General features: G+C 56.7%; 89 protein-coding genes and 9 pseudogenes (1 of these 98 running past the window's edge). 68 read left to right on the top strand and 30 right to left on the bottom strand.

The annotated features are described in order from the left end of the window. From thrC to AC07V0_RS17525, 4 genes are all read left to right on the top strand, one after another. A protein-coding gene (gene thrC, locus AC07V0_RS17540; RefSeq protein ID WP_495019750.1) for a threonine synthase crosses the window boundary here: on the top strand, window positions 1-973 show its 3' portion. Its footprint begins 416 nt before the window's first position; only the last 973 of its 1,389 coding nucleotides appear in the window; its start codon lies off the left edge, out of view; it ends in the stop codon at window positions 971-973. Then, window positions 970-1,407: an Lrp/AsnC family transcriptional regulator gene (locus tag AC07V0_RS17535; protein ID WP_018925939.1), complete on the top strand. Its 438-nt coding sequence runs from the start codon at window positions 970-972 to the stop codon at window positions 1,405-1,407. The genes thrC and AC07V0_RS17535 overlap by 4 nt, the downstream gene beginning before the upstream one ends. Before the next feature lie 115 nt (window positions 1,408-1,522). Continuing rightward, the gene (locus AC07V0_RS17530; RefSeq protein WP_495019749.1) at window positions 1,523-2,563 is read left to right on the top strand and encodes a homoserine dehydrogenase; all 1,041 of its coding nucleotides are present in this window, start codon (window positions 1,523-1,525) and stop codon (window positions 2,561-2,563) included. Between the two features lie 12 nt (window positions 2,564-2,575). Continuing rightward, the gene (locus AC07V0_RS17525) at window positions 2,576-3,994 is read left to right on the top strand and encodes an aldehyde dehydrogenase family protein (RefSeq protein ID WP_305408926.1); all 1,419 of its coding nucleotides are present in this window, start codon (window positions 2,576-2,578) and stop codon (window positions 3,992-3,994) included. Between the two features lie 76 nt (window positions 3,995-4,070). Here the strand turns inward: AC07V0_RS17525 and AC07V0_RS17520 are convergent, their stop codons facing one another. After that, complete coding sequence (locus tag AC07V0_RS17520; protein ID WP_018925936.1) at window positions 4,071-4,937, bottom strand: patatin-like phospholipase family protein; 867 nt, start codon at window positions 4,935-4,937, stop codon at window positions 4,071-4,073. A gap of 162 nt (window positions 4,938-5,099) precedes the next feature. Here AC07V0_RS17520 and AC07V0_RS17515 point away from each other — a divergent pair. After that, a pseudogene (locus tag AC07V0_RS17515) lies at window positions 5,100-5,642 on the top strand (aminoacyl--tRNA ligase-related protein); the annotation flags it as partial. 268 nt (window positions 5,643-5,910) lie between these two features. Here AC07V0_RS17515 and AC07V0_RS17510 read toward each other — a convergent pair. Both AC07V0_RS17510 and AC07V0_RS17505 read right to left on the bottom strand, forming a co-directional pair. Next, window positions 5,911-6,144: pseudogene (locus tag AC07V0_RS17510) on the bottom strand (GGDEF domain-containing protein); the annotation flags it as partial. A gap of 494 nt (window positions 6,145-6,638) precedes the next feature. After that, window positions 6,639-7,784 (bottom strand): annotated as a pseudogene (locus AC07V0_RS17505) (site-specific integrase). A 78-nt stretch (window positions 7,785-7,862) separates the two neighbouring features. Here AC07V0_RS17505 and AC07V0_RS17500 point away from each other — a divergent pair. Next, entirely contained in the window at window positions 7,863-8,735 is an 873-nt protein-coding gene (locus AC07V0_RS17500) for a DNA-binding protein (RefSeq protein WP_495019748.1), read from the top strand. Window positions 8,736-9,279: 544 nt separating this feature from the next. Here AC07V0_RS17500 and AC07V0_RS17495 read toward each other — a convergent pair. The 3 genes from AC07V0_RS17495 to AC07V0_RS17485 all read right to left on the bottom strand — a co-directional run bounded on the left by AC07V0_RS17495 (window position 9,280) and on the right by AC07V0_RS17485 (window position 11,761). Continuing rightward, window positions 9,280-9,531 (bottom strand): transcriptional regulator, encoded by a 252-nt coding sequence (locus AC07V0_RS17495; protein WP_095966224.1) that lies wholly within the window; start codon window positions 9,529-9,531, stop codon window positions 9,280-9,282. 23 nt (window positions 9,532-9,554) lie between these two features. After that, window positions 9,555-10,973: an amino acid permease gene (locus AC07V0_RS17490; protein WP_495019747.1), complete on the bottom strand. Its 1,419-nt coding sequence runs from the start codon at window positions 10,971-10,973 to the stop codon at window positions 9,555-9,557. 365 nt (window positions 10,974-11,338) lie between these two features. After that, the gene (locus tag AC07V0_RS17485) at window positions 11,339-11,761 is read right to left on the bottom strand and encodes an Lrp/AsnC family transcriptional regulator (protein WP_095966223.1); all 423 of its coding nucleotides are present in this window, start codon (window positions 11,759-11,761) and stop codon (window positions 11,339-11,341) included. Between the two features lie 185 nt (window positions 11,762-11,946). On the opposite strand from AC07V0_RS17485, the gene ocd (AC07V0_RS17480) reads away from it, so the two are divergent. The 4 genes and pseudogenes from ocd (AC07V0_RS17480) to AC07V0_RS17465 form a co-directional block, all read left to right on the top strand. Further along, entirely contained in the window at window positions 11,947-12,999 is a 1,053-nt protein-coding gene (ocd, locus tag AC07V0_RS17480; protein WP_495019746.1) for an ornithine cyclodeaminase, read from the top strand. A 34-nt stretch (window positions 13,000-13,033) separates the two neighbouring features. Next, window positions 13,034-13,972 carry a citrulline utilization hydrolase CtlX gene (gene ctlX / locus AC07V0_RS17475; protein WP_495019745.1) on the top strand — a complete coding sequence of 313 codons (939 nt, stop codon included), beginning with the start codon at window positions 13,034-13,036 and terminating at the stop codon, window positions 13,970-13,972. 83 nt (window positions 13,973-14,055) lie between these two features. Beyond that, a complete protein-coding gene (locus AC07V0_RS17470) occupies window positions 14,056-14,298 on the top strand; it encodes a hypothetical protein (protein ID WP_495019744.1) in 243 nt (80 codons plus the stop codon). Window positions 14,299-14,312: 14 nt separating this feature from the next. Beyond that, a pseudogene (locus AC07V0_RS17465) lies at window positions 14,313-14,882 on the top strand (DUF3422 family protein); the annotation flags it as partial. 231 nt (window positions 14,883-15,113) lie between these two features. Here AC07V0_RS17465 and AC07V0_RS17460 read toward each other — a convergent pair. The 8 genes from AC07V0_RS17460 to AC07V0_RS17425 all read right to left on the bottom strand — a co-directional run bounded on the left by AC07V0_RS17460 (window position 15,114) and on the right by AC07V0_RS17425 (window position 23,349). Next, entirely contained in the window at window positions 15,114-15,731 is a 618-nt protein-coding gene (locus tag AC07V0_RS17460; protein WP_095966172.1) for an RraA family protein, read from the bottom strand. A gap of 3 nt (window positions 15,732-15,734) precedes the next feature. Further along, window positions 15,735-16,124 carry a RidA family protein gene (locus AC07V0_RS17455; RefSeq protein ID WP_495019743.1) on the bottom strand — a complete coding sequence of 130 codons (390 nt, stop codon included), beginning with the start codon at window positions 16,122-16,124 and terminating at the stop codon, window positions 15,735-15,737. A 60-nt stretch (window positions 16,125-16,184) separates the two neighbouring features. Beyond that, a complete protein-coding gene (locus AC07V0_RS17450) occupies window positions 16,185-17,510 on the bottom strand; it encodes an OprD family porin (RefSeq protein ID WP_495019742.1) in 1,326 nt (441 codons plus the stop codon). An 80-nt stretch (window positions 17,511-17,590) separates the two neighbouring features. Further along, entirely contained in the window at window positions 17,591-18,919 is a 1,329-nt protein-coding gene (locus AC07V0_RS17445; protein WP_495019741.1) for an MFS transporter, read from the bottom strand. A 176-nt stretch (window positions 18,920-19,095) separates the two neighbouring features. Beyond that, window positions 19,096-20,334, bottom strand: a complete 1,239-nt coding sequence (locus AC07V0_RS17440; RefSeq protein ID WP_495019800.1) for a Zn-dependent hydrolase — start codon at window positions 20,332-20,334, stop codon at window positions 19,096-19,098. Window positions 20,335-20,356: 22 nt separating this feature from the next. Then, window positions 20,357-21,286 carry a 2-hydroxyacid dehydrogenase gene (locus tag AC07V0_RS17435; RefSeq protein ID WP_495019740.1) on the bottom strand — a complete coding sequence of 310 codons (930 nt, stop codon included), beginning with the start codon at window positions 21,284-21,286 and terminating at the stop codon, window positions 20,357-20,359. Then, window positions 21,283-22,038 (bottom strand): class II aldolase/adducin family protein, encoded by a 756-nt coding sequence (locus AC07V0_RS17430; RefSeq protein ID WP_095966166.1) that lies wholly within the window; start codon window positions 22,036-22,038, stop codon window positions 21,283-21,285. The genes AC07V0_RS17435 and AC07V0_RS17430 overlap by 4 nt, the downstream gene beginning before the upstream one ends. Before the next feature lie 12 nt (window positions 22,039-22,050). Continuing rightward, complete coding sequence (locus AC07V0_RS17425; protein WP_495019739.1) at window positions 22,051-23,349, bottom strand: MFS transporter; 1,299 nt, start codon at window positions 23,347-23,349, stop codon at window positions 22,051-22,053. A gap of 159 nt (window positions 23,350-23,508) precedes the next feature. On the opposite strand from AC07V0_RS17425, the gene AC07V0_RS17420 reads away from it, so the two are divergent. The 7 genes from AC07V0_RS17420 to AC07V0_RS17390 all read left to right on the top strand — a co-directional run bounded on the left by AC07V0_RS17420 (window position 23,509) and on the right by AC07V0_RS17390 (window position 30,745). After that, entirely contained in the window at window positions 23,509-24,513 is a 1,005-nt protein-coding gene (locus tag AC07V0_RS17420) for a LysR family transcriptional regulator (RefSeq protein WP_102674117.1), read from the top strand. 209 nt (window positions 24,514-24,722) lie between these two features. Beyond that, a complete protein-coding gene (locus tag AC07V0_RS17415) occupies window positions 24,723-25,745 on the top strand; it encodes an amino acid ABC transporter substrate-binding protein (protein ID WP_007991054.1) in 1,023 nt (340 codons plus the stop codon). 62 nt (window positions 25,746-25,807) lie between these two features. Next, window positions 25,808-26,944, top strand: a complete 1,137-nt coding sequence (locus tag AC07V0_RS17410; protein ID WP_495019738.1) for an ABC transporter permease subunit — start codon at window positions 25,808-25,810, stop codon at window positions 26,942-26,944. After that, window positions 26,934-28,025, top strand: a complete 1,092-nt coding sequence (locus AC07V0_RS17405) for an amino acid ABC transporter permease (protein WP_495019737.1) — start codon at window positions 26,934-26,936, stop codon at window positions 28,023-28,025. Before AC07V0_RS17410 ends, AC07V0_RS17405 begins: the two co-directional genes overlap by 11 nt. Window positions 28,026-28,036: 11 nt before the next feature. Further along, on the top strand, window positions 28,037-28,426 hold the full coding sequence (locus AC07V0_RS17400) for a RidA family protein (RefSeq protein ID WP_007991048.1): 390 nt from the start codon (window positions 28,037-28,039) through the stop codon (window positions 28,424-28,426). Between the two features lie 160 nt (window positions 28,427-28,586). After that, window positions 28,587-29,543, top strand: coding sequence for an ornithine cyclodeaminase family protein (locus AC07V0_RS17395; RefSeq protein WP_495019736.1), 957 nt, complete (start codon window positions 28,587-28,589; stop codon window positions 29,541-29,543). An 89-nt stretch (window positions 29,544-29,632) separates the two neighbouring features. After that, the gene (locus tag AC07V0_RS17390; RefSeq protein ID WP_495019735.1) at window positions 29,633-30,745 is read left to right on the top strand and encodes a CapA family protein; all 1,113 of its coding nucleotides are present in this window, start codon (window positions 29,633-29,635) and stop codon (window positions 30,743-30,745) included. A 24-nt stretch (window positions 30,746-30,769) separates the two neighbouring features. Here the strand turns inward: AC07V0_RS17390 and AC07V0_RS17385 are convergent, their stop codons facing one another. Then, on the bottom strand, window positions 30,770-31,504 hold the full coding sequence (locus AC07V0_RS17385) for an amino acid ABC transporter ATP-binding protein (RefSeq protein WP_007994108.1): 735 nt from the start codon (window positions 31,502-31,504) through the stop codon (window positions 30,770-30,772). Window positions 31,505-31,827: 323 nt separating this feature from the next. Between AC07V0_RS17385 and AC07V0_RS17380 the strand changes: the two genes are divergently transcribed. Further along, on the top strand, window positions 31,828-32,517 hold the full coding sequence (locus AC07V0_RS17380; protein WP_095966161.1) for a GntR family transcriptional regulator: 690 nt from the start codon (window positions 31,828-31,830) through the stop codon (window positions 32,515-32,517). Window positions 32,518-32,679: 162 nt separating this feature from the next. Here AC07V0_RS17380 and alr read toward each other — a convergent pair whose 3' ends face one another. Further along, window positions 32,680-33,918, bottom strand: a complete 1,239-nt coding sequence (gene alr / locus AC07V0_RS17375; protein ID WP_495019734.1) for an alanine racemase — start codon at window positions 33,916-33,918, stop codon at window positions 32,680-32,682. Window positions 33,919-34,292: 374 nt separating this feature from the next. Here alr and AC07V0_RS17370 point away from each other — a divergent pair. Together AC07V0_RS17370 and AC07V0_RS17365 are read left to right on the top strand one after the other, a co-directional pair. Beyond that, window positions 34,293-34,574 (top strand): annotated as a pseudogene (locus AC07V0_RS17370) (arginine deiminase-related protein); the annotation flags it as partial. Window positions 34,575-34,588: 14 nt separating this feature from the next. Continuing rightward, window positions 34,589-36,478, top strand: coding sequence for a methyl-accepting chemotaxis protein (locus tag AC07V0_RS17365; protein WP_495019733.1), 1,890 nt, complete (start codon window positions 34,589-34,591; stop codon window positions 36,476-36,478). Between the two features lie 4 nt (window positions 36,479-36,482). Here the strand turns inward: AC07V0_RS17365 and AC07V0_RS17360 are convergent. Next, window positions 36,483-36,789: pseudogene (locus AC07V0_RS17360) on the bottom strand (LysR substrate-binding domain-containing protein); the annotation flags it as partial. A 117-nt stretch (window positions 36,790-36,906) separates the two neighbouring features. Then, window positions 36,907-37,953, bottom strand: coding sequence for an ornithine cyclodeaminase (ocd, locus tag AC07V0_RS17355; protein WP_495019732.1), 1,047 nt, complete (start codon window positions 37,951-37,953; stop codon window positions 36,907-36,909). A gap of 634 nt (window positions 37,954-38,587) precedes the next feature. Here ocd (AC07V0_RS17355) and AC07V0_RS17350 point away from each other — a divergent pair. The 30 genes and pseudogenes from AC07V0_RS17350 (at window position 38,588) to AC07V0_RS17205 (ending at window position 64,812) form a co-directional block, all read left to right on the top strand. Continuing rightward, the gene (locus tag AC07V0_RS17350) at window positions 38,588-39,367 is read left to right on the top strand and encodes a transporter substrate-binding domain-containing protein (RefSeq protein ID WP_095966216.1); all 780 of its coding nucleotides are present in this window, start codon (window positions 38,588-38,590) and stop codon (window positions 39,365-39,367) included. 59 nt (window positions 39,368-39,426) lie between these two features. Continuing rightward, window positions 39,427-40,152 carry an ABC transporter permease gene (locus AC07V0_RS17345; protein WP_095966077.1) on the top strand — a complete coding sequence of 242 codons (726 nt, stop codon included), beginning with the start codon at window positions 39,427-39,429 and terminating at the stop codon, window positions 40,150-40,152. Then, window positions 40,149-40,859, top strand: a complete 711-nt coding sequence (locus tag AC07V0_RS17340) for an ABC transporter permease (protein WP_095966078.1) — start codon at window positions 40,149-40,151, stop codon at window positions 40,857-40,859. Before AC07V0_RS17345 ends, AC07V0_RS17340 begins: the two co-directional genes overlap by 4 nt. Window positions 40,860-40,915: 56 nt before the next feature. Beyond that, window positions 40,916-41,677: an ABC transporter ATP-binding protein gene (locus tag AC07V0_RS17335; protein WP_007986657.1), complete on the top strand. Its 762-nt coding sequence runs from the start codon at window positions 40,916-40,918 to the stop codon at window positions 41,675-41,677. A gap of 12 nt (window positions 41,678-41,689) precedes the next feature. After that, window positions 41,690-42,169, top strand: coding sequence for an Lrp/AsnC family transcriptional regulator (locus AC07V0_RS17330; protein ID WP_007974731.1), 480 nt, complete (start codon window positions 41,690-41,692; stop codon window positions 42,167-42,169). Window positions 42,170-42,410: 241 nt separating this feature from the next. Continuing rightward, window positions 42,411-43,349, top strand: a complete 939-nt coding sequence (gene ctlX / locus AC07V0_RS17325; protein WP_495019731.1) for a citrulline utilization hydrolase CtlX — start codon at window positions 42,411-42,413, stop codon at window positions 43,347-43,349. Continuing rightward, the gene (astA, locus tag AC07V0_RS17320; protein WP_495019730.1) at window positions 43,346-44,380 is read left to right on the top strand and encodes an arginine N-succinyltransferase; all 1,035 of its coding nucleotides are present in this window, start codon (window positions 43,346-43,348) and stop codon (window positions 44,378-44,380) included. Before ctlX (AC07V0_RS17325) ends, astA begins: the two co-directional genes overlap by 4 nt. A gap of 348 nt (window positions 44,381-44,728) precedes the next feature. Then, on the top strand, window positions 44,729-45,646 hold the full coding sequence (locus AC07V0_RS17315; RefSeq protein ID WP_495019729.1) for an NAD(P)-dependent oxidoreductase: 918 nt from the start codon (window positions 44,729-44,731) through the stop codon (window positions 45,644-45,646). Further along, the gene (locus tag AC07V0_RS17310) at window positions 45,640-45,954 is read left to right on the top strand and encodes an NIPSNAP family protein (RefSeq protein WP_007938251.1); all 315 of its coding nucleotides are present in this window, start codon (window positions 45,640-45,642) and stop codon (window positions 45,952-45,954) included. The genes AC07V0_RS17315 and AC07V0_RS17310 overlap by 7 nt, the downstream gene beginning before the upstream one ends. Before the next feature lie 15 nt (window positions 45,955-45,969). Next, complete coding sequence (locus tag AC07V0_RS17305) at window positions 45,970-46,902, top strand: VOC family protein (protein ID WP_495019728.1); 933 nt, start codon at window positions 45,970-45,972, stop codon at window positions 46,900-46,902. Beyond that, window positions 46,895-47,272, top strand: coding sequence for a YciI family protein (locus AC07V0_RS17300; RefSeq protein ID WP_095966094.1), 378 nt, complete (start codon window positions 46,895-46,897; stop codon window positions 47,270-47,272). Before AC07V0_RS17305 ends, AC07V0_RS17300 begins: the two co-directional genes overlap by 8 nt. A gap of 10 nt (window positions 47,273-47,282) precedes the next feature. Continuing rightward, entirely contained in the window at window positions 47,283-48,236 is a 954-nt protein-coding gene (locus AC07V0_RS17295) for a fumarylacetoacetate hydrolase family protein (RefSeq protein ID WP_495019727.1), read from the top strand. A gap of 184 nt (window positions 48,237-48,420) precedes the next feature. Further along, complete coding sequence (locus AC07V0_RS17290) at window positions 48,421-49,368, top strand: SphA family protein (RefSeq protein WP_495019726.1); 948 nt, start codon at window positions 48,421-48,423, stop codon at window positions 49,366-49,368. Window positions 49,369-49,454: 86 nt separating this feature from the next. Further along, window positions 49,455-50,690 (top strand): MFS transporter, encoded by a 1,236-nt coding sequence (locus tag AC07V0_RS17285; protein WP_495019725.1) that lies wholly within the window; start codon window positions 49,455-49,457, stop codon window positions 50,688-50,690. 189 nt (window positions 50,691-50,879) lie between these two features. Continuing rightward, entirely contained in the window at window positions 50,880-51,743 is an 864-nt protein-coding gene (locus AC07V0_RS17280; protein ID WP_007971585.1) for a VOC family protein, read from the top strand. Beyond that, window positions 51,740-52,444 carry a class II aldolase/adducin family protein gene (locus AC07V0_RS17275; protein WP_172435724.1) on the top strand — a complete coding sequence of 235 codons (705 nt, stop codon included), beginning with the start codon at window positions 51,740-51,742 and terminating at the stop codon, window positions 52,442-52,444. Before AC07V0_RS17280 ends, AC07V0_RS17275 begins: the two co-directional genes overlap by 4 nt. An 18-nt stretch (window positions 52,445-52,462) precedes the next feature. After that, window positions 52,463-53,923 (top strand): 2-hydroxymuconic semialdehyde dehydrogenase, encoded by a 1,461-nt coding sequence (locus AC07V0_RS17270; protein ID WP_495019724.1) that lies wholly within the window; start codon window positions 52,463-52,465, stop codon window positions 53,921-53,923. A gap of 10 nt (window positions 53,924-53,933) precedes the next feature. Continuing rightward, the gene (gene dmpE / locus AC07V0_RS17265) at window positions 53,934-54,716 is read left to right on the top strand and encodes a 2-oxopent-4-enoate hydratase (RefSeq protein WP_495019723.1); all 783 of its coding nucleotides are present in this window, start codon (window positions 53,934-53,936) and stop codon (window positions 54,714-54,716) included. An 11-nt stretch (window positions 54,717-54,727) separates the two neighbouring features. Further along, a complete protein-coding gene (dmpH, locus tag AC07V0_RS17260; RefSeq protein WP_008045458.1) occupies window positions 54,728-55,531 on the top strand; it encodes a 2-oxo-3-hexenedioate decarboxylase in 804 nt (267 codons plus the stop codon). 16 nt (window positions 55,532-55,547) lie between these two features. Continuing rightward, window positions 55,548-55,748: a 2-hydroxymuconate tautomerase family protein gene (locus AC07V0_RS17255; RefSeq protein WP_007971593.1), complete on the top strand. Its 201-nt coding sequence runs from the start codon at window positions 55,548-55,550 to the stop codon at window positions 55,746-55,748. 35 nt (window positions 55,749-55,783) lie between these two features. After that, window positions 55,784-56,722 (top strand): acetaldehyde dehydrogenase (acetylating), encoded by a 939-nt coding sequence (locus tag AC07V0_RS17250; RefSeq protein WP_095966100.1) that lies wholly within the window; start codon window positions 55,784-55,786, stop codon window positions 56,720-56,722. Between the two features lie 10 nt (window positions 56,723-56,732). Beyond that, window positions 56,733-57,752: a 4-hydroxy-2-oxovalerate aldolase gene (dmpG, locus tag AC07V0_RS17245; protein WP_095966101.1), complete on the top strand. Its 1,020-nt coding sequence runs from the start codon at window positions 56,733-56,735 to the stop codon at window positions 57,750-57,752. 123 nt (window positions 57,753-57,875) lie between these two features. Then, window positions 57,876-58,227, top strand: a pseudogene (locus AC07V0_RS17240) (LysR family transcriptional regulator); the annotation flags it as partial. A 7-nt stretch (window positions 58,228-58,234) separates the two neighbouring features. After that, window positions 58,235-59,877, top strand: a pseudogene (locus AC07V0_RS17235) (acetolactate synthase large subunit). A 28-nt stretch (window positions 59,878-59,905) separates the two neighbouring features. Then, entirely contained in the window at window positions 59,906-61,348 is a 1,443-nt protein-coding gene (gene gabD / locus AC07V0_RS17230; protein WP_495019722.1) for an NADP-dependent succinate-semialdehyde dehydrogenase, read from the top strand. Between the two features lie 159 nt (window positions 61,349-61,507). Then, window positions 61,508-61,950, top strand: a pseudogene (locus AC07V0_RS17225) (hydroxymethylglutaryl-CoA lyase-like TIM-barrel protein); the annotation flags it as partial. A gap of 98 nt (window positions 61,951-62,048) precedes the next feature. Then, entirely contained in the window at window positions 62,049-62,813 is a 765-nt protein-coding gene (locus AC07V0_RS17220) for an SDR family oxidoreductase (protein ID WP_495019721.1), read from the top strand. A 75-nt stretch (window positions 62,814-62,888) separates the two neighbouring features. After that, window positions 62,889-63,353 (top strand): SRPBCC family protein, encoded by a 465-nt coding sequence (locus AC07V0_RS17215; protein ID WP_008049901.1) that lies wholly within the window; start codon window positions 62,889-62,891, stop codon window positions 63,351-63,353. A 54-nt stretch (window positions 63,354-63,407) separates the two neighbouring features. Then, window positions 63,408-63,800 (top strand): nuclear transport factor 2 family protein, encoded by a 393-nt coding sequence (locus tag AC07V0_RS17210; RefSeq protein ID WP_007970772.1) that lies wholly within the window; start codon window positions 63,408-63,410, stop codon window positions 63,798-63,800. A gap of 103 nt (window positions 63,801-63,903) precedes the next feature. Further along, window positions 63,904-64,812: a LysR family transcriptional regulator gene (locus tag AC07V0_RS17205; protein ID WP_495019799.1), complete on the top strand. Its 909-nt coding sequence runs from the start codon at window positions 63,904-63,906 to the stop codon at window positions 64,810-64,812. 81 nt (window positions 64,813-64,893) lie between these two features. Here the strand turns inward: AC07V0_RS17205 and AC07V0_RS17200 are convergent, their stop codons facing one another. Further along, window positions 64,894-65,832, bottom strand: a complete 939-nt coding sequence (locus tag AC07V0_RS17200) for a LysR family transcriptional regulator (RefSeq protein ID WP_310058264.1) — start codon at window positions 65,830-65,832, stop codon at window positions 64,894-64,896. A 134-nt stretch (window positions 65,833-65,966) separates the two neighbouring features. Here AC07V0_RS17200 and AC07V0_RS17195 point away from each other — a divergent pair, with 134 nt between their 5' ends. Then, the gene (locus tag AC07V0_RS17195; RefSeq protein WP_495019720.1) at window positions 65,967-66,842 is read left to right on the top strand and encodes a LysR family transcriptional regulator; all 876 of its coding nucleotides are present in this window, start codon (window positions 65,967-65,969) and stop codon (window positions 66,840-66,842) included. On the opposite strand, the gene AC07V0_RS17190 is transcribed toward AC07V0_RS17195, so the two are convergent. Then, window positions 66,805-68,166, bottom strand: coding sequence for an MFS transporter (locus AC07V0_RS17190; protein WP_495019719.1), 1,362 nt, complete (start codon window positions 68,164-68,166; stop codon window positions 66,805-66,807). The two genes, AC07V0_RS17195 and AC07V0_RS17190, sit on opposite strands and share 38 nt — an antisense overlap. Window positions 68,167-68,268: 102 nt before the next feature. On the opposite strand from AC07V0_RS17190, the gene AC07V0_RS17185 reads away from it, so the two are divergent. After that, a complete protein-coding gene (locus tag AC07V0_RS17185; RefSeq protein ID WP_495019718.1) occupies window positions 68,269-69,165 on the top strand; it encodes a LysR family transcriptional regulator in 897 nt (298 codons plus the stop codon). A 55-nt stretch (window positions 69,166-69,220) separates the two neighbouring features. Here AC07V0_RS17185 and salA read toward each other — a convergent pair whose 3' ends face one another. After that, on the bottom strand, window positions 69,221-70,483 hold the full coding sequence (gene salA, locus AC07V0_RS17180) for a salicylate 1-monooxygenase (protein ID WP_495019717.1): 1,263 nt from the start codon (window positions 70,481-70,483) through the stop codon (window positions 69,221-69,223). A 131-nt stretch (window positions 70,484-70,614) separates the two neighbouring features. Here salA and AC07V0_RS17175 point away from each other — a divergent pair, with 131 nt between their 5' ends. The 6 genes from AC07V0_RS17175 to AC07V0_RS17150 all read left to right on the top strand — a co-directional run bounded on the left by AC07V0_RS17175 (window position 70,615) and on the right by AC07V0_RS17150 (window position 76,177). Then, window positions 70,615-71,544, top strand: a complete 930-nt coding sequence (locus AC07V0_RS17175) for a LysR family transcriptional regulator (protein WP_007970782.1) — start codon at window positions 70,615-70,617, stop codon at window positions 71,542-71,544. 194 nt (window positions 71,545-71,738) lie between these two features. Then, window positions 71,739-72,503: an SDR family NAD(P)-dependent oxidoreductase gene (locus AC07V0_RS17170; protein WP_102674084.1), complete on the top strand. Its 765-nt coding sequence runs from the start codon at window positions 71,739-71,741 to the stop codon at window positions 72,501-72,503. Between the two features lie 172 nt (window positions 72,504-72,675). After that, window positions 72,676-73,623, top strand: coding sequence for a SphA family protein (locus AC07V0_RS17165; RefSeq protein ID WP_495019798.1), 948 nt, complete (start codon window positions 72,676-72,678; stop codon window positions 73,621-73,623). A gap of 160 nt (window positions 73,624-73,783) precedes the next feature. Further along, complete coding sequence (locus AC07V0_RS17160; protein ID WP_495019716.1) at window positions 73,784-74,728, top strand: alpha/beta fold hydrolase; 945 nt, start codon at window positions 73,784-73,786, stop codon at window positions 74,726-74,728. Window positions 74,729-74,811: 83 nt separating this feature from the next. Next, window positions 74,812-75,546: a pirin family protein gene (locus AC07V0_RS17155; RefSeq protein WP_495019715.1), complete on the top strand. Its 735-nt coding sequence runs from the start codon at window positions 74,812-74,814 to the stop codon at window positions 75,544-75,546. A 25-nt stretch (window positions 75,547-75,571) separates the two neighbouring features. Then, a complete protein-coding gene (locus tag AC07V0_RS17150) occupies window positions 75,572-76,177 on the top strand; it encodes an isochorismatase family protein (protein ID WP_007970788.1) in 606 nt (201 codons plus the stop codon). Window positions 76,178-76,240: 63 nt separating this feature from the next. Here AC07V0_RS17150 and AC07V0_RS17145 read toward each other — a convergent pair whose 3' ends face one another. Genes AC07V0_RS17145 through AC07V0_RS17125 form a run of 5 tightly spaced genes read right to left on the bottom strand, consistent with a single transcriptional unit; the run spans window position 76,241 to window position 82,094 of the window. Next, complete coding sequence (locus AC07V0_RS17145; RefSeq protein ID WP_495019714.1) at window positions 76,241-77,359, bottom strand: FAD-dependent monooxygenase; 1,119 nt, start codon at window positions 77,357-77,359, stop codon at window positions 76,241-76,243. Between the two features lie 46 nt (window positions 77,360-77,405). Continuing rightward, complete coding sequence (locus AC07V0_RS17140; protein WP_495019797.1) at window positions 77,406-78,926, bottom strand: MFS transporter; 1,521 nt, start codon at window positions 78,924-78,926, stop codon at window positions 77,406-77,408. Between the two features lie 11 nt (window positions 78,927-78,937). Beyond that, window positions 78,938-80,128 (bottom strand): HlyD family secretion protein, encoded by a 1,191-nt coding sequence (locus AC07V0_RS17135; protein ID WP_495019713.1) that lies wholly within the window; start codon window positions 80,126-80,128, stop codon window positions 78,938-78,940. A gap of 48 nt (window positions 80,129-80,176) precedes the next feature. Further along, entirely contained in the window at window positions 80,177-81,013 is an 837-nt protein-coding gene (locus AC07V0_RS17130; RefSeq protein WP_495019712.1) for a pirin family protein, read from the bottom strand. A 10-nt stretch (window positions 81,014-81,023) separates the two neighbouring features. Next, window positions 81,024-82,094: an alkene reductase gene (locus tag AC07V0_RS17125; RefSeq protein WP_495019711.1), complete on the bottom strand. Its 1,071-nt coding sequence runs from the start codon at window positions 82,092-82,094 to the stop codon at window positions 81,024-81,026. 1,406 nt (window positions 82,095-83,500) lie between these two features. Here AC07V0_RS17125 and AC07V0_RS17120 point away from each other — a divergent pair. Continuing rightward, entirely contained in the window at window positions 83,501-85,771 is a 2,271-nt protein-coding gene (locus tag AC07V0_RS17120; RefSeq protein ID WP_495019710.1) for a KAP family P-loop NTPase fold protein, read from the top strand. Between the two features lie 116 nt (window positions 85,772-85,887). Further along, the gene (locus AC07V0_RS17115) at window positions 85,888-87,900 is read left to right on the top strand and encodes an AAA family ATPase (RefSeq protein ID WP_495019709.1); all 2,013 of its coding nucleotides are present in this window, start codon (window positions 85,888-85,890) and stop codon (window positions 87,898-87,900) included. Here the strand turns inward: AC07V0_RS17115 and AC07V0_RS17110 are convergent. Beyond that, a complete protein-coding gene (locus AC07V0_RS17110; protein WP_495019708.1) occupies window positions 87,892-88,242 on the bottom strand; it encodes a hypothetical protein in 351 nt (116 codons plus the stop codon). The genes AC07V0_RS17115 and AC07V0_RS17110 overlap by 9 nt on opposite strands. Window positions 88,243-89,050: 808 nt before the next feature. Here AC07V0_RS17110 and AC07V0_RS17105 point away from each other — a divergent pair. The 4 genes from AC07V0_RS17105 (at window position 89,051) to AC07V0_RS17090 (ending at window position 102,181) form a co-directional block, all read left to right on the top strand. After that, a complete protein-coding gene (locus AC07V0_RS17105) occupies window positions 89,051-91,006 on the top strand; it encodes a peptidoglycan-binding domain-containing protein (protein ID WP_495019707.1) in 1,956 nt (651 codons plus the stop codon). Continuing rightward, window positions 91,003-97,170, top strand: coding sequence for a hypothetical protein (locus AC07V0_RS17100; RefSeq protein ID WP_495019706.1), 6,168 nt, complete (start codon window positions 91,003-91,005; stop codon window positions 97,168-97,170). Before AC07V0_RS17105 ends, AC07V0_RS17100 begins: the two co-directional genes overlap by 4 nt. After that, complete coding sequence (locus tag AC07V0_RS17095; protein WP_495019705.1) at window positions 97,167-101,210, top strand: hypothetical protein; 4,044 nt, start codon at window positions 97,167-97,169, stop codon at window positions 101,208-101,210. The genes AC07V0_RS17100 and AC07V0_RS17095 overlap by 4 nt, the downstream gene beginning before the upstream one ends. A gap of 401 nt (window positions 101,211-101,611) precedes the next feature. Continuing rightward, window positions 101,612-102,181 (top strand): hypothetical protein, encoded by a 570-nt coding sequence (locus tag AC07V0_RS17090; protein WP_495019704.1) that lies wholly within the window; start codon window positions 101,612-101,614, stop codon window positions 102,179-102,181. Window positions 102,182-102,684: 503 nt separating this feature from the next. Here the strand turns inward: AC07V0_RS17090 and AC07V0_RS17085 are convergent. Beyond that, window positions 102,685-103,554, bottom strand: coding sequence for a hypothetical protein (locus tag AC07V0_RS17085; protein ID WP_495019703.1), 870 nt, complete (start codon window positions 103,552-103,554; stop codon window positions 102,685-102,687). Window positions 103,555-103,972: 418 nt separating this feature from the next. On the opposite strand from AC07V0_RS17085, the gene AC07V0_RS17080 reads away from it, so the two are divergent. The 4 genes from AC07V0_RS17080 (at window position 103,973) to AC07V0_RS17065 (ending at window position 112,556) form a co-directional block, all read left to right on the top strand. After that, window positions 103,973-107,923: a DUF8371 domain-containing protein gene (locus tag AC07V0_RS17080; RefSeq protein ID WP_495019702.1), complete on the top strand. Its 3,951-nt coding sequence runs from the start codon at window positions 103,973-103,975 to the stop codon at window positions 107,921-107,923. A 61-nt stretch (window positions 107,924-107,984) separates the two neighbouring features. Continuing rightward, the gene (locus AC07V0_RS17075; RefSeq protein ID WP_495019701.1) at window positions 107,985-109,025 is read left to right on the top strand and encodes a phospholipase D family protein; all 1,041 of its coding nucleotides are present in this window, start codon (window positions 107,985-107,987) and stop codon (window positions 109,023-109,025) included. A 171-nt stretch (window positions 109,026-109,196) separates the two neighbouring features. Beyond that, complete coding sequence (locus tag AC07V0_RS17070) at window positions 109,197-110,354, top strand: ATP-binding protein (RefSeq protein WP_495019700.1); 1,158 nt, start codon at window positions 109,197-109,199, stop codon at window positions 110,352-110,354. Then, on the top strand, window positions 110,355-112,556 hold the full coding sequence (locus AC07V0_RS17065; RefSeq protein WP_495019699.1) for a hypothetical protein: 2,202 nt from the start codon (window positions 110,355-110,357) through the stop codon (window positions 112,554-112,556). A gap of 257 nt (window positions 112,557-112,813) precedes the next feature. Here the strand turns inward: AC07V0_RS17065 and AC07V0_RS17060 are convergent, their stop codons facing one another. Continuing rightward, complete coding sequence (locus tag AC07V0_RS17060; protein ID WP_495019698.1) at window positions 112,814-113,683, bottom strand: hypothetical protein; 870 nt, start codon at window positions 113,681-113,683, stop codon at window positions 112,814-112,816. 316 nt (window positions 113,684-113,999) lie between these two features. Further along, window positions 114,000-114,764: an HNH endonuclease gene (locus AC07V0_RS17055; RefSeq protein WP_495019697.1), complete on the bottom strand. Its 765-nt coding sequence runs from the start codon at window positions 114,762-114,764 to the stop codon at window positions 114,000-114,002. Window positions 114,765-115,343: the final 579 nt, after the last annotated feature.

Below are 115,343 nucleotides of genomic sequence, written 5' to 3'. Positions count from 1 at the left end.
AACTAACGGTGATACCGGCGTCGCGGCGCTTGAAGCCTTTGCTAACTGCCCGACCGCCCGCATGGCAATACTGTATCCGCGCGACGGGCTTGCACCTGAGCAACTCAGTGCCTTGCAGGCAGCCGACCCGCAGCGGGTTCAGCTGTTTCCGGTTGACGGTAATTTCGATGATTGCCAGACGCTGGTCTCCCGACTCTTGCGCGAGTGGCCGTTGGATGGAGTGTTGCCGGTCTGTTTCAACTCGACCAATTGGATCGGCGTCCTGGCCCAGATCGTTTTTTACTTCCACGCAGCCTTGCAACTGGGCGGTGGCTCGCGTCCCGTTGGCTTTAGCGTTCCAGCTGCCAGCTCGGCCGAAATCTACGCTGGTTACATTGCGCAGAAAATGGGATTACCGATCAATCAGGTGATCATTTCCACCAACAGCAATGATGCCCTGCACCAGTTTTTTCATTGCAATCGGTACTCCACCCGGATGACTAATCGAACCGTGTCGCCGGCGATGGACTTCTCGTTGTTTTCCAACCTGGAGCGGTTTATCTGGGAGATTTACGAGCACGATGGCTGCTCAACAAAAGCACTGATGGAGCATTTTGAAAGTTGCGGAGAAATGAGCATCGGCAACCAGCAATGGCTGCGTGCTCGAGTACTCTTCGATTCCTATGCCGTACACGAATCCCAGGTGCGCGATGAAGTAGTCGAACTGTTCCGAGAGACAGGCTCGGCCATCGATCCTCACACCGCTGTCGGTGTACTGGCCGGCAGGCTTCATCGACGCAGCCTGGGCGCGCCGATGGTCACCTTCGGGCAAATTGCGCCGGCCAAGTCAGCGGCGCTGTTGGCCGAACTGGGCGTCTGGCAAGCAAGCGTTCCGAGCACTGTCGAGGTGCGCGCGCAACCACCGTACCTGGCCAAGGGCGATCTTGACGGTCTGTGCCAGGCTCTTCGTCTGGCGCTGCAGAGGTCTGCATGAAGCGCATTCTAGATCCGTTGGACGAACGCATACTGGCCGAACTTACCGCCAATGCGCGAATAGCCCATATCGAACTGGGTGCCAAGATCAACTTATCGCGCAATGCGGTGCGCCAGCGCATCGAGCGTCTTGAGCGCGACGGTGCGATCCAGGGCTATACGGTTCTTCTCGGTGAGTCGCGGCGGCCTACGTCGCTTATCAGCGCGGTGATCTTTGTCTACCGCTACGACCGCATGCGTGGCGAAGAAGTACTGACTGCGCTGCGCTCCATTCCCGAAGTCGTGCAATGTGAAGTACTCAGTGGTGAGTTCGATTTAATGCTGCGTGTGAATGCCGCCACACCTGAACGCGTCCATCTCGTGTGGAAGGAAATCGCGGCCATGCCGGGGGTGGAAAACACCGTGACATCGTTCGTCCTTTCTGCGGTGTTTTGACAACATCGTGCTTGGGCAAAACGCTCAATTAATACAGCACTCTGCCATATTCAACTGCCAAAGCCCGGCTCTTAGGATGTTCCTAACGAACAACATCAATAAAGGAACAGCGTTTATGACTGAGTACAAAATTGCGTTGGTAGGGTTTGGTGGCGTGAACCGTGGCTTCGCCCAATTGGTCGCCGATTGTAATGCCGAGTGGAAAGAGGCCCTCGGCTTCACCATTAAAATTGTCGGTGTCACCGATCTGTTCCTCGGCTCAATCGTTGCCAAAGACGGTCTGGATGCAAAGCAGTTGGTGGCGCTGCCGGTTGAGAAGGGCGCATTCGCTCAACTGCCCGGCGGCAATGCTGAGGCCTTCAACGAAACCGTGATCAAGCATTCCGGTGCAGACATCATCGCTGAAGCCACTTTCACCAATCCGGTGGATGGCGAGCCTGCCACTACCTTTTGCCGCTGGGCCTTGGAAAGCGGCATTCATGTAGTGACCACCAATAAGGGGCCTATTGCGCTGCACGGTGCCGAGCTCAAAGCGTTGGCCCGGCGCAACCAGGTCGCCTTCGAATACGAGGGGGCGGTGATGAGTGGCACCCCCGTGATTCGTCTGGCCAGGCAGGCTCTGGCGGGTGCCAACGTGCAAGGCTTCGAAGGCATCCTGAACGGCACTTCCAACTACGTGCTCACCCGGATGAAAGACGGCCTGGCGTTCAACGATGCCGTCGTACAAGCGCAACAACTCGGCTACGCCGAGGCAGATCCAACCGCCGATGTGGAAGGGTTTGACGTACGCCTCAAGGTGGTGATCCTGGCCAACGAACTGCTCAACGCACGACTGAATGTCAGCGATGTAGCGTGCTCGGGTATCAGCAATATCAGCGCACAAGATATTGCCCAGGCAAGTGCCAATGGCGCGAGCTGGAAACTGATTGGCTCAGCCGATCGTGAAGCGGATGGCTCGGTTCGAGCGAGTGTCGAGGCTCGCTTACTGTCGAACTCACATCCTCTTGCCGGAATCAACGGCGCTACGAATGCAGTGTCATTCAAGACCGAACTGCTGGGAGCTGTCACGGTGTCCGGGCCTGGGGCAGGGCGCATCGAAACAGCCTTCGCATTGCTGTCGGACATCGTCGCCATCCACTCCGCCCACGGCAAATAACAGGAGATAGTCATGAGCGTATCCAGCATGGCCAGTATCCAGCTTGTTGAAGCCAAACAGATTGATGTGTTCAGTCCATTCGATGGTCGCCTGGTGGGCAGTGTCCCTTGCCTCGATGCCGCCGCAGTTCCTGGCTTGCTGGAACGCGCGCGAATTGGCGTGCGTGAGAGTGCGGCAATGCCTCGTCACCTGCGTGCGCGCATTCTTGAGGAGGCAGCCCGGCGTGTAGAGCTTGAGGCTGAAGCGTTTGCCAAACTCATTGTTGCAGAGGCCGGGAAGACGCTGCGACAAGCAGAGAAGGAAGTGAAGCGTTGTGTGAACACGCTGAAGCTATCGGCGGAAGAGGCTCGTCGTAACGCTGGGGAAGTGATTCCATTTGAGGCATATGAAGGCTCCGAATCGCGCCAGGGCTGGTTCACTCGGGAACCGTTGGGGCTTATTGTCGCGATCACTCCCTACAACGATCCGCTGAACCTGGTCGCCCATAAACTTGGCCCGGCCATCGCCGGTGGTAATGCTGTGATCCTGAAGCCCTCAGAGCTCGCACCGTTGTCTGCTCTCAAGCTGGTTGAGTGCCTGGTGGAAGCGGGTCTGCCTCCGTCTGTGGTAACCCCGGCGACCGGTGGCGTCGATCTGGGTAAAGCATTGGTGGAGGTTCGTGAAGTTCGGATGATTTCCTTTACGGGCGGTTTTGCCACAGGTGAGGCCATCGCTCGTAGTGCAGGGTTGAAGAAGCTAGCGATGGATCTGGGAGGAAATGCCCCGGTTCTCGTGCTTGAAGATTGCGATATCGAACCGACTGTTGAGTCCTGTGTGTCTGGCGCCTTTTGGGCAGCAGGGCAGAATTGCATCGGCACTCAACGCATCCTTGTACATAGTTCAATTTATGAGGACTTCCGTGAGCGGTTTGTCAGCCAAACGCGTGCCTTGGTAGTGGGTGATCCTGACCAGCGAGCAACGGATGTAGGCCCGATGATTACAGAACAGGCGGCCCGTCGTACCGAACAGTTGGTGAATGAAGCACTGGCCGAGGGGGCCGTTCTTCTGTGTGGGCACCATCGTGAAGTGGGAAGCTATGCGCCGACCGTGCTGGAGCGTGTAAGCCATAACAGTCGGATTTGGCAGCAGGAAGTCTTCGCGCCGGTTGTCATCCTGGAGCCTTTTGACCACCTGGATGATGCTGTTGCTCTAGCCAACGCTCCGGAGTACAGCTTGCATGCGGGACTCTTCACACGTGATCTTTCCAAGGCCTTGAAATTGGCGCGGCAAATTCAAGCCGGTGGCGTGATGATCAATGACTCTTCCGATTATCGTTTTGATGCCATGCCTTTCGGTGGATTCAAGTACGGAAGTCTGGGGCGAGAGGGTGTCCGGTTTGCCTATGAGGACATGACGCAGCCTAAAGTGGTCTGCATCAATGAAATGGGTTGAGCCATCAAAGTAGCTAATTACCGTCGACCGTTACATCGGGTGAAGTTGCTCGTCCAGTGACACCCGATGTTTTTTCTCAATGCTCATGGGCATGTGAATGGATGGTCAGGGCACCCGGTACCTTGGTGCGTTCGAGCCCCCCATGTTCCAGCCACCGGAGGGTCTGCTCATAGGCACGCTGCAGCAAAGACTCGGTCTGGTCGAAGTTGAACACCGAGACATCCACAGGGCACAAGGGCGGGACGATGTGCAGGCTGGTGAGCGTGCGGAAGTGTTCGATGTCGCTCACCAGTTGGCGCATGCTCATCAGATTGACGGTGTGCAAGGCCAAGGCGACCAAGCCTCGGGGCGGTTGTGTCAGGGCGCAACTGACCCCGGTGGGGATGACCACGACGTTGCTGGCTCCCAAGGCTACGGCAGTCGAAATAGGTGTATTGCTTGCCACGCCGCCGTCAACCAGGAACCGATCGGCGATTTGTACGCAGGGGAACACCAGTGGGATAGCAGCGCTGGCCAGTAACGCCTGCTCGAGTTCGCCACTGGACAGCACCGTCTCGGCGCCACTGAGCAGGTCGGTGGTGACGATGTGCAGGGGCAGCGCCGCATCCTCAATGCGATGAATGGGCAGTGCCTGACCCAGCAATCGGTGCAAGGCCGCCGGCTGCAACAGAAAACCACGCCGTTTGAGCAGTCCTCTACAGGTATCGAGCCAGGAGAGGGGAAAGATGTCCGTTTTACTCAGCCCGCGCCAGAATCCGGCGAGCGCCTCGACGCCATCGGAATCGGGCCTTGCGGCAAAGTAGGCACCGTTGATAGCGCCTACCGAAGCGCCAACCACCATGTCGAATCGAACATTGGCCTCGACCAAGGCCCGCAACATCCCCACCTGGACTGCACCCAAGCTGCCGCCGCCAGCGAATACGATTGCGGTTTTGGTCGCCATGGTCGAAGTCTCGGTGCGGAAATGTATCGAATGAGTGTAGCTGGTGGGGTGGTGATGCTTTGGGCGGCTCGCCATATGCTCGAGCCGTCGTAAGCTTGTAGTTCCGGACGATGCCGAATCCCACGGGATCAATGCGTAACGGAGCGTACTTCTACTGCGAGACTTCAGGCAGAACTGGACGATATCGTTCTGGCCGTTCCCAACCTACCGGACGCCAGCGTACCAATCGGCTCCGATGAGGATGACAACGTAGAAGTTCGCCGCTGGGGCACTCCGCGTGTGTTCTATTTCGAGATCAAAGACCATGTAGCGTTGGGTGAAATCAGCGGAGACTTCTATCTGATCCCTACTTCTGAAGTCCCATTGACCAATCTGGCGGCTGGGCAGATTCTCGATGCAAAACGATTGCCCTTCAAATTTGTCGCCTACGGCCGATGCTTTCGCAGTGAGGCAGGTGCTTCAGGATAAATACCGAGAGATCAGCTCTTGCTCCAACTGCGGTGACTTTCAGGCCCGTCGTATGCAAGCGCGCTGGCGCAACCCAGAAACCGGCAAGCCGGAGCTGGTGCACACCCTCAACGGTTCTGGGCTGGCGGTGGGGCGCACCTTGGTCGCGGTACTGGAAAACTACCAGGAGGCCGACGGATCCTCCGTGTGCCGGAGGTGCTCAAACCCTACATGGGCGGTGTCGATATCATTCGTTAAATGCCTATAGGCCTCAGGGGCTGGCATAGTTGATGTGTATCACTGTCTTGAGAAAAGCAGGGGGCCAGCGCTCAGCTAGTCGGCGCTGTGAACGTTTCCGTGATCAATCTTGGACTTCGGAGTTTGGAAGGTGCGTTCCCGGTACTGTTACAGCACAGCTTCCGAACGCCAGGCCAGACATTTTCTTAATGTATGGCAATGGGTACGTCATGTGGTTTTGTGGCGGGGACTGACAATCTTGTGTAGTGACAACTCGATAGTCAGTTTGTTACGGATTCGCAAGTTGGACTTGATCACGACCACTTGATTTAGCACTGTACATAGCGGTATCGGCACGCCGAATGAAGGCGTCAAACGATTCCGATGGAACCCACGTTGCAACGCCGAAGCTACAAGTAACCTCTCCTGCCTCGTCAAATGGGAGGGCGCTTATCAGCACTCTAAGCTTTTCTGCCAGCCGGCTCGTATCGTTCGATTCGCTGTCCGGGCAGATCAATGCGAACTCTTCTCCGCCCGTTCAACAGGCTTGGACCGCTTTTCATGATCAATGGGGCGTTTATGAGCTGCATGGTTGGGGAAATGACGTGCAATGTGATCTAGAGGTGCATATCGGCTCTGAACGGGGGTTTGCTCTCAGGCCGCTGAATCTATCCCTGCGCACCTATTCGGCAAGCGGCGCTCCTAAGAATTGTTATTTCCCCCAGGGTAGTTTTTTGCTGCACCAGAGTCGGACGCGGTGCAAGGAGCGGTCGGGTGGCAGTTTACTGCTGAAAAATCTAAATGTGTCCGATTCGACCGGTAACGCCAACATTCCCCGCCAAATTCTTTTTGAGTTGAGGCATCACCCTTATCTAGGTTCGAAAAAAAGGCGAATCTTCCGTATCTAGGCGGCGTCGCAGATGCACGTGGGCCAGTCTCATATTTCATGCGCGTCACTATCTGTGATTGCTCGGCCGCATCGGCAGAGTGGTAGTGCCTTTAGCTGCAGAAGCGGTACTACGCGGTATTGTCTTCGGTAGTGACACTCGTTGCGTGTGACTCCGTTGCCACGGCTGTTTCAGACGGCGGCAGTAACGCGGTCGCTCGGCTACTAAGCAGCGAGCCGGCCTGGAAATAGCCCATCACTGTGCTCACACTACGATGCTCGGTCATGGCCATGACCTCACCCAGTGACACGCCCTGACGCCCGGCCTCAGTGACAAAGCCGGATCTCAAGCTGTGCGCCGCCCAATCACCCTCCAATCCGGCAAGCTTGGCCCGGCGCTGAACAATACGGGCCACGTGGTCAGCCGATAAGCCTGCTGTCCCGACCTTGCCACCTTTATACAGCCGTCGAAACAGCGGGCCCGCCTGCGCTGGCGCAGTCATCAGCCAAGCTGTCAGTGCTTGCGCCGCAGGGCCGCGTAGTGGCATCTCACGGCGTACGCCGCCGGTCTCGGTCTTGGTCGCCCCCAGGGCATACAGCCAGGTGTCGGCATCCAGTTTGCGCACATCGCCCACTTGCAGGCCCACCACTTCCGAGCGGCGTCGGCCGCCACCGCTCTAGGTTAATAGCAACAGGGCGCGGTCGCGAATGCCGCGCACGCCGTCGTTGCAAGTAGAGAGCAGCGCCTGTAACGGTTCCAGCACGATCGCGGTCTTCTTGCGCACGTTCATACCCTGACGCGACTGAGCCTTACGCGCTTCACGCAGCACGGTCTTCAGCGCCGCGGCGTCGCATGGATTCTCCCACTCGTTGATCCTGTGCCATTTGCCCAGCACGGCCAGACGATGGCTGACCGTGTTGAACGCCAGCGGTCCTGGCTTGGTTTTGATCCTTGCGTTGATCAGCGCCGTGTCGATCGCCGGCGGCAGCAGATGTGTCCAGCTACCGTCTTCCAGCGGCCGGGCCAGGTGATCGAGGACAAACTGCACGGCCACGGTAACGGGGAGTGGCGCATCGACCAGCGCCTGGCCATAGCGCGACTGCAACCAGGCCGACCAGTAGGTCAGGGCGCTGCGGTAGCTGCGCACGGTATTCGTCGCGGTGCCGGCGGCGATAAAGGCCGCTGGGGCCTCTTGGGCGTTGAGCGCCAAGGCATGCAGGTCCAGCGGCGTTTCGTCGACCATTGGCAACTGATCGGTAGTATTGATTACGTTCATCGGACTGAAATTTCAGCAGTCGGAAAATAACGACGGATAACATTCCATTATCAGACCTAATATACCCGGAGGTGAGGCATGGCAGTAGGGGTGCCGGAAAACGCGGTGTTCGCTGCAGCGGATGCGGTGCTGGCCCGCGGCGAGCGGCCGACGGTCGAGCGGGTGCGTCTGGAGTTGGGCCGCGGCAGCCCGGCGCGGGTCGGTGGCCTGCTCGATCAATGGTGGGGGCAACTGGCTGAGCGGCTGAGCGGCGAGACCCGTCTGCCAGCCTTGCCGCCCGAGGTGTCGCAGGCCTTTGTCGCGGTTTGGCAGCAAGCCATCCATCTGGCGCAAGGCGTAGTCGAACAGGCTATGGATGAGCAGCGTCTGGTGCTGGATGCCGAACGCGAGCGGGTGGCGGCCGTCGAAGACCAGGCGCGTCAGGATGCGGCGCAGTTTCGCCAGCAGGCGGCAGAGGCGGTGACCGGGCGCCAGGCGGTCGAGTTGCGCCTGGCCGACCTGGAACTATTGCTGACTCAGCGCCAGACGCAGATCGAGGACCTGCTGCAGCAGCGTGAAGATTTGCTGCTCGAGCGCCGTGAAGCCCAGCGGCAGCATCAGACGTTACAGCAGGAGCTGCAGGCGCTGCGGCTCAAGGCCGAGCAGGAACGCGTGGTGCAGGAGAGCTACGTCCGCGGCGTGGAGGATCGTGCGCACCGCGAGGTCGACCGCGCCCGGGAGGAGGGCAAAGCCGTGACGGCCCAATTCAAGGAGGCCGGGCGGCATGTCGAGCAGTTGCAACGGCGGTTGGAGTCGACTCAAAACGAGCTCAGTCGGACCCAGCAACGTGCTGCAGCACAGCAGGCTCGTTCCGAAACGCTGGAGCAGCAACTGACGCAGCTACGTCAGGCTCCCGCGCCCAAGCGTAAGCCAAGATCCCGAAAACCTGCGGCGTCAATGTCCAATCCCTGAAGGTAAGGCGACACCAAGTTTGTGGGAATCCCCGCGGACATCATTGGCGTCCGTTTTAAATTCGATATGGAAGACCCCGATTGGCGCGAGAAAGCCGACCGAGAGATTGTTGAAAAATTGATTGAGAAGCTAACCTGAGAGTTCTCCGACGAGGCCGTGGATATCACTGATGGTCGATTGGAGCCCCAACGCTGATATCAAGAGGGTGACTTGGTCGAATGCTTACCGTTCATATGCTACCGCGTAGGAACGACTCATATGCGAGAAGGCCAATCGCCGCTTCACTCAGCTGTGCGCTGTGAACGGCAGCTAACCCAATCCGGCCGTTCAGTTCCGGCATCTAAACGAATGTGTGGTCACTGAGGGAGTCCAAGGCTCTGGGGAGCTAAATGTGACTCGCATAGAGATTGGAGGGTTAAATGACTCGTTCAAGAAACCTAACCCCCATCTCCATTGAGCAAATTGTCTTAATCCTTGATGGTCGGTCCGCAAGATTGATTTGGGGCTTGCTGATCCTGGTCGTCGCTGGTCATTTACGAGGTGCCTATTCCACGGTCTTTTTCATTGGCTGGTCAACGTTCAATAGTTTCTGTTGACTGAGGTGGCTGTTATCAGCGTCGATGTCCACCTCGTTCAGCAGGTCTGATGCGCTTGAGCCGTCCTCGATCCGGTGTAGCCAATACAGCACAGCCTTCTTCATGAACCAATGCGGTGTTCGATCCAGAACTGCAGCGGCCTGCTTGATCCTCTTTCTGGTTGCAGGGTCGAGCTTGATGCCTGACGTCGATGAGCTCACTCGCATCTTCCTTTCTCAATATCTCAAGAGGCTGTGGTGGCTATCGGGTACACAGTCGCTTTCGCGTTGTAGCGATAGGCAAGCAGCAAGCCGATGTACCAGATGGGCATCACGTACAGGGCGGTGCGGGTATCCGGTTCCAGTGCAAGAAGGCACAGGACGAACATCAGGAACGCCAGGGAAATCCCTGCCGTGAACTTGCCACCAGGGAGCTTGAAGGTTGAGCGCACGTGGGCTTCGGGGTTGCTGCGGCGGTAGGCGAAGTACGACAGCAGAATCAACGACCAGGTGACGATAACCATGACAGCCGAAATCGTCGAAACCAGGGTGAAGATCACCATGATGTCCGGGATGGCGAATAGCAGCGTCAGCGCGATCGCCATGCAAAGGCCCGAGAACACCAGTGCGCGGGCCGGTGTGCCGGAGCCCGATAGGCGTCCGAAGGCCTGCGGTGCCTGCTTGTTGTGAGACAGGCCGTAGAGCATGCGGGAGCCCGAGTACACGCCGCTGTTGGCCGAGGAGGCCGCCGACGTCATCACTACGAAGTTGATCATCCCAGCGGCAGCCGGCAGGCCGCCCAGCAGGAACAGCTCGACGAAGGGGCTGCGGTTTGCGGGCACGTTGGCCCAGGAGATCACGCTGATGATGCATGCAAGCGCAGTGACGTAGAACAGCAGGATGCGCAGAGGGATGGTGTTGATGGCCTTGGGCAGCGTTTTCTCCGGATTGTGGGCTTCAGCTGCGGCGGTGCCGAGAAGCTCTGTGCCAACGAACGAGAAGATGGCGATCTGGAAACCAGCAAGGAAACCCAAGATGCCATGCGGCATCACGACGCCGGGCGCTACCAGGTGGCTAAAGGACGCGGTTACCCCGGCAGGGGACGTGTAGGACGTGGCCACCATCACCAACCCGGTGACGACCAGGGCGACGATGGCGATGATTTTGATCAGGCCGAACCAGAACTCCACCTCACCGAAAGCCTTCACGGCCAGCATGTTGAGTACCAGGAGCAGGAACATGGTGCTGAAGGCTGGAATCCATGTGGGTAGGTTCGGATACCAGTATTGAAGGAACCCTGCGACTACCACCACGTCACCGACGGCGACTACCACCCAACTGAGCCAGTACGACCAGGCCAGTATGAATCCTGCGCGTGGCCCGAGGTAATGGTGGACAAGCTCTGCGAACGAGCCCATTTCAAGGTTGGCGAGAAGCATTTCTCCCATCGCCCGCATGATGCAAAAGACGAAGAACCCAATGATCGCGTAGACCAGGATGATTGAGGATCCGGAGAGCGCAATCATCTTCCCTGATCCCATGAAGAGACCCGTGCCGATGGCGCCGCTGATGGCAATCAGCTGAATATGACGATTTTCCAGCCGCCTTTTAAGTGTTCGTCCGTCGCCGTGAGTCGCGTCTTGCGAGTTGCAGGTTTGATGCATAACTGACCTCTTATTTTTTTCTGAGAAAACCTCTACCTCCTTCCTTATGGAAGGTGATTTATGTGGGCATAAGTAATGTTGCACCTCATAAAACGGAGGGTTTGGTTAATACGCAGACGAGAAAAGCAAATTCCAGCGCAAGGGCCTGACCAAACTGTCAGGTGATTGAACTCTAGAGACGCGGTGTGCTTGTTGCCGTTGTTGGATCCTGCCCCGGTCGCCCAGAAGTGCCCATTTTGCCAGCCATAGTTGTCAACCGGAACGCTACAAAATGTTATGCGCGAAGGTCTGGCTTATCACTTTGCATAACCTTTGTTGCATTTTGATAAGTCGCGCAAAACAAGGTACGAGTGGCCCAATTCGGACTACATCTTGAAGGTCGACAGCAGGATGCTGGTTTCAGTGTTGTCGATGTACTGAATGGAGCGAATGGTGTTAAGCGCCTTGTCAAAGGCCTCAAGTGTTTCGGCCCGAAGCTCTGCCATCAGGTCCCATCGGCCGTTGGTGGTATGGATGGCGACTACGGCGGGATGCCCACGTAGTGCGTGTTTGACCTCGGCGGCATGATGGCCACTGATAGCAATACTGGTGATTGCCCTGACCCCTCGCTCTATCGCATCGGACTGAAGGCGGATCGTGTAGCCCATGATGACGCCGCTCTCTTCGAGCTTGGTGAGGCGATTCTGCACAGTGGCCCGAGCGACCCTCAGCTTCTTGGCCAACGTCATAACAGGGGTGCGGGCATTGTCCCGCAGTAGAGCGATGAGCTCCCGATCAATGTTGTCCATCATACGCACGCTATCCAGATTGCTATTTTTAGTGAGCAAAGTGTCTAGAAAACTGCAAAATATGGCAACCTGTACGCTTCATTTTGTATCAGCCTTTCATCAGAATTTTGGAGGTGGCAAGAACTCTTACTTGGCGCCCGCTAAGCACTACTTCAAGGCGGGCGCACTTATTTAGGTGCTTAGCAATGACGCATTTCATCGACGTCCCCACGATGTCTGACCTGGTTCATGACATTGGCGTAGTTCAGTTCTTGGGTGAGCTTTCCGAGGTTATTCGCGAAGACTTCAAGCGCTGGCCGGAGTTCGACAAGTCTGCCCGCGTGGCAAGCCATTCAGATGTCGGGGTGATTGAGTTAATGCCCGTGGCGGATCACAGCCAATATGCGTTCAAGTATGTAAACGGCCATCCCTCCAACACCTTCAAAGACCTCCATACCGTGATGGCATTCGGGGTGCTGGCTGATGTCAACACAGGCTACCCCGTGCTGCTTTCTGAGCTGACGATTGCGACGGCCTTGCGTACCGCCGCAACTTCGCTGATGGCCGCCAAAGCGCTTGCCCGTCCAGACGCTCGAAAGATGGCGCTGATCGGCAACGGTGCTCAAAGTGAGTTCCAGGCACTGGCCTTCCACAAGCACCTGGGTATCCAGGAGATCGTTGCATACGACACCGATCCTCTCGCGACGGCGAAACTGATCAGGAATCTCCAGGAGTACCCCGAGCTCAAAATCACCCGTGCGCAGAGTGTTGCCGAGGCGGTACGGGGGGCGGACATCATCACCACCGTCACCGCAGATAAGGCCTACGCGACCATCATCACGCCCGAGATGCTCGAGCCGGGGATGCACCTGAACGCCGTTGGCGGTGACTGCCCGGGTAAAACCGAGCTCCATACCGACGTCCTGCGCCAGTCCAGGGTCTTTGTGGAGTACGAGCCGCAGACCCGCATTGAAGGCGATATCCAGCAGCTCGAAGCCGACTCGCCCGTCATCGACCTGTGGCGTGTGCTCACGGGTGATCAGGAAGGCCGTCAGAGCGCAGAACAGGTCACGGTGTTCGACTCCGTGGGCTTCGCTCTCGAAGACTATTCGGTTCTGCGTTACGTGCTTCAACAGGCTGAAAAACGTGGGATGGGTACGAAGATTGATCTCGTTCCATGGGTAGAGGACGACCCGAAAGACCTGTTCAGCCACACCCGTGGCCGCGCCGCCAAAAAACGCATTCGACGCGTTGCATAACTCTAAAATCAGTCCCCTATATCGGTATTTCTTGATGGCATTTCCAACGCGTTCGATTCAAGCGCCTGCTGCAGTGGTGATGGTCAGGCCACACGCCTTCACCCCTAACCCGGAAACGGCTGCAGATAACTCCTTCCAGAGCTCAAATTCTGATATCGCTGCGCATGCCCTTTCTGAGGTTGCGCGTGATGAGGTCACTCAGGCCGCAGAGCGGCTGGAAGCTGAGGGTGTGCGGGTTCATCTCTTTGATGACTTCGGCGAGAAAAACACCCCGGACTCCGTCTTCCCGAACAACTGGTTCTCGACCCACCCAGGTGGTCACATCGCGATCTACTCGATGTACTCACCGAACCGCCGTCGGGAGAGGCGCGCCGATGTCATCGAGATGCTCAAGCAGGAGTACCGGGTTCAGGACGTGATCGACTACTCGGGCCTTGAACAGGATGAGCTGTTCCTTGAGGGCACCGGGGCCATGGTGTTCGATCACATGTCCAGGGTGGCGTACACGGCTCGCTCGAACCGAGCTGATCCGATTGCCCTGGAGCGGTTCAGCACCCACTTCAACTTCGAGCCCATGGTGTTCGACACGGCGGACGAGAGAGGGGCGCCGATCTATCACACCAACGTCTTGATGTGTGTCGCGACTGAATTCGCCCTGGTGGGTTTCGGCACATTCACGAAAAAGGCTCGTGCTGAAGAGGTTCGTATGCGTTTGATGGAGTCAGGTCGAGATGTCATCGATCTGACCAACCAGCAGATCAACGAGTTTGCCGGCAACGCAATCGAGCTCTCTGGTCGAGACGGTCGAATCCTGGCCCTCTCGCGCAGAGCCCTCAACAGCCTCTCGGCAGAGCAGCGTCAACGTATCGAGCGGTCGGCCAGGTTGGTGCCGTTGGACGTTCCGACCATTGAAATGGCCGGAGGCTCTGTTCGCTGCATGATCGCTGGTATCCACCTGTCTCCTCGAAAGTAACCTCAACGAGACGACCATCATCCCCACCCTTGTCAGGTGGTGATGATGGTCTTTAGCTTGCGGAGCTGTCGAGGCCTTGGTGCGTGTTCGCGACGTTGATGCTCAAGGTCATTCGCGCACAGGGGCCAACCGAGCGCTTCAGTCGAGCCAATCATGTGGAGCTTGAAAAAGTCGATTTGCTGCGTCTGGTCACTGCCAGCGGCGGTGGTTGGGGGCCGGCAAAAGCGCGGAGCCTGGAGGCTATCCAGGATGATGTAAAAAACAATACATCTCGGTCGAACAAGCCCGGCGCTACTATCCCGAGCAGATTTCATCTGCATAGCTGAACCGGAGCTTGTGAGTGACAGCGCCGGCAACGGCAACGGCATCGGTACACGCGCGCCCGTCACTGTATTTCGATGAGCCGGCCCATGTGTTTCATCTGGCCTTCCTCGGCAGCGATCAGGCGTGCAATGCATTCCTTGAACAATGCTGCCCTGGCGCCCTGGACCTGAATGCCGCCCAAGGCATTATCCAACTCGATGGCCATGCACTGAAGTGGGAGCGCCATGCCGAGTTTTTCACCCTGACGCTGGTGGTCACTTCATCTTGTGATGACTTGTCCTGGACAACGCTGCCCGAGGTGCTGGCGTCAAAGGTTGAAGTGAATTTGCCGGCGCGGATCAACTCTGTGCAGATCGTAGTGCGTGGTGAAGCCGGCCTGGATCTGTCCCGTTATGGCTTCAAGGATCCGAGCGGTTCTTGTGTAGGTGGTGGCGATGCAATGGTCTGGAGTGATTTTCGCCTGAGCGAGGATAGCAACAACCACATGTTGTTCGTCAACCGGCGCCTGAACGCCTACCGTCAGGGGCGGATGATACGCCGCCTGCTTGAAATCGAGACCTATAGGATGATGGCCTCGTTATCGTTGAACCGGTCGACGCAACAGATTGGCTAAATCGTTCAGGGGGGGGGGTGTCAATTTGTTCGTGAAGATACGCATCGCTCCTTAGCCGTCGTACGCTGCTTCTACGTTACACAGAACTAGCAGCCGGGCCGGAGAACCAAATCGCTGGATAAACAGGTCTCACTGACCGATCCAGGTGCCCACTCCATGTTGACTCGCGGCACCAGAATCGTCGGCTACATTACAAGCAACCAATCACTGAACACGCAGTACGGATGCTATTGACTCTCCGGCTTCAAGGCGATCCAGCAGACCGGGTTCTGCACGATCACTGGCCAGTGCCTGGTCGATGACTGCGGCGAGTGCCTGACTACCAAGAATCAGTAAACCGTTATCGTCGCCGAGCACCAGATCACCCGGGTGCACCTGAACCCCGCCGCACTGCACCGGCACATTCAACTGGCTCTCGGCGTTGCCGTGCAGCTTGGTGGTCAGCAGGTTGGTGCCACGGGCAAAAACGGGCAGTCCGGCTTCGCGCAGTTCAAGAATATCGGTCACCAGGCCATCGACCACGATGGCTCTGGCGCCTCGCGCTCGAGCCGCACAGGCGGTGACTGTACCGACGCAGGCGTGACGTCGATCACCGTTCATGTCAATCACCAGCACGTCGCCGTCTTGAAGGCTTGCCAAGGCTCGGTTGACGGCAATGGCATCGGCATCGATCACGCTCAGCGTCACGGCACGACCTACCACTTTGACGGCGCTCAGCATGGAGCGAATCTCGGTGCTGACAAAGCCGTCTTCGAGCAAATGCCCGAGGGTGGCGAAGCTGACCTGATGGAGTTTTTCAAGCAATTGAGTAGTGGCGTTCATGGCTTACCTCTGCGGCGCGCAATCAATGAGTTCGGCCACGCAATCTATTTCCAGTGCCACCCCCCAGAGTGCCACGCAGACTGTGGTGCGTGCCGGCGGCGCATGGCCGAGCACCTCGGTATAGACCCGATTGAAGGATTCCAGTTGAGCTGGATCGGTGAGATAGCCGTTAACCTTGATCACGTGATCGAAGTCCGAGCCTGCCGCGATCAGGATGGCTTCCAGGTTGCGCAAGGTTTGGCGCACTTGCTCTTCGAAGCCTTCGGGTTGCTGGTCCATTCCGCCTGTGGCGGGTATTTGACCGGCAGTGAACACCAGATGGCCGCTGACCACTGCCTGGGAGTAAGGACCGACCGGGCCGATTGTGCCGGGTGCTGCCTGGATACGCTTCATGAATGAACCTCGCTGAGAATAGGGGCCCGCCGACCCGGCATGGGCGGCGGGCCGGTGGCATCAGAACAATGCCAGGGTGTAGCTCACGAACAAGCGGTTCTGGTCCTGATTGGCGTCGGCTTCGGAGTGCAGAACGCCATAGCGCCAACCGAAACCCAGACCTGCGAACGTGCCGTCCTGGATAACGTAATCCAGGGCCAGGTCACGCTCCCATTCCTGCTGATCGCTACCAGAAGTGGTCTTGATCTGGCTGCCTTTGAGATAAACCATCGACGCGCGAAGACCCGGTACGCCCGAGGCGACGAAGTCATAGGCGTATTGGCCGAACCAGGTACGTTCGCCGGCCCGGTTGAAGCTGGTGAGCATGCGGTCGGTGAACAGATACAGGCTTGCGCCACCGGCCCCTTTGTCCACCAGGGAGCCCTGGTTGAGCTGGACGAAGTTGCTGCCGTCGGAAACGCTCTGGTAACCGCCGGTCAACGCGTGGCCACCAAGGCTGTAGGTGAAGAGGGCGCTCCAGGTGCGGTTGTCGATTTCACCGGCACCGTTTCGGCTATAGCCGCCGACCCGGTAACCTTCAGCCCGTCCGCTGGCTGAGCTGTTGGCACCGTCGGAAGATGTATCGAAGTAGCGTAGGTCGGTCTTCAACGACTGGCCTTCGCCCACTGCCAATACATGCTGCAGGCCGAAAAAATGCTGGATGTAGTAATCCTCGAGATTGGCCAGGTAATACTGGGCGGTCAGATCTTTGGTGACTTTGTAATCGGCACCGGCGAAGAGAAACTCGTTGCTCTCCTGACTCCCACCGCTGACCACCAACCCGGTGCTATCACTAGAGCCACGCCCGGTAGCGTGCTCCAGACGGCCGGCGGTCAAGGTCAGCTTGTCGAGATCGTTGCTGGTGATCTGGCCGCCTTCAAAGGTCTGTGGCAACAGGCGACCGTCGTTCGCTATCAGGATCGGCAGCTTGGGTGTCAGCGTGCCGTAACGTATTTCGGCCTTGTTCAAACGGGCTTTTGCGGTCAAGCCCAGGCGGCTCCATTCATCGGCAGCGCCATCACCTTCACTCGGGATCATCGAGCTGCCGCGATGGCGGCCTTGGCCGCTGTCCAGTGTCAGCCCCACCAGCCCCAGTGCATCGACGCCGAACCCGAGGGTGCCGTCGGTGAAACCGGAGGTGTAATTGAGCATAAGCCCCTGCGCCCATTCCTCGGTCTTGCTCTGACCGGCACTGCCAGGCCGGTCGCGGTAGTCGTTGTTGAAGTAGAAGTTACGCAGGCCCAGTGTGGCCTTGCTGTCGCTAATGAAATCAGCTGAAGCGACCTGGCTCAGGGTCAAAAGGCAGGCGCCGGCGCTCATGCCAAAAAGGTGCAGATTTTTTTCCATGGTGTACGAATCCAGAGGGTGCGGGAATGGCAGCAGGATCAAGTGCAGGTGGATTTATTTTTGTTATGGCTCACTTGGTGCTATTCAGCCCGCCCGGCGTTCAAGTCGCGCTTGAAGGTTTCGGTCAGCAACAACAGGGCAATCAGGGAGATGACCGCAGAGCCGATCAGGTACCAGGCCACTGACGAGCCTTTGCCAGTCATCGCCAGCAGGGCCGTGGTCACGATAGGCGTGGCCGCGCTGCCCAGCAGCCCGGAAAGCATGTAAGCCACCGAAAGGCCGGAGTAACGCACACGGGTACCGAACAGCTCGGCGAGGAAGGTTGCGATGGGCCCGTAGTTGGCGGCGAACGCGGTCATCAACAGGCCATAGCCGAGAAACACCAGCGGCAGCTCGCGAGTATCCATCAGCCAGAACATCGGGAAGGCGACCAGTGCCTCACCGACGATGCCGGCGATGATCACCGGCTTGCGGCCGAAGCGGTCAGACAGTGCGCCGAAGGCTGGCAAGAGCACGATGCACAGCGCACAGGAGGCCAGCACCACGCTGAGCATGATGGTGCGGCTGAAGCCCAGGGTCTGGGTTCCATAGGTCAGGCCGAAGGCGACAATGATGTTGAAAGATGCGCCGGTCGACATGGTTGCCACGCCGCCGAGCAGGACTTGCTTCCAGTATTTGCTGAAGACTTCGGCCAGCGGCAGCTTGATTTGCGGCTCGCTGGTTTGAGCCTTGTGGAACGCAGGTGTCTCGGTGATGTTGAGGCGGATGTAAAGGCCCACGGCAATCAGCAGCGCGCTGGCCAGGAACGGGATGCGCCAGCCCCAGGCAAGCATGTCTTCAGCGGGCAGGAGCCAGGCGATCGCGAGGAAGGCCAGATTGGCAATCATGGTACCGGCCGGCACGCCGATCTGTACCCATGAGCCATACAAGCCACGCTGATTGGCGGGGGCATGCTCGACGGCCATCAACACCGCACCACCCCATTCACCGCCCAGGGCCAGGCCCTGAATGATCCGCAGGGTCAACAGCAGGATCGGTGCCCAGATGCCAACGCTGGCGTAATCCGGTAACAGACCGATGGCAAAGGTTGCCGCGCCCATGGTCAATAGCGAAATCAGTAGCATCGATTTGCGCCCAAGCTTGTCGCCATAGTGGCCGAACAAGGCAGCCCCGACGATGCGTGCACCATAAGCCGAAGCAAAGGTGCCGAACGCCAGGAGGGTGCCGATCAAGGCATCGAACGCCGGGAAGAAAATCTTGTTGAACACCAGGGCCGAAGCGGTGGCGAAAACAAACAGGTCGTACCATTCCACCGTGGTGCCAATGACGCTGGCGACGGCGACTTTTTTCATGTTGACGCTGGGTTCGACCGTCGGGGTAGCGGTCTGGATGCACGCGGAGCTGTTCATGCCTTTTTTCTCCAAGTTGAGCGTCGGGCTCAGTGGATTGATTTATTGGTTGGCAGTGTGAGTAACGGTGGTGCTGTAGCTCGAGATCGGTTTTATTGTTTTTCAGGCGCAAGCGGGCCCTGCCTCCGAGGTCGTGTGGATGACGCGACCTCAGAGGTTCGGTGTTACTTGCATCATCAGTCGCTCAGGTGCTGAGCTCGCTGCAGTACCGCATTGAGCAGCACGTCGCAGCCCATGCGGACATCGTCAGGCAAGGCGTCTTCGGCTTCGTTGTGGCTCAGGCCACCGACACAGGGAATGAAGACCATCGTGGTCGGGCAATGTCCGGCGAGGTGGATGGCGTCATGCCCGGCACCGCTGACGATGTCTTGATGGGGGTAACCCAGCAGCTGGACCGCCGAACGCACAGCGGCAACGCAATCGGCATCGAAAGGTGTTGCCGGGCTGAGCCAGTGACGACTGATCGCCAGACTCAAACCGCGCTTGTCGGCAACAATTTGCAAGCGCTCGTATACGGCTTGCTCCATTGCGGCAATCTGCTGGTCTTCGTGGTGACGCAGGTCCACAGTAAAGTTGATCCGGCCAGGGATGGTATTGCGCGATGACTTGGCTATCTCCAGCTGACCCACTGTGACCAGCCCCTTGGGCGCGAAGTCTCTGGCGATGGATTCCAGCACGCTGGCCATTTCCGCGACGCCGAACAGGGCATCCTTGCGCAACGGCATGGGTGTGGTGCCGGCGTGGGCACTGATACCGCCAACCTGCACATCCAGCCAGCAGATTGCCTGGCCGCCAGTGACGACACCCACCGGCAGGCCGTTGTCTTCCAGGATTGGGCCTTGTTCGATATGGGCTTCGAAGTAAGAATCGAAGGCTCGCTGCAGAGGCAGTTCACCACTCTGGCCTATATCGGTCAGGGCCTCAGCGACGCTGATGCCATTGGCATCACGGGCATCCAATGCCGTTTGCAACGGCAGAATGCCAGTGAACACCGCCGAGCCGAACATGGCCGGGGTAAAGCGCGCACCTTCCTCGTTGGTCCACACGGCAATTTCGATGGGCCGGCGGGTTTCGATGACTTGTTCATTCAGGCAACGCACCACTTCCAGTCCGCTCAGCACGCCGTAGATACCATCGAAGCGGCCACCTTTTGGCTGGGTGTCCAAGTGGCTGCCCATGACGATTGGCGGCAGGCTGTTGTCCTGGCCTTCGCGGCGGGCGAAAAGGTTGCCAATGGCGTCGAACCCGATACTCAGGCCAGCCTCACGGCACCAGCCCATGAACAACTCGCGACCGGCCAGGTCTTCCCTGGAAAGGGCCAGGCGACAGTTGCCACCGCGCTCGGTGGCGCCAACTTTGGCCATGTCCATCAGGCTGCCCCACAGGCGCTCACCGTTGACCTTGGATACTTTCATCATTCACCTCTTGTCACGTGTCTTAATAGCCCAGGGACGTATCGACCAGGTTGTTCAGGGGGGCGCCTCGCGCCAGCCGGCGTGCGTTTTCGGCGATCTGGCTGGCAATGCAGTCGTGGGACGCCGCCGAGGCCATGTGCGGGGTAACGATCACCCCGGGCATGCGCCAAAGGCGATCATCGACCGGCAGGGGTTCATGCTCGAAGACGTCCAGCACAGCGCCGCGTAGCTGACCGCTACCCAAGGCCTGTTGTAGATCGTCGATGCGCACGTGCTGGCCGCGACCGCAGTTGACGATCACTGCACCCGGCGCCAGTGCCTGGAAGGTTTCAGTGCAGAGAATGCCTCGGGTCGCCGAGGTCAACGGCAGTAGGTTGATCAGCAGATCGAGACCTTCTAGAAAGCTGCTGAACGCCAAATCGCCACTGTGGCACACCACGTTGGGTATGTGTTTGACACTGCGCGCCCAGCCGCGAACGCTGTAGCCGGCATTGGCCAGGTCTTCGGCAATGGCTGCGCCCAGCGAGCCCAGGCCCATCACACCGACCTTGAAGTCCTTGGCCTGAATCTGTACCGGGCGCCGCCAGAGCTGGTCAGGCTGTTGCTGCAAGACCTGATCGAATCGTCGGTGATAGTGAATCACTGCCCAGCGTACATACTCGGTCATGCCTTGGCGGTGCGCGGGATCGACCACGCGGCACACGGGCAAGTTCGGGCAGCTTGGATCGGTGTGCAAGTGGTCGACGCCCGCGGCGACCGAATGCACCAGTTGCAAATTGGGCAGCGCGCCCAAGCTGTTGGCCGGCGGAAACCAGCACGCCGCGACTTGCGCCTGGCTGGCGGCCGGGTCGTCGGCCAGCACCACCCGGATATCCGGTGCCTGGCGGGCAAAGGCCGCCTGCAGCTGGCCGAGCAAGATGCTGTCGCGTGACAGCAATACGATAGTGTTCATGAGCAATAGGACTCGCGCTGATCTTCAATCAGGGTCAAGGCAGCGTTCCAGCTCAGGCCCATGATTTCCTCGGCTTCGTCGCGGCCGAACTGTTCTGCGGTATGTTGGCAGACCTCTTCGCTGGGGTAGACCAACTGGCTGCCACCGGCCAGTGCCGCGACCTGCGCCTGGCAGGCGCGCTCCAGGAAGTGAATTTCGTGGAAGGCTTCAGCCACGTTGCCTCCGGCTGCCAGCAGGCCATGGTTACGCAGGATCATGGCCTTGTGTGGCCCCAGGTCGGCGATCAGTCGTTCGCGCTCGGCCAGCGACAGCGCGATGCCTTCATAGGTGTGGTACGCCAACTTGCCGTAGAACTTCAATGCATGCTGACTGATCGGCAGCAGACCTTGTTCCTGGGCGGCGACGGCCATACCGGCCGCAGTGTGGGTATGCACCACGCAATTGAGATCCGGGCGCGCCATGTGGATCGCCGAATGGATCACGAAGCCTGCGGCATTGACCCGGGTACGCTCGTTCGCACCGCCCACTACCTGGCCATGCTGGTCGATGCGCACCAGGTCGCTGGCTTTCATGCGATCGAAAATCACGCCGTAGCGGTTGATCAGAAAGTGGTGCTCAGGGCCCGGGATGCGTAGGGTGATATGCGTGTCGATCAGGTCAGTCATGCGAAAATACGCAACCAGCCGATACAGTGCCGCCAGCTCGCAACGTGCCTTCCACTCGGTGGGGGTAATGTTGTCAGGTGTGTACATGTGGGCTCCTTGTTAAAGCGAAAATTGGGGGGCGGTGGCGGTGGATTCTCCGCGCAGACGTGCCAGGCCACAGACGCCGATCAACGACAGGGCAGCCAGCAAACTGAAGAAGATCGCCAGTGGCATCCACTGGCCGGCATAGTGACTGGCCAACAGGGTGCCGATAATGGGCGTGGATCCGCCGGCAATGGCGCAGATCAGTTGATACGCGATGGAAATTCCCGAGTAGCGCAAATGCGCTGGAAACGCCTGGGCCATGTAACCGGCGATCACCGCATAGAGTCCAGACAGAACAACCACCGCCATGGCAATACCGAGGGTCATCAACACGATGTTTTGAGTGCCGACCAGCAGGAACATGGGGTAGGGGGCCAGCATTGACAGCAGGGCGGCCAACTTCAGGAAGCGACCCTCACCGATGCGCTCGGCCAGCAGTGCGCTGAAGGGTTGGGAGATGAACTGGATCACCGTGACCAGGAACAGGCAGTCGAGAATCGTCGAACGCGCAATACCCTGATACTGCGTGACATACGTGATCATGAACGTGTTGGTGAAAAAGAATCCGGCCGAGCCTATGGTCACTGCAGCCGCCGCGAACAGAATCTGCCGCCAACAGGTACGAATCACCTCAAGCACCGGATACTGGACAGTTTCGCCCTTGTCGGCGATTGCCTTGAACTCTGGAGACTCTTGCACACCAAAACGAATCGCCAGGCCAATCATCATCAGCACGCCACTGAACAGGAAGGGCAGACGCCAGCCCCATTCGGCAAATTGCTCGGGTGAAAGCGAGGTCACCAGACGGAAGGCGATCAACGCCATCAGCAAACCTGCCGGGCTGCCCAATTGGGCGAAGGATGCATAGAAGGTCTTGCGCTTGGCCGGGGCGTGTTCGCTGGCCATCAGTACGGCACCGCCCCATTCACCACCCACCGAAATGCCTTGGATGATGCGTAGCGCGATCAAGCCGACAGGCGCCCAGATGCCGATACTGGCGTAGCCGGGCAGCAAACCGATAGCGGTGGTTGCCAGCCCCATCAGCAGCATGGTGAACAGCAGCATCTTTTTGCGTCCAAGACGGTCGCCCAGATGGCCGAAGACCATGCCGGCCATGGGTCTGGCAATAAAGCCCACCGCAAAAGTACCGAATGCGGCCAGCGTACTCAGCATGGAGTCCGAACTGGGAAAAAACACTTGCCCCAGGATCAGGGCCGCCGCGGTGGCATAGATGTAGAAGTCGTAGAATTCGATGGTCGTGCCGATGAAGGCTGCAGCCGCTGCGCGACGCGGCTGGTTCGAGTGAGTACGCATGCAAGGCCCTTCTGTAATTATTATTCCGACAAGGATCCATCGGATCACAGTAACGCTCTGTCCCTCTGGCGCTTGTGTGCTTTATCTCGTAGCCTCAATAATTAAGCAATTTGCTAATTCTTAATCACTGATTAAGCAGTGCTAATAATGGACATCAAGATGAGCAGCAAAAATTCAAATGAAGAGCTGGTGCAAGCGAGATGGGGGGGGCGGCGCTTCCTCAACGATCGTCTGGACTGGAACTTGTTGCGCACCTATCTGGCTATTGGTCAGGAAGGAAGCATCAGCCGAGCCGCGGCGCGGCTGTTCATCACCCAGTCGGCCGTCAGTCAATCGCTCAAGCGCCTGGAAGAGCAGTTGGAGTGCGCCTTGATTTCGCGTAAGGGACCACGCTTCGATCTCACCGAGGCGGGAGAAGAAGTGCTGCGAATTGCCGAAGAGATGTATGGCAATGTATCGCGCATCGGCTCAGCCATCGAAGGCCCGCAGGATGATGTGGTGGGAAAGGTTCGTCTGCTCTCGATCAGCCGGGTGCAGTCAACGGTCTATGATGATTTTCTCGCGACTTTTCATCTCAACCATCCGCGCGTGGAGTTGGAAATTGAGGTTCTACGCAGCTCCGACATTCTCAGTTCGCTAATGCAGAAGACCGCCACTGCCGGTGTCGGTTTATGCCGCATTGCTCAACCCAAGCTGGAACAGCGTTGCCTGATACGCCAGCGATACGCCTTCTTCTGCGGAAAGCGGCACCGTTTTTTCGGAAAGCGGGGCCTCGATCTGTCTGAGCTGCAGGGAGAAAATTTTGTCAGCTTCACGAGCGACCAGATTGGCGGCAATCTTTCGCCACTTACCGTGTTTCGAGACCAGCAGGGCTTCACCGGCAGGATCGTTGCTTCGTCATCAAACTTTGAAGAAATTCGCAGATTGGTGATTGCAGGATTTGGTATCGGCTGTTTACCGGAACACTTGCTCGATGTTGACCTCTACAACGGCATGCTCTGGCGCCTGCCACCCAGGGACGGTGTCTCCGACGTAGACATTCACTTGTTGTGGAACCGTGAGCAAAAAATGACTCATGCAGAAACTGTATTTCTTGAAAGTTTCCAGCATGCCATCGCAGTTGCAGAACAATCCGTTGATCAGAAAGCCGACCAGGAAGACTGACTTTTGATTGGCATCATCGGTGTTTGGTGTCGGCGCAATGCCGATAGGCTGCTTGAGCCATTGCGACATGCGCCGATGATCAGTCACCTCGAAACGCACCAGATCTAAACTCAAAACAAATTACCGGTGTGGCCATTCTTGTGGCTTGACAGCCGCTCTTAAAGTCATATAGCTTGAAATCGTATACTTTCTACCGAGTGGAGAAGCTGATGACACGTCTAAGAGTTCTTTTCGCATCTACCGCAGCAGCCCTAGGGCTTTCATTGGCAGTTTCTGCACCGGTACAGGCCGATACCTTGTCGAAAATTCGAGAGCGGGGAGTGCTTGTCTGTGGTGTGCACCCAGGCCTGGTCGGCTTTGGTGCGCCCAACAGTGCGGGTGATTGGCAGGGGTTCGATGCGGATTTCTGCAAAGCATTTGCCGCGGCGATTTTCGAGAAACCGAAAGTCAAGTTTGTCCCGCTGTCCGATCAGGCACGTTTCACGGCGCTGCAGAATGGCGAAGTGGATGTCCTCTCCCGGAACAGCACCTGGACCCTGACGCGCGATACCACGATGGGGCTGCAATTTCCGGTGGTGGATTTCTTCGACGGCCAAGGCTTTCTGATCAACAAAAAACTGGGCGTCACCAAAGCGGCAGAACTCGATGGCGCTACGGTCTGCATTCAGCAGGGCACAACCAGCGAATATGTGGTTCGCAACTTCTTCGACAAGTTGAAGATCACATTCAAACCTGTGGTGATCGAAAGCGGGACTGAGTTTTTCTCGGCCTTTTTCGCAAGCCGCTGCGATGTAATCACCAGCGATGTGTCGCAGTTGGCGGTTATCCGGCTCAACTCGGGCAACCCTGAAAACTACGCCATCCTTCCTGATGTGATCTCGAAATCGCCAATGGGGCCCGTCGTCCGAGGCGATGACAAGCACTTTGCGGACCTCGTCAAGTGGACAGTCTTCGCAACCTTTACTGCAGAAGAACTGGGCATCACCAAAGAAAACGTTAAACAAATGCTCACCAGTAACAACGAAGACATCCGGCGCCTCTTGGGTGTAACGCCTGGCGTGGGGGCAGGGCTGGGTCTCAAGGATGACTGGGTGATCAATGTCATCTCCGCGGTAGGCAACTACAAAGAAATCTTCGAGCGCAACGTGGGTGCAAACACACCTTTGCAGATGAAGCGTGGCCAGAATTCGCTGTGGTCGGACGGTGGTCTGCTGTACGCCCCGCTTTTCTGATCCGTGATGTGAATGGCTCAAACGCCGCATAGATGGCGAATCAGAAACGAGAGGTGAAGGTCATGTCGGCAAGAGATGGCGCAGTTAAACACCAACACCGGGCTGTCATGGTGTTGGTCCAGCTTGTAGTACTCACGGCTGTCGTGATTGCGGTTTGGTATTTCGGGCACGTGATCAACGAGCGCCTTACACAGAAAGGGATCAATACCGGGTTCGGCTTTCTGTGGACTCGCGCCGGCTTCGACCTCAGTGAAAGCATGATTGCTTTCAGCGGTGACAAGTCATATGCGTACGCCTTGCTCGCGGGGTTTTCAAACACGTTGAAAGTGGCGCTCTGCGCCATTGTGTTCTCCGTGCTGATCGGGGTATTGGCGGCGCTGGCCCAGTTGTCCAAATTTGGCCTGGCCAGACGAATTGCCAAAGTGTATGTCTCGACGATCCGCAATACGCCGCTGCTGCTGCAGTTGTTCTTCTGGTTCGCTGTTTTCACTTACGGTTTACCGGTAGTCCGGGAGGCTCTGGAACCGGTACCGGGCCTATTCATCAGCAATCGCGGGATCAATTTCCCGTGGCCGACCCCCTTCGCATTGATGGCGATCGTCGCGATGTTTTGCACCGCCGTGGCGTTGATCTTGAGAAGCGTGAGGACCGGTGGCAGCGCACTGAAAAATCCGGGTGCCTTACTGATACTCCTGAGCCTGATTGCTTTTGTGTCCACGGCCTATGCCCTGTGGTCCGGGCAAATGACATTTGAGTGGCCCACGGCAAGCAAGTTTTCAATCGGCGGCGGCGGGCACTTTTCTCCCGAGTTTATGAGTATGTTCATCGGGCTCTCGGTGTACACGGGCACTTACATCGCCGAAGCGATCCGTGGGGCCGTGCAGTCCATTGCCCAGGGACAGATTGCAGCAGGTTATGCGCTGGGCCTGACGCACTTTGGCGTGCTGCGTTACATCGTGATGCCACAAGCGTTCCGGATCGCGATGCCAGCGGTAGTCAGTGAACTACTGAACCTGATGAAAAACAGTTCGCTCGGTGTTGCCGTGGGATACCCGGAACTGGTCTCGGCGGGAAATACCGCCATGAATCAAACGGGGCAGGCCATCGAATTGATCAGCATTTTCATGCTGGTTTACGTCACGGTAAACATTATTACGACGCGGGTAATCGGTCTTTGGGAGAAACATTATGTCTGGTGATCTGAATAATGGTGCCCAAGTGTCGATTCCCGCACCCTTGACGCTAATCCAGCGCCTGAAAGGCCTGGGTTCGGGCATGCCAACCCGGATTGTGCTCGGCGCACTTTTTCTTTGGGGCGTCGTTTTGGTTGGCCCTGGTATCCTCAAATGGTTGTTGCTTGATGCAACCTTCAGCGGCGATGCCGCGCAATGCCACCAGAACGGAGGCGCTTGCTGGGCGTTCATCGGCACCAAGCTCAATCTCATCCTGTTCGGGGCCTATCCTCCCGAGTCGCTTTGGCGTCCGATCACCTTCGTTGCACTGATCGCGGCGGTTGCGCTCTGGTGTTTGTTTCGGGTCCGTCATCACACAACAGCCATTGTGCTGTGGGTACTGGCCGCGTTGATTGGCTATCTATTGATGAGTGGCGGACTGTTCGGTCTTGAGTCAGTGGATCGTGCGCGTTGGGGTGGACTGCCGATCACCCTGCTGATCAGCATTGCCGGCCTTGTTTGCGCGTTCCCTCTGGGTGTACTGCTGGCGTTGGGTTGTCGGTCGCAGATGCCGCTTGTCTCTGTTCCATGCCGGCTTTATGTGGATCTGATTCGCAGTGTTCCGGCGATCACCATTGTCTTCATGACCTTTGCCATCATTCCGTTGATACTCCCGGACGAGCTTATTTTCGACAAGCTTTTTCGGGCAGGTATCGGTCTCTCGCTGTTTACCGCCGCTTACTTTTCCGAAGCCTTGCGCGGTGCCCTGCAAGCACTTCCAGTCGGTCAGCGCCAAGCGTCGGCAAGTTTGGGGTTCGGCTATTGGGGCAGTCATGCCTACGTGATCTTGCCGCAAGTCATCGCCCATTCGCTGCAACCGATTGCCAACATCGCCATCGCGTTTGTGAAGAACAGCTCGCTGTTGATGATCATTGGACTTTTCGATTTGCTTGGATCGGCAAGATCAAGCCTTTATGACGAAAACTGGCAAGGGTTCTACAAGGAGCTCTATCTGTTTGTCGGTGTCATCTACTTCGTTATCTGCATGTATATCCAACACTACGTCGCGTCGATTGAACGTGAGCGTAGGGCCCGCCTGTATCAATAATGGATGCCTCCATGAAAGAAATAATCGAAGTACCGTTTTTATCTGACGCGCTCAGGCGTTTGAATACACCGACCTCTTTGCTGATTCGCTCGGGTTCGATGCTTTATACCTGTGGCCTGCCGCCACTCGATCCGCTGACCGGGAATATTGTTCGAGGCACGATTGCTGAACAGACTCACGCTGTATTGCAGGTGATGAAAGTTGTTCTTGAATCGGCAGGGTCCTGCCTTGATAACGTCGTGAAAACCACGATCTTCGTGACCGATCCATCGATGATGGATGAGGTGAACGCCGTGTATCGCGAGTACTTCCCTGAAAACCCACCTGTCCGGTCATTCGTTGCAGTCAAGCCATGGCCGTTTCCGTTTGATATTGAAATCGATGTCGTCGCCCATCATTAGAAAACGGAAGTGGCGGGTTGTATTTTGTAAGAGCTAACAGTTCTCTTGGTCGCTACATTCTAATTAACTAGTTGTTTTAATAATCTTCCCCGTGAACTCGAACTGAGTTGTTTCGACGTTTAAGGTTTTCTGTCAGATGCTCGATGAAGGAATGTATTCGATGAATAATGACATTGCCGTACTTGATTCAACTCAAGTGGCCAAACTGATCGGTCGGATTGATGTGTTGTCCGCAATGCGTCGTATGTTCCTGGCGTTGGGACAGGAAAAGGCTGTGCAACCTCCACAACTGCGCAATCCGTTTCCCGACGGGCAAGGCAACTTTATCAGCTACCTTGGAACGCTTGCCGAGGAGCGGGTCTTTGGTGCAAAGCTCTCACCCTATATCCCGCGTCCGGAAGGGGCCCTGGTGACGGCCTGGACGTTGATGATGTCGATGGATGACGGTCAACCTCGCTTGCTCTGTGATTCGGGGCAATTGACGGCTGAGCGAACAGCAGGCACGACAGCGCTCGCCGTCGACTTACTTGCGCCCGTGCAGGTCAGCAAACTGGCCGTAGTGGGAGTAGGGCGGCTGGGTCAAGCGCATGTCCGGCATGTTTCAGCATTGCGCGAGTGGGGGGATATCAGATTGTACGCACCCAACATTGACGCTCTACCAGTGTCCGAGCAGCAGGCACTCCGGGACCTCGATCCGCGCGTCAGCATTCATACCGAACTGGCCAGTGCCGTTGATGATGCGGATGTCATCCTGCTGTGCACCTCGGCCGGTCATACGGTGCTTGACCCTGCAGTGCTGAAAAAGCCTGCGCTGATCACTTCCATTTGTACCAATGCCCCACTGGCACACGAAGTACCTCCTGAATCCCTGCTGAACATGAGCATCTATTGCGATTACCGGGCTACAACGCCCGACAGCGCAGGGGAAATGCGCTTGGCAAAAGACCAGCATGGCTGGCTACCCGAGAGTATTTGCGGGGATTTGCCCGAGCTGATGACGGGGGTCGCCCGACTTCCCGATCCCGAGCGCCATACCTTTTTTCGCTCAATCGGACTGGGGCTGGAGGATATCGCCATTGCCAATGAGCTTTATCAGTTGCATATGATGAACAACTGAGTAGAGGTTCAGAAGTCGTTATGCCTATTTCAGCGTAATAATAAGCCGGGGGATGGAAACATCCCCCGGCTTATATTCGGGAGGGTGCCATGGCAGCTGTTACCGATACGCTTAAGCTGTTTCTCTGCGGCGACGTCATGACTGCCCGCGGCATTGACGCAGTACTGCCGCATCCTGGCGACCCGCGGCTTTACGAAGCTTACGTCAAGAATGCTGGCGATTACGTCCGGCTGGCAGAACGAGTCAATGGCCCGATTCCCCGCCCGGTCGATTTCACCTATGTCTGGGGCACTGCGCTGGATGAGTTAGAACTTCGCCAGCCACACGCACGCATCATTAATCTTGAAACTGCGGTGTCCCGCCGCGGACGACCGGAGCCAAAGGGCATCAATTACCGCATGAGCCCGGAGAACTTCCCTGCCATCAGCGCAGCCGGCATCGACTGCTGCGTGCTGGCCAACAACCATGTGCTGGACTGGGGGGCAGCCGGCCTGGCCGATACGCTGGAGACCCTGGCCAGCAATGGTATGTGCAGCGCCGGCGCCGGGCACAACCGGCAATCTGCCGAAGCGCCCGCCGTGTTGCTGCAGCCTGGCGGGCGGCGCGTGCTGGTGTTTGGTCTCGGCGCACCCGACAGCGGCATTGCGTCGGACTGGGCCGCCACGGATCAGGGCGCGGGCGTCGCGCGGCTGGAGGATCTGTCGAGGCAAAGCCTGCGCAATGTGGCCAAACGGACTCTCGAGGGCAAAAAAACGCGGGATCTGGTGGTCGCCTCCATTCACTGGGGCGGCAACTGGGGGTTCGATATCCCACGCGAGCAAGTCCGGTTCGCCCATGCCTTGATCGACGAGGCCGGAGTTGACGTGGTGCACGGGCATTCCTCGCACCACGTCAAGGGCATCGAGGTGTACCGCGAACGCCTGATTCTCTATGGCTGCGGTGACCTCCTGAACGATTACGAAGGCATTGAGGACCATACAGCCTTTCGCGGCGACCTGGGGCTTCTATACTTTGCCTCGTTGGACCCGGGCGGGCACCTGCAGTCGCTGGACCTGATACCCATGCGCCTGCGTCGCTTTCGCCTCTGTCGCGCCGAAGGGGATGACCGTCAATGGCTGCACGACACCCTTTCCCGCGAGTGCGCACGCTTGGGCAGCAGCATTCAGCCGGGCGCGCAAAACACCTTTGAGTTGCGTTGGTGAGGCCCCCTTGGCGACTTCGCGTGATTAATGTTGCAGGATCTTCGAGAGGAAGTCCTTGGCACGCGGGGAGCGTGCTTCGGGGCTGCCAAAGAACTCTTCTTTTTTGCAGTCTTCAATGATTTTCCCCGCGTCCATGAAAATCACGCGGTCACTGACCTTCCTGGCAAAGCCCATTTCGTGGGTGACACACATCATGGTCATGCCCTCGTTTGCGAGCTTGATCATGACGTCTAGAACCTCTCCGACCATTTCCGGGTCCAGGGCGGAGGTAGGTTCGTCAAACAGCATCACAATCGGGTCCATCGATAAGGCACGAGCAATTGCCACACGCTGCTGCTGACCACCTGAGAGCTGCCCTGGGAACTTGTCCTTGTGGGCGCTCAGGCCAACACGATCGAGCATTTTCAGACCCCGTTTGAGCGCCTCGTCCTGGCCACGGCCAAGCACCTTCATCTGGGCGAGCGTCAGGTTTTGCGTCACGGACAGGTGTGGAAACAACTCGAAGTGCTGAAACACCATGCCGACCCGGCTGCGCAGCTTGGGCAGGTTGGTTTTCGGGTCCGAGAGGCTGATACCGTCGACGACAATTTCGCCTTTCTGGAAAGGCTCCAGTGCATTTACCGTTTTGATCAGCGTTGATTTGCCAGAACCGGAAGGGCCGCACACCACGACGACTTCACTCTTTTGTATTGCGGTAGAGCAGTCGCTCAGTACCTGAAAGTTACCGTACCACTTGGAAACATTTTTTATGTTGATCACGGTGGTTGTCCTGATGTGGTTGCAGATGGCGCAAGAGGGACGAGGACCTGATCGCAAACGGCTGACCAGGACGCATTAGTCTGTTCCTACTGTAGAAAGTATACGATTATTGATTCGCCAACGACAACAACAAAGCGATGAATCAGGCTCATATTTCAGATGAGTGGGAAGAGGGGCAGGACTGCAGTTCGAGGGGACTAGGCTGCGGATGCCGTCCTTGTTCGTTTTCGTATAATCGTATACCGTCGTGCACAACGATGTTGTTACTCGTATCTGCCAAACCCAGACACGCCTTTAAATCGCTCCTGGCCACTTAGTGTCATATGTCTAACCAATCACCACTGAAATACATTGCAGGTCTGATTCCGCTGGCACGTGTGTCCGCACCGCAATTTGTTGCGGCCGTCATCAGGGAAGCCATCGTCACCGGCGCGCTTTCCGGTAGCGAACCTTTGCGTCAGGACCTGATCGCAACAGAACTCAACACCAGCAAGGTGCCGGTTCGCGAAGCGTTACGTGAGCTTGAAGGTCAGGGACTGGTCCAGTTCCTGCCAAACCGTGGCTTCATGGTGACGCAGCCCTCCCTGCATGAAATGAACGAGTGCTTTGAATTACGGGCGGTTCTAGAGCCGTTGGCCGTCCGCCATTCGGTACCGCTCTCGACACCCGAGCAACTTGATGCTGTCGAGCGCATCATCGATGAGTTCGAGAAGGTTCAGGATCCTCTCCTGAGCAGTCAATGGAACCTTTCACTGCATACGGCGCTTTATGCACCTGCGCAAATGAAACACCTGGAAAATATGATCACCCGTGCGCACACCATTGCGCAGCGCTATACGCACATCTATATGCAGTTGCGATCCGCAGGGATTGATAGCCAGGACGAGCACCGTGCGATCCTCGCGGCGTACAGGGCAAAAGACGTGGAGGCGGCCGTTGCGTTGATGACAACGCATCTCAAGCAAGCATCGGATGAAGCGGCTGAGTACCTGAAGGACCACTTTGAGGTGTAGGAGCAGCCGGTCGACACTCGATAGCTTCGGGCGGCGTTCCGACGATGGACTCGAGGACGGCGCGTTTATTCAGAAAACACGCGTTATCGTTAACGTCCATCGCGAGCAGGCTCGGTCCCACAGGGGCGCAGCGTTTAGTCTGCGCACCTTCTTTTTTTCTCCTTATTTAGACTTCAAGACTTTCGGATTGGAATTGCCCCAGATCGTATACAGGTCCGCCAACAACGCGCCGTTGATGGTCTCAAGTTCTGTCTGGGTAATCTCTTCATCGCCTTGTTTGCCATACAAAACCACCTCATCTCCCGCCTGCACGCTCTTGATACCACTGACGTCGACCATCAGGGTGTTCATGGTGACTTTGCCGATCACCGGCGCGCGTTGGCCGCGGATCAGCACTGAAGCCTTGTTGGAGAATGCTCGTCGATAACCGTCGGAGTAGCCGGCCGGGATGTTGGCGATCAACGAGTCTTTGCTCAGGGTAAAGGTGCGGTCGTAGCTGATCGTACTGCCCGCCGGGTAGGCGTTGACCGCCGCGACCCGCGATTTGAACTGCATCACCCGTTGAAATTCATTATGTCCACCCACTGGATAGCCATAGAGCGCAGCCCCTGGGCGAACCATGTCCAGCCAACCTTCCGGCACCTCAAGGGTGGTGAAGGTATTGGCGCAGTGCAGGGTGATCCGACGGCGGTCCAGTTTGGCGTGCTCGATCAGCCATCCGGACTGCTCCTTGAATTTGGCAAGTCCCTGAAGGACATCTTCTCGTTCTTCGACCGGGAAGTGGGTCATGATTCCGACAATATTCAGATGATCCAGTCGGGTCAGATCCACCGCCTGTTGTTGACCTGCAGCTGTGCTCATTTCCATGCCGTTGCGGCCCATGCCCGCCGAATTCAGCGCCAGGTGAACAGGCAGTTCTACACCCTTACGGGTGGCCAGCTCATTGAGCTGACGTGCAACCTCCAGGTTGCCGACCAGTTCTTCGATGTTGTAGCGCAGTGCATTCTCGACTTCTTCAACGGTAGCGCTGCGCAAACGCATCAGGCGTCCCTTGAAGCCTTTTTCCCGTGTAACACGCGCCTCCTCGTTACTTGCCACACCGATACAGGTGATGCCCATCCGGATGGCGGAAGGAATCAGTAAACCGATGCCATTTCCATAAGCGTCGGCTTTCATCACGGCACACATCTGGCTTTTACCCGCCAGTCGTTGCTGAAGCTTGGCGATGTTTCCTTCGAAGGCGGCCTGATCAATTTCCAGCCAGGTATTGGCCTGGCCTGATTGATTGTCGGCGCGAGCGTGTGCAGGTGTGGGATCGAGTAAAGGGGCGGCATTGACCACCGGCATCATTGCCGTCAAGGCCAGGGCGAGCGTCAGCGTGCTGAGCATGAAACGTGGCATATCGAGTCTTCCATAGTGGATGAGGAATGGCCCCATGCTGGCGTGGATTTGGCATCAGCCAGGTCCATCAGGCATTGAGCGAACAGCCATGGAATTTTTATGCAAAGGCGTCGTTTGTTTATGTGGTGTTCTGCCACTCGCGCAGCGGATGACGCTGTAAAACGGGATTAAACGACCGAGGGGCTGTTTCATCTAACCAGTGATTTTCACTTGATGAGTCTCGGTGTTGAGCGCCCATTTCAGCAAAAGCGGAATCGGCTGCCGAGTTAAAGCTTTCAACATTCTGAGTCGAGTGCCAATGGGATAACAGCCGAGTCGGCGGCAGGGGAGGAAGGAGAATAACCGCACTCACTTCCTTTTCTTGAAAGGCTCCCATGCAAACAACTAATACCGCGTCGATGATTCGACCTTCGCGCATCTCCTTTAACGTTGATACCGCCGCGAACAATCGTTTTCAGAAGTGCTCATTGCCTCAGGATCAGGCGCAAGCTCGGGCCCTCGAAGAGTTTGATGGCTATGTAGCGGTATTATGCGAGCAAGGGGTAGAAGTGCTGGTTGCCCAGGACAGTGCATCCCCCCATACACCCGATTCGATTTTCCCTAACAACTGGTGGAGCAGTCATGCCGATGGCTCGCTGGTGCTTTATCCGATGCAGGCTGCAGATTTAGCATGAGTAATAGCCTGAAGTTCAGCCACAAGATCCTGCTGGCGGTCTCTCTGATTGTCATTGCCGCATTTGGGTTGTTTACGGTCTACAACGACTATCTGCAGCGCAGCGCCATTCGTAAGGACCTGGACAGTTATCTGCACGAAATGGGGGGGATCACCGCGAGCAATATTGCCAACTGGCTTTACGGCAGGGTGTTGTTGATGGAGAACCTTTCACAGTCGGTGGCGATCAATCCGTCTTCGGAAAACATTACGCTTCTGCTGAAGCAACAAGCCTTGGCGTCGACCTTTATCGCCACCTACGTGGGAGATAAGGACGGTAAGTTCATCACCTATCCAGACGCCAGGATGCCGGAAGGCTACGACCCTCGTGCCCGCCCCTGGTACAAGGATGCGGTCAACAGCAGCGGCCCGACCGTCACCGAACCTTATATCGATGCCACGACCGGCAACCTGGTGATCACCGTCGTCAACGCAATCAGCAAGGCCGGGCAGACCCAGGGCGTCGCTGGCGGTGATCTGGGCCTGCAGGCCATTGCCGACAGTATCAATGCCCTGGATTTCAACGGTATGGGTTATGCCTTTCTTGTCAGCGCCGACGGCAAGATTCTGGTCCACCCGGACAAAACGCTGGTGATGAAAACGCTCACAGATGTCTATCCGCAAAATACCCTGCGCATCAGTGGAGATATCAGTGAAGTTCTCGCTGATGGCAAAACCCGCGTCGTGACGTTTGCACCGATTAAAGGCTTGCCGTCATTAAACTGGTACATCGGTTTGTCCATTGACAAGGACAAGGCGTATTCGATGCTCAGCGAGTTTCGAGCTTCAGCCCTGATCGCTACGGTTATTGCCGTGCTGATTATTGTCGCGTTACTCAGTCTGCTGATCCGGCTCCTGATGCAACCATTGCAAGTGATGACCCGGGCGATGCAGGACATTGCCGAAGGAGAGGGCGATCTGACCAAACGACTGACCATCCACACGCAAGACGAATTCGGCATGCTCGGCACGGCGTTCAACCGCTTTGTCGAACGGATTCATGGTTCGATCCGCGAGGTGTCCTCGGCCACAGAGCGGGTCAACGAAGTGGCCCAGCGGGTGGTCAGCGCTTCCAATTCGTCGATGCTCAACTCTGACGAGCAGTCCAGTCGGAGTAACAGTGTGGCGGCCGCTATCAACCAGCTCGGTGCCGCCGCCGAGGAAATTGCCTACAACGCCGCCCAGGCCTCGCACCAGGCCAGCGATGCCCGTGGCCTGGCCGAAGAGGGTCAACAGGTCGTTGAAAGAACCATCCAGGCAATGAACACGTTATCCGGGATGCTCGGCACCTCGAGCGGTAATATCGAGAGCCTCAACAGTAAAACAGTGAACATCGGGCAGATCCTGGAGGTGATCACCAGCATCTCCCAGCAAACCAACCTGCTGGCGCTCAACGCTGCCATTGAAGCCGCCCGTGCCGGTGAGGCAGGGCGCGGTTTTGCGGTGGTTGCCGATGAAGTGCGCAACCTGGCCCATCGCACCCAAGAATCGGCGCAACAGGTACAGACGATGATCGAAGAACTGCAAGTCGGCGCCCGCGAGTCGGTCAGCACCATGAGTCAGAGTCAGCGTCACAGCCTGGAAAGCGTGGAGATCGCCAACCTAGCCGGCGAGCGCTTGAACAGTGTGACCCTGCGGATCGGGGAGATCGATGGCATGAACCAATCGGTTGCCACCGCCACGGAAGAACAAACCGCCGTGGTTGAGTCGATCAATAGGGACATTAGAGAAATCAACTCCCTGAATCAGGATGGCGTGGAGAACCTTCATGCAACCCTGCGAGCCTGTTCAGATCTGGAACAGCAGGCGGCTCGCTTGAAACAGTTGGTGGGCAGTTTTCGGATCTGAACTATCAGCGCTGTAACGAAAACTGTTGTGGTGCAAGAAAGGCATAGTGGAAATAATCACGAACTGTAGTAGGGATCAAAGGCGGTGGACCATGTCGGAAAGGATTGCCACTCCACTGCAGTTGACCACCATACTGCGCACGGCTTCCACCGAGCCGGTGCGCACGCACATTGGGCGATTGCCTGGCCTGTTTCCAATAGCGTCGGGTATTTTGTTCGGCTTCGTCGACGGTGAGCAAGGATGTGGGGTACCTTTGCCAGGTCGACCAGGATGAGCCTGGCGCGCTCACACAGTGGATGATGGCTGGGCAAGGACGTTAAAAATAGCGTTCCCGCAGGTTGCGGTACATTGAGGTGGGCGCTTCAGTTCAATTCTTCAGGATTCCGCCTGGCAGCTGAAGGGGCTGCCAGGCGAACGCTTTTGTGGAGTTAAGCCCGAAGCCTTGCATCGGCTGTTACTGAAGGCTGCAGCAGCGAGAACAGGTTCTTGGGATCTTGCAGCTCTGGCACCAGCTGAATGTCGCTGCCAATGTTGAGCGTTCTTGCAACATCCAGCACATAGCGCAAGGCGGAATAGTCCTCGATGGCGAAGCCGACCGAGTCGAACAAGGTGACTTCCTCGGCATGCTGGCGACCTTGAGTCTGACCAGTGATGACTTTCCAGAATTCGATAACCGGAGAGTCGTCGGGCATCTGCTGAATTTCTCCTTCAATTCGGCTTTGCGGTTCGTACTCAACCATGACTCGCGCACGTTCCACGATGTCCCGGTGCAGTTCAGTTTTGCCGGGGCAATCGCCACCCACTGCGTTGAGGTGCATCCCGGGCTCGATCATCTCAGGCGTTAAAATCGTTGCGTAGGCCTTGTCTGCCGTGACCGTGGTCACGATATCGGCACCACGCACCGCTTCCGCGACGGTTTTGGCAACGCTCACCTGTATGGCGGGGTAGGCCCGCAGGTTGGCTACCAGCTTCGCTGTCGCGGCAGGATCGATGTCGTAGAGACTGATTTCAGTAATGCCGAGCAGTGTATGAAATGCCAAGGCCTGGAATTCGCTCTGTGAGCCGTTGCCGATGAGCGCCATTCGGCGACTGTCCGGTCGGGCAAGGTAGCGGGCCGCGAGTGCGGAAGTGGCAGCGGTGCGAATGGCGGTCGTCAGCGTCATTTCACTCAGCAAAACCGGCTTGCCGGTATCGACGTCACCCAGTGCACCAAAGGCCATGACCGTCAGCATGCCATTGTGGGTGTTCTTTGGATGTCCGTTGACATACTTGAAGGCGTAGAGCGATGCATCAGACACGGGCATCAGCTCGATGACGCCCTCGGGTGAGTGGTTCGCCAGGCGCGCGCATTTTTCGAAATCCGGCCAGCGTACGTAGTCTTGACGGATGTACTCGGCCATTTCGATCAGGCAGTGGGGCAAGCCTTTTTCCTGGACAAGACGGCTCAGATCATTGACGTCAATGTAACGGGTCATAATGGGTTCCTTTGGGCGTTTTTTTGTGTGCCGGTCTGGACGACCTTTCGCTTTGGCGGCTGAGACTCAGGAGGCGGTCCATATGTTTGTAACGGACCTATTGTCGAGACAATGGCGAGAAGATTTCGGCCAATACTGACCCTGGACACAGCGAGAGAAGTCGAAAAACAGAGGGCGCACAGCGGAATCGGCCGGGCGACACTGACCATTCGCACCTCGCTCGCACGGCTCAAGCGCGATGTGCTTCACGACGCATCGTTATGCAGGTGAAGTAGAAGGCATCAAAGACAATCACACTTCCTGTGCCGCTCCCTTTAAGTGGAGAAACAGTGACTTACAGCAGACGACAGAATCGGCTGTGAAACCCCTTCGTTCAGCACAGGCACGCTGTTTGAACATGGGGTTACGACACCAGCACTCTCCCGGCAATTGGCATTCTGACGGTCCGTTTCAAGCGCTTGTTGATCGCTGCCTGAGATGGAGTGCAACTCCGACGACTGGCTGCTTCCAGTCGATAACAACAACAAAAACGGCTGCGGTGAAGACCGCATCGACTCTCTGCCCCTGTCAAAAAAGTGTGGTCCGACGCAAGCGCCGGATCGCGATAAATCCAAATAATCCGGGACTAAAGAAAATGAACATCAAATGGCTGACTTTGCCGGCACTCGCGTTGCTGTGCTGCACCACGGGCGCCAGTGCCAAGGAATGGAAGGAGCTGCGATTTGGCGTCAACCCAAGCTACCCACCCTTTGAATCCACCACGGCCGATGGCGGTGTACAGGGGTTCGGCGTGGATCTGGGCAATGCAATATGTGCCGAGCTGAAGCTCACCTGCGTGTGGGTCAGCAATGATTTCGACGGGCTGATTCCGGGGCTCAAGGCCGGCAAGTTCGATGCCATCGAATCTTCTATGACCGTTACCGACGCGCGTAAAAAACAGATCGACTTTACCGATCGCCTGTACGCCGGACCGACCGCCATCGTTACCCGCAAAGACTCCGGACTGCTGCCTACCGCAGAGTCGCTGCGCGGCAAAACCATCGGCTACATGCAGGGCACGATTCAGGAAACCTACGCCAAGGCCAAACTGGCGCCGGGCGGGGTGAAACTGCGGGCCTATCAGAATCAGGATCAGGTCTATGCCGACCTGGTATTTGGCCGTCTCGATGCGTCGATCCAGGACAAGCTGCAAGCGCAGATGAGTTTCCTGACCTCGCCACAAGGGGCTGACTTCCACAACAGTGAAGGCATCAGCGACCCGTTGGTGCCGTCAGAAATCGCCATTGGTGTGCGCAAGGACAACGAAGAGCTCAAAGGCATGCTCAATGCCGCCATCAAGGCCCTGCACGACAAGGGCATCTACGCGCAGATCCAGCAGAAACACTTCGGTGACCTGGACCTCTACAACAACTGATCCTCGCGCCCCGATCGCTGTGTCGCAGCGACCGGGGCGCATCAAGACAGGTGACTGGCGTGAACTCCTTCCTGAATATTCTGGGGCTCGATCTTTCGGCCCTGCAAGGCTATGGCCCTTTGTTGCTGCACGGCACCTGGGTCACCCTCAAACTGTCGGCGCTCGCGCTTGTGGTGAGTATGGCGCTGGGGCTGCTCGGCGCAGCGGCCAAGCTGTCACCGCTGAAGCTGTTGAATCTCCCGGCGACCTTTTACACGACACTGATCCGTGGCGTGCCCGACCTGGTATTGATGCTGCTGATTTTCTACAGCCTGCAAGGCTGGCTCAGCGCCCTGACCGAGGCCATGGGCTGGCCCTACATGGAAATCGACCCATTCGTGGCCGGCATCATCACCTTGGGTTTTATCTACGGTGCGTATTTCACCGAGACCTTTCGCGGGGCGATTCTCAGTGTGCCACGCGGTCAACAGGAAGCCGCGGCGTGTTTCGGCCTGAACCGTTGGCAGCGCTTTCGTTTCGTGGTGTTCCCGCAAATGATGCGTTTCGCCTTGCCGAGCCTCGGCAACAACTGGCTGGTGCTGCTCAAGGCCACGGCACTGGTATCGATCATCGGTTTGTCGGACCTGGTCAAAGTCGCGCAGGAGGCCGGTAAAAGTACGTTCAACATGCTTGATTTCCTGTTGCTGGCCGCTGCGCTTTATCTGCTGATCACCAGCGCGTCGAACTACGTACTGCGTGTGCTGGAACGACGCTACAACCAGGGCGTACGGGGGATGGCGCGATGATCGAGTTGATTGCCGAATACTGGAAACCCTTTTTGTTCAGCGACGGCGAAACCCTTACCGGGTTGGCGATGACCTTGTGGTTGCTGGTGGCGAGTATTGCGATGGGCTTTGTGCTGTCGTTGCCCCTGGCCGTTTTGCGGGTCTCGCGTTGGAGCCTTCTGCGTTGGCCGGTCCAGCTGTTTACCTATGTGTTTCGCGGTACACCGCTGTATATCCAGCTGCTGATCTGCTACAGCGGGATCTACGGTATCGCTGTGGTCCGCTCGCAACCCTTGCTGGAAGCATTCTTTCGCGACGCGATGAATTGCACCTTGCTGGCGTTCACCCTCAACACCTGCGCGTATACGGTGGAAATCTTTGCCGGCGCCATTCGCAGCATTCCCTACGGCGAAATCGAAGCGGCCCATGCCTATGGCTTGAGCGGCTGGCGTCTGTATCTGCAACTGATTCTGCCGTCGGCGTTGCGCCGTGCGCTGCCTTACTACAGCAACGAAGTGATCCTGATGCTGCACGCAACCTCGGTGGCGTTCACCGCGACCATTCCGGACATCCTGAAAGTCGCCCGGGACGCCAACGCCGCGACATTCATGACGTTTCAGGCGTTCGGTATTGCCGGTCTGCTGTACCTCGTGCTGTCGTTCGGGCTGGTCGGTGCGTTCCGCCTGGCTGAGAAACGCTGGCTGAGCTTCCTCGGTCCGGCCCACTGACTTCCATTCTTTATCCAGAGCGGCGCCGACAAGTGTGCCGCTCCAGGAGTATTCGCATGTACAAACTCACCGTTGAAAATCTGTATAAACGTTTTGGTGACAACGAAGTACTCAAGGGCGTCTCGTTAAACGCGCGGGCAGGGGACGTGGTGAGCATGATCGGCGCCAGCGGTTCGGGCAAAAGCACCATGCTGCGCTGCATCAACTTTCTGGAACGGGCAGATGAAGGCGCCATTGCTCTGGATGGCGAGCGAGTCCTCACCCGCCAGGGTGTCGGTGGCATGCGTGTTGCCAATCCAAAACAGTTGCAGCGTTTGCGTACCCGACTGGCGATGGTGTTCCAGCATTTCAACCTGTGGAGTCACCTGACCGTGCTGGAGAACATCGTGCTGGCGCCGTGTCGCGTCCTGGGCATGAGTCGCAAGGCCGCCGAGGAGAGCGCGCGGGCGTATCTGGACAAGGTCGGCCTGCCGCAACGGGTGGCCGATCAGTACCCGGCGTTTCTGTCGGGCGGGCAACAACAACGGGTGGCGATCGCCCGTGCCCTAGCGGTGGAACCGGAAATCCTGTTGTTCGACGAGCCAACTTCGGCACTCGACCCGGAACTGGTGGGTGAAGTGCTGAAGGTGATTCAGGCGCTGGCCGAAGAGGGCCGGACCATGTTGATGGTGACCCACGAAATGGGGTTTGCCCGGCAGGTCTCCAGCCAGGTGTTGTTCTTGCATCAGGGGCGGGTCGAGGAGCAGGGTGATGCTACGATACTCGACCGGCCAAACAGTGAACGTTTGCAGCAATTTCTATCGGGTCGTTTGAAGTGAGGCAAGGCGTACATGGCGGATATCCGCGATCTGTCGATTGTGCTTGATCGTATCGATCAGGCAATCATTGAAGTGTTGCGCCACGAAGGGCGCATCACTTATCAAAAGCTTTCCGAGCGCGTACACCTGACCCCCAGGCCTTGTCTGGAACGAGTGCGCAAGCTGGAACAGCTTGGGGTCATTCGCGGCTATGGTGCGATTCTCGATGAGAAGAAACTGACGCCGGGTTTATCGTTGCTGGTGCTGGTGGCATTGTCGAACCAGAGCGGACGCGCGGCGCAAAAGGCCTTCGAGGCCAAGGTCCGCGCCTGCCCGCAGGTGCTGGAATGTCGCCTGATCAGCGGCGCGTTCGACTACAGCCTGCGCATGCGCTGCCGTGACATGGAGCATTACCGGGTGTTGACCGAAGTCTGGTTTGACGACCCGGATTTGCACATCGACAAACTGGTCAGCCACCCGGAGCTGGCGATGGTCAAGACCACCATGGAATAAGATCAAAAGATCGCAGCCTTCGGCAGCTCCTACAGAAAGTTTACCGGCAAAATGGCGTTGAACACGGTCCGTGTAGGAGCTGCCGAAGGCTGCAATCTTTTGCTTTCCGGCCCTCACCGAAACGGCTGAAGAGGGCAATTTTTTCAGCCGTTTTCATCAGCGCAACAGCCGTAATCAACCGGGTTCCCCCCCCTTTGAAACAGACAATGAGCCTCTCTCGTCCCTCATTGAGTCTGTACCCATGCAAACCACCAATACAGTTTTAATGATTCGTCCGACACGTTTCTCCTTCAATCAGGACACGGCGGCGAACAACCGCTTCCAGCGTCCGGCAACAGTAGCTGAAGACGTACAACTCAAAGCCCTTGCCGAGTTCGATGGCTATGTTGACGCGTTGCGTCGGCACGGCGTCGAAGTCCTGGTGCATAACGATCGCGAAGCGCCGCATACCCCGGATTCGATCTTCCCCAACAACTGGTGGAGCAGCCACCCGGATGGCACCTTGGTCCTGTATCCGATGCAGGGCCACAACCGGCGTCTGGAGCGGGACAAGGGTGTACTCGACGGGTTGCTGGGCGAATACCGGGTCGAGCAGGTGCTGGACCTGTCCAGCCTTGAAGAGCAGGAGGTTTTCCTGGAGGGCACCGGCAGCATGGTCCTGGATCGGCAACATCGGATCTGCTACGCAGGGTACTCGACCCGCACCCACGCCCGGGCACTGGTTCAGTTGGTCACCCATCTGGGCTATGAACTCTGTGCGTTCAACGCGGTGGACCGCCAAGGCGTGGCGATTTATCACACCAATGTGATGATGAGTGTCGGTACTCGTCTGGCGGTGGTTTGCCTGTCATCGGTTGCTGATCCCAACGAACGCCAGGCATTGCGTGCGCGCCTGGAAGACAGCGGCAAGCAGGTGATCGCCCTGGATTGGGCGCAATTGGAGTCTTTCGCCGGCAACATGCTGGAGGTGCACAACGCAGCAGGCGAGCCGCTGCTGGTGATGTCGCGCACCGCCTGGCAATCCCTGGACGCCGATCAGCGTCGCTTGATCGAAACTCACACCACGTCGTTGCCGGTGAACATCGACACCATCGAGCGTATCGGCGGCGGCAGCGCGCGCTGCATGCTGGCCGAGGTGTTCCTGCCCAAGCACTCGTCCGCCCAGGAAGAAGTGCGATGATCGTCCGCCCGGCAACGCCTGACGATCTGTCGGCTCTGCTGGCCTTGGCACATAGTGCCGGCACGGGTTTGACCACCTTGCCGGCTGATGCATCGCGACTGCGTCAGCGACTGGAATGGGCGGCCAAAACCTTCGCCGGCGAAGCCGAGCGTGCCGATGCCGATTACCTGTTTGTGCTGGAGAACGAACACAAAAAAACGGTAGGTATCTGTGCCCTCGCGGGTGCTGTCGGCCTGCGGGAACCCTGGTACAACTACCGCGTGGGCCTGTTCGTCGCGGCGTCGAAAAACCTGGGTATCAATAAACAGCTGCCAACGTTGTTTCTAGGCAACGACATGACCGGCAATTCAGAGCTGTGTTCACTGTTCTTACACGCCGACCACCGTAGTGGTCTGAATGGCCGTTTGTTGTCGAAGGCGCGCTTCCTGTTTCTGGCGGAGTTTCGCCAGCGTTTCGGCGACAAGGTCATTGCGGAAATGCGCGGTTATTCGGATGAAGAGGGCGTTTCACCGTTCTGGGAAGGCCTGGGACGGCACTTCTTCAAGATGGATTTCGCCGATGCCGACTACCTCACAGGGCTGGGCAACAAGACCTTCATCGCGGAACTGATGCCCAAGTTTCCGCTGCCAACCTGCCTGTTGCCGGAGGGAGCACGAACGGTCATCGGAAGAGTTCACCCAAACACCGAACCGGCGCTGGGTATGCTCAAGGCTGAAGGCTTCGAGCATCGTGACTACATCGACATTTTCGACGGTGGTCCGTTGATCGAGTGTGCCACCGGGGATATTCGTGCGGTGCGCGATAGCCAAGTTCTACAACTGAGCATTGGCACACCGGGGGAGCAAGCGGCGACTTACTTGATTCATAACCGTCAGTTTGCCGATTGCCGGATCACTGCGTCAGCGGCGCGAGTTGCAGCCGGTATGCTGATTGTCGACGCTCAAGTCGCCAAGGACTTGGGCTTGAGTGCGGGGGCTTCGGTGCGGGCGGTGAGCCTGGCGGTGCCTGCCTTGCAACAATCAGCGGCTTAGATAACTGACAGAAAAAGATCGCAGCCGGCGGCAGCTCCTGCAGGCGCGCATTCATCTCATTTTAGAGGTGAGCACGGTGAACGGAGCTGCCGCCGGCTGCGATTTTTTGCCCCTGCCCCTTCATGACAGGTAATCGTCCCCTCCAAGTCGAATGCGGTCTCCTCGTCTTTATCATCGATATCCAGTCCTCTGGTTGAGGTATCGAGCCCGCTCCAGCCCCTTCGTATAACGCCCGCTTCTACTTATTCATAACCCGGGCTGTTTGCTCGTAAACCCGGCTGCGCCTAGGTTAGCGCCTAGCCGAGCTTCAAGCTTTGCGTAAAAGAACAACAACAAGAGAGGCGAATAATGCCTGTGATAACCATCGGTATGGTGGGAATCGGCCAGCTTGGCCTTCCTATCGCAACCAACCTGCTTGCGGCCGGATTTCGCGTTGTCGGTTACCGACGTCGAGATCGCGAGGCCTTCATCCGTCAGGGTGGCATCGCGCTCGAAAGCCCAGCCGCCGTAGCGGCGCAATCAAACTTCATCCTCACTTGCCTGCCCAGTGAAGTGGCCCACATGGAAATCATGGAGGGGCCTGATGGCCTGCTTCAGTCCATAGGGCCGCAGCACACGCTCATCGAGATCGGCACCTATCACAAAGCCTTCAAGCAACGAATGGCTCAGCGTATCGAACAACGTGGTGCACGGGTGTTGGAAGCGGAGGTCAGTGGTACTCCATCCATGGTTTCCCAACGCAAGGCTTCCTTGTTTTTGGGCGGTGACCCTGACCTGGTGGAGCACTGCAAGCCTGTGCTCGATGCGATCGCCGACATCCAGTTCCACATCGGTGGGTTTGGGTGCGCGGTCACGATGAAATTGATCGCCAACTATCTGGTGACTATTCACACCCTGGCCGCAGCCGAGGCGCTGAACCTTGGTGTTAAAGCAGGGTTCAGCGCACAGCAGGTGGTTGAGGTGATACGCCAAAGTGCGGGTGGCTCAACGATGTTTAGCGCAAGAGCACCGATTATGGCTGATCGTCATTTCCTACCGGCGCCAGGACCTTTCGCCACGCTGGAAAAGTACATCGACATGGCCAGTGAGCTGTCCGAGGAACTCGGTAGCGCCGCGCCTTTGTTCAATGCCGCCAAGCCCTACTTTCTAAGGGCTATCGAAGAAGGCATTGGTGAAGAAGATATCTCGGCAGTGATCAAGTTGATCGAAGCCGACTCCCAGGCCGACTCCCAGGCACCTTCCCAAAAAGAGAAAACAACATGCTGATTGAACAACGTACCTATCAACTCAAGCCTGGCGCGCTGCACGAATTCCTGCGTGCTTATGAGGAGGAGGGGCTGCCACTTCAGGGCGAGGCACTGGGCAATTTGATCGGGTATTTCAAGCCGGAAACGGGGGACATCAATCGGGTCATTCAGTTGTGGGGATATTCCAGCTACGAGGACCGAGCCCAACGCCGCGCGGCGCTGTCCAGCGATCCAAGATGGCGTACGTTCCTTGGTAAGAACGGTCATCTGGTGGTTGCCCAGCAGGTTGAGCTGTTGAGCGCCGCACCCTTTTCCCCTATTCGTTAAGTAGGAGCATCCAAGATGATTCGTTCTCTACAACACGTAGGCGTGACTGTTCCGGATCTGGAAGTGGGTCGCTCCTTCTACGAAGCTGTCGGGCTCGAAGCCCGCATGGCAGGTGAGCATTTGGTGTTGCGCTGCAAAGGGCGCGCCCAGGATCAAGTGCGACTGATGCCCGGCACCACAAAGCGCCTGAGTTACATCTCGTTTGGTACCGATGCAGAGGGCCTGCAGACCATTCGAGAAAACCTGAGCTACCACGGTGTGGTCATCCATCCGGCACCGTTTGATATCGGGCAAGACGGATTGTGGTTTCGTGATCCGTCCGGCGATTGGGTTCACGTAACCGACGCCGACTCCATGCCGTTAGCTCCTTTGCCGACGCCAGAGTCGAACACCCCGGGTCGTTACCGCCGCATCGGTCAGCGCGGATGCACACCGTCCTCGAAGTTGCGTCGAGTGACACCGTTGCGCTTGGGTCACTTAATCAAATTCACCCCCGATGTGGATCGTTCGATTGATTTCTATACCCAGGTGCTAGGGATGAAAGTCTCTGATCGCGCGGGGGACAAGATTGCCTTCCTACGGTGTGGCTGTGGCGGTGATCACCATGTATTGGGCCTGGCCAAGAGCAGCCATAGCGGTCTGCATCATCTCAGTTTTGAGGTCATGGGTATTGATGAGATCGAATTGGGCGCTCAACACCTGATGAGCCTGGGCTATGAAAGCGCTTTTGGCCTGGGACGACATGTGGCCGGTTCCAACTACTTTCATTACATCCGCGACCCTTGGGACAGCATGGTCGAATACTTCTGGGACATCGATGTCATTCCCGAAGATGACAGCGAATGGCTGGCTATCGACGGGGCACCGCCAGACCTGATCGCCGTGTGGGCAACCAATCCGCCGCCTGAGGCTTTCATTCAAAACTTCGAGGCGGCACGTGATGAGTGATAGCTCTACGACCAAGGAACTGCTGGCAGGGATGTTGAACAAGCCGCTGTTCGTGGTCATGCGTACGCCACGGGATCTGACCCGCGTACCAGAGCTCCTGGACGCCCACTTGAAGTGGGCGATTCTGGCGCAACAACGCGGCGAGTTATTCGCTTCCGGGCCCTTTGTCTCGGATCAGACTTTCCCTGGTGAGCTAGGGGGCATGAGCATTCTGCGGGCGGCGGATCAGGCCGAAGCGCTGCGTATCGTCCAGTCAGATCCTTTTATTGCCCACGGTGTTTATGACGTAGAGGTACGCAAGTGGCTGCTCATGGAAGGCGGCCTCACGCTTCACGTCAGTTTTTCCAACCAACGCTTTTCGCTCCTGTGATGGTGGTCCCATGAAGTATCAGCTTTTCACCTATCGGACGGATGTCCAGTCAAACGCTACCGGCCTCCTGGTTGGCGAATACGCCTATGACCTTGGTCAGCTTGTGGCCAAGGCCGGCCTTGAGTTGCCGACAGCTTCCATCGATACATTGCTCGAGAGCTGGGAGACGACCAATCCGCAGCTTCAAAAGCTTGCAGTGGCAGTGTTTGAAGCGCCAGCGCTCTATGAGTCGCAGCGGCTTGATCTTGCCACTTTGCACTTTGCTCCGTTCCTGGAACGTCCAGGCACGATCTATTGCGCGGGAGCAAACTATCGTGACCATGTCGAAGCCATGGCCCGTGCGTTCAACATGAAACTGTCGCTGGATCCGCGCAGCGAGGGCATTGCTCCCTGGCATTTCATCAAGCCCGGCCGCGGCAGTCTGGTCGCCCACAAGCAAGCGGTGGACTTTCCGGAAGGTGTCCGCATGCTCGATTGGGAAGCCGAGTTGGCGGTGGTGATTGGTAAGCGAGCGTCGCGTGTCTCCATTGAAGAGGCGCTCGATTATGTGGCGGGTTACACCTGCGCTAATGACCTGTCGGCGCGTGATCGACTGCGCCGCGAGCAAGTCGATCCCAGCTCGCCATTTCGCTTCGACTGGATTGGCCACAAATGCTTCACGGGTTCTTGCCCACTGGGCCCATACCTGACGCCCGCACAATTTGTCAAAGATCCCGAGAACCTGGAAATCAAGCTGTCGAGGAATGGCGCGTGGGTACAGGATTCCAATACCCGCAACCATATGTACGGCGTTGCAGAGCAGATTTCCTATCTGAGCCAGACCATCGATCTGTTTCCCGGTGATGTCCTGTTGACGGGCACACCGGCGGGAGTGGGTATGGAAAGCGGTACGTTCCTGGATCGCGGCGATGTGTTGAAAGTCTGCATCGAAGGGCTCGGCGAGCTGGAAACCACTATTCGCTAATACCGTGCTGACGGCCGGGCGATCAGTGCTCGGTCGTTGAATAACTCAACTGTTTGCAGCGTCCTGACAAATGACGGTGTGCATCGCTGCACCTGAAATTTGCCAGCCGTTGTTAAGTAACGCTAACGCTGAAAGTTTCAAAAAAACTCTCTTCCGTCATACAAAAATAATAATGGTACATGAGATGAGCACACTAAGATCACATACCCGGTACGCGTCAAATGCCTGCATCGGTGCTCTGTGCATGGGTCTTCTTTGCGTTCCGCTTGCCCAGGCAACAGAGGGCGGCGGCAGTTCATACCCACTGGGTGTGAATACGGTCGGCGCGGGAAAGATGCCACCGCCAGGCTTTACCGAGTTCTTTTACTTGTCCGACTACAGTGCGACCAAGACGCTGGACGGCGATGGCGACAAGAAACAAGGCATCCACAACTTCGACCTTAATGTTCAGGCACTGTCGATTCGAGTGGATTATGTCTATCAGGACTTCACGATATTGGGAGCCAAACTGGCCAGTCGCCTTGCCTTGCCCTTGATCAAGGGTGACATCAGTTTTGATGTCGATACGCCTCGTGGTCGCGTTCATCGCAGCGACCACCAAGAAGGTGTCGGCGATCTGACGGTGGTTCCATTTGTATTGGGTTGGAGTTCTCCACGGTACCACCAGTTACTCGGTCTGGATGTGTTTGCGCCCATCGGGTCCTATGACAAGGATCGCCTTTTCAACCCGGGTCGAAACACCTGGGCTTACGGGCCCTGGTATTCATTTACCGCTTATCCGCTGGAGAATCTGGAGGTCAGCGCCAAGCTCATCTACATGATCAATGGCGAGAACTCCGAAACCAACTATCGCTCCGGCCGTGAGTTCAACGCCGACTACAACATCGGCTACAACATCACCCGCGAATGGCAGGTAGGCGTGAACGGCTACTTGTACAAGCAGCTCAGCGACGATGAAAAGAATGGCCAGACCTACTTGGATGGTAACCGTGGTCAGGTCGCCGCTATAGGCCCCGCGATCAAATACCAGACCCCGGCAATCGGGTTTGTCATGAAATGGCAGCACGAGACGATGGTAGAGAACCGAGCTGAAGGTGATCGCATCTGGCTACAGGCTGTTTACCGATTCTGAACGTCGCGTCCTTGATGGGAAGTCATAAGAACGTGGCGGCCCATCGAACGAATATCACTGTCCAATAATTAAAATCAGGTGAAACCATGACTGGAATATCCAAGTGGCACGTACTGATCGGTGGATTCATTGCGTACCTTTTTGATGCAATGGAGATCATTCTGCTAACGCTCGCACTGCCCGTTATCCGCCAGGACCTGGGTTTCAGCCTCCACGAGGTGGGTGCGCTGGCTAGCGCTACATTGTTGGGTATTGGTGTCAGCGGAGTTGCCACAGGCTGGTACTCCGACAACTTCGGTCGGCGCAAGGCACTGATTGCATCGCTGGCGATCTTCGGTGCACTGACGTGCGTCTTTGCATTCGCCCATGATCTCTACGTACTGATGGGCCTGAGGTTTATCTCGGGTCTTGGGCTCGGTGGGGTATGGACAATCCTCTCGGCCTATATCGTTGAAACGTGGCCGCCCAAGCAGCGCGCCAGGGCCATATCCTTCGTGATCAGTGCCTTCCCGGTTGGCGCCATCGCCGCTGCCCTGGCGGCAAAGTTCATGCTGCCGGAATGGCGTTTGATGTTTTTCGTGTCCGGCGCCTCTGTGATACTGCCGATTATTTATGTGTATTTCCTGATTCCGGAATCTCCGGCCTGGAAGGCTCAACGCGATACTCAGGGCACCACTGCGCAGCGGATATCCGTCAGCGAGATTTTTTCGCCTGAGCTACTTCGTTACACACTGCTGGGGTCTCTTGCAGCCAGCTTTGCGTTGCTTGGTTCCTGGGGCGTCAGCACGTGGCTGCCCACCTACCTGATACAGGACCGAGGCTTGAGTCTGGCGTCGATGACCAGCTTTATGGCGGTTCTCCATCTCGGGAATTTCTTTGGCCTGAACGTATTCGGCTTCATCGCCGACCGTATTGGCAAGCGGCTTACTATTGTCATATCGCTGTTACTCACATCAACGATGGCGCTGGTCTATGTCCATACCACCCAGACTCAATCGTTGATCTGGATAGGGGCGGGGTACGCATTTTTCATGGTGTTCGCAGGGTTGTTCGGTTCTTACTTCAGCGAAATGTATCCCATCCGGGTGCGAACGCTTGGGGCGGGTTTCTGTTTCAACGTGGGCCGAGGCCTGGCGGCTTTTGCCCCCGTGCTGCTCAGTGGCATTGCCAGCTTTTATAGCCTGGCGGCGGGACTGATGGTGTGCGCCGGGCTCTACGTCATCTCCGCATTGTTTGTGATCTCCATGCCTAGGAATAAAACAGTTTGCGAGGTGAGTACGCAGGCAGGCACTGCAGACATTGAAAAGCAGGCCATCGGTTGATCTGATTCATTGGTTCCAATGCCTCGTATCCACGGATACGGGGCTTTTTTTTTTCCAAAAGAACTGACTGCAGAGGGTTATACATCTATAAATTTTTCAGATAGTGTGAATAACCAATATTTGCTTCTTTTATTTATTGGGCGACGGGAAGATGAGTCCCAGACAACAATAAATAAGAGGACATCCCTCATGATCAACCTGCATGACATTCGGTATATACGGCTGGGCACCGCAAATCTGGACGAGGCACGTCGTTATGCCACTCAGATCCTTGGGTTGCAGATTGCCCGAGAAGCCAACGGCGCGGTGTACTTCCGATCGGACAGCCGAGACCATACGCTCTGCTATTACGAGGGCGATCCGCAAGAAACCACAACAGCGTTCGAAGTCAGAACAGCACAGGACCTGGAAGACGCAGCGGTGTTGCTCGAGCGTAATGAATTCAACGTACAGCATGGCTCACGTGCAGACGCTGAAGTGCGCTATGTCGACGACTTCATTCGCTTCAAAGATCCCAGCGGCAACAACATCGAGCTGGTCTTGCGTCCCCAGGCAAGCGGGCGACGCTATTTTCCGAGTCGCGATGCCGGTATCACTGGTTTCAGCCACATTGGCTTGCGCACCATGAATGCCCGGCGTGATGAACTGTTCTGGACTCAGCTGGCAAACGCCAGGGTCAGTGACCGAATTGGCGAGGCGCCGCTGCTGCGCATCGATGAGGTCCATCACAAGATCGCCTTGTTCCCTTCGTCCCACCCCGGTGTGCAACACATCAACCACCAGGTCGAGTCCGTCGATGACTTGATGCGTGCCTATTACTTCCTGGTTGAGCGGGGCATACGCATCCTCTTTGGTCCGGGCCGCCACCCCACCTCGGGCGCGATGTTCCTTTATTTCGAGGGGCCTGACGGCATGACATACGAATACTCGACAGGGGTCAGCCTGATCTCTCCAGAAAATGATGCAACCCACCAACCTCGGCAGTTTCCGGCGGAGGGTGCGGGATTCTGCGCGTGGGGTGCGAAGCCCGACATTCCGGAGTTCAAATCGTGAGTCAATTTCCAACTCCCAGCCGCGATCAGCAATCGCAAGTGCGCGTGGCCGCGCGGGCCTTGGCCCGCGCTGGTTTAGTGCATGCCTACGGGCACTGCAGCTTGCGACTTGATGAAGAGCACTTTTTGGTTTGCGCCGCGCGACCGATGGGTTTGATCCGTATTGGTGAGCCAGGAATTGTAGTGCCAATCAAAGGTGAATTGCCCGACGGTGTGCTGGGTGAAGTCCGTATTCACCAGCAGATATACCGTAGACGCCCGGACGTCCATGCAGTGATCCGAAGCATGCCTGCCCAGGTCATGACCCTGTCCTGTGCGAGGCTCACACCTCAATCGCGTCATGGAATGGGTAGTTACTTCCAGGCGCCAATCCCGCTGTGGGACGACCCGCAGCTGCTGCGCAGCGACGACCAAGCCAGCGCCCTGGCCAATCAATTAGGGCAGGGGAATGCCCTGGTCATGCGTGGCAATGGTGCCATCGTCGTCGGCGTGTCACTGGTCGAAGCGTTGACGCTGACCTGGTACCTAGAAGACGCCGCACGGATTGAATTGCAACTGCACAGCGCGGGTCTTGCAATCCAAGGACCGGTACTCGACGCACAGGCCTGCGCGCAACGGGCTGTCACCAGCGGCCGAATTTACGAACGCATGTGGGAATACCTGACAGCGGGCGACCCTGAAGCCAGCGTTCAAACACTCTAAAACAAGAAGGAACACTGTATGCCTGCGAAAGAATTCCGCCATTTTATCAATGGTGAATGGGTGAGTAGCGCCCGTACGTTCGAGAACCGAAACCCAGCCGACAACAGCCTGATCGGCTTGGTGCATGAAGCCGGCAAGGCTGAGGTCGACGCCGCCGTGCAAGCTGCGCAAGCTGCATTGAAAGGCCCTTGGGGCAGCATGACCGTCGCCCAGCGAACGGCCCTGTTGCACAAAGTGGCGGAGGGCATCGAACGTCGCCATGAAGAGTTTGTGGCTGCGGAAGTGGCCGATACCGGCAAACCCCGCGCACTCGCCGGGCACTTGGACATTCCCCGTGGCGCGGCCAACTTCAAGGTGTTCGCCGACCTGATTAAGAATGTGCCGACTGAAAGCTTCGTGATGGACACCCCTGATGGTGGCAAGGCGGTGAACTACAGCGTGCGAGCACCACGTGGCGTCATCGCTGTTGTTTGTCCCTGGAATCTGCCGCTGTTGCTGATGACCTGGAAGGTTGGGCCGGCCCTGGCCTGTGGCAATACTGTGGTGGTCAAACCCTCCGAAGAGACCCCGGCCACCGCCACGCTGCTCGCCGAAGTAATGAATGAAGCCGGTGTGCCACCGGGTGTGTACAACGTGGTGCATGGTTTCGGCGGTGACTCGGCCGGTGCCTTCCTCACCGCTCACCCAGAGGTCAATGGTGTCACCTTCACCGGTGAAACCGGCACGGGCGAGATCATCATGAAGGCCGCAGCCAAGGGTATCCGCCCGGTATCGCTGGAACTGGGCGGCAAGAACGCAGGCATCGTTTTCGCCGATGCGGACCTGGAAAAAGCCGTCAAAGGGTTGGGGCGCGCCGTGTTCGAGAACAGTGGCCAGGTCTGCCTGGGGACCGAGCGCATCTACGTCCAACGTCCGTTGTTCGAACGTTTTGTCGCTGCGTTCAAAGCCCACGCCGAAGGCATCAAGGTGGGTGACCCGAACCAGCACGACAGCACCATGGGACCGGTGATCTCGCTCGGTCACCGCGAAAAAATTCTCTCTTACTGCCGTCAGGCTGTCGCCGACGGTGCCACCGTGGTCCACGGCGGCGGCATCGCCCAGGTACCGGATCATTTGGTCGAAGGCGCTTGGTTCGAGCCGACGATCTGGACCGGCCTTGCGGAAACCTCGGCCGTGGTGCGCGAGGAAATCTTCGGTCCGGTTTGCCACATCGCACCTTTTGATACCGAAGAAGAAGTCGTCCGCCTGGCTAACGACACTCCCTACGGCTTGGCCGCCAGTGTGTGGACTAGCAACCTGCAGGTCGCCCATCGTCTGGGCAGTGCACTGGACGTGGGTGTTTGCTGGATCAACTCGTGGTTTCTGCGCGACCTGCGTACCGCTTTCGGCGGTGCCAAGCAGTCGGGTATCGGTCGTGAGGGAGGCGTGCATTCGCTTGAGTTCTACACCGAGCTGCGCAACGTCTGCGTGCGGCTGTAAGGAGCTATTCATGAATAAGCAAGAGATTAACGTTCTCGGCCACCAACTGCACCAGGCCCTCTGCAATTGCGAGGCTCTGGCACCGCTGACTGACACCTATCCGGATATGACCCTGGAGCAGGCCTATCAGGTGCAGCTGTCGATGATTCAGCGACGTCTTGACGATGGCCAAAGGATCATTGGAAAAAAGATCGGGGTCACCAGCAAAGTGGTGATGGACATGCTCGGCGTCGATCAACCGGACTTCGGTCATCTGCTCTCGGACATGCTTTACGCCGATGGCGCCGCAATCGCCATCGACGGCTTGATCGCACCCAAGGCCGAAGGCGAAATCGCGTTCGTGCTCAAGGAAGACCTGCGTGGCCCGGGCATTACCGTCGCCGATGTGCTGCGCGCCACCGCCTATGTGATGCCGTGCTTCGAGATCGTCGATTCGCGCATCCGTGACTGGAAGATCCGCATCCAGGACACCGTCGCCGACAACGCCTCCGCCGGGGCTTTCGTCTTGGGCGGGCAGGGCGTGGCCCCGAGTGACGTGGACCTGGCTTGTGTCGGCATGACACTGGAAAAGAACGGTGAAGTGGTTGCCACTGGCGCCGGCGCTGCGGCCCTCGGTCACCCGGCGAATGCCGTGGCTTGGCTGGCCAACAAACTCGGCCAGCTTGGCATTGGCCTGAATAAGGGCGAAGTCATCCTCTCCGGTTCACTGGCGGCCATGGTGCCGGTCAAGGCCGGTGATCAATTGCGCATCAACCTGGGTGGCATCGGCTCGGCCTCCGTTCGTTTCGTTTGAAGGAAATCCTTATGAATCTCTCTGCAGCAACTATCGCCCAACTGGCCGAACACCTGGAAAATGCCGAGCTCAACCGAGAGGCGGTGGCCAAGATTACCGACGCGCACCCCGACATGGACTGGGAAGACGCCTACGCCATCCAGGACACCATTCGCCAGCGCAAGGAGTCCCGCGGTGTACGTATCGCTGGCCTGAAAATGGGCCTGACCTCTTTCGCGAAAATGAAGCAAATGGGGGTCACTGACCCGATCCACGGCTTCCTTACGGACTACGGCTCTTGCCTGGACGGCGCGGCTATCGATGTTGACGGCTTGATCCATCCCAAGGTCGAGGCCGAGATCGCCTTTGTCCTCAAGCATCCGCTCAAGGGACCGGGCGTGCATATTGGCGACGTATTGGCGGCTACCGATTTTATTTTGCCGGCAGTTGAAGTGATCGACTCGCGCTACGAGAACTTCCGCTTCGATCTTAAGAGCGTCATTGCCGACAACACCTCTTCGGCACGCTTCGTCACCGGCGGACAAATGAGTGGCGTGCAGGGCATTGACCTTAAATGCCTGGGTGTGGTGCTGGAAAAGAACGGCGAAGTAGTCGCCACCGGTGCCGGTGCCGCGGTGCTCGGGCATCCGGCGCAGAGCGTCGCCATGCTGGCCAACATGCTCGGTGCCAAGGGGCGTGAACTGCCGGCGGGCTGCTTCATCATGACCGGTGGCATCACCGAGGCCATTGCCGTTGCTGCCGGGGACAACATCACCGTCCGCTACCAGCATTTGGGCAGCGTCTCCATGCGCTTCACTTCGTCCAGCCAGCGTTGATCCGGAGCTATCGACCATGCCCATCGCCATGATCCACCTCGCCGAAGGACGCAGTGAAGAGAAGAAGCATGCACTGTTGCTCAACGTCACCCAGGCCATCGCGCAAAGCCTCGATGTGCCCGTAGATAGCGTACGCGTGCTGCTTCAAGAGATTCCCGAAACCCAGTGGGCTGCGGGTGGCAAGACCCTTGCCGAACGCCGGCGTGGTAACGCCTGATCCCAGGCTGTGTGCAACGACAGGACACAATAACAATGAGCAATCCAATCAGCGTCGCAATCATCGGCTCGGGCAACATCGGCACTGACCTGATGATCAAGATTTTGCGTCACGGCAAGCACCTGAAAATGGCCGCTATGGTCGGCATCGACCCGACCTCTGATGGTTTGGCCCGCGCCCAACGCATGGGCGTGGCGGTGACCCATGAAGGTGTTGAAGGCCTGACCCGCATGGACGAATTCAAGGACATCGATTTCGTCTTCGATGCCACCTCGGCTGGCGCCCACGTGAAGAATGACGCCTTCCTGCGCTCAATCAAACCCGGCATCCGTCTGATCGACCTGACACCTGCAGCCATCGGCCCGTATTGCGTGCCGGTGGTCAATCTGGAGCAGAATCTCGGCCAACTCAACGTCAACATGGTCACCTGCGGTGGCCAGGCGACCATCCCCATGGTTGCAGCGGTATCACGCGTAGCCAAGGTGCACTACGCCGAAATCGTCGCCTCGATCGCCAGCAAGTCCGCGGGTCCCGGCACTCGTGCCAACATCGACGAATTCACCGAAACCACCTCCAAGGCTATCGAAGCGATCGGCGGCGCAGCCAAGGGCAAGGCGATCATCGTGATGAACCCGGCCGAACCGCCGCTGATGATGCGTGACACGGTGTTTGTGCTGTCCGAAGCCGCTGATCAGACACTGGTCGAGGCCTCCATCGAAGAGATGGCGGCCGCCGTACAGGCCTATGTGCCGGGCTATCGCCTCAAGCAAAAAGTCCAGTTCGACGTCATCCCTGAAGACGCACCACTGAACATACCGGGTCTTGGCAAGTTCTCCGGTCTTAAGACCTCAGTGTTCCTCGAAGTCGAAGGTGCCGCCCACTACCTGCCAGCCTATGCCGGCAACCTCGACATCATGACTTCCGCTGCCTTGGCCACTGCCGAGCGCATGGCGCAGTCGATGCTCAACGCCTGAGGAGACCGACATGACTTTCAATCCCGGCAAAAAACTCTACATCTCCGACGTCACCCTGCGCGACGGCAGCCACGCGATTCGTCACCAGTATTCGCTGCAGAACGTGCAGGACATCGCCCGCGCCTTGGACAAAGCCAAGGTCGATTCGATTGAAGTGGCGCACGGTGATGGCCTGCAAGGGTCGAGCTTCAACTACGGCTTCGCCGCCCACACCGACCTGGAATGGATCGAAGCCGCCGCCGACGTGATCAGCCACGCCAAGATCACTACCTTGTTGTTGCCCGGCATCGGCACCGTGCATGACCTGAAAGCAGCCTACAACGCCGGTGCCCGGGTGGTGCGCATCGCCACTCATTGCACCGAGGCCGATGTGTCGAAACAGCACATCGAATATGCCCGCGAGCTGGGCATGGACACCGTCGGTTTCCTGATGATGAGCCACATGATTCCGGCCGAGCAGTTGGCTGCCCAAGCCAAGTTGATGGAGAGCTACGGCGCGACCTGCGTGTACATGGCCGACTCCGGTGGGGCGATGAACATGCAGGACATCCGCGAGCGTTTCCGTGCGTTCAAGGCGGTGCTCAAGCCGGAAACCGAAACCGGCATGCACGCCCACCACAACTTAAGCCTGGGCGTGGCCAACTCCATCGTCGCGGTGGAAGAGGGCTGTGACCGCATTGACGCCAGCCTGGCTGGCATGGGGGCGGGGGCGGGCAACGCGCCATTGGAGGTGTTCATCGCTGCCGCCGAGCGACTTGGCTGGAATCATGGCACCGACCTCTACACCTTGATGGATGCCGCCGATGACATCATCCGTCCGCTGCAGGACCGTCCGGTGCGGGTAGATCGCGAGACGCTGGCGCTGGGTTATGCAGGCGTTTACTCCAGCTTCCTGCGTCATGCCGAAGCGGCGGCCCAGCGCTATGGGTTGCGTACCGTCGACATCCTGGTCGAATTGGGACGGCGAAAAATGGTCGGTGGGCAAGAGGACATGATCGTCGATGTGGCGCTGGACCTGACACGACGTTGAGTTATCCACGCGTCCGCATAACACTCAAGAACTCCAGCTTTACTGCACTTGCCGGTCGAAGCCCACGACGCTTTGCTGGCAAGTGCAGTGTTTTGGTTTCTGAATGTCAGTCAGGGCGCTGTGATGAAAGATCTAAATCTGCTCTATACCTTTGAAGCGTTGTGGCGAGACCACTCCGCTTCAATAGCGGCGCAGAATCTGGGTGTTACGCAGGCAGCCGTCAGCGGAGCGCCCAAGCGGTTACGAAACGACTAAGGTGACAGGTTGTTTACGCTGGTAGGTCGCCGAATGGAAACCACACCGTTTTGTGTCCACATCGCGCAACGACTGTTGGCCTCCCTTGCGATGGTCAGGGAGGCTGGAAGCCAAATGCCGGTGTTTGATCCGAAACGTTGGCGAAGTCGTTAGGTTCCCCGCCATCGTAAGCGAATTGTCCAAGGTTGCACCTCAAGCACAGATACATGATTTTAGAGGAGAGTGAAATGCTCAAGGCTTCAGACGTCGTAGTGCAGTGCCTCGAGAATGAGGGCGTAGAGTTCGTGTTCGGGATTCCTGGTGAAGAGAACCTGGATTTACTTGAATCACTCAGGCGCTCCAACATCCGGCTCGTTCTCACTCGACATGAGCAATCGGCTGGTTTCATGGCGGCAACCTATGGCCGGTTAACCGGCAAAACGGGAGTCAGCTTATCGACCCTTGGCCCTGGCGCTACGAACCTGGTCACTGCTGGCGCCTATGCCTACTTGGGTGAATGCCAATGCTCATGATTACAGGGCAGAAGCCAATCAAAAAGTCCAAGCAGGGCCGTTTCCAGATTCTTGATGTTGTTGGGATGATGCAACCGCTGACCAAGTACACCCACCAGTTGGCGTCCGCTGACAACATTCCCTCGCGTGTGCGTGAAGCCTTCCGCCTTGCTGAGGAAGAGAAGCCCGGAGCGGTTCATCTTGAACTTCCCGAAGACATCGCCGCGGAGCAGACCGAAAGCCGGCCAATTCCTCCGAGCCTGCATCGTCGCCCGCTGGCCGAACACAAGGCCATCGAGGCCGCAGTCGAGAAATTGCAGACAGCCCGTAGCCCGATCCTGGTGATTGGTGCCGGCGCCAATCGCAAGATGACTGCCAAGGTACTCAAGCAACTGATCGACAAGACCGGCATCCCTTTTGTCACCACTCAGATGGGCAAAGGTGTGGTAGATGAGCGTCATCCACGCTTCCTTGGCAATGCCGCACTGTCTTCCGGCGACTTCGTGCACCGTGCTGTCGAGGCGGCTGATCTGATCGTAAACATTGGCCACGACGTGATTGAGAAACCACCATTTTTCATGGTCCGCGGCGGCACCGAAGTCATCCACATCAACTTCCGCTCCGCCGAAGTCGATCCGGTGTACTTCCCACAAGTCGAAGTGATCGGCGATATCGCCAATGCTGTTTGGCAGATCGGCGAAGCCTTGAATGACACTTCACACTGGGACTTCACCCGCCTTATGACGATCCGTGAATCCAACGAGGCCCAAGTGATTGAGGGCGCGGACGACAACCGTTTCCCGATCTACCCGCAGCGCTTTGTCGCCGACGTACGTCGTGCCTTGCCCTCCGAAGGCATCGTGGCTCTGGATAACGGCATCTACAAAATCTGGTTCGCGCGCAACTACAAGGCACATAAACCCAACACCGTACTGTTAGACAATGCCTTGGCAACGATGGGTGCGGGCCTGCCTTCGGCGATGGCTTCACATTTGGTCTATCCGGATCGCCCTGTGGTAGCTGTGTGCGGTGACGGCGGCTTCATGATGAACAGCCAGGAGCTGGAAACCGCCGTACGTTTGAAGATGAACCTGACGGTCATCATCCTACGCGATGATGGCTACGGCATGATCCGTTGGAAGCAGTCCAACATGGGGTTCACTGATTTTGGTCTGGACTACGGCAACCCGGATTTCGTCATGTATGCGCAAAGCTATGGCGCCAAGGGCCACCGGGTGGAAAGCGCCGAAGGCTTCTTGCCGCTACTGCAGCGCTGCATCAGTGAGCCGGGTGTGCACGTTATCGATTGCCCGGTGGATTATTCCGAGAACGATTTCATTCTGAACCATGAGCTTAAAAGACGTAGCGCTTTGGTTTAAGCCAACCCCATTCAGAAAAGGAAACGTCATGCAGCTGAAAGACACTCAGTTGTTCCGCCAGCAAGCCTTCATCGATGGCGCTTGGGTAGATGCGGACAATGGTCAGACGATCAAGGTCAACAACCCGGCAACGGGCGAAATTCTGGGCACCGTGCCGAAAATGGGCACTGCCGAAACCCGCCGTGCCATCGAAGCTGCTGACAAAGCGCTGCCAGCCTGGCGTGCACTGACCGCCAAAGAGCGTGCAGGCAAACTGCGTCGGTGGTACGAGCTGATCATCGAGAACCAGGACGACCTGGCTCGCCTGATGACCCTGGAACAAGGCAAGCCATTGGCCGAAGCCAAGGGCGAAATCGTTTACGCCGCTTCCTTCATCGAGTGGTTCGCCGAAGAAGCCAAGCGCATCTACGGTGACGTGATTCCGGGCCACCTGCCAGACAAGCGCCTGATCGTGATCAAGCAGCCAATCGGCGTGACCGCTGCAATCACCCCGTGGAACTTCCCGGCTGCCATGATCACCCGTAAAGCCGGCCCGGCCCTGGCCGCCGGTTGCACCATGGTGCTCAAGCCTGCTTCGCAAACTCCGTTTTCCGCCTTCGCCCTGGCCGAACTGGCCCAGCGTGCCGGCATCCCGGCTGGCGTGTTCAGCGTTGTATCCGGCAGCGCCGGCGACATCGGCAGCGAACTGACCAGCAACCCGATCGTACGCAAGCTGTCCTTCACCGGCTCGACCGAAATCGGTCGTCAACTGATGTCGGAATGCGCCAAGGACATCAAGAAAGTATCCCTGGAACTGGGCGGTAACGCGCCGTTCATTGTGTTCGATGACGCGGATCTGGATAAGGCTGTCGAAGGCGCGATCATTTCCAAGTACCGCAACAACGGCCAGACCTGCGTCTGCGCCAACCGTCTGTACATTCAGGACGGTGTCTACGACGCCTTCGCCGAGAAACTGAAGGCCGCCGTCGCCAAGCTGAAGATTGGCAACGGTCTGGAAGCAGGCACCACCACTGGCCCGCTGATCGACGAAAAAGCCGTGGCCAAGGTGCAAGAGCACATCGCCGACGCCCTGAGCAAAGGTGCGACTGTACTGGCCGGCGGCAAGCCGATGGAAGGCAACTTCTTCGAGCCGACCATCCTGACCAACGTGCCGAACAACGCCGCCGTGGCCAAGGAAGAAACCTTTGGCCCACTGGCTCCACTGTTCCGTTTCAAAGACGAAGCCGAGGTGATCGCGATGTCCAACGACACCGAGTTCGGTCTGGCTTCGTACTTCTATGCTCGCGACCTGGGCCGTGTATTCCGCGTGGCGGAAGCCCTGGAATACGGCATGGTCGGCGTCAACACGGGGTTGATCTCCAACGAAGTCGCGCCGTTCGGCGGCATCAAGGCCTCGGGCCTAGGCCGTGAAGGCTCCAAGTACGGCATCGAAGATTACCTGGAAATCAAATACCTCTGCCTGGGCATCTAAGCTCGGTGAAGGCATTGCTTTAAGCGCAAAGGGCACGAGAGCGCTGTCCCTTTGCGCCGCTTCAAACGGACCTATTCTTTGTGGCCGGGAACGCTGTGGCAGTCGATCATCGCACGCTGCCGCCGTTGCTTCCCCGCCACTTAATCCTTGAACCACGCCCCCCATGCGAAGACGGGTATCCATGCCCACCACAACCTGAGCTTGGGCGTTGCCAACTCCATCGTCGCGGTGGTCAGGGTTGTGATCGCGTTGACGCCAGTCTGGCTGGGATGGGGGCCGGTGCAGGCAACACACCATTGGAGGTGTTCATCACCGCAGCCGAGCGCCTGGGCTGGAACCATGGCACCGGTCTGTAAACCCTGATGGATGCCGCCGATGACATCATCCGTCCCCTGCAGGACCGTCCAGTGCGCGTTGATCGCGAAAAGCTGGCACTGGGTTATGCCGGCGTTTACTCAAGCTTCCTTCGCCATGCCGAAGCGGCTGCCCAGCGCTACGGGTTGCGTACCGTCGACATCCTGGTCGAATTGGGTCGGCGAAAAATGGTCGGTGGGCAAGAGGACGTGATCGTCGATGTGGCGCTGGATTTGACCCATCGCTGATTGGTGCAACAGCGCAACAGTCTTTGGTGGTTTTACGGGATTCCCGATCGTTGCCCCGGTAAATACAGTAAGTGGCATTACAAAACGAGAGTGTGGATATGAGCAACCTTGACGACCGGAACATCATTGTCACTGGCGCCTCAGGCGGTATTGGCCGTGCTTCTGCACTGGCTTTTGCCAAAGCGGGCGCCAGAGTTGTGCTGCTTGATCGCGATGCCCTAGGCGTCGAAGAAACCGCCAGCGCTGTCACGGCTGCCGGTGGCAAGGCTTATTCAATCATCTGCGACGTTACCGACGAAGACGCTGTGGCCGCAGCAGTCGATGATGTCGTCACTCGATTTGGCCGTCTGCATGGCGCGTTCAACAATGCAGGGGTCGAGCAAAGCAACTTGCCTCTGCATGAAATTTCGTCTGCAGCGTGGGATCGCATTATCCGCATCGACCTGACCGGTGTTTTCTACTGCATGAAGCATCAGATCCGGGCCATGTTGAACAGTGGCGGTGGCGCCATCGTGAACACCGCTTCGTCCCTGGGCTCGGTAGCGATTGCCGCTGCCTCGGACTATATCGCTGCCAAGCATGGGGTGGTCGGGTTGACCAAGGCTGCGGCCGTCGACTATGGCACCCTCAACATCCGGGTCAACGCAATCATGCCAGGGATCATCGAAACGCCAATGATCGTGCGTGCGAGCGAAGAGCCCAATTTTGCCAAACAGTTCGCTGCATTGCGCGAACGACACCCTATCGGTCGTTTCGGAAAACCGGAAGAAATCGCCAAGGCTGCGCTATGGCTGCTGTCCGATGACGCCAGTTTTGTGACCGGAACGGCAATGGCCGTAGACGGTGGTTATCTCACCGTTTGAGACCCCCTGACAGACTGTCCCTGACGCTCGACAGGGAGTCGGTCACTTTTGAACCTGAAACCCCGGAGTACCCCCATGATCAATGTAAGTCGTCGCTTGAAAGTCAATGCCCCTGAGGAGTCGGGCGGTGTGAACCTGAACCGCAGCCAGGTATGGGAAGGGTTGGTGAGCAAGGCTCGCAATGCGGTGCCGTTCGTTGATGCCATTACCGAATGTAATGTCGTTGAGGACCAGGGCAATACCTTTATCCGCGAAGTGGTGCTTTACGGTGAGCGCCTTCAGGAAATGGTCCTTCTTACTGAAGAGCAGCAAGTCGAGTTCGTGCGCCTCTCCGGTAATGCCCGTGGTCTGATCAAGAACGTCATCGAGGAAGAGGATGGCGAACTGTTCCTGCGCTTCTCCTTCGATTTCTCCCTGCCGGGCGTACCGGCGGGCAGCGAGAAGGAAGTCGAGTTCTCAACCGGCATGCAGACGTCCTACCTGAGCGCCGTACGATCCACCCTGCAAGCCATCCGTAACAAGGTCAGCAAAGCGGCATAAGATTCACCGCAGCGACCAGAAATGAAAAAACAAAAACAAGAAATGAGGCGTGCAATGAACCATGAATTGACAGGTATGTTTGAAAGTGTCGATCGGATGTCGGTCGAAGGTTTTTTGAGTTATCTGACCGATGACGTTGTGTTTCGGTTTGGCAATTCCCCGGAAGTAGTGGGGAAAGAGGGTGTCAGGGCGGCGATTGAGTCATTTTTTACCCAAATAGCCTCGCTGGAACACATTCTTCAAGGCGTGTGGAGCGAGGGCAACACGACAATCATGCGTTTTGATACCTATTACACCCAGCATGACGGCACGATTATCAATGTTCCTTGTTGTGTCGTTGTTCACTTCAATGCTTCCCGATTGATCAATGATTATCGAATTCACATTGATATTTCGCCCCTGTTCAGCAGCGCATCTGCTGGTAATGTTATCCAAGCGTCTGCATAACCACACATGAGTGCCAGTTGAGCTGCACTCGCCGGTCGAAGCCCACGCCGCTTTGCTGGCGAGTGCAGTGTTTTGGTTTGCGAATTTCAGTAAAGGCATTTCGATGAAGGATTTGAATCTGCTCTATACCTTTGAGGCGTTGTGGCGAGACCACTCAGCCTCCATTGCGGCGCAGAATCTGGGTGTTACGCAGGCTGCCGTCAGCGGTTCGCTCAAGCGGTTGCGAAACGATTATGGAGACAGGTTGTTTACGCTGGTCGGTCGCCGAATGGAGCCGACGCCGTTTTGTGTCCATATCGCGCCGCGACTGTTGGCCTCCCTTGCGATGGTCAGGGAGGCAGGAAGCCAAATGCCGGTGTTCGATCCGAAAAATTGTGAAAAATCATTCGTCTTTAGAATGCGCGACATTGGCGAGGTCGTTTGTTTGCCGCCCATCTTGAGCGAATTGTCCAGGGTTGCACCTCAAGCTCGAATACACACCGTCGTGGGTGGGATGGATGAGACGCTCAATGGCCTGTCCACTGGCAGAATCGACCTGGCGCTCGGCTTTTTGCCGACCCTTCAGACTGACATTCACCGTACGCCTGTTATTTCTCAGTATTACGTCTGCGCCATGCGCAAAGACCACCCCTTGGCACATCGCGGCTTGAGCCTCGAAGCCTTTGTCGCCAGTGAGCATTTGTTGGTGGAGTCAGGTGGTGGCGGTCACCAGGCACTGGAGCGTGTTTTGGTCGATGCGGGCGGCAGAGACTGCATTAAAATGCGCACCCCTCAGTTCTTGTCCGCTCCGCACTTGCTGTTGGATACCGACATGATATGGACGCTGCCCATTTCCCTGGGTAAAACCCTGGCGCGCTTTTATCCTCTCGTCATACACCCTCTGCCCCTGCAAATACCCTCGTTCGAGATTGATCTGTACTGGCATGACCGATTTCACCGAGACCCTCAGAACAAGTGGTTGAGAGAAATGGTCGGCCAGGTACTGCGCAGCCAACAATCAGCCTGGCAATAGTCGCTTTCAAAGGGAACCGCGGCCATTAAGGCGTTATGTTCCCCGAACTCAAAACATCAATCGGCGTGGCCTTCGCCTTCATCAGGCGACGCGCTCAACGGTGATGCTTCGCTCCTGGATGCTTTGGGGTAAATGGAGGCTCAGGTAGTCGATCAGGCTGCGAACGGAGGGCAACATCCCCTTCGGTTTGGGGTAGAGCAGATGGATGATATGTGTTGCACCGGTCCAGGAGGGGATGACGACTTCCAGAGCCTTCGCGCGCACCGAGGCGGCGGCTATGGGTTCCGGCAACAAGGCGACGCCCAGTCCATTAACAGCGGCCTCCAACTGCATACGCAGGTCATCGCATATGAGACGTGGCTGATGGCTGACAAGCAGTTCTTCACCTGATGAACTGCGCAGGAACCAGCGACCGACTCCATCATGGATGTCACCAGGACGCGAAAGAGTCTCGATGCCTGAAATGGCCTTGATCGAGGTAGGCCGGCCGACACGATCGAGAAAGCGGGGGCTTGCGACCAGAATCTGCCTGGTTGCCCCTAATTCCTTTGCGACCAACCCGGCCGTTTCTTCAATCCGGGTACGCGATCGCAAGGCCACGTCGAAGCGCTCTTCAAAGAGGTCGACCTCTCGATCGACTGCATTCAACTCAAGCCGTACCTTTGGGTGTTTCTCCATATACCCAGGCAGCAGGGGGGCCAGGTAACTCTGCGCCATCACCTGAGGACAGCTCAACCGTACCAACCCGACGGGTTCTCGTCGAAGATGTTCCACACTTTCATAAGCGGTATGCGCACCCTCGACAACGGGTTGGCTGAGCGTAAAGAAATGATGGCCGGCTTCGGTCAGCGAAACCTGGCGCGTTGTGCGATGTAACAGCCTGGCCCCCATCCGCAATTCAAGATCCGCGATATGACGACTGAGCAACGTTTTTTCAATGCCCGTTGCCCGTGCCGCTGCCGAGAACCCTCCATGTTTGACCACCAGTACAAAGTAATAAAGGTCATTAAGGTCTTTCATGCAGTGACGCTCTCCTGCGGGGGCCGTTGAGCAACCGTTAACGGCAAAGGCTGATGTAACCATCATTGATCAAACTGGATGCGGGATAAACTAGCTATAATTGAAATGACTGATCCACTGATGGAGCAATCAACATGGAACTTCTGAACGACATGGCGTTGTTCGTCGAGGTCGTCAAAGCCCACAGTTTTCGCAAAGCCGCAGAAGCGATGGCGATGCCCAATTCGACCTTGTCGCGACGCATCAGCGGGCTTGAAAAGGCCATTGGCTTGAGACTGTTAAATCGCACCACGCGCAAGATCGAATTGACCGAGGCGGGGCAGTTGTACTTTGACCGGTGCAAGCGAATCGTTGACGAGGCGCGGCTGGCGCACGAGCAGCTGGGTGAAATGCTCGCGCATCCAAGCGGCCTTTTGCGCGCGTCACTGCCGGTGGATTTCGCCAACATTTACCTGGCACCGCTCATTGCTGAATTCGCTCGACGGTACCCTGGCATCAGCTTTGAATTCGACCTCACGCCACGCCAGGTTGACCTGGTCAGCGAACCCGTCGATGTGGTTATTCGAATGGGCGAACCGGCAGATTCGAATCTGATTGCACGCAAGCTGGCGAGCCTCACTCGTCGTTTGTACGCCTCGCCTCGTTATCTGGAACTCAATGGAGAACCCAGCGATCCGTCCGAGCTGGTAAACCACGAATGCTTGCGCCTGCGAAAGGCTGGCAAGTGGCAGCTTTCCCATTCAGGCGAAGTGGTTGAGGTCGAGGTGGGAGGACGGTTTCAACTGAATAGCGTCGGGATGCTTCGGCGATTGGCGACACTGGATCTGGGGATAGCGCTGCTACCTGAAGGCATTGCAGCGGACGATCTGCGCACTGGCTTGCTGCAACCGGTACTGCCCCAATGGCACGCCAATCCGATCCCGGTGTATGCCCTGACTGAAACCCGTCTTTTGCCTGCAAAAACTCAACGTTTCATTGAGTTTCTGCGTGAGCACCTTGAGCACGCTTGACTGTCGGGTTCCGTCGAGTGCTGAGCCAATAAAGACCACCAATGGCTGTCGCGCCGATCAGCACAGGAAGCGCCAACCAATGGAAGAAGACCTGTGATGTGCCCGCGGTGGAAATAAACCAGGCGCCCAGCATCGAGCCGACAATTGAACCGCAGCGGCCAACGGCCATTGCCCAACTCACCCCGGTCACCCGGGCGGCGGTGGGGTACAGGGTGGCTGACACCAGGTTGAGGCCGTTTTGCGCACCGGCTACACCGAAGCCGATGAGAAATACCATGGCAGCCAATTGATAGGGATCACCCATCAGATAGCCCGTGACGGCAATGACCACAGCCGTTACCGAGTACGAGAACGTCATTACAGGGTAGGGGCCGACGCGATCCATCAGCAGGGCCATGAGAATGGCGCCGACGGTACCGCCCAGCGGCACCATGGCGCCAATACGCGAAACGTAAGCGATATCGTAGCCGGCGTCTTTGAGCAGGGTAGGCAGCCAGCTGGTCAGCAGATAAAACACAAAGAGCGAGCAGAAGAAGGTCACCCACAGCAGCAATGTTCGGACCAATCGGCCGTCGATGAACAGGTGCGAGATCGGCGACCTGACCTGGGCCGGGCGCTCGTCATCGAGGATCGTTACACCGCTCCAGCTCTTTCGGGTGATGCGTTCGACCACCCGACGCAAGACGTCGGCGTGCTTGCCCGAAGACGCCATAAACCGAACCGACTCAGGCATTAGCCAAGCCAACAGTGGCAGTAGCGCCAGCGGCATGACGCCACCGAGCACCAGCACAGAACGCCAGCCGAATGCAGGAATCATGTGTGCGGCGAGCATGCCGCCCAAGGCAAGGCCCGCCGTGAAGCCACTCCAGCTCAAGGTCACCATGATCATGCGTCGGCGGGCGGGGGAGTATTCGGCGCTCAAGGCAATGCACGCCGGCATCGCACCACCCAGGCCGATGCCGGTGATGAAACGCAAAACCGTAAGTGACTCGATCGAATGGGTAAAGGCGCTGGCCAGGGTGGCGAGACCAAACACCAGCACTGAAATCAATAAAACGCGTTTACGCCCGAGGGCATCGGCGACCGGTCCCAGTATCAGGCTGCCGACCATCAGGCCGAATAATCCAGTCCCGAAAACTGGTGACAACTGGGCAGGCAACAGACCCCATTCTTCGCGCAGTGACGGGGCGATATAACCAATGGCTGCGGTATCGAAACCATCTACCAGGACGATGAGGAAGCACAAGGCAAGGATGACGATCTGGTACGGCGAGATCTTCGCGTTATCAATGATCTCGCCAATTCGGGCGTTGTCAGGATTCATGCGGCTACCTTTTATTTTTTTATCTGGACGGGATCGTCGCGAAGCGCATTAAATAAAGGAAGCCAATTCTAATTATTCAAACTATCTGGTTTTGTTATACCTATGCGCACCGACCTCAACTTGCTCCGCGTCCTGCTGGCCGTTTATGAAGCCGGCAATGTCACAGCTGCGGCGAAGCGGCTAGGCATGAGCCAACCTGCAACCAGTGCTGCACTGGCCCGCCTGCGTCACTCACTGGGCGACCCGCTGTTCATTCGCTCGGGCAACCTGATGGAGGCGACGCCACGTGCGCAAGGCATCATTGAACGCACCCGCGAGGTGATCGAAATCATCGACCGGGACATCCTCCGCGGCCCGACTTTCGACCCTGCCACCAGCGAGCAGGAGTTCGTCTTTTGCCTGAGCGAAGTGGGTGAAGTGGTCTTTCTACCCGCGCTATTCCAAAGCCTGCGCAGCGCGGCACCGAATACCCGCATTCGAACTGTCAGTCTGGCACCTGATGAGCTTGTGGAGAACCTGCATGAAGGCCGGGTCGATGCGGTGCTTGGCTATTTTCCCGACCTCACAACCCCCAACATCTATCAGCAGCGGTTGTTCTCTCATGACCTGGTCTGTCTGATCCGCCTCGATCACCCGCTGGCGGGGGAGCAACTGTCCCTGGAGGACTTCATCAGGCTGGAGCATCTGCAGGTACGTGATGGCAGCCGACGCCAGGAAATGTTCGAAGCCCACCTGACCAAAGCAGGTATCCACCGCAACATCGTGCTGCAGACTTCTCACTACATGAGTGTGCCATCGATCATCGAACGCTCCGATTTGATCGTGGTGTTGCCACGCACCGTCGCCAACATGTACACGCATAATCTGAATGTGCGAATGGTCGAGCCTCCCGTGGACATTCCACGCTACGACCTCAAGCAGTACTGGCATGCACGTTTCCACGAAGCGCCGAGAAGTGTCTGGCTGCGGCGCTTGATCATGTCGGTATTCAATGGGTGACGTATCAGGTCAATCTGGAACGATTGACCTGGCAGAAGGGGCGAGAAAAACGCGTTTAGCAGAGTGTCAGGGCTTTTTTCACGTCATCGTCCAGACTATGTTGCCAAACCCAATCTAGGCGCTGTTCCAACGCGTCCTTCAATTTCCGGGAATCGCGACCAACGGTTGGGTTCTTGTATTCGTACAACTCACCGGCTTCCCAGGACGTGCGCTGAACGCGCGAGGCACGCTCGCGTCGGACCTCATCGTAGGCCGCCAGCAGTGCGGGTACATCCGCCGCTGAAGCCGCCTCGTTCGAAAGCAACTCTGCCAGGAAGTAAGCATCTTCGAGGCCCTGGCCTGCGCCAGCACCCTGGTGTGGCAGCATCGCGTGCGCCGCGTCGCCAATGAGTGCTACTCGTCCGTGGACATAAGTGGGTAACGGCTCCACATCGTGAAGGGCCCAAAGCGTCGGGTTTTCAATGCATTGAAGTAGCGTTTTTACGGCAAGCCCTGAGCTTTCAAAACTGTTCAGCATTTGCTCTTTCGAAGCCGCTTTCACCCATGGCATGTCGGCCGGCCAGGAGGGATGTTCGACATGGCGGTCGGACACAAAGGCAACGATGTTGATCAGACGCCCCTTTTTAACGGGAAACGTCAGGACGTGGGCGTCTTCGCTCAGGTACATCTGAGGCACGTTGAGTAAGTGCTCATCCAGTGCTGCCGCACGATAAGCATCACGGAGTACCGCCGTTTCCAACAATCCCCTGAACGCTGACGTGCCGGTGAAGCGCGGCTTTACGGCTGAATGGCCAGCAGCAGCAAGCAGGGGATTACGCAGGGCTGATTTGATTCCGTCTGCGGCAATGACAACGTCGGCTGGGTAGGAGCTGCCGTCGGAAAACTTCAGTGATACTTCGTTATTGTTTTCTTCATAGCCGACGACTTGCCTGCCCAACGACGCAATGCCTTGCGGTAGGCGCTTGGCCAACAGATCGATGAAGTCGGCGCGATGGACAGATGATTGCCCTACGCCCGGCGCAACGCTGGTACCTATCAGTGAGGCATCGTGCGCATGACGCCACTCGAACCAGACGTCCTGCCAGGGGGCAGAAGTGCTGTCGGCAATTTCATGGTAGTCCTCGCCGATACCGAGCTGCTTGATAGCCTGTACAGCATTGGCGCCAAAAGAAACGCCGGCGCCGATTTCACCGAAAGCGGGGGCGACTTCAAACAGCTTGACGTGTGTCATTCCCTTTTTTATCAGGCCTAGTGCCAGGGCAGTCCCGGCAATTCCTCCACCCACGATGGCTACACGTAGCGCATGCTTGCGGTCCATTGAGTCACCTTTCTATTGTGATTATTGGTGGGCCATTTTTCGCAACTTTGATGCGCAGCGTCCAAGACTTTGTCCCTATGCACCATAGCCTCGCGGCTATACTAGGGAACCTCCCTGGTAGAAAGGCCGTCATGGATATCCGTCAAATCAAGCGTTTTATCGCGGTGGCAAGAACACGGAATTTCACCAAGGCAGCGCAGTCGCTGCACGTCGCGCAGCCGTCACTTAGCAAGCAGATCCATCTGCTCGAGGAAGAGTTGGGTTTTCAACTATTCCTTCGTGAGACACGCCCCATTCAGCTGACCCCGGCCGGTCAGCGATTCTATGAAGATGCCATAGCACTCGTTGGCAAATTCGAACAGATGACGGCAAATGCTCGTCAGACGGCCTTGGGCACACGTCAGACGTTCACGATCGGTTTCGTTGCCTCGGCCTTGTATGGTGCCCTCCCGACGATTATTCGCCGTTTGCGAAGAGTTCGGCCGGACCTGGACGTGAAATGGGAGGAAATGACATCTGGTGAACAGATGGTTGCGCTACGGGAAAGGAAGATCGATGTAGGGTTTGGACGCATCCACACGGAGGCAGCCGAGGTCGATCGAATAGTGCTCAGAGAGGAGCGCCTTATGGCTGCCATAGCACCGGCCTTTGAGCTTGCTTCCATATCTACCCCTGTTTCACTAGCTGAACTGGGTGGCTGGCCGATCATTGTTTATCCCTCCCGATTCCATCCAAGCTTCGCTGATCAGGTGTTGAACATGATCAGAGCGAAGGGTGGCGAACCCTCGGAGGTACACGCAGTAGGCGATCTTCAGACAGCGTTAGGATTGGCGTCCGCGGAGTCGGGTTATTGCATCATTCCCGCCTCGGCTCGCCACCTCAGACGTGAGCTGGTTTATCGACTTGTAAGCGACAAAGAAGCGGTCTCACCGTTGATCATGAGTTACCGCCTTGATGATAACGATAGCGTCGTAGAACTCATCAAAGAGTTAACACGTACGTTGTACGCCGAAAAACCGGAGTGGTTAGAGCCGGAATATAACCGCATTTTGAATTTCTGACCCTGCCTGTTATTTCCCTTTAGACCCTTTCACCGTGATTGGAGCGGGAGCGCAACAGTCCTTGGTGATTTTCATGCCTAGTCAATAGGTAGTGGTCTACCTACAGTTCGGCAACTCATTAACCACCACGACTGATCGGGTGTGTTACTGCAAGATCTGTTCTTATAAAAACAAGCAAGAATAACGGAGTGCTTATGGGTCATCGTCTGCAGGGTAAAGTTTGCATTATTACAGGCACTGGCGGGTCAATGGGGCGAGCGGCTGCATTAATGTTCGCGCAACAAGGCGCCAAAGTAGTGGGGTGTGACATCTATCATGAGGCGGCTCAAGAGACGGTTGATGCCGTGAAATCCATGGGTGGGGAGATGGTCTCATTAAACCATTGTGACTTGACGGACCCTGCCAACTGCACCCGTCTAGTTGAATTGGCGGTGTCGGAATACGGGCGCGTCGATGTGTTATTCAATAATGCGGCGATGGCCTATTTTGGATGGATCGATCAGATATCAGACGATGATTGGCATCGAACAATCGATCAGGAGCTGAATCTGGTTTTCCACCTCGTACGTGCAGCCTGGCCGGAGTTAATCAAGTCTGCGGGCGCTTCCATTATTAACACGGCATCTGTTTCGGCATGGTCGACCTACCGCATGCTCCCTGGAATCGCGCATAGCGCGGCCAAAGGCGCTGTGCTTTCCATGACTCGCCAACTGGCACTGGAAGGCCGGGTCCATGGTTTGCGCGCCAACAGCATTTCCCCAGGTTTGATTGAGTCCAAGCAAACAATCCCGTTGCTGCAGGATCCCGAGTGGGCAGAAACGATGGTGGGCAAGGTGATGCTGGGACGTTTGGGTAAGCCCGAAGAAGTTGCGGCCACCGCTGTGTTCCTGGCCTCTGATGAAAGTTCTTTCATCACGGGTACGGATATTCGGGTCGATGGTGGAACCACTGCCTGGTAACTCTGCCTGACATTAAACTTGATTAATCAACTGGGCCTGCCTGAAACAAGGAGGGACTCTATTGCCTTGCAAATAATAAACACCCATTAGAGGCAGGCCCGTTGCTCTGTTTGTTCTGTTTGTTCGCATGAATCTTCGTAATCAAAATAATAATCCATACGAGATCATCCTTATGTTGCGCGTAAAAACGTTGCGGCTCAGCAAACGCTCTCCCTTGCTCTGCACGGCAGCCATACTGCTGACTTGTACCCAAACTCACGCCACCGAAAATAACGGAACCGCTTACCCACTCGGTCTTGACACCGTATTGGCTGGGCGAATGCCGCCGCCAGGGTTAACCACCTTTTTTTACAGCTCCGCTTACGAGTCGACTGAACTAAAAGGTGCCTATGGGCGCAGCATGGCCGGGATTGAAGACTTCAATCTCAGTTACCAGTCACTCGCGGTATGCCTGGACTACGTTTATTCCGACTACACGTTATGGGGCGCAACACTGGCCAGTCGTGCCGCCTTACCCTACATAAAAGGGCAGGTGAGTTTTTATACCGAAACACCCCAAGGGCGTGTCCGCAACAGTGGCAAGGATGAAGGCTTCGCCGATCTGGCGTTTACGCCACTGTTTCTGGGCTGGAGCTCTCCACGTTTCCATCAGATGCTGGGTGTGGATTTTTATGCGCCCACCGCTTCGTATGACAAGGATCGGCTGTTCAATGTGGGAACCAATGTGTGGTCCTACTCGCCGTGGTACTCCTTCACGGCAAACCCGATAGATGAGGTGGAGATAAGCGCCAAGATTCTCTACATGATAAACGACAAGAATCGTGCGACTGATTACCGGTCGGGGCGCGAGATTAATGCTGACTATCATCTTGGCTACAGCTTGAACAAAAATTGGCAGGTTGGGGTCAGTGGGTATTTGTACAAGCAGGTGAACGATGATGAGCGTCACGGTGAGTCGGTGTGGGAGGATGGCAATCGAGGTCAAGTCGTTGCTTATGGCCCTGTTGTGAAATATCAAACCCCCGAATTTGGCGTACTGATGAAGTGGCAGCATGAAACGCTTGTCGAAAACCGGGCCCGCGGCGAGCGACTCTGGCTCCAGGCGGTCGTGCGTTTTTAAGCCTGGTCTATTGGCCACAGCTGCGAAGCAGGGGCGCCAGTCGTGGCCCTTGCGCCGTGATTGGTGCATCAGCACAACAGTCCTTGGTGATTTTCCTGTCTAGTCAGTCTCTGGTGCCTCATTTATGGTCTGGTGATTAGACAATCAGGCGGGCTTTGGGATGCAGCAAAAGGAACACTTCAAAACGCTGAGCGGCTTCGGCTCCGTGCACGACGTACCCAAGCTGCCAACCGGTTTTACTGACGTCTTCGAAAGCTACGAGATCGCGGCCAACGGCGTGAAACTGCACGCCGTCATTGGCGGGCAGGGCAAGCCGTTGCTACTGCTTGGGGGCTGGCCGCAAAACTGGTTTGCGTGGCGTTACCTCATGCAGCCGCTGGCTCGCACGTTCACCGTGATCGCTGTCGATCCGCGGGGTGTCGGGCTCTCGGAAAAAGCGCAGGAGGGTTATGACTCAAGGACCTTGGCCCAAGACATATTTGCGCTAATGGACGCCTTGGGGCATGAGTCTTTTGCCATGGCCGGCCATGACATCGGCATGTGGACCGGTTATGCCATGGCACACGATCAACCCGCCCGAATCGAGCGCATTGCGCTGGGCGAGGCGCTTATTCCAGGCTTATCGGACTCTCCGCCATTGCTGCCTGAGCAGCGCTGGCTCAGTGATTTTCTCTGGCATTTCAACTTCAATCGGGCGCTGGGCATCAACGAGCAACTGGTCAGTGGTCGCGAAGAACTCTACTTCGGTCACCAGTTCGCGACGAAAGCAGGGTCGCCAGAGGCGGTACCTCGTTACGCGATCGACTTCTACATCGAACAACTCAAGCGCGATCCACAAGCCCTGCGGGCCAGCTTCGACTATTACCGCGCAATCGATCAGTCGATTCCACAGAACCAACAGCGTAAAGCAACGCGCCTGACCTTACCGGTGTTGGCATTTTCGGGTGCGCTTGCCTGTGGCGACAGCGTTGAAGCCGAGTTGCGCACGGTCGCATCGAATGTCGAATCCGTGGTCATTCCGGATTGCGGTCACTATCCGGCGGAAGAACGCCCGGAGGCATTGCTGGCTGCGTTTGAGGCGTTTTTCGCGCCCTATGCACGATGACCATTTGCCGTTCGGTGAGAGATGGTGGGGCTACACTCATTATTGCGCATTGAACGACACCACCAGTACCAGAGGCTGCTGTCATGTCTGTCGTTATCGCCCCGCTTAGTCGCGCCAACCTCGGCGGCCATTTCCACGGTTTTGGTCTGCGCACCGAGGCAGAATTGATCTCCCCCTTCATTGGGGTCGACCACTACTGGATGGACGCGCCGACCTTTGGGCCACACCAGCATGCCGGCATTTCGGCGGTGTCCTACCTGCTTCCCGATTCCGAGACGGGCATGGCCAACCGTGACTCGATCGGTACCCAGAACGTGATTCAACCGGGCGGCCTGCACTGGACTACCGCCGGCCGTGGCATGGTGCACGAAGAGGTTCCGGTCGAAACCGGCAAAAAGGTTCACGGACTGCAGATCTTCGTCGCTCTCGCTCCATCGAACAGGGACATCGCTCCGTTCCCGCTGATACTCGAAGCGCAGGATGTGCCAGTCATGCAGGAGCCAGGTGCCAAGGTGCGGGTGCCGTTGGGGAGCTATCGTGAAATGCGCTCCCCGCTGAGTCCACCGACCGAGGTAACGATGCTCGACATCTCTCTGGAGGAGGGTGCCGAGCTGAGTGTGTCTATTGCCGCAGGCCACTGCATGTTTGCCATGCCAATCGACGGCACGGTGGAGGTGGAGGCCCAGCGCTTCAATCGCGAGGACCTCAAGCTTCCGGTGTTCCCGGCGCAAAATACTCCACGCGAGGTCAAGTTGAGAGCCCCGCAGGGCAGTGCCAACGTCGTGCTGTTCAGCGGACCTCCGCTACCCTTTTTTTGAACCCAACGAAACGAGGATTTGTACTATGGCTGCCGTACGATTCACTGCAGAGAACGCCGCGTTGTTACTGATCGACCATCAGGTCGGCACGATGCAACTGATCAAAAACATCGACCGTGAGTTTGCCGCCAAGCAGTCGATTGCGCTGGCCAAGATGGCGAAGATCCTCAACATGCCGGTCGTGATTACGTCCAGCCAAGAAGATCAAGCCCAGGGCCCGATTCTTCCGGAAATCGCCGCGATACTCCCAGAAGCGCACGCGGCACGGATCAAGCGTCCCGGTGTGGTCAACGCCTGGGAATACGCCGACTTCCGCGATGCGGTGCTCGCCACTGGGCGCAAGCATCTGATCATGGCCGGTGTGACCACCGACGTTTGTCTTATCTTTCCGGCAATCGATGCTGCGCTCGAAGGCTTTGCCGTGCAGGCCGTGCTGGATGCTTCGGGCTCGCCCAGCGATCTTTCCGAAGAGTTCGCCCGTCAACGAATGCACGATGCTGGCGTCGTGCTCACCGCCACCAATACACTCATGGCGGAGATCGGACAGGATTGGTCCACACCTAACGGACAGCAACTGATTGGCTTGTTGTTCACCGATGTATTCCCGGCCTTGGGTGCCGGCATCCAGTAAAACTGCAATCCTGTCGCGCTGCTCGAAGCGCATGGCTCGTCGAGCAACGCGACAGTTCCCAGATCAGTTCACTTGCGCATAGCGAACATATTCGGCGCTGATCCGGTTTGAATGGCTGACCAGCCCGCGGACGAAGGGTAATCGTGCTGCTTCATAACGGGCCAGCACAGCGGCAACGGGTTCGTCTGCGCTTTGGTCTGCGAGCATTTGAGCCAGCACCGCCGCATCTTCCACTCCGGTCAAAAAGCCGCGCCCGGTCATCGGAGAAACGACGTGGGCAGCGTCGCCGATGATGGCCAGTGCGCCACGTGCCAACCGCTGCGGCTTGTATTCGGCAATCGGAGCGCCGCTCAATACATTCGCTGAGCGCACACCGACAGTCACTGCCTCTGCCCACATCTCAGGCCAGACCTGAGGGACCTGGACGACCAAGCCAGACCTCACGTCTTCATCGATCGTCCCGCGTCCGAGTGTGCCCACGATGTGGCCATCGGCGGTCAGGCAGCCGGTGCTACGGAGCAATGCCTCCTGATGCACATCGAACCATGCGAATGTGACTTGACGCTGACCTGGCTCCATCGAGCCGTCGCGACCTGGAAGCACCGCGGCAACCAGACGATATCCGCCCACGAACTCAATCCATAGGCCGCCGTCCGATGGCCAGGGGACGGGACGCGTCAGCGCTCGCTCCTCGACCAGCCCACGCCACACCAGATAACCGGCGTAGCGGGCAAGAGGTGCGTCGGGCGTGATTGCCTGGCGAACTATGCTGCGATATCCGTCCGCCCCGATCACCGCGGCGGCAACCCTCTGCGTTCCGTCGGCAAAGGAGAGTTGTGCCCGATCGCCAAGGTCTGTGACCGAGGTGACGGCGTTGCCTTCTTCGAGGACGATGCCGGGTGTTGCGACAGCCCGGTCCCGTAGCCAGTTGTAAAGCGCCGGCCAAGTCGTCAATTCGCGATAGGCGGGTACCACGGGCAAAATGGGCGCAGCACGCGGATCATGGCCAACCGTCGCCGCGACCACGTCAAGATCGACACTCAGGCTGTCGCCACCGTGTACACGCCCGATGGAGCGCTCAACGATACGAACGGGCACGCCCCTGGTCGCGCAAGCGAGCGCCAGCGTGAGGCCGGCAAGGGATCCGCCGACAATTATAATTCCCGGGTGTGTGGTGTTCATCGCGTGTAAGCACTCATAACGTCAACCTTCGTGAAAATATGCCGGTTCATCTAAAGGTCTTTTGCGTGACTGAAATGATCAGCGCGATCACCGCCACGCCGATCACGACCCAAAAGTATTCCATGCTGGCGACCAGGGTCGATTGCTGCTGCAGCATTTGTGCGTGCATCGCCACCGAGATTTGGTTCGCTGTCGTGGCGCCCACTTTGGATGATAGTGCTTGCGCCAGCTGTTGAGTCTGCTCCACATAGAGAGTGTCGCTAGCGCTGAAGTGCACGTTGAGGTTGTTGTATTGCAGGGTCGTACGCCATTGCAGAAACAGTGTGGCGGCCGTGGTGCCAATCGCCATGGCGATCTGTCCCATCATGTTTTTGATCTGATAGGCATGCGCGAAGAGCTTCTCTTCTTGCATCACGTCCCGAAAGGTCTGCATGGCGGCAGTCGACATGACCAACATCACAAAGCATCCATTGAGAATCAATGCCGGCAGAATGTTCGACCACATATTGGCGCTGGGCGTCAGCGAGGATAGCAGCCAGCCAAAGCCACCCAACGCGATGAATCCCAGAATGAAGAACTTCTTCGGGGCAGGGTACTTTGGAAGGAGAGTGGCCATGATGACCCAGGTGGCCAGGGTGCCGGTCAGTCCGATGGCCTGGAATGTACCGATGGTGTCCCAGGAGTAGCCCAGTCCCGTTTGCAGGAAGTACGGCAAGATGTAGTTATTGGCGCCCAGTACAACGTAGGCGTAGCAAAACAGCGCCACACCCTGGAGGTAACGAGGCTGCATCAAGTCTCTGACTTTCAGGAAAGGCGTGGCCTTGTTGTGTTCGGCGTGGAAGAAGGTGTACATCCCCAGTGCTGCCAAGAGTGCGCAACCGACGATGATGAAGGTGTCGTTATAAAAGTCGTAGTAGGACCGCTGCAAAATGTAGAGCAGAAAGAAACTGCTGACCGACAACAAGAGAATGCTTGCCAGGCTCGAGGGGGTTCGGTCCTCCTCGGGGATAGGGCTCGTCGGCAGAAAACGCACGCAAAGTGCTGCTGCAACCAGGGCGCCGACGATCAGTATCCAGAAGATGGCGTGCCAGGTATTTTCAGCCACCACCCACGACGAGATAAAAGGCGCCGCAGCCGTCCCGCCAGCGAGCCCGGTGGCAAATACTTTGATTCCCGTGAACCGGCCCGGGCCTGGGGGAATCAGGTTGATCATGAGGCGTGCCGACGTCATGAACGAGGCCCCACCCAGGGCCATGATGACTCGGCCTACGGTGAAACTGGTCAAATCAGCACTCACACCACACACCAAAGCGCCCAGCACGAAAACACTGATTGAGCCGAGCATGAAATTGCGCCAGCCCAGGCGCTCCGTCAGCCAATGCTGTTTCGAAATCACCACCACTGCGATACAGGCATACAGGGCGGCCACCAGGCTGAATTCTTCAGGGCTGGCCTCGATTTCGCCGTGAATCGGTGCATTGGCAAAAGCGATCATGCCCGCCTGTAAATATTCCAGCGCACAAAGCAAGCCCACAGTGAACAACAAGGCAGCGTGTTTTCTGTACATGATCCGCCCCGTCAAAGCTTCAGGTTTTTGGGGGCATGGTCACTGCCCTCATTGGCACTGATCACGCGTTCCACAACGTCATTGGCGTCCTTAAGTTCGTTCTTGAAAATCTCGGTGCTGTAAACCGGTTGCTGTGCACCGGTCTTGTTCAGGACGGGGCCATTGCGATCGGAGGTATCGACTGAAACCCGCATGGATAAACCGAGGCGCAAGGGGTTTTGTGCTATTTCCTGCGGCCGCAAGGCGATCCTTACCGGCACCCGTTGAGTCACCTTGATCCAGTTGCCCGTAGCGTTCTGGGCCGGCATCAAGGAGAAAGCGCTGCCGGTACCGGCATCCAGGCCGATGATGGTCCCGTGGAAGATGACGCTGCGGCTGTAGGCATCCGCACGCAGTTCAACGGGTTGGCCAATACGCAGATCTTCAATCTGCGATTCCTTGAAATTGGCATTGACCCAGACTTGATCAACCGGCACCACCGACATCAGTGCGACGCCCGGACTGATTTTTTGTCCGACCTGCACACTGCGTTTGGTGATCACGCCGGCAACCGGTGAATAGATCTGGGTGCGATGCAAGGCGATGTAGGCATCACGCAGGTTGCTTGCCGCGACCAGCACATCCGGGTGAGTGCGAAGCGCGGTGTCGTCGACCATCGCGCGCCGAATGGAGAGCGCGTGTTGGGTGCCATCGAGCCCTGCTATTGCGTTTTTGAGTACGTCGGCGGTGTGGCTGATCTCTTCACGAGAAACGGCACCACTGTCGGCGAGTTGGTTGCGCCGACGCAAATCATCCCGAGCCTTGCGCACGTCGTTTCGACGCTGCTCGACTTCGGCCAGGAGTTGCTGGACCTGGTAGTACTCAGTGCGTGCCAGGCGTACTGCGCGAGCGAGGTTCGACTGGGCGCGCTCGTACTGAATTTCGGCGTCCACGGCGTTCAATGTGACCAACGGCGCGTTGCTATCGACATGATCGGTGTTGTCGCCGTTGATTGCCGTTACGGTACCGCTGACTTGGGAGGTCACCTGAACCACATTGCCGTCGACATAGGCATCGTCGGTGGATTCGCTATCCAGTTTCAGCAGGTAGGCAACGCACAAGGCAACGACCATAAGGACGATGGCCAGGATCAGCAGCAATGTGGGGCGGTGCGATGTTCGCTGTTGAGTGGTAGCGGCTGGGGAGGGCGTAGTTGTCGTCATAGCGTCATTTACCTGCCAGGGAGGGCGCGTTGTTCGGTCAACATTGAGTTAACGAGGTTGCAGCGTTCCGAACGCACCGCGCTGGTAGCCATCAATGGCTTCGGCCAGCGCGAGCTGAGAGGCAAGCGCCAGCGGACCTTGCCAATACACGGGTTGATTCAACGGGACACCTGAAAACAGCACAGCCTTGGCGTTGCCCTTGGGGGCGCTCAACCTGACTGCGCGATCGTCATGCAGCGGCAGATTCACCGGCAGCGTGAGCTCGATGAGATTGAAGGGGAGGTCGTCGACCCACACTTCGCCGTCAATCGGCATCACGAACGCCACATGACCCTCGGGAATCGGGACGCTGACTTCAGCGCCGTCCTCGAGCGAGATGTCCAGCACGGTCACTTCGGTGGGCACCGATAATGGCGACGACACTTGGGCGAAACTGCCCAGCGGCACGCGCACCTTGACCCCTGGCAACCGCACCACGGGCACATCCTGCGCTTCGAGACTGAGCGCAAACGGAGCGTCCGCTTGGCGCTCCTGCGGCAGGTTGATGAAAATCTGCAGCATGTGCACCGTCTTGCCCGGCTCGGCCGGCACCTCCTCGTGCACCACCCCTTTACCCGCCGCCGTCCAGTGCAGCCCACCGGGTCGAATCAGGTTGCGGTTGCCCAGCGCGTCGCGGTTATCAATCCCGGTTTCGGAATCAAGAAACAGATAGGACACGGCCGAGAAACCGGCATGCGGGTGCGGTGGAAACGTCGGCCCGCTGATCCAGGCATGATCGACCGCGAGGAAGGGGTCGATAGGCTTGGCGAGCTGATTTCCACGCAGGCTGAAGGCCCGGAACTGACTGCCGTGATTCATGCGCTGCAAACGTGCGACGGTCGTCATGGCAATCTCCTCAGGCGCTCTGTGCCGGGCTCATGGCCGGGTAATCGATATACCCTTGCGCGCCCGGTGCGTAGAACGTGTCCTTGTCCGGAGCATTAAGCTCGGCGCCTGTACGAAAGCGCTCAGGCAGATCGGGGTTGGCAAGGAAGGCACTACCAAACACGACAGCATCGGCCCGACCCTCGGCGATGAGGGTTTTGGCGGAGCGCTGATCGAGTCCGCCACCGATCAGGTAGCTGCCGTCGAAAAGTGGACGCAGCAACGCGTGGTAGTCGACGCTGGCGCCAAACAGGGCAACGTGCAGATAAGCCAGGTTCAGCCCGTGCAACTGTTCGACCAGCCAGGTGTAGGTTTCTTGCGGATTGGCATCGACGATGTCGTTGAAATTCATCTCAGGAGAGATCTTGAGACCCACCCGGTCACCACCGATTTCTGTCGAGATGGCAGCCAGTACGTCCAGTACAAAACGAACACGGTTTTCAACCGATCCACCGTACTCGTCCGTGCGCTGATTACTGCCCGTGGAGAGAAACTGTTCCGGCAGATACCCCGACGCGGCGTGCACCTCGACACCGTCGAAACCGGCCTCGATGGCCAGGCGCGCCGCTTGGCGATAGCCCTCGATGACCGCGGCAATCTCGACCACGCTGAGTGCATGGGGGGTGACGAAATCCTCAAGGCCCGCCGCGGTCCAGGTCTGGCCGGCGGGTTTGATCGCGGAGGGGGCCTGTGGCTGGGCGCCATTGGGCAACAACGAAGGGTGCGAGATGCGACCGCAGTGCATCAACTGCATGAAGATCCGTCCGCCGCGAGCATGCACGGCGTCGGTAACGTGCTTCCAGGCGGCGACCTGCTCGGCGGTTTCGATGCCTGGGGTGCGGACATAGCCCTTGCCCATCGCAACGGGGAACACGCCTTCACTGATGATCAGACCGGCGCTAGCACGCTGTGCGTAGTAAGTGGCAACCAGTTCGCTTGGCACGCCGGCCTCATCGGAACGCGAACGTGTCATTGGGGCCATAACCATGCGGTTGGACAGGGTGTAGCGACTGATCTTGACTTGGGAAAAAAGAGAATTCATTGCGGTGCTCCTCAGTAATCGATGTAGCTATCATTGATCAATCAGAATCCGGGATAAACCTGGTAAAATTGAAATGACTGATCCACTGATGGAGCAATGTCTTTAACGGATTCCGCGATTACGTTCAGACAAATTGAGTTCAACCTTCAGGATTGGAAGATGAAGTAAGACAATAGGAGGAGGGCGGGCTGGGATAGGTAGCCTTGCTGAATACTTGGATTCAATGAGGTACCGACCGTACTGAAGATTGCGAAACTGGCGATGCCACTTGGTCGACAAGACCAAATGACTGAGTCGATAGGCAGACTTCTAAACCACTTTATGCAGAGCATTCATTTGGGGATGGCAGGCACACCCGGCCAAAAGAGATAAAAGAGAGGAATCAAGCGGGCAAAAGAGATCCTTGCCGCCCTATGAGGTAACAGAGATGAACGAATCGAAATTCAATCCTGAGGAAATGCCGATCCTCGATGCCCGCTGCGCAGCACTATGCGGAATGAGGATTGGAACCAACGCACGCTCGGTAAGTAAATAGTAGATAGCGAGCTAGGTGGCAGAAGTTTTGGTAGGTGATTTTATAATAGAGACGCAGGACGATGATTCTCCATCAAAAAAAATGAAAGTAATCGTTAGATAGCGCTTAGAGGCGGGCTATCTACCGATTACTTCCGCATTTACCCTAAGATTCGCTTCGGCGTTCTACAACGCAAGCCATTGTTTTTTAAGGTAACGATTTTTAACTCTTAATTTCCTATTTTCAGGTGCTGCTAACATCATGAACATCTATGACATGATCCATCATTTAACTTGTGGGCGATGTCATATGTTCATAAGCCGATCGTGGGTCTGCTGCTGCGGGCTCAATGCTCCTGAAATGAATGCGGCTGTTCATCGATTTATGTCCATAGACTTCGCTTTTCCCGCTCAGACTTAACCTCGCCGCCCCGGCCTCTGACTACTCAGCATGCCTGCAAAAATCTGAAGGCCGGTAAAAACGTCTTTTCGTTATGTCTTGGCTTGGAACGTCTTGCCTCGTGAGAACACATCCAGCGAGGAGGTAAGTATGCCCTCCAGAAAAAGCGCGTTAAGGAAGCTACAGCGCGTTCGTCGCATTCCGAGATGGCGGTGCGCTATCATCCGCAATACTTGTATAAATACGTATCGCGTTGACTGTAGATTTGAAGTAATGACCATTTTGGGCGGTTCCCCCGGACAGCCTTTCTACGGCATAGGAGACAGGGATGTTCCGTCGTTTAGCTCACGTGTTTTCTTCGAAGTGCGAGTACGTCAGATCGCTCGTGAATCATGCGGTGGGACAGTACAAACGCTACAGAAGAGCTGCCGATAAGCGGCACACGGTTGCCGCATGAAGTTCCACGCTACCTCGTGCTGTCCAGGAGCTGTTGATGAACCACGATGACCTGCAGTTTGCCCATGATCGGCCGATCGCACGGCAACAAGAAGACCGGCTCGATCGAGTCGACTTTGCTCAACGCTTGGCGTGGGCGGTGAGCTCCTGGAAGAACCAGGAAAGCCTAGTCATCAGCCTTACGGGCAGCTGGGGAAGCGGCAAGAGTTCGATCAAGAACATGACCTTGGAGCAGTTGGCGAACAATCAAGGTTGTCAGGTGATTGAATTCAATCCCTGGCAATGGTCTGGCCAAGACAAGCTCAGCAGCGCCTTCTTCGAGGAGGTCTCTCGGGTGGTTCAGCGTGAGGATCCTAGCGACGCTGACAAGCAGCTGGCCAAAGTTCTGCGGAGTTACGAGCGGCGCCTGAACGCGGGAGTGAACGTCCTCAACCACACCGCCAAATGGGCCCCCATCCTGCTCGGCTCTGCCCTAGTGACCACCGCGCTGGGCAGCGTCGCTGAAGGCACTGCCGCACAAGTGACCATCTGGACAGTCAGTGCCGCCAGCTGGCTTGGAAGTGTCGCCCCCTGGCTGAAACATGGGGCTGACTGGTGCCTCAAAAAATCGAACATCCTTGACCAGCAAGCCAAGGAAAGCGAGATGACCCTCAGTCAAATTCGCGGACAGCTGCAGCAGTTGCTCAGCGCACGGCAGCAACCATTGTTGATTGTTCTGGATGACTTGGACCGGCTGTCCACCGAGCAGTTGAAAGCCATGTTCCAATTAGTCAAGGCCCACATGGATTTCGCCAATGTGGTGTTCCTCTTGTTGTTCCAGCGCGACACTGTCGAGCAAGGCCTTGAGCGAGCGGGGTTTGACGGGGCGGACTACCTGGAAAAAATCATCCAGGTACCGTTCAGCGTACCCGCAATCTCGCCCAATCAGCTGGAGGAAATCCTGTTCAGCAGGTTGAATGCCATCCTAGACAGTGAGCCGCAGCTGCAACAACGGTTCGACAAAACCTATTGGGGGCAGATGTTCCAGCGTGGCATGCGTCCTTTTTTTGGCAACTTACGCCACGTCTATCGCTACGCCTCGACCTTGGCATTCCACTGCCGGCTGCTACGCGGCACCGAGGTGGCAGAGGTCAATGCGGTCGATCTGTTTGCCCTGGAGTGCCTGCGGATCTTCGCCCCGGAAACCTACGCGGAGATACCCCGACACAAAACACTGCTCACCGGCAGCGAGCCCTATGCTCGACAGGACGAAGTGCAGCGTAACCGTATCATCGAAGTAATCGACCAACTGGTGAAACTCGCCCCGTCGAATCATAAGCTGGCCACGCGCCAGCTGTTACAGGAGATGTTCCCGACCCTGGACTGGGTGTTCACCCGTACGCATTACGACCAACCAACCCAGCTTCGCTGGCTCATCGACTCGCGGGTATGCTGCGAGGAGGTGTTTGATCGATATTTCGAAATGTCGATTCCAACGCAGGAGCTTCCTAACTCGCTGTTGCACGAGTTCGCCCGGCAGATCACCGAGCCAGAGGACTTCGCCACCTTACTGTGCACTTTTGAAGACGACCGCCAGGCGGAAATTTTACAGCGCTTGCTGGGCCTTGTGGATGAGTTCCCGCTCGACCAGTCAGCGGCAGTGGTGCAGACCTTGCTGCGTGCTGGTGAACGGGTCTGCCGGCGCATGTCGCACACCCATTGGTCGCCGCGCGAGCAGGTCGTACGCTTGCTACGGCTGTTCCTGGAGCGTCACGCGCAAGAGAGTGCGCGAAGCCAGCTGGTCATCGAGGCGTTTAGCGCTGTGCCCAGCCTAGCCGTTGCGCATCAATTGGTCGGTGCAGACTACGCGCTGCGCCGCAGAGGCGATATCGGCATGTTCGACGATGTGGGACTGGAGCAGCTGAAAAGCCTGTACCTGGGCAACGTGCGTCAGATGGCAGGCGGTGACCCTGATGCGTTTCTGGCTGACGAAGACCTTCCGTCCTATCTCAATGATCTCAATCACTACAGCGCTGGGGGCGATGAGGGTCGCGGGTGGGTGGGCAGACATGTCACTTCACCGACCCGATTTCTCCAGTTCGCGCGTGGATTTACTAGTTTTCAAACCACGTCCACCAGCAGCGGAACTACCCGTACGGCCTACATTTCGCCAAGTACACTGGAATACATGATGGGGCTCACTCTCTGCGGAGAATGGGTTGCGCAATTGGAATCGCTGGCACTGAGTGAAGCAGATTTAGAGACGTTAGCGCTGGTAAAGGACGCGCTGTCACGCCATGCGCTGGATGAGACGGCCATGCAGGAATGACGCGTGCGCGATGCGATGTGTCGGCAGAGCCTGGCAAAGGAAAACGGTATGGACGCCATCATGGCTTTCACATACCTTCCACCTATTCACGCTGTGATCAACAAGGAAGAATAGGCATGCAGTTGATATCTGCCCAAGTGGGCCCCTTTCGTTCGATTAACGAACAACAAGACGTTGAAATCGATCCACAAACCACTGTACTTGTGGGAATGAACGAGGCAGGAAAAACTGTTTTTTTGAAAGCGCTACACAAGGCCAACGATGCGCTGGATAATGAAAAATTCAGTCTGACAGATGACTACCCACGTAAAGACCTTGCAGCCTACAAACGACGCCATGAAGAGTCTCCCGATGTGGCCGTAAATCTGGTCTATAAAATAAGCGATGAAGAGCTCGCTGAAGTCAACGAGGTGGTTGGGTCCTCGCTTGATGGGGTATGTGAATTCAGCGTCTCACACAAATATAGTGGGAACAGAACAATAGGAATTAGCGTGCCGGAGCGACCGGTTCTTGATAAGTTATCTGCGACTGAAGGGCTCTCATCCACCGTGGTCACTGCTCTGAGTAAAGCCCACAGCGTGATCAGCGTAAATACCGTTTTAAAGCAGATGACCGAACTTAATGACGTCGATAAAGCACTCCAGGCACAATTAGAAGCTCGCGTGAAGGCCAAGCCCGATAACTGGGGGTCAGTCTGCCAATACGAAGCATGGCAAGTACTCAGCCCCAAAATTCCAAAATTCCTATATTTCAGCGATTATGACTTGCTACCTGGCAAGCTGAACCTCAAGAACCTGTCTGCACGTTTGGCTGCTGCTAAAAGCGATCCTACGAATGCTCATAAGCAAATAGAACCTAAGCATCAGGCGGTACTGGCGCTGCTACGTATGGCTGATGTGCGTCTTGAAGATTTTTCCGAAGGGGCTGCATCTTATGAAGATCTGAAAGCCCAAATTGAAGCGGTTTCCATCAACCTGACAGACCAAGTCTTGAATTTTTGGAAGCAAAACGAAGACTTAGAGGTCGAGGTCGACATTCGCCAAGATCCGAAGGATGCGTCACCTTTCAATGACGGTCCTAATCTTTATCTACGGATCCGTAACCGGAGACACCGTGGTGTATCAACCCCATTTGATCAACGCAGTCGGGGTTTCATTTGGTTTTTCAGCTTCCTAGTCTGGTTCGACAACGTACAGGATCAATTGAAGCTGCAAGCGCCAAAGTCTCGTTCACAACTCATCCTACTGCTTGATGAACCCGCGTTGGCACTGCATGCCTTGGCTCAGACCGATTTCCTTCGCTACATTGACCATTTGGCCCAGTCCCACCAGGTGATATATACAACGCATTCCCCCTTCATGATCAATTCTGATCGCCTCCATCAGGTCAGGGTCGTAGAAGACAGACCTACTGTCGGCACTGTGATTTCAGATAATCTCTCGGGGTCTGATGCGAAGACTATTTTTCCCCTGCAAGCGGCGCTGGGGTGGAATATTGCTCAGAATCTGTTTATCGCTAAGCATAACCTTCTTGTGGAAGGCGTCTCGGAACTCACGCTACTTCAGGCTATGTCCAAGGTAGTAGAGGCCGCTGGTGGCAAAGGGTTGAACCCTAATATCACAATTGTGCCCGTAGGAGGCTTGAGCAATGTGGCGACATTCATATCGTTGCTAAACGGTAATGGATTGAAATTTGCGGTATTGCACGACTACAACGGAAGACCTGATCAGAAACTCGACTCGCTGGTCCAGCAGAAGCTCTTGAACAAGAAGCAAGTCTTTAACTTCTCACAATTCAGGGATCTAAATAATATCGGTGACAACACCACTGCTTCCGACTTGGAGGATTTGCTCGATATCCCAACTTACCTGTATTTCTTTAACCAAGTCTTTGCTAAGGAATTGAAGGGAATCACATTATCCGAAGCAGATCTGCCGCAAGGAGACCGAATCGTCCAGCGAATCGAAAAACACCTCGCTGCCGAAGGAGTGAAAGTGAGACAGAACCCTGGATACAACCACTATGCAGTCGCTGCAGCGTTTACATCAGCCGTCCCAGAGAAGGTTGAGGATGAGGTAATTCAGCGCTTTTCAGCATTGTTTGACGCTTTGAGCGCCGCCTTAAAGTGATTTGCCTTGCAAGGCTCCGTTCAAGCCCGGAGCTTTGCTTTTGGTTGCACACTCTGGGATTTGAACTGTCTGCGTAGCAAAGCGGCGTTTTTCAAGGTAGGTCTCGCAGTAGGCACACTTGCCGTGGAACAGTTTCTCCAAGGCCTGTCGCACATCGGCGCCTTTGTGAGCCTTGTATTTAAATTCCTTCTTCTTTGTGCCTGGGACCGGCGCAGTGGCACGGTGGCTGCGGGCATCATCCAACTCCACAGGTCCAGCGCCACCCGCTAGCAGCGAGGAGGGCGGTTTCACTGAAAATCGGTCAACGCGACGCATATTCAAAGCCTCTCTTAGTTTCAGCACGGGAAGCTTTTCCGCTGTTCTACTCAATGAGGACGAGTTGGTAGTAGCCAGGTCACATCGCGCGATATGTGACTTTGCACCTGGTATCTTCGCGCATTTCCTTTTTGCTGGTCACTTTGACGATGCGTCGTCCTATCACCAGATTGCCGACCACTGCTTCCGACGGCAGAACCCAAACCCAGTTTTTCAAAGCACGATTCGCAGCTTCTGCGAAGCTCTCGAAACCGCGATGCTTGGCTCAATCAGTGAGGCTGAAGCAAAGCGCTTTGATCATCGATATTGAGGTCTCGGCTTTTGGCATAGGAATAGAAAGCCTGAATCGCCCGCAGATGCGCCGTAGTAGTGTTGTAAGCACGGTACCTTAGCTTGAGTTGGACGTAGATGAACGGGACGAGTATGGGCAACGACGCTGCATCTCCAGTTCGCACAAGCAGCGATACACGCTGACCTGAAGAGAAACGGCACTGAATCAGCTTCATCGGCAGTCACCTCATTAGTGACTCGCCATGAACACGAAGTACATGGCCCGTTGAGAAAGTCGACGTCAGAAGCGGGTTTTTCGAATCAATGCCTTACGACCCAGGTAGAAGTTACGGTCGAGTATTTGGGGGTAATAGTTCGTCGGAATGTGTTCATGAGTCTTCGTTAGTTACGGCCATGGAAGCTGACCACCGCACACTAAATCGCTATCCATTGTAAATCGCCGACCAATTGCCAAGGGAGTGCTATACCTTAAAAGGTTTTCGCATGACGCCATTCGTTCTGCCACATGCTGCACGGAGTACAGAACGATCAAGGAGAGATCAATGTGACAGCGGTTCTGGCTCGTGGTATGCGCGGTGATCTGGTCGAGCAGTTGCAAGCGGCGCTGATCAAAATTCAGGTTCCTGCGCAAGGCGGGGGACTAGAGCCAGCGCTTGCCACGATTGATGGTGACTACGGACGAGCCACTCAGCTTGCGGTCCAGAGAGTCCAGTTCAAACTGGCGCTACCCATTACCGGGGTCGTCGACGCGGCGCTCTGGAAGAAACTCACCGAGAGAGAATGGCCTGACAGTTTTGAGAGGCACCTCAGCCTGGTGGCGGCCTTTGAAGGGCATGGGTACACCAAGGCGGCCGGTAACTGGGATAAAGCCGGCATTACCTGGGGGATTATCGGATTCATCTTGATCACACGCAGTACCAAGAACAAGGCTGTGTACGGGCCACTGCGCGAGTTGTTAAAAGAGGCATTTGCCAAGTACGAGCCTACGATGATCGCAGCGTTCGGCGACGTCCAGGCAGCGAAGCTGAAGTCGATACTCGATGCCACTCCCGAGAATCTTTACAAGTTTGCCGTCCAGATCTCAGACGGCAAACGCAATTTCGTACTCCAGCCCGAATGGCAGAAAGCATTTGCGCAGCTGGGCAAAGATCCCGCAATTCGACGGTTGCAGCGTTCGTTCGCAAAGCGGCTGTACTACGAACCTGCCATCCTGGAGGCCAAGGAGTTCGGCGAAGAGTTCAAAATGGTGTCCGAGCGCACGGTTCAGTTGTTCTTCGACATCCAGGTGAACAACGGTGGACTGGGGCGCAAGGAGGAAAGGCCGCGCGTCAAGGCTGCGTTGAAGGCTTTAGATGCAAAGGCGACGTTGACAGATAAGCTGAACACAATCACGAAAGCGCTCTCGGAATCGCGGCCCAGGTTCGCCAAGGACATCATCGAACGCAAGGGCACAATCTCCAATGGATTCGGCCGCGTGCACGGTAAGGATTTCCGTCTGGACGGCTGGGGGATCGAGACCGACGCTGCCCCCGTTGTGCCTCCTGCACCAGCGCCGTCCCCCAAACCAATCAAAATATTCATGGCCATGCTCAGTATCGAGCCCACACAGCAGGCCGAGCAGATCGACCTCGCTCGCGGTGCCGGGAAGTTGGGGCTGACCGAGCCAGGCGTCGACCTTTTAGAAAAACACACGTGGCCGACCGGAAACGGAATTGAAGTGGTGGTAGCCGAGAAAGTGAAGTCGCTCAGTCTCAGAGGTCTGCTTGGCGACAACGGGACGACCTTGATCGGTCCCAAGGGTGACGCATTACTGCATGGCATCAATCTCATGTTTCGCGAGCCCGTCGGGATACTTGCTGTTATGGGGCAGTCGACGCCATTGCCAGCAGCCATGTCGGGAAATCATCTGCTGGTGGCGCGTGGTGATCGCCACTACATCGGCTTGGCCCTTCGAAAAAACGATCAATTGCATTTGGTACGCCAGCGACTGCGAGGAAAAGCGCCGGAAGAATCATTGCTCGACATCACCGAGATCCGGCCACAGTTGGCCGAATGCCGGATTTTGATGCTCTACGCTGGATACGGCATTCCCACTGATATTCTGCCGGGCAGTGGTGTGCGGTGGCGCGAGTGGCTGGCCCCGTTCAAGGCGTCACCGATCGTGCTCGGCTGGTTCGGCAACGTCCGCTTACCGCGCGATGCAGCGAAGCAGGTTGTCGCTAGTGACTTCCTCGAGCACATTTCTGCGCTCCAGCCCGGGGCCGACCTCCAGACGCTTTGCGAAAACTACCCCGACGCCATCGTCCAGCTATGGGGTGAAGCCTGCCATCGCACATTCCATGCCGGCACTCAGAAGTATCTCTGGCTGGATCAACCCATTCCGGCGCTGAGTTTGAGCCTCAGTGGTGCTGCCGCGATTGGACAGGACGGCAGGATCTGGCACGCCAACCCAATGTTCGGTGCCGCCGGAGAGACGGCGATGAAGGTGGTGGTCGTATGATTATTTACACGCCAAAGGCGGATCAGTACATCGAACTGTTGGGGAAGGATATCTCCGCCCCCGAGACTGGCGAGGAATTCAGGGCGACGTTGTTCGACCAGATACATCTCGTTATTGGTGAGACCCGCATCCGCTGGCGGCTGGATCCGCGTACGCCAGCTGGCGCCGGTGATGCGCCTAAGTTCGAGCGTGTGGCCACCGCATCCGGCTCATTTCCCGCCAAGTCGCGCAAGCTGCCCAAGAATGGGCACTTGAAGCTCGAATTCCACGTCAGTTCGCCGCTCAGCCCGCAGGAGAAGGGGATCTGGGTTCGTCTCTGGTTGAAAGTCAAAGACGATAACCTTCAATTCGTTGACATGCCGAGCGAGCATGCCGGGACTCACGTCGCCGACGGCCCCGACCTGGAGCGCGGTATCGCCAAGTGGTTGTCCCGGATCAACGATCGCTGGGTCGTCGACAAGTCTCGTCAGCCGAGCCGTGGCAATGCGTTGTTGTGTGCGCCCATCGCGGGTCAACCGGGATGCAGGAATCTCGTGCATATCGATGCCAATCGCGATGCGCAGGATTCGGCTGATTATTCGTTGGCGTTCGTGCTTGTTGAGGGGAAGGGAGCCTACGACGTTTGCACAGAATTGTTGATCGCCTCCTCCTTTGTCCCTGCTGCCCCCGTCAGCGGCTATGCCTTGCGACTGGACTTCGCAGAGCGGGCACGCGCGCCGTTGGTGGCGAACGGCCTACAACTGCGCTGTTTGCAAGTGACGGAACGCCAGGGCTGGAGACTTGAATGGTTGAATATTCCTGGCGGCCGCGGTACCCGATTGGCCGAAACGCTGACGCTGGAGTCAATCACACAAGGGTTGCTCGAAGGCCACGCGCTCGGGCTCGCAACGACCCGCTCGCGCAACCGGCTGAGCCTGCTCCCGACCTGGATCACCACCGATATTGCGGACGAGTCCGTCACGCTAGTCTTTTGGCTGCAGGCGGATGCAGACCAGAAGCTGATCGATACGCGGTTGGAGTCGATCGGCCTGCCGAGTCGAAGGAAGATTGCGATCCACTGTGGCGGAGCACTCGACATTGACGGCCGGCCCTTGGTGCTGCGTGGGTGGGCCGAGGACGTCCAACCGGCGTCCGGGAAGATGGTTTCCTGGAAACTTGACGGCAAGGGCCTCATTCAGCCGTCGCACAAGTTGGGTATCGGCGCCGTCTTACTGTCAATGGATTCATTTACCGGGGGGCACCTGACACTCGTTATCGCGCAGGCGGGTTCTGCGTACCGTCGCGCTCCGCTGGAGAGCGTTCTCCAACTCGGCTTCGACAACGCCACGTATACGGCGCTGAGCATGGACCCGGAGCTGGGTTTCGAGACGCTCTCCGATGTGGTTCGGCGCGAACGGCCCTGGACCTTCGACCTCCTTGCGGATCAATCCTGCAAGCTCACGATCCATGAGGTTGCAAACCAGCAGCAAAGCCGTCAGCTGCGCCTTGTACTCCAGCTTCATACGCCTGGTGAGCATAATACCGATGTTATCCTGGTCGATCCTGGCCCACTGACGGTTGTACGCGTTCAGACGTCTGAGAAGCAAAATGGCGACGATATCCTCGCCGAATACCTGGACGACGCCGATCAGGCACCAGAGTGGCAGTTCTACTCGAACAAAGGCGGCATGCGCGTGACCTTGCCACCTCAGGGCATCGGCGAGGAAATGATCAAGGGGTACCTGCACCTGGATCGTGACGACCCTGCCAAACCAGGTACCAAGGTCAGAACGTGCGTGCCCGGCAAAGGCGAGCTGTTCGACTTCCGCCTCACCCCACCGGCGCTTCTGCGGCTGGACCGAACTGATGTAGACATGGCGCGCTCGGAAGCACCTTGGTCGCTACGCCGTCTGCTGGCACGGCGGCTGGGGGCGGTGGGTGTCAAGTTGGAGTCGGCGGATTTCGAGTTGCTGTATGGCCTGACTGCGCATCTGGAAACCGAGGGACTGCGCATTGCCGAGCTCGACGGTTTCATCGGGCGTGTTCCGTTCCCGGACGAACTTCAAGCCCTTCTGCGTGACCGCGATACCGCAGGCATCAAGCAGCTATATGCAGAAAAAGCCAGGCAGTGGCTGAGCGGTCTTTGGGCGCGGCCCTCATGGTGGCGGGTCTACCGGGATATTGCGCGGCGGGGTCGCCTGCTGGTCGATCAAGGACTGGAATATAGACTGCGCCCGACGCGTGATACGGCGCATCCATTCGACATCGGCAGCCGGCACGACAGATCAGTGACCGACCGTGAGCCTTTGCGTGGTGGCGTGGACTGGCCGTTCCAGTCCCGTAATGTCTACAAGGAGCTGATCGCCAAACCGATGTCTAGCGCCGGTTCGATTGAGGGACTCGTATTTGGCAGCCTGGGTGGTGAAGGGACACAGACAGCGGCCTTCAACAACGGCAAAACGCTGATCATCACGAACACCCGTCAGGGTCGGCTCGACTCACTCACGTTAATACGCATCGGCCGTATCTCGATGCTGTGGAACAAAGCGCGCCATGTGATCGTCTACGAACGAACGACGCGACGCTCGCCGCGATACAGTGAAATCAATCCGACTGGAGAGCAGGACACTCTCGAAGCACAGCCAGAATTCGCCGGTATTGCCGCGTTGCGCAAGGTGCGCGAGTACGTCGAGATTACTGAACCACGACGGCGATATCCCGACCACAATACAACCAAGCCCACCTGCGGACCGCTGGTCCAAAGCGTTTTTGGTAGCATTCAAGTTCCGGTGCGGTCCGATTGGGGACAGGACATTCGCGACGGTTTTATCATCTCGCTGCGTGGCCCGATACCGGATGGCCGTGAACTGGAATTCCCCGACCCACGCGTGTTTCTTGACCTGGCGCGCGCGGCCGGGAAAGGTGAGGGCGCGATTGCTCAGCGTATCAAGAGCACCGAGCGCCTTGTTTTCTTCAGCAGCACGCGGGACCAGGACGGCGGCGATACCGATGCCTGGCCAGCGTGGCCGGATGTTGATTTTCCTCTTCTGAAACGTCCTTCCCCCCCAGATCTGCCTTTTACGAGCAGCTTCCAGGGGCGTGCCCAACAACCGGATGCTGCTGCGATTGAACTGGGCATGGCCAGGTTCACCTTCACGCTGGACCCTGCCGAAGAAGCGGTCAACCTGATGCACGCGCGTAACGTGCCGGGCCTCGAAGCAAAGGTCACTAACATAAACCTGGCTCGCGGCCTGCCGAAGGAGACGCGCAAGCAGACCTTCGAGGTCGAGACCGTCGCCGAACATTTCGGCAATGCTCGAGCCCAACTTGTTGATGGGCTCACTGAGCTGCGTGCGACGTTGCGCGAACGGGTTGCTTCAGGAGAAAACGCACCACTGGCCACGCAGCCTCAGCTGAAGGAAGACGTTAGCAAGCTCGTTGATCGACTACAGGAGGCCGTGGATAAGGTCCCGACCCCGCAGAATGCCCTGGCGCGTACTTGGCAGGCTCAACAGGATGAACGCAACAACCAATACATAAATGCCATCAAGGGCAGCGACGGCCGCGTGGGCGATGCGGCGCGTCTTGGCCAGCAGATGGAGGACCTTGCTGTCCACTTTGCCGAGAACGAAGCAGTTGCGAACATCGAGTTGGCGCGCAATCAGGCGAGTGCCATAGTCGATGCGATTCAGCAACAGGCGAAGCAGCGGGTCGGTGAAGTCGGTTTTGTGCCGCAGCAGGCTATGGCGGCGGTACGTCGCCTCCTGGAATCGTTAAAGGACGGTTTTGAATCCAGACTCTTGCGGTTGTCGGGGGACCTGATTATTGAGATCAACCGCATCGAACAGGCCTACCTGCTCGATGTGGATAGTGCTGCTGAACTGGAAGCTCAGTGGCGCGTGAAGTTTGCTGGCCTTCCTGTCGAGCTGCGACATCTTGTCGACATGCTCGATCAGATCGCCGATGGCGCCCTGGCCGACTGGTTCTCACGCTTGTCGAATAACAGCAATAGCCCCACTGTCTACAAGCGCCTGCGGGAGAGTGTTGAGGGACAGCTCGGGCCAGTCGTCGACTGGCTCGAACGCTGGAGCGACAGTTTGCCTCCTTTCGACGCCGCGCCCCCCGACTTTGTTGGCATGCGCAGTGCACTGTCCGAGAACGTGGGCAAGCCGTTGGCTGAAGCGTTGCTGGCTTCGGCCTCCCGGTTGGTCCAGCAAATGTGGGACGAAATGGCGGACATCACGATGATGATGGACGCGGCCGTTGCACGGATCGATTGTTGGGCGAAGAGCCTGATGAAGAAGGTACAGGACGCGGCGTCGGTAGAGAGTTTGCGGGACACGTTGCTCGACGGGGCAAAGGAAGTGGTCGAGGAGCTTGGCAGGGCGGCAGACGATGTGAAAGATGCCCTGTCAAACAAGCTTGGCACACTGTCCTTCGGCGACCTTCAAGGCTCGATGGACGCCTTGAAACTCTTCAAAACAAAGACCAGCGACGCGCTGAAAGAGATAAAAAACCAACTGTCTGGCACCTTGGGCGACCTGGAACGGGCGGTCCGCGAACAGGCGGAAATTGCCGAAAATTATGCCCAAGCAGGCGGCCGACAGCTGGAGGACTGGGCCCGGACGTCACTCGGCCCCACAGTCGAAATCGCCAGGAAAAATCTGGACGCCGGCCTGGAGACCCTTCGTATGCTGGCGGAGGGGCCGGTCACAGAGGCACTGGAAACGAGCCGCGAATGGGTCGGTTATTACTTCAATCAGGCGGAGCAGGCCCTGGGCATCACACGCGCCAGTGCATACTTCAACCACCTTGGGCAGGACATGCTCAACTCGCTGAGTGCGAGCATGCCCTTTGATCGCATTCGGGATCGTCTCCTGCCCAAGCTTGAGGGCTTGGCGATTCGTGACCTGTTCCCCGACTTCTGCGGGATAAAGCTCACCTATTTCCTGCCTGACCTCGACGTGCCGCTGGACGGATCCCACGAGTACGAGTGGATAAAGCTGCAGCATGGTTTTGACAAGGACAGGCTGCGTGCCTGGGCCAAGGTCGCAATCAATAAACAGTTCGACGAGCCCGCTACGTTATTCGACCTTGGTCCCGTCAAATTGCGCTTGATCGATCCGCACTTCACCGCTGACAGCGACGTCAGCGTGGCGAAGGACGGGACACGATGGCAGCGCACGACTGCCTCTCTCAACGCTGACTTCGAGCTGTCGTTGAACGACAAACCGATGGTCACGTTACACGACGCCAGCCTCAACTTCGACGAGCGGGGCGAACTCAAGTTCGACTTCGACAGCGAGAAACTGGAGCTATCACCAGAACTCCAGTTCATAACCGATGCGCTGAAGGCCCTGATGCCGCAAGTGGAGGGAGCGACAATTACGCCGCTACTGCCTTCCGGCGTCAGCGCAACCTTGAGTTTGCCTCTTCCCGACATCGGCACCGGCGCTTTCACATTGACCGGTGTCACGCTCAATACGCACCTGGATCTACTCATCGGCGACGGATTCGAGATCAGCACCGGTCTCTGGCTGAGCAAGCCCGACCGCCCCTTCGCTCTGGCCGTTTTGTTCCTTGGCGGAGGAGGCTGGTTTGGTATCGACGCTTCGTACAAGCCACCGTCGCGCTTTGTCACGCGGGTGTCGGTGGGGGTGTCGGCCGGCGCCTTTGTCGCGGTTAATTTCGGCTTCGCCCAGGGGAGTGCGGGCATTCTCTTTACGAGCGGGGTCGACTTCTACCGAGATTGGCAAAGCGGCATCGGGAGCACCGCCATCTCGGTCGGCATCCTCGTCTGGGGCGAATTTTCCGTGATGGGGATTGCCTCGGCGTCGGTTCGCCTGATGCTGCGTATCACGTACACCGACAACGGCGGCATGGTCGCCACGGGAACGTTCAACGTGAGTATCCGTATTTGCTGGTGCTACACGCTGCGTGTCTCACGCACGGCGCAGAAGGTCTTCTCGGGCTCGAGCAAAAGCAACGGTTCTGGCGCTCGACTGAACACCAGTCGCCCCAGGATCAGAACACTTTCCGCAGTGACGCCCACGGCATTTGCGCACGCCAAGGGCGCAGAGAAGTTGGCTGATGCGCCTGACTACGGCTTGCTGCCTGCCATCGATGTGGCTGCCGCCGTGAACGACTACTTTGACACCCTGGCCGTTTACAGGAGCGAACCGTGACTTCTCTGAGCTTGGGCTTGACTCTATCACTCGTCGGTCCTCGACAGGATTTTCTGGACAAACCAGCCTGGCCGATGGCACTGCGTATCTCCATCGGCATGGCTGCCGAGCCCGATTCGCCGCAAGCCGGCGCAGACTCGATTCTGTCAACGCTGCCCTGGAGGGTTTGGGGCGACGCGCTCCCGGAGATCGTCATCGTCGACCAGAACGGCAGTGAAATCACGCGGTGTTCGCCGGCGGCACCGCTGCCCGACAATGGGCCATTCATGGCGTCTCTCAAGGCCGCTGTGCTCGCTCGTGGTGAACGTCTGGCGCAGGAAGGCCAACTGACATTTACCTTCGATGGTAAACACCAAAAACTCGAGGATACAGGCGGCAAGCACGCGGTCTCCTGGCCTGGCCTGATGACTACCTTGAACACTCTCGCCCAACCCACCCCGTCGGCACTCAAGTGCACTTGGTTCTTCAACGTAGACAGGGATCGACTGGCGGCTTTGGATACCGACGGGAACTGGCAGCTAAAGCCTGGCATGGCGATCTCTGCGTCTCCGGCAAGCCTATTAGGGGCGAACTACTCCGGTACTCAGGCCGCTGATGATCCTGCGGTGCATGTCCATTCCTACAGTACCGCCGATGTCCAGGCACATTGCCAAGTGCTGGTACTGGAGAGTGCGTTGGCTCACGGCCTGGACGAACTCGACAACTACTGGCTAAGCATCCGCGACAGTCGCGACGACTCGCTGCTGGACCTGGCCACGCGTCTCGAAACGGCATTGGATCCGGGCGCAATGCTGAGCGCTCTCAGTATCGAAGAATTGACCAGTGTCTGTATGTCCCACGGTGTGAGCCTGCCTCAGCGACCCGCGACCATCATCGAGACAAAGGAGGCTCTGAAAAGTTGGAAAGAGCGGGCCAATACCCTTGGCGAATGGGTGGCGAGCCAGCGCCGGAGCATCATCAGCGCGGCGCTGATCAGCCAAGACGATACGGTGGAGGTCATTCGCCAAAAGTATGTGGAAGAGGTCCCAGAAACCTTAAAGACCCTGATGGATGTTTCGCACAAGGAGATAGTCACGGAGATCGATATTGACGCGATATCGGACCTGCCGATCCTGCTGCGTGAACGACTCTTGCCTGCGTTCACTGCGCGCGACCCCGGCCCGTGCCGACCAGATGAGGGCATCGAGTTGGTCGTGGGCGACGAGCTTATGCGATTGCGATCCGAAGTTCAGCCGTTGGACCCGTTGGTTCATGCGGTGGACAGCATTGCAGCGATCCAGTTGTTCGGGCGTCGCAGCTCCGACGTTGCAGCGCTCGATGCCCCGGATGACGTCTCAACAGCCGATTGGCACGCATTGAGTGGAGGGCGATACGCAATAACGACCAACGACGGTACAAACACCTGGGTTTCTTCGTCTGATCGGGTGCTCGGCGTCACCGCAGGCTACGTCGATCAAGTACTGTGCCGGGAACTGACCTACAGCGGCGCCAACCTCGTGTGCCGAAACCCAATGGAACGTGTGCACCGCGAAAACCTGGGGGAGGGGGAGACTGACGTTAACGAGGTCGGCCTGATGTTCGCGCAGTTGGAAAGGCTCACCAGCCCGACCTGGGGACTGCGGGCGTTGCCGCTGCGTTACGGCGACCACTATGAGTTCGCGGCGAGCGTGATCGACCGGTCCGGAGGCCAAGCGGCTGAGCTCTGTCTTCCCGATCAGCCCTGGGCCTTCAACCCTGCCACCATCTCTCGCCTCTCACCGCCACAGCGGGATCGTGTGCGCTTTCTTCGTCGAGTAGCCGTCGGGCATTGCAACATCCTGCCGCCTAAAGACGGTTGGCCGCAAACGCCCGACGAGGTATGGCTACGTTGCCTGGAAGAGGCTCCGCCTCCCGCCGGAAATGTCGCGCAGCCCACCTCGGTGCTGCTGGTGCCGTCTGACCGTGAAGTGTTCCGCGAAAAAAAAGTTGCCGATAACGCAGCCGGTTGGCCGTCCTTAGTATCTTTTCGCGTGGAGGCGCCGCGTCTGGACGAACACACGCTGCTGCGCTGGAGCATACCGCCAACGACCCTGGCGCCAGCGGCGCAAGAAGCGGCTGTGGATGCACTGAAGGAGGCATTGACCGCGATATACCGAACTCGTGATTCTCTGCTCGCCAGCGGAGGCTGGACCGATGCTGCCGGTGGCGGACTTCCGTACGACCCAGCGGTGACGGCGCTAGGTGTTCGGTATCGCTTCGACAACCAGGCTGAAACCAAGTACATCAATCTCGCACAGGAGGCCGGCATCACGTTCGCCTGTGGCGTTGCAGACCGATTCGAGGCCGATGCGCACGCACGCGAACTGCGTTTTGTTATCGCGCCGGGCAGTCATGTGCGGCTCGGTTTGGTCCCATTGATCGCGCCGGAGGATTTCGAACGCATGGACGAAGAAGCATTGAGCAGGCTTCTCGAACACGAGCCTTGGCTCGCGGCTGACGGAACATCGTATCGGGCGTTCGCCGAGAGTGTCGTATTCGCGGAAAGTGCGAGCGCCGAACTCCCGAAACTGAATGCAGGCAATCTGTTACTCGCGGCGGATGGCGCGGGCAATGTCGAACTTCGGTACGGCTTCTCGCGCCTGGATGCCAGCGAACAGCGTCATCTGCGACATGTCCATCAGATGAGAATCTCCTGCGAGCGCTGGGTCTGGCGTAACTTGCCAGTACCTTCAAGAGCCACTGTTGATGAAAAGACCTCACCTGCCGAGTGGCGTCGGCGGCTAGCCAGCGGACCGCCACCGGAAATCATTGACGCGGCGCACAGGGATGCGCCCGATTCTGAGCTCGTCAGCTATTTTGACGAGTTGGTCGGGCTTGACCAAGGCTTTGTGCGCCGCGAAGAGGTCATCTTGAGGTTCCCACGGGAGCGCAGCGACGAAATTGCCTTGCACGTCGATCGGCGCGACGGCATCACGGCTGCCGACTACCTCCGATACCATCTGAACCTGAGTTCGCGCTATCGAGGCGTGCTGCTGGAAAAGGACAGGAAGGCCATAGGTCCGCGGCGCATCGCCATGCCGTTCCGCGGCAACCCCATGCAGATCAAACCGCCCAAACTGCTGGCGGTATTGCCGCTGATTCGTGCGATGGACGCCAGTCCACGCACGGCCGAAAAAGGTGTCGGCTCTGCGTTCCTGGTAGTTCTCGATGAGCCATGGTTCAGAGAGTACGGAATGGGTGAACGATTGCGAGCGCGAGTGGCGCATGTGAAGGCAGAGATTGGGGAGAAAACCGAACCTGCAGAACTTCGTTACGGTCCGCTGCCGGACCACAGCGTAGAACCACTCAAGAGCGCAGAACTCGACCGGCTACTGGCCGATGATCTCGACTGTTTCGGCCCATTCGGCTTTTCCCTGGACCGGGGGAGCAGTCAGGCGATGGCGAATGCGACAGGGTTCGTAGTCTATCCCCCGGCCGGGACACCACCACATTACAACCTTTTTGTAGAGTTCAGCCGGCTGCTGGATATACCGTCCGGAACGCTGCAGCAAGACAGCACCGTCGCACCGCTTGTAAGTGCGATTAGCGATGCTTTACCCCTCTACACCTTACCTGACAGCGATGAACTGAACCCGCGGACTGAACCGCTAGGGATCGCCAGACTCGGACTTGGAAAATTCTCTTTCGATGCCGCGCAAGTGGCCAGCGCACCGTTTGTGGGTGCGACCGGCGAAGTCCTGCTCCAGTACCGGTATCTGCTGATCGTCGGTAGGTTTGTGCACGATGGTGGACGGGCTGTGACCGTATTCCTGCCGGAGGACGGGCTGTGGATGAACGACGGGGATCTTCGGCTGTTGGGAAATGCCGATCGGGACATCAGTGGTTGCAACGCCGGCGTAATCGCTGAGGTGCTTTTGAATGGCCGCCCCGGCAAGTTTGATCCTTTGGGCGATGCCGGCAGCTTGCGCGAGTTTTTCGTGATGATGTTTGGTGACACCGACAGGGATGCACCCGGAATGATCCGCAGGTTCTCGCAAGTATTTGGTATCTCGTTTCAGTGATGCAAGCTGCCTCCGGGGCATGAGGATTTGTCCGGCGGAGAAGGGGAAACGATGAAATGGCAAGTACGATTAGGCAGCGTCTGCCGCTGTACTGGAGTATTCCATGAGTCGAGATGCGATAGTCTGGATGGTCGTATGCATGGTTTTCGTCTGCGGAGCAGTCTGGGGGAAAATTCTTCCCGGTGAAGATTTTTGGTCAGTAAAGGTTGCCGATGTTTTCGGCGAGGTATCCGCCGTGGCCAGTCTAATACAACGCTTAAAGTTGAGGCTTTAGTGGGGCGTTTTAGGCAGATGATGCATATAGGTCGCTGTGACGGGGTAGCGTAGTGTTATCTCATGAGACAAACTCTGTCTCCTTGGTGGTCGGGCCGTTTGGTCTGCGGTTATGGTAAGGGAATAGTATGACTCTGAAGCACAAATTCACTGTTCGAGGTAAAAAATTTCTGATTAACAGACTGATTGATGCAGCAGAGTCTGGGAAACTTACAAAGCACACCGTCCATCAGATGTTCAAGGAGGATCAGCTGGAGGTCATGGGGGTTGAAATACTGGAGAATCCAGTCACTCATAAAGAGCAGGAAGTACAACAGGCTTTTGGCCAGCGCCGATCAATAGCATTCGAGCTGGCAAAGACTTTGAAACTGATCCGCTCCGAAACCGTTCCGGGTATATTTCCCATGAACGGAAACGGGCAGGATCAGCACATCTGGGTAAACCGATGCGTCGCTACCCGACTCGGTCGTATCTACCGTCGTCTGCCTTCATCCCTGCAAATTTCGGCCCTATGGCTCGTGACATCTGCAATCCGATTGACCGCGACGCTAACTAAATTCAAGTGGTTGACCGGAGTGATCAGCTTCGTCGTGCTGGCTGCGAAAGTCTGGCATTCTGGCGCGATCGACAAGGCTTGGATAGGGATAAGCGCGGCGTCTGGAATTGCGGTTGTTTGGTTACTATCTCTCTGGCGGTGATCAGGTAGTCAAGGCGCTGCTTCCAAACCACGATTTGATTCACTTCGCCCACTTCACCCACTTCGATGCTTTCAGATGTTCTCACATCATTCAGGCCACATGAACGATCTCAACGCTGGTAGATCTATAGATCTAACACTGAAGAACTGCTGGAAGAAGGACGGACATGGAGACACGCGTCGTTGTGGTGTCAGTGATCCATGATCCCTACATTCAAAGCCCAGACTTTGTATCCGATGCTGCGCTCCCGAGTTCTTTCTGGAGCCGTCGCCATGATGCGACCCGATGCAAAAGTGGGAAAAGTTTACCTCTACCCCAAGGCCGTGGACTTCCGAACATCCATCGATGACTTTGCCGCTCTGGTCTAACTGGATATCAAGGTGGCCGTGTTCGACCCGGTGCTTTTCGTCTTTCTGAGTCGCCACCGCAACCACCCTATTTCGCGAGATAACGTGAAGCCCATTGCTCACCGCAAGGGCATTTGGGGAGAGCATGATGGCCAGCTAAATTTCAGGTTCATACTTGAAGCCTACGGCTTCCCAATCCCGCCAGTCAGGATTCGCGCCGTCAACCCATCGAACGTCTATGGCGGTCGGGTTGCTCAATGCTCCACTCCCTCCCTGATACCAGGCTCCGGTTACTTTCCCATTTGCTTCGACGGCCAAGGGCATAAAGTTTGAATGAAATGAAGGAGGGCGTGATTGTTTCCATCTAGGAACCAACAGATTTCTGACCCGCTCGTGCTCTTGGCGTTGGAGCTCATGGAGCACAGGGACCAGCTCGCTGAAGCCACATCGTACTGAGATCTCTGAGAACTTCTTGAAACCCACCGATTTCTGGGGCGCCTCCACATTGATGTCCAATGTCCTGCCGCTGCACAAGTAGAATTCAGCCTCGGAAAGATTCAGGTGCGTCACGCTCACTTCAGGATCTTTTTCAACAACCGCGAGGATGTAGTATTGGGCGGGAAAGACTTTTTCGACCTTGTTCTTGTCTTTAGCCATATTCCATCTACACGTTTTATTGAGCCTCCAGTTTTCGCGATTGCTCGTACTTTTAATTTCAATCGTCACACCCCATGTCAGCTGCAAGTCAAAGACATCACCATGGGGTTGGTTGCTGTAAAAAGGTGCCAAGCTTTTAGCCAGCTGTCCTGGACGCGGAATTTGGTGTGTCAAGTCCAGCACCCGGCCCAACACTATGTCGTCGACGTGATCTATCAGGTGTCGAGCCAGAATGAATTCGATCATGACACCGCGAATGACGGGAGTCGTGATGTTCGAAAATGCCCAATCCCAAAACTCCCCAACATCATAAGCGAGACGTTGATTGTCAAAAGAAAATTTCAGGTCGCTCGTTACTTTGGGGGACATGGCACACCCATATTTGGAAGGGGCCGCATTGTAGCCATGGGTACATGGCCAATCCAATCTGCGCGGAATGTTTAGACTGCTGGGAGTCGGCCTGCAACCTCCAGTGCGGTGTATTTCTGTGGATGCAATGTCGGAGCTGCAATTACAGGAAATTCGGGTGACCGGCCTGGAACAATTACTGTACCGGCTCCGGCCGCAGATCGAGAATGCAGCCCCCCGCGCGTGGCAAGAGTAGTGGAGTCATCTGGCCATCCCGTATGATGGCCACCCCCTTTTCGCTCGGTGCCGCTTCGCAATGTCAATCGCCCCGCTTGATCGGCTCATCTCTATATCATCAGGCCCTGACGATTACGCAGGCGCCCAGCGTCTAAGTGATCTGGCCGAGGCCCCCTATGTTGTATTGTTGGGCGCGCCTGGCATGGGCAAGACTGTGGCGTTCGAACATTTTGCGGAGCGAGCGGGTGCGTCGTGCATTTCTGCCTTTTGGTTTCGCCGCAAAGATCTTTCCGATGCCACGACGGTGTTTATCGATGCTCTCGATGAAGTCCCCATACAGAACGCCATTGAGATTGCAAAGTGCTTAGAAGAGCTACCGTCGATGCGATGGCGAGTGAGTTGTCGAGCGGAGGACTGGAACGAGGGTGGAAAGCTCAGCAGAGCGTTCGGTCAGGGGCTGGCAGCCCATGACGAGGCCCCCGTCGTGGCTCAGTTGCAACCTCTCAGTGAGGAGGAAGCAGTCGCAGTGCTCACAGCGTTTGGCTGCTCAGAGCCCATAACGCTCCTCTCCACACTGCAGACGCTGCAATCGACGCCTTTCGTGCTATCCCCACTGGGGCTGAAGTTTCTCGTGAGTGTGAAGCCCGAACGGTTGCCGTCCCTCACCCGTTTCGAGCTGTACCAGTCCGGTGCACGCCATTTCGCTACGGAGCACAACCCCTCCAAGGCAGAAGACCGGCAAGGCGGCGAACCTGCGCCTGATGTCGTCCTAGACCACGCCGGCCGTGTCTTTCTGACCCTGCTCCTGGCTGGAAAGCATGGCTTGCAGCGATCTGGTCCCATCGCAGACACCATGCTGTCGGTGCATGATGCGGGGCTTGAACCGGCCGCTCGCGAGACTGTCTTGGACACCGCGCTGTTCATGAAGAAGGGCGAGGACTTCCTGCCTTTTCATCGCAGCATCCAGGAATTTCTGGCCGCGCGCTACCTGGCCCGCTTAGTGACAGGCGCCCTCGGGGGTGCAAGACTGCATATCGAACGCGCGGTTGCTCTGTTGGTGTCGGTCGATGGGTTGCCATCTGAAGGTCTGAAGGCGCTGTACGCCTGGTTCACCTGTCACCTGGTCAACGAGGGCGCACTACACCACGCCCAACGGCTGGTCCAGCGCGACCCGGAAACGCTGTTACTGCATGGCGATGCGTCCACGCTTCCCGTTGCGTCGCGCGTCACCGTACTGCAGGAGGTTGGTGCTCGCGATCCGTTTTTTCGCTGGACTCCGGAGCAGTGGGGACCGGCGCGGATCTGCTCCGTGGGACTTGTCTCCCCGGACCTTGTGCCGCTGGTGATTGAGCTGCTGCAAACAGAGGCGTCCACGCACCGACTCAGCATGTTGCTGGAGGCGTTGTCGACCGGGCCGGCGCTGGCTTCCACCGCTGACGCCTGCTGGAGCGTCGCGTTACGCCAGAGTGACGTGCAATGGTGCCGCGCGCAGGCCATTGATGCCTGGTTACATAATGCAGTGCCCCCTGCGGATGACATTTGGGGGCGGATCGACGAGCTCTGTACCCCAGGGGAAGCGTCGCGCGGTCACTTGCGTAGCATCGCACAACTTTTTTGCGCGATCCCTGCGCAACAGTTGTTGGTCGGCGACGTGGAGCGGGTTCTGGCTAGCCTGCAAAGAGCCAATGATGCACTTCTTCCGCGGGCTGCGCCGGAAGATGGACGCATGGAGAGCACTTACGCGATTAGGGACATTGCCTGGCATGTGGCAGCAGATTTTTGGCGCCCCCTGATTTTGAATGCACCGAAGCGTTGGCGGCTACAGGCTGGCGTGGGTGCCCTGGAGCACAAGTTCGCTTCGGTGCTGTGCATTGCTGCCTTGTCAGGCGACGGTGTAACCGCGGAAGAGTTCGCGCACATGATGGTCGCGACCGGTGTGATCACCGGGGCCGAGTCAACCTGCAAGAAGGCTGCCGGAGAATGGTTGATCGCTCGGTCCACCTCCGAGAAGGTGTTGCACGCGTTGCTTTTGATTTCGGACCAGGATGTAGCGGATAGCGGGTCGCTTGCCCACGGACTGCTCGCGCTTGGCTTGAAGCCTAGCGAGACGCTAGTGCGCCTGATACTGAACTCTGAGCCACTGATATCCAACGTCGGTTCAGCATACGTCGGCAGACAGGTCGGTATCTGGGCACTGGAACGAGGGGAGCCCGTACCGGCCTGGCTGATCCCGGTACTCCAGGAGAGCCCGGGTGATGCTGCTAACGCCGCCCTGCAATACATACGGCTACAGGTCGAAGAAGAGTCGGAGCGGCAAGCGCACCAACAGGAAAGCATCGAGCAGTGGCTGGTCCGTCAAATAGCCGAATGGCAGCTGCAGTTACCCTCAGTGGTAGCAGGCAAGGTCGACGGTGCCTTCTACTGGGGGGCAGAAGTCTATTGCGGTAGTCGCCCGATCACGAGTCGTCATGTAAGCGGGATAGAAGCGCTGCTGGAAGTGTTCGGTGAGCCGCTAGCTCAGTCCATCCTTGAAGGGCTCGCCCGTGTGTGGTCGAAAGGTGAGCATGAAGATGACCGCGGGGCTAGAGGGGCCATCACAGCTGCGTCTGCTTCCATTCACCTGGGTGGCGGGCGGGATTTCTCTGCGGAACCTGCGGGACGAATTCTCCAGGTCCTTTTCGCCACAGTGTCGATGCGGGATGCCTATCTCAAGGAACGCTTAGAGGCCTGCTGCATTGATCAACTCAATCGATCGTTCATAGACGATCCTGCTTACTTTAGTCAGCTCGCTCATAAGCGGGACGCCAGTTGGAATGCACTTTTGTACAAGCTGGGAGAGCATCCAGCGCCGTCCAAGTTACATGCGTGGGCCGTGCAGGTGGCATTGGAGCAACCTGATGCGCTGAGTGGAAGTCTTCTAGACAGCGTGCTTCGGCTGGCTGAACTTAATGTTGATGCACCAGCACTGACACCACTGTTGGCTGATGTGTTGTCCCATTGGTCGAACCAGGGCGACGGTACTGATGCTTTGATCACTGGCAGCGATCGGCGCTGCGCTGACCGCCTGCGCTGGGCATACTTTGCCGTCTGCCTGCAGTCGGATGTGTTCAGCAATGACTTCGTACATGCCCTGGATGAGGCGGAGGACGCTGCCATTCACCGGGTGATCTTCGACGGATACCCCAACTGTAGTTATTGGCGGACGCCGACGTCCACGCTGGCCGTCAGCCGCCTCCTGTTGAAGTTCCTGTTCCAGCGCACCCCTTTGATGCAGGGGCACTTTGAGCGAGTGTGGCCGGACACCGTGAAAGTATTGAAAGCCGTTTCGTTGTCGGATGAACCAGGCGTCGAGACGACCCTTTTGGAATTGCTCACGGACGCTAAAGGTACACGCTGGGTTGATACCATCAGGCACGAGCTTGAACTCTACAGGCGAGATGTCCGATCGCAAACACAGAAGCTACTCTCCCCGAGAGATCTGGCAAAGGTGCTCAGCGGCAGAGGCCCTATCAATGCGCAGGACCTGAAGGCCTTGGTGCTGTTGATCCTTGAGGAAGTCGCTGCCGAGTTGCAGCCTTCTCCACACAACCTGTGGAGGCTTTTTTGGGACAACAACAAGCCCAAGGTCGAGAACGATTGCCGAGACGTGCTGGCCGGCAAGCTCAGAGACAAACTTGGCTTTTTTGGTAGCTTCGAGGTGTCCCCTGAAGCGGCGTCATCCGGAGGAACGCGGGCGGACCTGCTTGTTACTCACGGCCCATTTACCGTGCCGGTCGAAGCGAAACGGACGAGTCATACACATCTCTGGTATGGGCATATCGGTCAGCTTCAGACCTACACACTGGCGAACAGTACCGAAGGTCAAGGCATTTATGTGATCTTCTGGTTCGGTAATGCGCTTGGTGTGACGCCGCCTCCAGCAGGCATAAAACCCGAAAAACCTGAAGCGTTGAAGGCGGCACTGGAAGATCTGCTGCCAGCCGCACTAGCTGCTACAACGTCAGTGGTGGTACTGGATGTCTCCAATGCCGCGCAGGCAGCGAAAGTGCGAAAGGACAGCGAGTTCAATAAGGCGAAAGCAGCCAAGCCACGGGCACCAAAAAAACTCAAAAAATTGATAGCTGTGGCAGAAGAACTCCCTCCAAGGAAGTGAAGGCAACGACACCTAAGAGCTGCCCATCTCGCTGACACCACTTATGACCTAAGGAGCAACAATGTTCGTAGGACCTGACCAGTACACCACGACCCTAGAATGCATGGTCGCTGATGAGCCAGCACTCGATGTGGCCGTTGCATTTTGGGGGCAGGGTGCCGATAGCCGTATCCACCCCAACGAGAGCAAACCAATCCGAGTCATCTGTAATTTACGCAGTGGAGGGTCAAACCCCTGGGCCATCCAGAGCCTGCTCACGCGAGCCGAGACCAATCCACATGTTCAAGTCCGGCAGTGTGATCGACTTCATGCAAAGGTCCTGATCGGTGCCACCCAAGCCCTGATAGGGTCTGCAAACATCTCGGCAAACGGACTGGGGCTGGAGGGCAGCGAGTCGGCGCACTGGCTTGAAGCTGGTTTCCACACCAACAATCTAGCTGAAATAGCTTCTTCTCAGCGTTGGTTTGACCAGCTTTGGAGCTCTATGGATACACGAGATATCACCGTCGAAGACATGGCTGATGCAATCGAAGCCTACAAGCGTAATCAAAGTAGTCGGCCTGATTACAGCCCTCCCGGGCCCTTCAGCTTCAACAAGTATCAGCCTGAACAGCTTCAAGGGCGAGACGCCTACGCGCTCATTTACGTCAGCAGACCAAGTGAAGAGGCAGAGGCAGCAACTCTTGGGCATTTGAAAGCAGAGGCAATCGCGGCTGGAGCTGATGAAGTCAAAGGGAAGGGGACCAGTCGGTGGACGTTTGAATGCTGGCCAGAATCCTTAGATACCTCTGAAAAGAATGAGTATTTGTGTCTACTCTGGAAAGCGAAGACTGGCTCCGTGACTGTCGATGGTCCGTGCAAGATGACGTCAACTCAGCTGGAGTTCCAGTACTCAGGCGAGCGCCATTGGGGCTGGGTTGACTTGGCCAGGCCGACTAACTCTTTGCTCGGGCGTCGCCTCAACAAAACTGATTGCAGGGCACTGACAAAAGAGTTAAAACCAAAAATGCAGGAGATTTGGGAGCGGGCTGAAGTCCTCGACGAGGGTTCAAGGCGAATCCAGCTTGGCGCACTATCAGAAATCCTGAGAGCCGGCGCTTGATGTAATCACTGCGCGATAATTTAGTATCCGAAATCAATCAACTGCATCCGAAGAGCCCTCGGACGCAAATCGTACTTGAGCCACCGCGATCTGTGCGGGAGGTTGCGCCTCAGGTCTCAGTGAACTCCGGCAACAGAGTCACCGTATGATGTCTTTGCACAAGGATGCGAAGTGATTATTCAAAAATCTGTAACCATAGACAACATTGAAGAACTGCTGACAGCAGAGTCAATGCATGATTTTGTACGCGTTCCGCTCAACACCAACTATGGCGGGATATTCGGCATAGAAGCGGCTTTAGCACAGCTCATGATCACTTGGGCGAAAGGAGAGGGTGAAAAGCTTTTACACCTGTATTGTGATAAAGATGATTGGGCATCTCATGTTGCCGCGCTGGGCCGATCTAGCGCTGGCCTCGCGGCTTTGGTGATGTGCACTAAAGTCGATACCACCAATCATGTCGAAATCGAGAAAAGCGAAGCTTTATTAAAACTGCTTCCAATGATTCAGGCGATGTACGACGGTGCCCTAAAGGAAACGAGCAACGCAAGGGGCGCACGGCCCACTGTCATCAATCTTTTTAGTATCAGCAATGCACGAAGGGAGTATCTCAAACCGTTCTACGCTGGAGGTCTGCCTCCCAAGGTACATCCAAGTGACTCATTTGAAGGCATAATTGATAGGGCCTCGACTCTAATGCAGACCAGAGCGGACAGGCGTGCATTGATGAAGCACGGCTTGGCCTCATTGGGGAATGTGATCTATGAACTCATATTAAATGCCGACCAGCATGCAACTACAGACCTTCATGGTGCTAAATATAAAAAGGGATTGCGCGGCCTGACTATAAAATCGATCAAGGTTCAGAGAAGTCAGCTCAAGGATAAATTCTCCGGATTGGCTGCGACGTTTGAGCGGTTTATAGCTAACAATATGACTCAAGGGGATACGCTCGATCTTTTAGAGGTTTCTGTCATAGATAGCGGCCCTGGTATGGCGCGCAGATGGTTATCGCATAAACACGGGCGCATTATTGAAGATTTATCAGCTATCACCATCGAGGAAGAGCTGGAAGCAACTATGGAATGCTTTGAGAAACATGTGACATCGAAAGATGATGAGGCTTCTGGTATGGGACTTCACCGAGCCACAAAAGCCATGAACGATCTCAAGGCATTCGTAAGACTCCGCACAGGTAGGTTGTCTCTTCAGCAGACTTTCAGCGGAAAGCCTCAAACCGCAAAATTTTCCCCTAAGCCATGGAAAGCAGACGGGACGCTGTCAGCGGTGGAAGGAACTGTCTTCACTATATGCATCCCGGTGAACTAAATGACAGATCTCCTTGACTTTGAGTTTTGCCTCAATGAAGGTTCGCCTAGCGCTACCAATATTGTGGTGTTTTTTAATGGGCCTGATCAGATAACACCTGAACAAATCACCCACGCACTACAAATACGGCTCCAGGAATACGTGCTTCCTGATCACGTTTTATTTTTGACTCCTGATGTATATCGAGGTCAGATCAAAGATGAACTCAAGAAAGACAACTCGGACATCTCTATAGCCCTGCAGCGAAAGGGTCGGTCATCTAACGTCAAATATGGATTCGGATTTTTCAGTCATGATGGGCGACTCTCCAACTACGAAATATATGATGGTGCGGATAAAGACCTCAGCAAGAGTATAGTTAACTCTTTCGATGGCATTTTGAGCGCAGGCCTCAAGCACTTGGCAAAGAAATACAATGTGTTAGAGAGGGCGCCATCTGGGTTCTTATTTTCAAAGCCATCGTCTCGCGCGGCCAACTATTTCATAAGGGCAGAATCCCTGTTGGCAGAGGCTGCCAACTCTCATTTCATCGCACTTGCGTGTCTGAAACATGTAGCTCCTGCGGAGCTATCCACTGCGCCCAAAGTCATATATTTGGACACGATTGCATTCCTCCCTGTCGCCTTGTCGATAAAGCTATTTCTGAACACCTTCGGCAAAAATAGCCCTCTTTCCATTAGGTCATTCAAGTCGTATGAGGGCGTCGCTGGATGCGCCCCATCGGGCAGCGTAGCACTCTGCCTGATATCGGCATCTACCAACTGCGGGCTTGCCCAGAAATGGTACGAGGAGAATGGTTTTGATGCCTCAAAAATCATTACCATCCTGTCATTTCAGAAAGTATCGCCTTACTGCTCGATCGTGCTGCCGTTAGGAAAACCCCATGATTTCAGTACCAGCACTGGTTCAGATTCCCGGCCATTAATTAGAATCCAAGGGGAGCGTTTCGTCGCTCAGCATTCCGAAACACAACTCCTTAACATTTCTGTAAAACATGCTCACGCGACGTTGCAAGAAAAATTTGAAAAGTACGTCGGTAAAGGATTTTTTGGTTGCTATGGCCAAGGGCAAACTGTTAACCGAAGAACAGTTTGGATAGATAGATCAAAGTTGGCTGCGGACGAGCAATTTCAAAAATGGCTCAGCGATTGCGTTATTGAAGAGGTTTCATTATCGACGAACACCATTATCTATGACGATGACGCAGCTAGCTTGGCAATGGCAACGCTCGCCAAGTCATTGCTGGAAGGGTATGGACTCACGATTGCACATTTTCTAACCTTTAATGAGTTGGAAGATTTGGAGAAGTTCGTCGGCGGAGCACTTGTCTTGACAGCTGCCGCGGAGAGAGGATCTCGACTGCTGAGCGTGAGCCGACGCTTAAGAAGCAATCAGGAAAGTGGGACGCGAGTTTACCTTATTGGGGCACTTCTGGGTCGAACATATGACCAGATGGCAGAGCTTTCTTCCAATCTGACCCAGCCGCCTAGCGGCGCTAAGCGTTATTCGGTCAAGAGCTATTTCGAATTTCCAGTTTCCAATCCCATCTGTAATAGTCATTGGGAAGATGAAGACAATCTATTGTCGAGAATTATTAGTCAAAGTTCCAGGCCGCCGGCTTTCGTGATTGAGCGGGCCAAAGAGTTGAAGATTCCGGCTGACTCAAGCCTCACCCAATTCGCATTCTGGCGCTCCAGTCACACGGGCAAGCCAATGACTATCACCAAGGGGTTTGCATTTGTAGACGATAAGACTGATGTGAAATCCAGTACCAGTGTCGAAATATTCTTGACAATTAATTGGGTACTGCAGAATGCCAGGCAATCCGCTAAAGTTGAGGAGGGTAAAAAATTGGCCTCCATAGAGCTTCAACAGGTTTTGCTATCTCCGGAGGTTTTCTCACGATACGACGATGGGGTAATCCAAGCCGCGTTTCTTCGGGCCGCTCATCCGGCAGAATTGGATTACAGAGAGCACGAAGGCTACAGCTTAGCGATGGCTGACATTATCAGACGGATCGTTCGGGGGTACGGGTACTCACGCGGAGAGGCAGCACTCGAATTCATTGTCGCGCTGTGCATTGGTAAGATCGCCCTCCATTCGACTGTAGCAGGTAAACTCAACGAGTTCATTTGCAGTCAAATGGAATCGCATCTAGAGGGAATACACACCTTATTCGCCAAGGATTCAGAAGCGCTTTAGTTGATTTAGGAGCCCTTTGCAGTGTGTGAATCTCCTCGCCGCTGCAAAGCCTATTTTTGCTCAAAGCCATAGCATATCGACCCAGCATCTCCGTCACGATTTACTTCCACTCAAAACTGAGTTGCCATGCACCGATCTCGACATGAGGCTGGTCAACGCTCTTCAAGCGAGAGGTTTTGTCCAGACTGTAACGGAGAGCGCCTTCTGTTTGCACCCGGACTTTCGGGACGTGCTGTTCTCCATCACCAAGACGTTGCTCAACGTAGGCCCTCAATCAAAGGGCTAATCATCTGTTTGATGGAAGGAATCGAGGTGCCGATCTGATGCGACCCGATTTCGTCTCCCTGCTTTCGAATGTGTATAGAAATGCTACGGTCATCTTCAACCTTGGCAAAGGCTACCAATCCGTTCTCTAAAGGATGAATTCGCACATCTTCTTCTCCTCCGGGATAATTAACTGCCAGTTGAAAATCGCTTAGAACTGCTATCACTTTTACTGCTGTATGCACCCATGAACCATGCTGGCCCGTCATGTATGAACTGCCGCTCACCAGAACAACCGCCATCATCAGCGAACCAAACGAATGTAGCATTGCAGTTGCGGTGGGTCTGGGGATTTTCTTTTTTAGGCCCACCACTTCCAATACGGGGGCGAGCATATGTATCGAATTAAGTGTCATCGTATGGATAAATCCGACTATGACCATCACGAGCGCAAAGAAAAGAAGCGCTATGGACGCAACGGTCATCAGCGCCGGGATGTAAAAGGCGACGATAAGAAAACCGACTGTTACGTCAAAGCTTTGTGGCGGTAAACCTAACGACTCGGAAACAAGCGACCGAGCCATCACCGTGGCGATCAGAAGGACTACAAAATGAAGAAGGGCCACCGCGGTTTTCCCCAGCGTACTTTCCCATACAGCGCTGATCCATTGAACCGCTGGCATACACCACGAAATGAAACCTCCTACAACTCCGACTGATCCAATTATTACGGCAATATCCATCGAAAGGGCGCCGAGCCAGTGTGACAGTATCATTCCGAGTAAGAAGGTCGTCATGGAAAAAATATAAAAAAGGTTAGACGCGGATATTTCCTTGTATTTGTGTTGAATCCAGTCCTGCATGATACCGGTTACTCGCTCTTGGAAATCCGCACAAATGTTGATAGTTGAGGGCGTGCGTGGCTCGCCTCGGGAACAATTGCTTCTGCCTGAATGAATAATCGCCCCTAGTTTGGTAGACACCTCTCTACCTTAGAGTGAGGTCAATCAGGAGGTGCCATGAGCACCCCGCGTCACACCGAAGAATTCAAAATCCAAGCGGGCAATCAAGCGTCCGACAATTGAGTAAGCTGTTGGCAGATCAGGGGGGGGAACGCCAGGAAAAACCGGTATGTCAAAGTCGTTTCCGTTAGGTCAATGTAGGTGATGATGGTAGAGATCATGAGCCAGAGGCTGAGGTGTTTCTATTTTCTGCCTGCATGAGCTTGCGGATGCACTTCTGGTAATTCTGCAATTGCTTGGAATAATCCGGTTCTTCAGGGTAGTGCTTCTCTTTGACGCCGAACACCAGCCCCCAGTCAAAGTGAGGATCCAAGCCGTCGTGGCACGTTCCACATAACGTCACGAGATTTTCTTGCTCGGTGATTCCACCGTTTCCCCAAGGGACGATGTGGTGAACATGAAGCTCAAGGTCAACATAGTTGGCGGGCGAGCGACCGCAAATGAAGCAGCGTCGGCCATCACGGTCGAGTACCTTCATCCGCAATTTCTTGGATGGTGCGTGTTGGCATTGAGACGCAGAGAGCGCTGAAATGTCGACAAATCCAAATGCACCTGAAGCTGTTGCAGTCTCGCGCGGTCCAATTTCTGAGGAAAGCCGAGCTTGAGCCACATCTTCAACGATTACAGCATTCCCTCCGAAGGCATACCAGAATTTGAGCTCCTCTTCGGAATTGATAAGTAAGCAAGTTTGCCCCATGGAGTGAAGGATTGACCGGCATTTAGGGCCATCTAAAAGCGACGCTTCTCTGATTTCACGCCGTGGTTTTGACTCAGTAAACCCAACCCATTCAGTATGAGTGCTTTTGAGTAGCAGGCCGTCATCGGTCGCAAGACGTGTGAGCCGGTAATAGGCCTTGTCCGGAATCCCAGGCTGACGCGAGAGGCGTTCGATTTCTGATTTAAGGGATTTTGAGGCAGGCATGTGTAGGGGCTTATCTTCAGGCTGTTTTCAAATTACAAATTTACCTCGTGACCATTACAGATTCCAGTTCCATGCTTGATTGTCTTTGCGCTTGTTAGGCCTAAGCATTCGCTCTGGAAGCGTTATGAGGAAGTCTGGAAACCGTGATGCGGGCCAATGGATGGATTCTGGCCGGCGGCTCACGCGATCACAACTTGAATATACTGCCGGTAGGGGCACACCACCGTTAGTCTGCTGCGCAGCTCCGGCGCCCCGAGGCTTACTACTTGATTGCCATGGATTACTTGGCCTGTTGACGCTGATGCGGGGTCGACCCAGTCGTCGAAATTTCACTGACCCACTCAGGCTCAACATAAATCAATGTCTGTGCTGGATTTTTGCATGTTTGGATATGGGTCAGTCTTGCGTCGGCAACTAGGCCAATCTGGAGTCGGCATCAACATTGGAAGGGGCAAAATGGGGTGCGCTACGGGGATATATAGGGATAATCAGGGGGTGATGGGTAAGCGTCCGGCAAAGGCATCCGGCCCGAAGTCGGAAAATGGCGCAGCAGCCGATACCTTCCTGTGACCATTGCCA

Source organism: Pseudomonas sp. GW821-FHT01E10 (assembly GCF_059422365.1).
This window is presented reverse-complemented; position numbering and strand designations above follow the sequence as displayed.

Bases quoted from the DNA above. Each gene is read 5' to 3' on its own strand.
- AC07V0_RS17535 (WP_018925939.1), top strand. From the start codon at position 970: ATGAAGCGCATTCTAGATCCGTTGGACGAACGCATACTGGCCGAACTT.
- AC07V0_RS17530 (WP_495019749.1), top strand. From the start codon at position 1,523: ATGACTGAGTACAAAATTGCGTTGGTAGGGTTTGGTGGCGTGAACCGT.
- AC07V0_RS17525 (WP_305408926.1), top strand. From the start codon at position 2,576: ATGAGCGTATCCAGCATGGCCAGTATCCAGCTTGTTGAAGCCAAACAG.
- AC07V0_RS17520 (WP_018925936.1), bottom strand. From the start codon at position 4,937: ATGGCGACCAAAACCGCAATCGTATTCGCTGGCGGCGGCAGCTTGGGT.
- AC07V0_RS17500 (WP_495019748.1), top strand. From the start codon at position 7,863: ATGGCAGTAGGGGTGCCGGAAAACGCGGTGTTCGCTGCAGCGGATGCG.
- AC07V0_RS17490 (WP_495019747.1), bottom strand. From the start codon at position 10,973: ATGCATCAAACCTGCAACTCGCAAGACGCGACTCACGGCGACGGACGA.
- AC07V0_RS17485 (WP_095966223.1), bottom strand. From the start codon at position 11,761: ATGGACAACATTGATCGGGAGCTCATCGCTCTACTGCGGGACAATGCC.
- ocd (WP_495019746.1), top strand. From the start codon at position 11,947: ATGACGCATTTCATCGACGTCCCCACGATGTCTGACCTGGTTCATGAC.
- ctlX (WP_495019745.1), top strand. From the start codon at position 13,034: ATGGCATTTCCAACGCGTTCGATTCAAGCGCCTGCTGCAGTGGTGATG.
- AC07V0_RS17460 (WP_095966172.1), bottom strand. From the start codon at position 15,731: ATGAACGCCACTACTCAATTGCTTGAAAAACTCCATCAGGTCAGCTTC.
- AC07V0_RS17455 (WP_495019743.1), bottom strand. From the start codon at position 16,124: ATGAAGCGTATCCAGGCAGCACCCGGCACAATCGGCCCGGTCGGTCCT.
- AC07V0_RS17450 (WP_495019742.1), bottom strand. From the start codon at position 17,510: ATGGAAAAAAATCTGCACCTTTTTGGCATGAGCGCCGGCGCCTGCCTT.
- AC07V0_RS17445 (WP_495019741.1), bottom strand. From the start codon at position 18,919: ATGAACAGCTCCGCGTGCATCCAGACCGCTACCCCGACGGTCGAACCC.
- AC07V0_RS17440 (WP_495019800.1), bottom strand. From the start codon at position 20,334: ATGAAAGTATCCAAGGTCAACGGTGAGCGCCTGTGGGGCAGCCTGATG.
- AC07V0_RS17435 (WP_495019740.1), bottom strand. From the start codon at position 21,286: ATGAACACTATCGTATTGCTGTCACGCGACAGCATCTTGCTCGGCCAG.
- AC07V0_RS17430 (WP_095966166.1), bottom strand. From the start codon at position 22,038: ATGTACACACCTGACAACATTACCCCCACCGAGTGGAAGGCACGTTGC.
- AC07V0_RS17425 (WP_495019739.1), bottom strand. From the start codon at position 23,349: ATGCGTACTCACTCGAACCAGCCGCGTCGCGCAGCGGCTGCAGCCTTC.
- AC07V0_RS17420 (WP_102674117.1), top strand. From the start codon at position 23,509: ATGAGCAGCAAAAATTCAAATGAAGAGCTGGTGCAAGCGAGATGGGGG.
- AC07V0_RS17415 (WP_007991054.1), top strand. From the start codon at position 24,723: ATGACACGTCTAAGAGTTCTTTTCGCATCTACCGCAGCAGCCCTAGGG.
- AC07V0_RS17410 (WP_495019738.1), top strand. From the start codon at position 25,808: ATGTCGGCAAGAGATGGCGCAGTTAAACACCAACACCGGGCTGTCATG.
- AC07V0_RS17405 (WP_495019737.1), top strand. From the start codon at position 26,934: ATGTCTGGTGATCTGAATAATGGTGCCCAAGTGTCGATTCCCGCACCC.
- AC07V0_RS17400 (WP_007991048.1), top strand. From the start codon at position 28,037: ATGAAAGAAATAATCGAAGTACCGTTTTTATCTGACGCGCTCAGGCGT.
- AC07V0_RS17395 (WP_495019736.1), top strand. From the start codon at position 28,587: ATGAATAATGACATTGCCGTACTTGATTCAACTCAAGTGGCCAAACTG.
- AC07V0_RS17390 (WP_495019735.1), top strand. From the start codon at position 29,633: ATGGCAGCTGTTACCGATACGCTTAAGCTGTTTCTCTGCGGCGACGTC.
- AC07V0_RS17380 (WP_095966161.1), top strand. From the start codon at position 31,828: ATGTCTAACCAATCACCACTGAAATACATTGCAGGTCTGATTCCGCTG.
- alr (WP_495019734.1), bottom strand. From the start codon at position 33,918: ATGCCACGTTTCATGCTCAGCACGCTGACGCTCGCCCTGGCCTTGACG.
- AC07V0_RS17365 (WP_495019733.1), top strand. From the start codon at position 34,589: ATGAGTAATAGCCTGAAGTTCAGCCACAAGATCCTGCTGGCGGTCTCT.
- ocd (WP_495019732.1), bottom strand. From the start codon at position 37,953: ATGACCCGTTACATTGACGTCAATGATCTGAGCCGTCTTGTCCAGGAA.
- AC07V0_RS17350 (WP_095966216.1), top strand. From the start codon at position 38,588: ATGAACATCAAATGGCTGACTTTGCCGGCACTCGCGTTGCTGTGCTGC.
- AC07V0_RS17340 (WP_095966078.1), top strand. From the start codon at position 40,149: ATGATCGAGTTGATTGCCGAATACTGGAAACCCTTTTTGTTCAGCGAC.
- AC07V0_RS17335 (WP_007986657.1), top strand. From the start codon at position 40,916: ATGTACAAACTCACCGTTGAAAATCTGTATAAACGTTTTGGTGACAAC.
- AC07V0_RS17330 (WP_007974731.1), top strand. From the start codon at position 41,690: ATGGCGGATATCCGCGATCTGTCGATTGTGCTTGATCGTATCGATCAG.
- ctlX (WP_495019731.1), top strand. From the start codon at position 42,411: ATGCAAACCACCAATACAGTTTTAATGATTCGTCCGACACGTTTCTCC.
- astA (WP_495019730.1), top strand. From the start codon at position 43,346: ATGATCGTCCGCCCGGCAACGCCTGACGATCTGTCGGCTCTGCTGGCC.
- AC07V0_RS17315 (WP_495019729.1), top strand. From the start codon at position 44,729: ATGCCTGTGATAACCATCGGTATGGTGGGAATCGGCCAGCTTGGCCTT.
- AC07V0_RS17310 (WP_007938251.1), top strand. From the start codon at position 45,640: ATGCTGATTGAACAACGTACCTATCAACTCAAGCCTGGCGCGCTGCAC.
- AC07V0_RS17305 (WP_495019728.1), top strand. From the start codon at position 45,970: ATGATTCGTTCTCTACAACACGTAGGCGTGACTGTTCCGGATCTGGAA.
- AC07V0_RS17300 (WP_095966094.1), top strand. From the start codon at position 46,895: ATGAGTGATAGCTCTACGACCAAGGAACTGCTGGCAGGGATGTTGAAC.
- AC07V0_RS17295 (WP_495019727.1), top strand. From the start codon at position 47,283: ATGAAGTATCAGCTTTTCACCTATCGGACGGATGTCCAGTCAAACGCT.
- AC07V0_RS17290 (WP_495019726.1), top strand. From the start codon at position 48,421: ATGAGCACACTAAGATCACATACCCGGTACGCGTCAAATGCCTGCATC.
- AC07V0_RS17285 (WP_495019725.1), top strand. From the start codon at position 49,455: ATGACTGGAATATCCAAGTGGCACGTACTGATCGGTGGATTCATTGCG.
- AC07V0_RS17280 (WP_007971585.1), top strand. From the start codon at position 50,880: ATGATCAACCTGCATGACATTCGGTATATACGGCTGGGCACCGCAAAT.
- AC07V0_RS17270 (WP_495019724.1), top strand. From the start codon at position 52,463: ATGCCTGCGAAAGAATTCCGCCATTTTATCAATGGTGAATGGGTGAGT.
- dmpE (WP_495019723.1), top strand. From the start codon at position 53,934: ATGAATAAGCAAGAGATTAACGTTCTCGGCCACCAACTGCACCAGGCC.
- dmpH (WP_008045458.1), top strand. From the start codon at position 54,728: ATGAATCTCTCTGCAGCAACTATCGCCCAACTGGCCGAACACCTGGAA.
- AC07V0_RS17255 (WP_007971593.1), top strand. From the start codon at position 55,548: ATGCCCATCGCCATGATCCACCTCGCCGAAGGACGCAGTGAAGAGAAG.
- AC07V0_RS17250 (WP_095966100.1), top strand. From the start codon at position 55,784: ATGAGCAATCCAATCAGCGTCGCAATCATCGGCTCGGGCAACATCGGC.
- dmpG (WP_095966101.1), top strand. From the start codon at position 56,733: ATGACTTTCAATCCCGGCAAAAAACTCTACATCTCCGACGTCACCCTG.
- gabD (WP_495019722.1), top strand. From the start codon at position 59,906: ATGCAGCTGAAAGACACTCAGTTGTTCCGCCAGCAAGCCTTCATCGAT.
- AC07V0_RS17220 (WP_495019721.1), top strand. From the start codon at position 62,049: ATGAGCAACCTTGACGACCGGAACATCATTGTCACTGGCGCCTCAGGC.
- AC07V0_RS17215 (WP_008049901.1), top strand. From the start codon at position 62,889: ATGATCAATGTAAGTCGTCGCTTGAAAGTCAATGCCCCTGAGGAGTCG.
- AC07V0_RS17210 (WP_007970772.1), top strand. From the start codon at position 63,408: ATGAACCATGAATTGACAGGTATGTTTGAAAGTGTCGATCGGATGTCG.
- AC07V0_RS17205 (WP_495019799.1), top strand. From the start codon at position 63,904: ATGAAGGATTTGAATCTGCTCTATACCTTTGAGGCGTTGTGGCGAGAC.
- AC07V0_RS17200 (WP_310058264.1), bottom strand. From the start codon at position 65,832: ATGAAAGACCTTAATGACCTTTATTACTTTGTACTGGTGGTCAAACAT.
- AC07V0_RS17195 (WP_495019720.1), top strand. From the start codon at position 65,967: ATGGAACTTCTGAACGACATGGCGTTGTTCGTCGAGGTCGTCAAAGCC.
- AC07V0_RS17190 (WP_495019719.1), bottom strand. From the start codon at position 68,166: ATGAATCCTGACAACGCCCGAATTGGCGAGATCATTGATAACGCGAAG.
- AC07V0_RS17185 (WP_495019718.1), top strand. From the start codon at position 68,269: ATGCGCACCGACCTCAACTTGCTCCGCGTCCTGCTGGCCGTTTATGAA.
- salA (WP_495019717.1), bottom strand. From the start codon at position 70,483: ATGGACCGCAAGCATGCGCTACGTGTAGCCATCGTGGGTGGAGGAATT.
- AC07V0_RS17175 (WP_007970782.1), top strand. From the start codon at position 70,615: ATGGATATCCGTCAAATCAAGCGTTTTATCGCGGTGGCAAGAACACGG.
- AC07V0_RS17170 (WP_102674084.1), top strand. From the start codon at position 71,739: ATGGGTCATCGTCTGCAGGGTAAAGTTTGCATTATTACAGGCACTGGC.
- AC07V0_RS17165 (WP_495019798.1), top strand. From the start codon at position 72,676: ATGTTGCGCGTAAAAACGTTGCGGCTCAGCAAACGCTCTCCCTTGCTC.
- AC07V0_RS17160 (WP_495019716.1), top strand. From the start codon at position 73,784: ATGCAGCAAAAGGAACACTTCAAAACGCTGAGCGGCTTCGGCTCCGTG.
- AC07V0_RS17155 (WP_495019715.1), top strand. From the start codon at position 74,812: ATGTCTGTCGTTATCGCCCCGCTTAGTCGCGCCAACCTCGGCGGCCAT.
- AC07V0_RS17150 (WP_007970788.1), top strand. From the start codon at position 75,572: ATGGCTGCCGTACGATTCACTGCAGAGAACGCCGCGTTGTTACTGATC.
- AC07V0_RS17145 (WP_495019714.1), bottom strand. From the start codon at position 77,359: ATGAACACCACACACCCGGGAATTATAATTGTCGGCGGATCCCTTGCC.
- AC07V0_RS17140 (WP_495019797.1), bottom strand. From the start codon at position 78,926: ATGTACAGAAAACACGCTGCCTTGTTGTTCACTGTGGGCTTGCTTTGT.
- AC07V0_RS17135 (WP_495019713.1), bottom strand. From the start codon at position 80,128: ATGACGACAACTACGCCCTCCCCAGCCGCTACCACTCAACAGCGAACA.
- AC07V0_RS17130 (WP_495019712.1), bottom strand. From the start codon at position 81,013: ATGACGACCGTCGCACGTTTGCAGCGCATGAATCACGGCAGTCAGTTC.
- AC07V0_RS17125 (WP_495019711.1), bottom strand. From the start codon at position 82,094: ATGAATTCTCTTTTTTCCCAAGTCAAGATCAGTCGCTACACCCTGTCC.
- AC07V0_RS17120 (WP_495019710.1), top strand. From the start codon at position 83,501: ATGAACCACGATGACCTGCAGTTTGCCCATGATCGGCCGATCGCACGG.
- AC07V0_RS17115 (WP_495019709.1), top strand. From the start codon at position 85,888: ATGCAGTTGATATCTGCCCAAGTGGGCCCCTTTCGTTCGATTAACGAA.
- AC07V0_RS17100 (WP_495019706.1), top strand. From the start codon at position 91,003: ATGATTATTTACACGCCAAAGGCGGATCAGTACATCGAACTGTTGGGG.
- AC07V0_RS17090 (WP_495019704.1), top strand. From the start codon at position 101,612: ATGACTCTGAAGCACAAATTCACTGTTCGAGGTAAAAAATTTCTGATT.
- AC07V0_RS17085 (WP_495019703.1), bottom strand. From the start codon at position 103,554: ATGTCCCCCAAAGTAACGAGCGACCTGAAATTTTCTTTTGACAATCAA.
- AC07V0_RS17080 (WP_495019702.1), top strand. From the start codon at position 103,973: ATGGGCAAGACTGTGGCGTTCGAACATTTTGCGGAGCGAGCGGGTGCG.
- AC07V0_RS17075 (WP_495019701.1), top strand. From the start codon at position 107,985: ATGTTCGTAGGACCTGACCAGTACACCACGACCCTAGAATGCATGGTC.
- AC07V0_RS17065 (WP_495019699.1), top strand. From the start codon at position 110,355: ATGACAGATCTCCTTGACTTTGAGTTTTGCCTCAATGAAGGTTCGCCT.
- AC07V0_RS17060 (WP_495019698.1), bottom strand. From the start codon at position 113,683: ATGCAGGACTGGATTCAACACAAATACAAGGAAATATCCGCGTCTAAC.
- AC07V0_RS17055 (WP_495019697.1), bottom strand. From the start codon at position 114,764: ATGCCTGCCTCAAAATCCCTTAAATCAGAAATCGAACGCCTCTCGCGT.